This is a genomic window from Rhodococcoides sp. S146-33 (assembly GCF_059489205.1).
In genome coordinates this window covers 1,036,410-1,148,084 of record NZ_JCAJWY010000001.1, presented here as the reverse complement: position 1 = coordinate 1,148,084, position 111,675 = coordinate 1,036,410, and the positions used below count along the sequence as shown (strand labels likewise).

The 111,675-nt window shown below is 64.8% G+C and carries 119 protein-coding genes and 1 pseudogene (2 of these 120 running past the window's edge); 69 read left to right on the top strand and 51 right to left on the bottom strand.

From position 1 onward, the window contains the following. The 11 genes from AC5WEY_RS05555 to cobM all read right to left on the bottom strand — a co-directional run. Nucleotides 1–263, bottom strand: partial view of a DUF732 domain-containing protein gene (locus tag AC5WEY_RS05555; protein ID WP_495645011.1) — the 5' portion only. Its footprint begins 283 nt before the window's first position; 263 of the gene's 546 nt are visible here — the first part of the coding sequence; the start codon lies at nt 261–263; its stop codon lies beyond the left edge, outside the window. 97 nt (nt 264–360) lie between these two features. After that, entirely contained in the window at nt 361–2,262 is a 1,902-nt protein-coding gene (locus AC5WEY_RS05550; protein ID WP_495645010.1) for an alpha/beta hydrolase-fold protein, read from the bottom strand. Nucleotides 2,263–2,483: 221 nt separating this feature from the next. Then, nucleotides 2,484–3,497, bottom strand: a complete 1,014-nt coding sequence (locus tag AC5WEY_RS05545; RefSeq protein ID WP_057477299.1) for an alpha/beta hydrolase — start codon at nt 3,495–3,497, stop codon at nt 2,484–2,486. 350 nt (nt 3,498–3,847) lie between these two features. Beyond that, nucleotides 3,848–4,855: an alpha/beta hydrolase gene (locus AC5WEY_RS05540; protein WP_200936560.1), complete on the bottom strand. Its 1,008-nt coding sequence runs from the start codon at nt 4,853–4,855 to the stop codon at nt 3,848–3,850. A 213-nt stretch (nt 4,856–5,068) separates the two neighbouring features. Next, the gene (locus AC5WEY_RS05535) at nt 5,069–6,934 is read right to left on the bottom strand and encodes an arabinofuranosyltransferase AftB family protein (protein WP_495645009.1); all 1,866 of its coding nucleotides are present in this window, start codon (nt 6,932–6,934) and stop codon (nt 5,069–5,071) included. After that, nucleotides 6,912–7,817: a decaprenyl-phosphate phosphoribosyltransferase gene (locus AC5WEY_RS05530; protein ID WP_057477301.1), complete on the bottom strand. Its 906-nt coding sequence runs from the start codon at nt 7,815–7,817 to the stop codon at nt 6,912–6,914. The genes AC5WEY_RS05535 and AC5WEY_RS05530 overlap by 23 nt, the downstream gene beginning before the upstream one ends. After that, nucleotides 7,814–8,350: a phosphatase PAP2 family protein gene (locus AC5WEY_RS05525; protein ID WP_495645008.1), complete on the bottom strand. Its 537-nt coding sequence runs from the start codon at nt 8,348–8,350 to the stop codon at nt 7,814–7,816. The genes AC5WEY_RS05530 and AC5WEY_RS05525 overlap by 4 nt, the downstream gene beginning before the upstream one ends. After that, nucleotides 8,328–10,268, bottom strand: a complete 1,941-nt coding sequence (locus tag AC5WEY_RS05520; protein WP_495645007.1) for a glycosyltransferase — start codon at nt 10,266–10,268, stop codon at nt 8,328–8,330. Before AC5WEY_RS05520 ends, AC5WEY_RS05525 begins: the two co-directional genes overlap by 23 nt. Beyond that, a complete protein-coding gene (glf, locus tag AC5WEY_RS05515) occupies nt 10,265–11,512 on the bottom strand; it encodes a UDP-galactopyranose mutase (protein WP_495645006.1) in 1,248 nt (415 codons plus the stop codon). The genes AC5WEY_RS05520 and glf overlap by 4 nt, the downstream gene beginning before the upstream one ends. 67 nt (nt 11,513–11,579) lie before the next feature. Next, nucleotides 11,580–12,344 (bottom strand): precorrin-6A synthase (deacetylating), encoded by a 765-nt coding sequence (gene cobF / locus AC5WEY_RS05510; protein WP_495645005.1) that lies wholly within the window; start codon nt 12,342–12,344, stop codon nt 11,580–11,582. Further along, complete coding sequence (gene cobM, locus AC5WEY_RS05505; RefSeq protein ID WP_495645004.1) at nt 12,326–13,069, bottom strand: precorrin-4 C(11)-methyltransferase; 744 nt, start codon at nt 13,067–13,069, stop codon at nt 12,326–12,328. Before cobM ends, cobF begins: the two co-directional genes overlap by 19 nt. A gap of 181 nt (nt 13,070–13,250) precedes the next feature. Here cobM and AC5WEY_RS05500 point away from each other — a divergent pair, with 181 nt between their 5' ends. Further along, nucleotides 13,251–15,494, top strand: a complete 2,244-nt coding sequence (locus AC5WEY_RS05500; RefSeq protein WP_495645003.1) for an N-acetylmuramoyl-L-alanine amidase — start codon at nt 13,251–13,253, stop codon at nt 15,492–15,494. 78 nt (nt 15,495–15,572) lie between these two features. Here AC5WEY_RS05500 and AC5WEY_RS05495 read toward each other — a convergent pair whose 3' ends face one another. Further along, nucleotides 15,573–16,409, bottom strand: coding sequence for a Cof-type HAD-IIB family hydrolase (locus tag AC5WEY_RS05495; RefSeq protein WP_057477308.1), 837 nt, complete (start codon nt 16,407–16,409; stop codon nt 15,573–15,575). A gap of 75 nt (nt 16,410–16,484) precedes the next feature. Here AC5WEY_RS05495 and AC5WEY_RS05490 point away from each other — a divergent pair, with 75 nt between their 5' ends. After that, nucleotides 16,485–17,516, top strand: a complete 1,032-nt coding sequence (locus tag AC5WEY_RS05490) for an NADP-dependent oxidoreductase (RefSeq protein ID WP_495645002.1) — start codon at nt 16,485–16,487, stop codon at nt 17,514–17,516. Between the two features lie 55 nt (nt 17,517–17,571). Further along, complete coding sequence (gene msrA / locus AC5WEY_RS05485; RefSeq protein ID WP_057477421.1) at nt 17,572–18,084, top strand: peptide-methionine (S)-S-oxide reductase MsrA; 513 nt, start codon at nt 17,572–17,574, stop codon at nt 18,082–18,084. 67 nt (nt 18,085–18,151) lie between these two features. On the opposite strand, the gene AC5WEY_RS05480 is transcribed toward msrA, so the two are convergent. Further along, nucleotides 18,152–19,189 carry an NAD(P)-dependent alcohol dehydrogenase gene (locus AC5WEY_RS05480; protein WP_495645001.1) on the bottom strand — a complete coding sequence of 346 codons (1,038 nt, stop codon included), beginning with the start codon at nt 19,187–19,189 and terminating at the stop codon, nt 18,152–18,154. A gap of 94 nt (nt 19,190–19,283) precedes the next feature. On the opposite strand from AC5WEY_RS05480, the gene AC5WEY_RS05475 reads away from it, so the two are divergent. From AC5WEY_RS05475 to AC5WEY_RS05455, 5 genes are all read left to right on the top strand, one after another. Then, entirely contained in the window at nt 19,284–19,865 is a 582-nt protein-coding gene (locus AC5WEY_RS05475; protein ID WP_495645000.1) for a TetR/AcrR family transcriptional regulator, read from the top strand. A 53-nt stretch (nt 19,866–19,918) separates the two neighbouring features. After that, nucleotides 19,919–21,217 carry a YhgE/Pip domain-containing protein gene (locus AC5WEY_RS05470; protein WP_495644999.1) on the top strand — a complete coding sequence of 433 codons (1,299 nt, stop codon included), beginning with the start codon at nt 19,919–19,921 and terminating at the stop codon, nt 21,215–21,217. Nucleotides 21,218–21,236: 19 nt separating this feature from the next. Continuing rightward, entirely contained in the window at nt 21,237–21,980 is a 744-nt protein-coding gene (locus AC5WEY_RS05465) for a CPBP family intramembrane glutamic endopeptidase (protein ID WP_495644998.1), read from the top strand. 5 nt (nt 21,981–21,985) lie between these two features. Next, nucleotides 21,986–22,588: a DinB family protein gene (locus AC5WEY_RS05460; RefSeq protein WP_495644997.1), complete on the top strand. Its 603-nt coding sequence runs from the start codon at nt 21,986–21,988 to the stop codon at nt 22,586–22,588. A 140-nt stretch (nt 22,589–22,728) separates the two neighbouring features. After that, on the top strand, nt 22,729–24,168 hold the full coding sequence (locus AC5WEY_RS05455; protein ID WP_495644996.1) for an HNH endonuclease signature motif containing protein: 1,440 nt from the start codon (nt 22,729–22,731) through the stop codon (nt 24,166–24,168). 63 nt (nt 24,169–24,231) lie between these two features. On the opposite strand, the gene AC5WEY_RS05450 is transcribed toward AC5WEY_RS05455, so the two are convergent. Further along, nucleotides 24,232–24,888 (bottom strand): hypothetical protein, encoded by a 657-nt coding sequence (locus AC5WEY_RS05450; protein WP_495644995.1) that lies wholly within the window; start codon nt 24,886–24,888, stop codon nt 24,232–24,234. A 127-nt stretch (nt 24,889–25,015) separates the two neighbouring features. On the opposite strand from AC5WEY_RS05450, the gene AC5WEY_RS05445 reads away from it, so the two are divergent. Together AC5WEY_RS05445 and AC5WEY_RS05440 are read left to right on the top strand one after the other, a co-directional pair. Further along, nucleotides 25,016–25,699 carry a response regulator transcription factor gene (locus tag AC5WEY_RS05445; protein ID WP_495644994.1) on the top strand — a complete coding sequence of 228 codons (684 nt, stop codon included), beginning with the start codon at nt 25,016–25,018 and terminating at the stop codon, nt 25,697–25,699. Between the two features lie 26 nt (nt 25,700–25,725). Next, on the top strand, nt 25,726–27,111 hold the full coding sequence (locus AC5WEY_RS05440) for a sensor histidine kinase (RefSeq protein ID WP_495644993.1): 1,386 nt from the start codon (nt 25,726–25,728) through the stop codon (nt 27,109–27,111). Nucleotides 27,112–27,173: 62 nt separating this feature from the next. On the opposite strand, the pseudogene AC5WEY_RS05435 reads toward AC5WEY_RS05440, so the two are convergent. Together AC5WEY_RS05435 and AC5WEY_RS05430 are read right to left on the bottom strand one after the other, a co-directional pair. Beyond that, nucleotides 27,174–27,658: pseudogene (locus tag AC5WEY_RS05435) on the bottom strand (GNAT family N-acetyltransferase). Nucleotides 27,659–27,667: 9 nt separating this feature from the next. Next, the gene (locus AC5WEY_RS05430) at nt 27,668–28,408 is read right to left on the bottom strand and encodes a lysophospholipid acyltransferase family protein (protein WP_495644992.1); all 741 of its coding nucleotides are present in this window, start codon (nt 28,406–28,408) and stop codon (nt 27,668–27,670) included. A gap of 119 nt (nt 28,409–28,527) precedes the next feature. On the opposite strand from AC5WEY_RS05430, the gene AC5WEY_RS05425 reads away from it, so the two are divergent. Further along, entirely contained in the window at nt 28,528–29,409 is an 882-nt protein-coding gene (locus AC5WEY_RS05425; RefSeq protein WP_495644991.1) for a hypothetical protein, read from the top strand. A gap of 7 nt (nt 29,410–29,416) precedes the next feature. Here the strand turns inward: AC5WEY_RS05425 and serS are convergent, their stop codons facing one another. Continuing rightward, nucleotides 29,417–30,670, bottom strand: coding sequence for a serine--tRNA ligase (serS, locus tag AC5WEY_RS05420; protein WP_495644990.1), 1,254 nt, complete (start codon nt 30,668–30,670; stop codon nt 29,417–29,419). 11 nt (nt 30,671–30,681) lie between these two features. Further along, a complete protein-coding gene (locus AC5WEY_RS05415; RefSeq protein ID WP_495644989.1) occupies nt 30,682–31,074 on the bottom strand; it encodes an ankyrin repeat domain-containing protein in 393 nt (130 codons plus the stop codon). Nucleotides 31,075–31,107: 33 nt separating this feature from the next. Here AC5WEY_RS05415 and AC5WEY_RS05410 point away from each other — a divergent pair, with 33 nt between their 5' ends. Further along, nucleotides 31,108–32,190: a septum formation family protein gene (locus tag AC5WEY_RS05410; RefSeq protein WP_495644988.1), complete on the top strand. Its 1,083-nt coding sequence runs from the start codon at nt 31,108–31,110 to the stop codon at nt 32,188–32,190. A 13-nt stretch (nt 32,191–32,203) separates the two neighbouring features. Continuing rightward, entirely contained in the window at nt 32,204–32,536 is a 333-nt protein-coding gene (locus AC5WEY_RS05405; protein ID WP_082073870.1) for a metallopeptidase family protein, read from the top strand. Between the two features lie 114 nt (nt 32,537–32,650). On the opposite strand, the gene AC5WEY_RS05400 is transcribed toward AC5WEY_RS05405, so the two are convergent. Together AC5WEY_RS05400 and AC5WEY_RS05395 are read right to left on the bottom strand one after the other, a co-directional pair. Then, entirely contained in the window at nt 32,651–33,421 is a 771-nt protein-coding gene (locus AC5WEY_RS05400; RefSeq protein ID WP_495644987.1) for a CbtA family protein, read from the bottom strand. Beyond that, a complete protein-coding gene (locus AC5WEY_RS05395; protein ID WP_032381168.1) occupies nt 33,412–33,606 on the bottom strand; it encodes a CbtB domain-containing protein in 195 nt (64 codons plus the stop codon). The genes AC5WEY_RS05400 and AC5WEY_RS05395 overlap by 10 nt, the downstream gene beginning before the upstream one ends. Nucleotides 33,607–33,889: 283 nt before the next feature. On the opposite strand from AC5WEY_RS05395, the gene AC5WEY_RS05390 reads away from it, so the two are divergent. The 4 genes from AC5WEY_RS05390 to AC5WEY_RS05375 all read left to right on the top strand — a co-directional run bounded on the left by AC5WEY_RS05390 (nt 33,890) and on the right by AC5WEY_RS05375 (nt 36,949). Beyond that, nucleotides 33,890–34,456, top strand: a complete 567-nt coding sequence (locus tag AC5WEY_RS05390; RefSeq protein ID WP_495644986.1) for a histidine phosphatase family protein — start codon at nt 33,890–33,892, stop codon at nt 34,454–34,456. Between the two features lie 87 nt (nt 34,457–34,543). Then, entirely contained in the window at nt 34,544–34,855 is a 312-nt protein-coding gene (locus AC5WEY_RS05385) for a PE family protein (RefSeq protein ID WP_495644985.1), read from the top strand. Between the two features lie 67 nt (nt 34,856–34,922). Continuing rightward, a complete protein-coding gene (locus tag AC5WEY_RS05380) occupies nt 34,923–36,116 on the top strand; it encodes a PPE domain-containing protein (protein ID WP_495644984.1) in 1,194 nt (397 codons plus the stop codon). Further along, nucleotides 36,113–36,949, top strand: a complete 837-nt coding sequence (locus AC5WEY_RS05375) for an ESX secretion-associated protein EspG (RefSeq protein WP_495644983.1) — start codon at nt 36,113–36,115, stop codon at nt 36,947–36,949. Before AC5WEY_RS05380 ends, AC5WEY_RS05375 begins: the two co-directional genes overlap by 4 nt. On the opposite strand, the gene AC5WEY_RS05370 is transcribed toward AC5WEY_RS05375, so the two are convergent. From AC5WEY_RS05370 to AC5WEY_RS05360, 3 genes are read right to left on the bottom strand one after another with little or no spacing between them, the layout of a single operon-like run. Continuing rightward, the gene (locus AC5WEY_RS05370) at nt 36,942–37,607 is read right to left on the bottom strand and encodes a histidine phosphatase family protein (RefSeq protein WP_495644982.1); all 666 of its coding nucleotides are present in this window, start codon (nt 37,605–37,607) and stop codon (nt 36,942–36,944) included. The two genes, AC5WEY_RS05375 and AC5WEY_RS05370, sit on opposite strands and share 8 nt — an antisense overlap. Beyond that, entirely contained in the window at nt 37,604–38,554 is a 951-nt protein-coding gene (pheA, locus tag AC5WEY_RS05365; protein ID WP_495644981.1) for a prephenate dehydratase, read from the bottom strand. The genes AC5WEY_RS05370 and pheA overlap by 4 nt, the downstream gene beginning before the upstream one ends. A gap of 24 nt (nt 38,555–38,578) precedes the next feature. Then, nucleotides 38,579–39,286, bottom strand: coding sequence for a hypothetical protein (locus AC5WEY_RS05360; protein WP_495644980.1), 708 nt, complete (start codon nt 39,284–39,286; stop codon nt 38,579–38,581). 116 nt (nt 39,287–39,402) lie between these two features. On the opposite strand from AC5WEY_RS05360, the gene AC5WEY_RS05355 reads away from it, so the two are divergent. The 5 genes from AC5WEY_RS05355 (at nt 39,403) to AC5WEY_RS05335 (ending at nt 44,070) form a co-directional block, all read left to right on the top strand. Further along, nucleotides 39,403–40,173 carry a DUF2470 domain-containing protein gene (locus AC5WEY_RS05355; RefSeq protein ID WP_495645535.1) on the top strand — a complete coding sequence of 257 codons (771 nt, stop codon included), beginning with the start codon at nt 39,403–39,405 and terminating at the stop codon, nt 40,171–40,173. A gap of 34 nt (nt 40,174–40,207) precedes the next feature. After that, the gene (locus tag AC5WEY_RS05350; RefSeq protein ID WP_495644979.1) at nt 40,208–41,017 is read left to right on the top strand and encodes a CPBP family intramembrane glutamic endopeptidase; all 810 of its coding nucleotides are present in this window, start codon (nt 40,208–40,210) and stop codon (nt 41,015–41,017) included. A gap of 531 nt (nt 41,018–41,548) precedes the next feature. Further along, nucleotides 41,549–42,787, top strand: coding sequence for an LCP family protein (locus AC5WEY_RS05345; RefSeq protein WP_495645534.1), 1,239 nt, complete (start codon nt 41,549–41,551; stop codon nt 42,785–42,787). Between the two features lie 67 nt (nt 42,788–42,854). Continuing rightward, the gene (locus tag AC5WEY_RS05340) at nt 42,855–43,403 is read left to right on the top strand and encodes a ferritin (RefSeq protein ID WP_495644978.1); all 549 of its coding nucleotides are present in this window, start codon (nt 42,855–42,857) and stop codon (nt 43,401–43,403) included. Nucleotides 43,404–43,515: 112 nt separating this feature from the next. Next, nucleotides 43,516–44,070, top strand: coding sequence for a ferritin (locus AC5WEY_RS05335; RefSeq protein ID WP_057477335.1), 555 nt, complete (start codon nt 43,516–43,518; stop codon nt 44,068–44,070). Nucleotides 44,071–44,191: 121 nt separating this feature from the next. Here AC5WEY_RS05335 and AC5WEY_RS05330 read toward each other — a convergent pair whose 3' ends face one another. Genes AC5WEY_RS05330 through AC5WEY_RS05315 form a run of 4 tightly spaced genes read right to left on the bottom strand, consistent with a single transcriptional unit; the run spans nt 44,192 to nt 47,281 of the window. After that, nucleotides 44,192–45,103, bottom strand: coding sequence for a DUF5926 family protein (locus AC5WEY_RS05330; protein ID WP_495644977.1), 912 nt, complete (start codon nt 45,101–45,103; stop codon nt 44,192–44,194). A 10-nt stretch (nt 45,104–45,113) separates the two neighbouring features. Beyond that, nucleotides 45,114–45,887 carry a glycerophosphodiester phosphodiesterase gene (locus AC5WEY_RS05325; RefSeq protein WP_495644976.1) on the bottom strand — a complete coding sequence of 258 codons (774 nt, stop codon included), beginning with the start codon at nt 45,885–45,887 and terminating at the stop codon, nt 45,114–45,116. Continuing rightward, on the bottom strand, nt 45,884–46,930 hold the full coding sequence (locus AC5WEY_RS05320; RefSeq protein WP_495644975.1) for a DUF4328 domain-containing protein: 1,047 nt from the start codon (nt 46,928–46,930) through the stop codon (nt 45,884–45,886). The genes AC5WEY_RS05325 and AC5WEY_RS05320 overlap by 4 nt, the downstream gene beginning before the upstream one ends. Then, on the bottom strand, nt 46,931–47,281 hold the full coding sequence (locus AC5WEY_RS05315) for a rhodanese-like domain-containing protein (RefSeq protein WP_057477339.1): 351 nt from the start codon (nt 47,279–47,281) through the stop codon (nt 46,931–46,933). A 307-nt stretch (nt 47,282–47,588) separates the two neighbouring features. Between AC5WEY_RS05315 and AC5WEY_RS05310 the strand changes: the two genes are divergently transcribed. Next, entirely contained in the window at nt 47,589–48,560 is a 972-nt protein-coding gene (locus AC5WEY_RS05310) for an LLM class F420-dependent oxidoreductase (protein WP_495644974.1), read from the top strand. A gap of 97 nt (nt 48,561–48,657) precedes the next feature. Here the strand turns inward: AC5WEY_RS05310 and AC5WEY_RS05305 are convergent, their stop codons facing one another. Continuing rightward, nucleotides 48,658–49,719 carry an acyltransferase family protein gene (locus tag AC5WEY_RS05305; RefSeq protein ID WP_495645533.1) on the bottom strand — a complete coding sequence of 354 codons (1,062 nt, stop codon included), beginning with the start codon at nt 49,717–49,719 and terminating at the stop codon, nt 48,658–48,660. A 338-nt stretch (nt 49,720–50,057) separates the two neighbouring features. On the opposite strand from AC5WEY_RS05305, the gene AC5WEY_RS05300 reads away from it, so the two are divergent. From AC5WEY_RS05300 to AC5WEY_RS05260, 9 genes are all read left to right on the top strand, one after another. Further along, complete coding sequence (locus AC5WEY_RS05300) at nt 50,058–50,681, top strand: superoxide dismutase (RefSeq protein ID WP_057477341.1); 624 nt, start codon at nt 50,058–50,060, stop codon at nt 50,679–50,681. A gap of 171 nt (nt 50,682–50,852) precedes the next feature. Beyond that, entirely contained in the window at nt 50,853–51,380 is a 528-nt protein-coding gene (locus AC5WEY_RS05295; RefSeq protein ID WP_032380926.1) for a hypothetical protein, read from the top strand. A gap of 207 nt (nt 51,381–51,587) precedes the next feature. Beyond that, nucleotides 51,588–52,289 (top strand): TMEM165/GDT1 family protein, encoded by a 702-nt coding sequence (locus tag AC5WEY_RS05290; protein ID WP_495644973.1) that lies wholly within the window; start codon nt 51,588–51,590, stop codon nt 52,287–52,289. 32 nt (nt 52,290–52,321) lie between these two features. Further along, a complete protein-coding gene (locus AC5WEY_RS05285; RefSeq protein ID WP_495644972.1) occupies nt 52,322–53,506 on the top strand; it encodes a sensor histidine kinase in 1,185 nt (394 codons plus the stop codon). Beyond that, nucleotides 53,503–54,519 (top strand): DUF8320 family protein, encoded by a 1,017-nt coding sequence (locus AC5WEY_RS05280; RefSeq protein WP_495644971.1) that lies wholly within the window; start codon nt 53,503–53,505, stop codon nt 54,517–54,519. The genes AC5WEY_RS05285 and AC5WEY_RS05280 overlap by 4 nt, the downstream gene beginning before the upstream one ends. Before the next feature lie 81 nt (nt 54,520–54,600). Continuing rightward, a complete protein-coding gene (locus AC5WEY_RS05275; RefSeq protein ID WP_495644970.1) occupies nt 54,601–55,896 on the top strand; it encodes an ABC transporter substrate-binding protein in 1,296 nt (431 codons plus the stop codon). Beyond that, entirely contained in the window at nt 55,893–56,834 is a 942-nt protein-coding gene (locus AC5WEY_RS05270; protein WP_495644969.1) for a carbohydrate ABC transporter permease, read from the top strand. The genes AC5WEY_RS05275 and AC5WEY_RS05270 overlap by 4 nt, the downstream gene beginning before the upstream one ends. Then, the gene (locus AC5WEY_RS05265; RefSeq protein ID WP_057477347.1) at nt 56,831–57,670 is read left to right on the top strand and encodes a carbohydrate ABC transporter permease; all 840 of its coding nucleotides are present in this window, start codon (nt 56,831–56,833) and stop codon (nt 57,668–57,670) included. The genes AC5WEY_RS05270 and AC5WEY_RS05265 overlap by 4 nt, the downstream gene beginning before the upstream one ends. A gap of 116 nt (nt 57,671–57,786) precedes the next feature. Further along, complete coding sequence (locus tag AC5WEY_RS05260; RefSeq protein WP_057477348.1) at nt 57,787–58,554, top strand: SDR family NAD(P)-dependent oxidoreductase; 768 nt, start codon at nt 57,787–57,789, stop codon at nt 58,552–58,554. A 40-nt stretch (nt 58,555–58,594) separates the two neighbouring features. Here AC5WEY_RS05260 and AC5WEY_RS05255 read toward each other — a convergent pair whose 3' ends face one another. Next, entirely contained in the window at nt 58,595–60,163 is a 1,569-nt protein-coding gene (locus AC5WEY_RS05255; protein WP_495645532.1) for a TM0106 family RecB-like putative nuclease, read from the bottom strand. A gap of 147 nt (nt 60,164–60,310) precedes the next feature. Between AC5WEY_RS05255 and AC5WEY_RS05250 the strand changes: the two genes are divergently transcribed. The 9 genes from AC5WEY_RS05250 (at nt 60,311) to AC5WEY_RS05210 (ending at nt 67,896) form a co-directional block, all read left to right on the top strand. Beyond that, a complete protein-coding gene (locus AC5WEY_RS05250) occupies nt 60,311–60,961 on the top strand; it encodes a DUF6474 family protein (protein ID WP_057477349.1) in 651 nt (216 codons plus the stop codon). Between the two features lie 16 nt (nt 60,962–60,977). Next, on the top strand, nt 60,978–61,499 hold the full coding sequence (locus AC5WEY_RS05245) for a hypothetical protein (RefSeq protein ID WP_057477351.1): 522 nt from the start codon (nt 60,978–60,980) through the stop codon (nt 61,497–61,499). Nucleotides 61,500–61,545: 46 nt separating this feature from the next. Continuing rightward, the gene (locus tag AC5WEY_RS05240) at nt 61,546–62,205 is read left to right on the top strand and encodes a YcnI family copper-binding membrane protein (protein ID WP_495644968.1); all 660 of its coding nucleotides are present in this window, start codon (nt 61,546–61,548) and stop codon (nt 62,203–62,205) included. Further along, a complete protein-coding gene (gene mprA / locus AC5WEY_RS05235) occupies nt 62,202–62,738 on the top strand; it encodes an MprA protease, GlyGly-CTERM protein-sorting domain-containing form (protein WP_495644967.1) in 537 nt (178 codons plus the stop codon). Before AC5WEY_RS05240 ends, mprA begins: the two co-directional genes overlap by 4 nt. A gap of 16 nt (nt 62,739–62,754) precedes the next feature. Beyond that, the gene (locus tag AC5WEY_RS05230; protein WP_495644966.1) at nt 62,755–63,699 is read left to right on the top strand and encodes a copper resistance D family protein; all 945 of its coding nucleotides are present in this window, start codon (nt 62,755–62,757) and stop codon (nt 63,697–63,699) included. A gap of 48 nt (nt 63,700–63,747) precedes the next feature. Continuing rightward, nucleotides 63,748–64,932: a DNA cytosine methyltransferase gene (locus AC5WEY_RS05225; RefSeq protein WP_495644965.1), complete on the top strand. Its 1,185-nt coding sequence runs from the start codon at nt 63,748–63,750 to the stop codon at nt 64,930–64,932. Next, complete coding sequence (locus AC5WEY_RS05220) at nt 64,916–65,776, top strand: GIY-YIG nuclease family protein (protein WP_495644964.1); 861 nt, start codon at nt 64,916–64,918, stop codon at nt 65,774–65,776. The genes AC5WEY_RS05225 and AC5WEY_RS05220 overlap by 17 nt, the downstream gene beginning before the upstream one ends. Before the next feature lie 24 nt (nt 65,777–65,800). After that, entirely contained in the window at nt 65,801–66,709 is a 909-nt protein-coding gene (locus AC5WEY_RS05215; RefSeq protein ID WP_495644963.1) for a LysR family transcriptional regulator, read from the top strand. Nucleotides 66,710–66,777: 68 nt separating this feature from the next. Then, a complete protein-coding gene (locus AC5WEY_RS05210) occupies nt 66,778–67,896 on the top strand; it encodes a TDT family transporter (protein ID WP_495644962.1) in 1,119 nt (372 codons plus the stop codon). Between the two features lie 2 nt (nt 67,897–67,898). On the opposite strand, the gene AC5WEY_RS05205 is transcribed toward AC5WEY_RS05210, so the two are convergent. Next, nucleotides 67,899–68,249: a VOC family protein gene (locus AC5WEY_RS05205; RefSeq protein WP_057477360.1), complete on the bottom strand. Its 351-nt coding sequence runs from the start codon at nt 68,247–68,249 to the stop codon at nt 67,899–67,901. 61 nt (nt 68,250–68,310) lie between these two features. Here AC5WEY_RS05205 and AC5WEY_RS05200 point away from each other — a divergent pair, with 61 nt between their 5' ends. Beyond that, nucleotides 68,311–69,609, top strand: coding sequence for a plasmid pRiA4b ORF-3 family protein (locus tag AC5WEY_RS05200; protein ID WP_495644961.1), 1,299 nt, complete (start codon nt 68,311–68,313; stop codon nt 69,607–69,609). Between the two features lie 30 nt (nt 69,610–69,639). Here AC5WEY_RS05200 and AC5WEY_RS05195 read toward each other — a convergent pair whose 3' ends face one another. Next, nucleotides 69,640–70,536: a hypothetical protein gene (locus AC5WEY_RS05195; RefSeq protein ID WP_495644960.1), complete on the bottom strand. Its 897-nt coding sequence runs from the start codon at nt 70,534–70,536 to the stop codon at nt 69,640–69,642. 288 nt (nt 70,537–70,824) lie between these two features. Between AC5WEY_RS05195 and AC5WEY_RS05190 the strand changes: the two genes are divergently transcribed. The 8 genes from AC5WEY_RS05190 to AC5WEY_RS05155 all read left to right on the top strand — a co-directional run bounded on the left by AC5WEY_RS05190 (nt 70,825) and on the right by AC5WEY_RS05155 (nt 79,476). Further along, nucleotides 70,825–71,070, top strand: a complete 246-nt coding sequence (locus tag AC5WEY_RS05190) for a type II toxin-antitoxin system Phd/YefM family antitoxin (RefSeq protein ID WP_495644959.1) — start codon at nt 70,825–70,827, stop codon at nt 71,068–71,070. Beyond that, a complete protein-coding gene (locus AC5WEY_RS05185; RefSeq protein WP_495644958.1) occupies nt 71,058–71,480 on the top strand; it encodes a type II toxin-antitoxin system VapC family toxin in 423 nt (140 codons plus the stop codon). The genes AC5WEY_RS05190 and AC5WEY_RS05185 overlap by 13 nt, the downstream gene beginning before the upstream one ends. 125 nt (nt 71,481–71,605) lie before the next feature. After that, nucleotides 71,606–72,628: an ABC transporter substrate-binding protein gene (locus tag AC5WEY_RS05180; protein WP_495645531.1), complete on the top strand. Its 1,023-nt coding sequence runs from the start codon at nt 71,606–71,608 to the stop codon at nt 72,626–72,628. Continuing rightward, complete coding sequence (locus AC5WEY_RS05175) at nt 72,594–74,234, top strand: ABC transporter permease (RefSeq protein ID WP_495644957.1); 1,641 nt, start codon at nt 72,594–72,596, stop codon at nt 74,232–74,234. The genes AC5WEY_RS05180 and AC5WEY_RS05175 overlap by 35 nt, the downstream gene beginning before the upstream one ends. Nucleotides 74,235–74,248: 14 nt before the next feature. Continuing rightward, complete coding sequence (locus AC5WEY_RS05170; protein ID WP_495644956.1) at nt 74,249–75,280, top strand: ABC transporter ATP-binding protein; 1,032 nt, start codon at nt 74,249–74,251, stop codon at nt 75,278–75,280. A 174-nt stretch (nt 75,281–75,454) separates the two neighbouring features. Further along, nucleotides 75,455–75,940: a MarR family winged helix-turn-helix transcriptional regulator gene (locus AC5WEY_RS05165; RefSeq protein WP_057477365.1), complete on the top strand. Its 486-nt coding sequence runs from the start codon at nt 75,455–75,457 to the stop codon at nt 75,938–75,940. Nucleotides 75,941–75,988: 48 nt separating this feature from the next. Further along, nucleotides 75,989–77,977 (top strand): MDR family MFS transporter, encoded by a 1,989-nt coding sequence (locus tag AC5WEY_RS05160; protein WP_495645530.1) that lies wholly within the window; start codon nt 75,989–75,991, stop codon nt 77,975–77,977. Between the two features lie 107 nt (nt 77,978–78,084). Then, nucleotides 78,085–79,476, top strand: coding sequence for an outer membrane protein assembly factor BamB family protein (locus tag AC5WEY_RS05155; protein ID WP_495644955.1), 1,392 nt, complete (start codon nt 78,085–78,087; stop codon nt 79,474–79,476). 32 nt (nt 79,477–79,508) lie between these two features. On the opposite strand, the gene AC5WEY_RS05150 is transcribed toward AC5WEY_RS05155, so the two are convergent. Further along, entirely contained in the window at nt 79,509–81,062 is a 1,554-nt protein-coding gene (locus tag AC5WEY_RS05150) for a succinic semialdehyde dehydrogenase (RefSeq protein WP_495644954.1), read from the bottom strand. A gap of 156 nt (nt 81,063–81,218) precedes the next feature. On the opposite strand from AC5WEY_RS05150, the gene AC5WEY_RS05145 reads away from it, so the two are divergent. Both AC5WEY_RS05145 and AC5WEY_RS05140 read left to right on the top strand, forming a co-directional pair. Continuing rightward, nucleotides 81,219–82,421 (top strand): lipase family protein, encoded by a 1,203-nt coding sequence (locus AC5WEY_RS05145; RefSeq protein WP_495644953.1) that lies wholly within the window; start codon nt 81,219–81,221, stop codon nt 82,419–82,421. A gap of 122 nt (nt 82,422–82,543) precedes the next feature. Next, entirely contained in the window at nt 82,544–83,296 is a 753-nt protein-coding gene (locus AC5WEY_RS05140; protein ID WP_495645529.1) for a MerR family transcriptional regulator, read from the top strand. On the opposite strand, the gene AC5WEY_RS05135 is transcribed toward AC5WEY_RS05140, so the two are convergent. Continuing rightward, complete coding sequence (locus AC5WEY_RS05135) at nt 83,265–83,510, bottom strand: WhiB family transcriptional regulator (RefSeq protein ID WP_495645528.1); 246 nt, start codon at nt 83,508–83,510, stop codon at nt 83,265–83,267. The two genes, AC5WEY_RS05140 and AC5WEY_RS05135, sit on opposite strands and share 32 nt — an antisense overlap. 71 nt (nt 83,511–83,581) lie before the next feature. After that, nucleotides 83,582–84,622, bottom strand: a complete 1,041-nt coding sequence (locus AC5WEY_RS05130) for an amidohydrolase family protein (RefSeq protein WP_495644952.1) — start codon at nt 84,620–84,622, stop codon at nt 83,582–83,584. A gap of 107 nt (nt 84,623–84,729) precedes the next feature. Here AC5WEY_RS05130 and AC5WEY_RS05125 point away from each other — a divergent pair, with 107 nt between their 5' ends. Together AC5WEY_RS05125 and rraA are read left to right on the top strand one after the other, a co-directional pair. After that, a complete protein-coding gene (locus AC5WEY_RS05125) occupies nt 84,730–85,113 on the top strand; it encodes a DUF5313 family protein (protein ID WP_032401464.1) in 384 nt (127 codons plus the stop codon). A 24-nt stretch (nt 85,114–85,137) separates the two neighbouring features. Continuing rightward, the gene (gene rraA / locus AC5WEY_RS05120; protein WP_495644951.1) at nt 85,138–85,617 is read left to right on the top strand and encodes a ribonuclease E activity regulator RraA; all 480 of its coding nucleotides are present in this window, start codon (nt 85,138–85,140) and stop codon (nt 85,615–85,617) included. 42 nt (nt 85,618–85,659) lie between these two features. On the opposite strand, the gene AC5WEY_RS05115 is transcribed toward rraA, so the two are convergent. Continuing rightward, entirely contained in the window at nt 85,660–86,499 is an 840-nt protein-coding gene (locus AC5WEY_RS05115; protein WP_495645527.1) for an alpha/beta fold hydrolase, read from the bottom strand. A gap of 103 nt (nt 86,500–86,602) precedes the next feature. Between AC5WEY_RS05115 and AC5WEY_RS05110 the strand changes: the two genes are divergently transcribed. The 3 genes from AC5WEY_RS05110 to AC5WEY_RS05100 are packed head-to-tail and all read left to right on the top strand — an operon-like array spanning nt 86,603 to nt 88,729. Then, nucleotides 86,603–87,166: a TetR/AcrR family transcriptional regulator gene (locus AC5WEY_RS05110; RefSeq protein ID WP_495644950.1), complete on the top strand. Its 564-nt coding sequence runs from the start codon at nt 86,603–86,605 to the stop codon at nt 87,164–87,166. Further along, a complete protein-coding gene (locus AC5WEY_RS05105; protein WP_495644949.1) occupies nt 87,163–87,534 on the top strand; it encodes a glyoxalase superfamily protein in 372 nt (123 codons plus the stop codon). The genes AC5WEY_RS05110 and AC5WEY_RS05105 overlap by 4 nt, the downstream gene beginning before the upstream one ends. Before the next feature lie 46 nt (nt 87,535–87,580). Continuing rightward, entirely contained in the window at nt 87,581–88,729 is a 1,149-nt protein-coding gene (locus AC5WEY_RS05100) for a serine hydrolase domain-containing protein (protein ID WP_495644948.1), read from the top strand. On the opposite strand, the gene AC5WEY_RS05095 is transcribed toward AC5WEY_RS05100, so the two are convergent. Then, nucleotides 88,730–89,641, bottom strand: coding sequence for an aminotransferase class IV (locus tag AC5WEY_RS05095; protein WP_495644947.1), 912 nt, complete (start codon nt 89,639–89,641; stop codon nt 88,730–88,732). It lies immediately after the preceding gene. 64 nt (nt 89,642–89,705) lie between these two features. On the opposite strand from AC5WEY_RS05095, the gene AC5WEY_RS05090 reads away from it, so the two are divergent. The 5 genes from AC5WEY_RS05090 to AC5WEY_RS05070 all read left to right on the top strand — a co-directional run bounded on the left by AC5WEY_RS05090 (nt 89,706) and on the right by AC5WEY_RS05070 (nt 93,482). Beyond that, nucleotides 89,706–90,680: an aldo/keto reductase gene (locus AC5WEY_RS05090; protein ID WP_495644946.1), complete on the top strand. Its 975-nt coding sequence runs from the start codon at nt 89,706–89,708 to the stop codon at nt 90,678–90,680. After that, complete coding sequence (locus AC5WEY_RS05085) at nt 90,667–91,119, top strand: GNAT family N-acetyltransferase (protein ID WP_495644945.1); 453 nt, start codon at nt 90,667–90,669, stop codon at nt 91,117–91,119. The genes AC5WEY_RS05090 and AC5WEY_RS05085 overlap by 14 nt, the downstream gene beginning before the upstream one ends. Before the next feature lie 132 nt (nt 91,120–91,251). Continuing rightward, complete coding sequence (locus AC5WEY_RS05080; RefSeq protein WP_495644944.1) at nt 91,252–92,256, top strand: LolA-like protein; 1,005 nt, start codon at nt 91,252–91,254, stop codon at nt 92,254–92,256. 56 nt (nt 92,257–92,312) lie between these two features. Continuing rightward, the gene (locus AC5WEY_RS05075; protein WP_495644943.1) at nt 92,313–93,269 is read left to right on the top strand and encodes an ABC transporter substrate-binding protein; all 957 of its coding nucleotides are present in this window, start codon (nt 92,313–92,315) and stop codon (nt 93,267–93,269) included. A 15-nt stretch (nt 93,270–93,284) separates the two neighbouring features. Further along, entirely contained in the window at nt 93,285–93,482 is a 198-nt protein-coding gene (locus AC5WEY_RS05070) for a PLDc N-terminal domain-containing protein (RefSeq protein WP_495644942.1), read from the top strand. Between the two features lie 310 nt (nt 93,483–93,792). Here AC5WEY_RS05070 and AC5WEY_RS05065 read toward each other — a convergent pair whose 3' ends face one another. From AC5WEY_RS05065 to AC5WEY_RS05055, 3 genes are all read right to left on the bottom strand, one after another. Then, the gene (locus tag AC5WEY_RS05065) at nt 93,793–93,957 is read right to left on the bottom strand and encodes a hypothetical protein (RefSeq protein ID WP_495644941.1); all 165 of its coding nucleotides are present in this window, start codon (nt 93,955–93,957) and stop codon (nt 93,793–93,795) included. Further along, a complete protein-coding gene (locus tag AC5WEY_RS05060) occupies nt 93,954–94,283 on the bottom strand; it encodes a hypothetical protein (RefSeq protein WP_495644940.1) in 330 nt (109 codons plus the stop codon). Before AC5WEY_RS05060 ends, AC5WEY_RS05065 begins: the two co-directional genes overlap by 4 nt. 189 nt (nt 94,284–94,472) lie before the next feature. After that, complete coding sequence (locus AC5WEY_RS05055; protein ID WP_495644939.1) at nt 94,473–96,338, bottom strand: HNH endonuclease signature motif containing protein; 1,866 nt, start codon at nt 96,336–96,338, stop codon at nt 94,473–94,475. A 165-nt stretch (nt 96,339–96,503) separates the two neighbouring features. Between AC5WEY_RS05055 and AC5WEY_RS05050 the strand changes: the two genes are divergently transcribed. After that, entirely contained in the window at nt 96,504–97,088 is a 585-nt protein-coding gene (locus AC5WEY_RS05050; protein WP_495644938.1) for a hypothetical protein, read from the top strand. Nucleotides 97,089–97,150: 62 nt separating this feature from the next. Further along, nucleotides 97,151–97,654, top strand: a complete 504-nt coding sequence (locus tag AC5WEY_RS05045; RefSeq protein ID WP_495644937.1) for a hypothetical protein — start codon at nt 97,151–97,153, stop codon at nt 97,652–97,654. Nucleotides 97,655–98,182: 528 nt separating this feature from the next. On the opposite strand, the gene fmdA is transcribed toward AC5WEY_RS05045, so the two are convergent. Further along, a complete protein-coding gene (gene fmdA, locus AC5WEY_RS05040) occupies nt 98,183–99,436 on the bottom strand; it encodes a formamidase (RefSeq protein ID WP_495644936.1) in 1,254 nt (417 codons plus the stop codon). A 132-nt stretch (nt 99,437–99,568) separates the two neighbouring features. Here fmdA and AC5WEY_RS05035 point away from each other — a divergent pair, with 132 nt between their 5' ends. Continuing rightward, on the top strand, nt 99,569–99,856 hold the full coding sequence (locus tag AC5WEY_RS05035) for an FmdB family zinc ribbon protein (RefSeq protein ID WP_200936563.1): 288 nt from the start codon (nt 99,569–99,571) through the stop codon (nt 99,854–99,856). Nucleotides 99,857–99,898: 42 nt separating this feature from the next. Continuing rightward, on the top strand, nt 99,899–101,119 hold the full coding sequence (locus AC5WEY_RS05030) for an FAD-binding domain-containing protein (protein ID WP_495644935.1): 1,221 nt from the start codon (nt 99,899–99,901) through the stop codon (nt 101,117–101,119). 5 nt (nt 101,120–101,124) lie between these two features. On the opposite strand, the gene AC5WEY_RS05025 is transcribed toward AC5WEY_RS05030, so the two are convergent. The 3 genes from AC5WEY_RS05025 to AC5WEY_RS05015 are packed head-to-tail and all read right to left on the bottom strand — an operon-like array spanning nt 101,125 to nt 103,816. Then, nucleotides 101,125–101,898: a DUF4097 family beta strand repeat-containing protein gene (locus AC5WEY_RS05025; RefSeq protein WP_495644934.1), complete on the bottom strand. Its 774-nt coding sequence runs from the start codon at nt 101,896–101,898 to the stop codon at nt 101,125–101,127. After that, nucleotides 101,895–102,551 (bottom strand): response regulator, encoded by a 657-nt coding sequence (locus AC5WEY_RS05020; RefSeq protein WP_495644933.1) that lies wholly within the window; start codon nt 102,549–102,551, stop codon nt 101,895–101,897. Before AC5WEY_RS05020 ends, AC5WEY_RS05025 begins: the two co-directional genes overlap by 4 nt. Next, complete coding sequence (locus AC5WEY_RS05015; protein WP_495644932.1) at nt 102,542–103,816, bottom strand: sensor histidine kinase; 1,275 nt, start codon at nt 103,814–103,816, stop codon at nt 102,542–102,544. The genes AC5WEY_RS05020 and AC5WEY_RS05015 overlap by 10 nt, the downstream gene beginning before the upstream one ends. Nucleotides 103,817–103,951: 135 nt before the next feature. Between AC5WEY_RS05015 and AC5WEY_RS05010 the strand changes: the two genes are divergently transcribed. Beyond that, the gene (locus AC5WEY_RS05010) at nt 103,952–104,584 is read left to right on the top strand and encodes a DedA family protein (RefSeq protein WP_495644931.1); all 633 of its coding nucleotides are present in this window, start codon (nt 103,952–103,954) and stop codon (nt 104,582–104,584) included. Nucleotides 104,585–104,622: 38 nt separating this feature from the next. Next, complete coding sequence (locus AC5WEY_RS05005) at nt 104,623–104,805, top strand: hypothetical protein (RefSeq protein ID WP_235581644.1); 183 nt, start codon at nt 104,623–104,625, stop codon at nt 104,803–104,805. Here AC5WEY_RS05005 and AC5WEY_RS05000 read toward each other — a convergent pair. The 5 genes from AC5WEY_RS05000 to AC5WEY_RS04980 form a co-directional block, all read right to left on the bottom strand. Next, complete coding sequence (locus tag AC5WEY_RS05000) at nt 104,793–105,623, bottom strand: MerR family transcriptional regulator (RefSeq protein ID WP_495644930.1); 831 nt, start codon at nt 105,621–105,623, stop codon at nt 104,793–104,795. The genes AC5WEY_RS05005 and AC5WEY_RS05000 overlap by 13 nt on opposite strands. Before the next feature lie 92 nt (nt 105,624–105,715). After that, nucleotides 105,716–105,922: a GNAT family N-acetyltransferase gene (locus AC5WEY_RS04995; RefSeq protein WP_495645526.1), complete on the bottom strand. Its 207-nt coding sequence runs from the start codon at nt 105,920–105,922 to the stop codon at nt 105,716–105,718. Then, a complete protein-coding gene (locus AC5WEY_RS04990; RefSeq protein ID WP_495645563.1) occupies nt 105,865–106,011 on the bottom strand; it encodes a hypothetical protein in 147 nt (48 codons plus the stop codon). The genes AC5WEY_RS04995 and AC5WEY_RS04990 overlap by 58 nt, the downstream gene beginning before the upstream one ends. Nucleotides 106,012–106,032: 21 nt before the next feature. Continuing rightward, entirely contained in the window at nt 106,033–107,124 is a 1,092-nt protein-coding gene (locus AC5WEY_RS04985; RefSeq protein ID WP_495644929.1) for an SMP-30/gluconolactonase/LRE family protein, read from the bottom strand. Beyond that, entirely contained in the window at nt 107,121–108,245 is a 1,125-nt protein-coding gene (locus AC5WEY_RS04980) for a hypothetical protein (protein ID WP_495644928.1), read from the bottom strand. Before AC5WEY_RS04980 ends, AC5WEY_RS04985 begins: the two co-directional genes overlap by 4 nt. A gap of 255 nt (nt 108,246–108,500) precedes the next feature. Here AC5WEY_RS04980 and AC5WEY_RS04975 point away from each other — a divergent pair, with 255 nt between their 5' ends. Continuing rightward, nucleotides 108,501–109,151 (top strand): cutinase family protein, encoded by a 651-nt coding sequence (locus tag AC5WEY_RS04975; protein WP_495644927.1) that lies wholly within the window; start codon nt 108,501–108,503, stop codon nt 109,149–109,151. Between the two features lie 7 nt (nt 109,152–109,158). Here AC5WEY_RS04975 and AC5WEY_RS04970 read toward each other — a convergent pair whose 3' ends face one another. The 3 genes in view from AC5WEY_RS04970 to galT are tightly spaced (at most 21 nt apart) and all read right to left on the bottom strand, a layout consistent with a single transcriptional unit that may run on beyond the window. Beyond that, complete coding sequence (locus AC5WEY_RS04970) at nt 109,159–110,250, bottom strand: ABC transporter ATP-binding protein (protein WP_495644926.1); 1,092 nt, start codon at nt 110,248–110,250, stop codon at nt 109,159–109,161. Between the two features lie 21 nt (nt 110,251–110,271). Next, nucleotides 110,272–111,438, bottom strand: a complete 1,167-nt coding sequence (galK, locus tag AC5WEY_RS04965; RefSeq protein WP_495644925.1) for a galactokinase — start codon at nt 111,436–111,438, stop codon at nt 110,272–110,274. Then, nucleotides 111,435–111,675 carry the 3' end of a galactose-1-phosphate uridylyltransferase gene (gene galT, locus AC5WEY_RS04960; protein ID WP_495644924.1) on the bottom strand. 905 nt of this gene lie beyond the right edge of the window, so the window shows 241 of its 1,146 coding nt (coding positions 906–1,146); the start codon falls outside the window, past its right edge; it ends in the stop codon at nt 111,435–111,437. The genes galK and galT overlap by 4 nt, the downstream gene beginning before the upstream one ends.

Here is a 111,675-nt window from a genome sequence, read left to right as displayed (position 1 = left end):
CCCGGGAAGTCGTCGGGGACGGGTTGCGGCTGCTCCGGCGGCGCAGTGGCCGCCTCACCCGGGCTCGTGGTCGGGGCGAGCGTGGTGCTCTCCGCCGCCGACGTCGTCGAACTCGCCTCGGTTGTCGTCGCAGCCGCTGTGGTCGTGCTCGTCGGGGCCCCGGTGGCCGTCGAGTCGTCACTTCCGCAGGCCACCAGCATCGAGCTCGCGGCCACGGCGAAGACGCCGAGGGACAGAGTTCTGGCCAGAGAGTTACGCGTCATCGATCGAAAATCCTTCGGTCGTCGGGTCGCAGGCGAGCGTACAGCCACGCTCTGAGAGAACTCTGAAGCCGTGACCGACTCCGAAGCACTCCGCGGGTCACGGTGCGATCGTCGCCACGCCGTCCTTGACAGTGATGATGCCGAACTGGAAGTTCTGCTGCTTACCGCCACCGTCGATGTCGAACTGGTCGCTGGTGGGGTAGCCGAGGCGGCCACCCTCGTAACCGACCGATCCCCAGGCGTCGAAGATCGGACCGTACGGGGTGGACCAGGCACCGCTGAGTGGGCTCCAGTAGATGTTGCCGGTCTCGAACTGGTTGAAGCGTCCGCCGTCCCGGATCGGGCCGATCTCGTTGGACTTGGGGAACCCGAGAGGCCCACTCTCCCAACCCAATTCACCGTACTTGCCGAGAATCATGCCCTGCACCGAATGCACTCCTGCATCGGCCGAGGTGTAGATGGCACCGATCTCGAATCCCTGAACCGAGCCGGGCTTGTTCGGAGTCACGACCTCGTCCAGCACCGGGTAGCCCAGGGGCCCGCCCTCGTAGCCCTGCCCTGCCCACTCGTCGAGCACAGGCCCCTTGACGACGTGAGCACCGGTCTGCGGCGTGAAGTAGATCATGCCGTTCTGGAAAGCGTTGAACCGTCCGCGACCGTCCGGGGTACCGATCTCGCCGGTCTTCGGGAAACCGAGCGCACCCTCGGGGCCCTTGTTGCCCTGGTAGATGCCACCGATTGCTCCGGCAACCACCTGCGCGCCGGTGTCAGGGGTGAAGAAGACTCGACCGAACGTGAAGTCCTGCGCGCGTCCGCCTGCGACGTTGTATTCCTCGGTCAGGCACGGGCCGAGCCACGAGTTGGCTCCGCTGGCGTTGCCGATCAGTCCGGCAGCGCTGCACGCGGGCTTGTCCACCTCGACGCCGAGTGCGGTGGCGAGCTGCGGCCACAACTGGTGCAGCTCGAACTGCCAGTACGGCCACGAATGCGTGCCCGAAGGACGGTAGTTGACCTGGGCCGGGATACCGAGCTGATTGAGCTTGGTGGCGAACGTCTGCGAGGTCAATCGCGACAGGATCTCGAGGCCCATGCCGGCGTAGTTGGTGCTCACACCCGGGATGGGCGACGGCTGATCGTACGGTCCGGTGGAGCCGTTGCCACTGGAGATGTAGAGGCTGACGCCCTTCAGCTTGTCGGCCAACAGGTACGGATCATGCTGTGCCCACAGGGAATTGGACGGTGCGCCCCACATGGCCTTGGAGTCGTAGCCGCCGGCGTCGGTCATCGCGTACTGGATGGCCTGCGGCATTCCGAGCGAGGTGGTGGTCAGGATTCCCGACAGCGAGCCGGCGAACTTGAAGAAACCGGGGTTGCGCGCTGCGAGGAACATCGCCGACGTGCCACCCATCGACAGTCCCACGACACCGCGGGTGTCGGTGCTGCGCCAGTCCTTGGCCAGGATCGGCGGGAGCTCCTTGGTCAGGAACGTCTCCCACTGGTAGTTCTTGCCGTTGTCCTGATCGACCCAGTCGGAGTAGAAGCTGGACTGGCCGCCGATGGGGAGGACCACGTTGACGTTCTTGTCGGCGAAGTACGACTCGGCGTCGGTCTCGGCCGTCCAGCCGTTCTCCTGATCGGTCGCGCGCAGGCCGTCGAGCATGTAGACCTGCGGGAACGTCGCCTGCGGGTTGATGTTCCAGTCACGAGCGAGCAGCAGCTGAACCTGGATGGGCGTACCCATCGACGGCGACTGGATCCACAGCGCGACGCGACGATCGGAAAGCCAGTCCACCGACGTCACGGTGGCACCGGACGTCTGGGTGTATGCGGGTCCGGCCTGGGCGATCGGAGCTGTCAGCGCAATCGGAGTTGCGGCCGCCACCGTCGTCGTCGCAAAGGGGATCATCAGCGCGGATGTGACGGCCAGTGCTGCTGCCGCTCGTCCGGCCCGTGTGCCGGCCGAGGGGATTCGACCGAACCGAACAAGCCCAGTGCGCATAACGGTGACTCTCTTTCGACGTGAACTCTCGAAGGTCTCGTGAGGAGACATGCTTCGTATGTCTTTCTACACGTGCCGGATGGCGACGGACAGCAGACGCGCTGTTACTGATGGTGCAATTGTGAACAGAGGTGATGGAATCGATCCCTCGAAACCAGAAAATGCCGCCCGGCGCACAGATGCAGGGCGGCATTCTCGGACCATCGACTACCCGAAAAAAATCAGGCGTTCAGTGCGTCCAGGATCTGGGTACGGGCCTTCCACAGCTCGGCTCCCCAGTACGGCCAGGCGTGAATACCGTTGGCCGGGAAGCTGTAGGTGGCCGGGATGCCCAACGCGCCCATGCGGATCTGGAATGCACGAGTGTTGGCGAGCGAGAGCGCCTCGAGGGCCATGCCGTTGGCGGTGTTGTAGAAATCGATCGGTGCAGACGGACGATCGAACTGTCCGGGCAGGCCACTGGCTGCCGAGATGTAGAGCGACAGTCCCTGCAGACGCGGCGCGAAGACGAACGGGTCGTTGCGCAGCCACGCCGGGTTCCACGGCGGTCCCCACATGGAGTCGACGTTGAAGCGACCTGCGTCGAGCATCGCAACGCGGATGGCCTCACGCATGCCGGGCGCCGAGATGTTCAGGTAGCCCGAGAGCGAGCCGGCGAACTTGAACTGATCGCGGTGGTACGCGGCGAGCGTCAGGGCCGCGGAACCACCCATGGACAGTCCCAGGACACCGTTGTTGCTGCGCGAGACACCGTAATTCTCGAGGAACGCCGGGAGCTCCTGCGTCAGGAACGTCTCCCACTTGTAGGTGACTTCCTGGCCGTTGAAGTTCGACGAGGTGTACCAGTCGCTGTAGAAGCTGGACTGACCACCGACGGGCATGACGAGGGTCACGTCGTCGTTGGCGAACTGGTCCTGCGCGTTGGTCTCGAACGTCCATGCGTTGCGGTCGTCACGGGCGCGCAGGCCGTCGAGCAGGTAGAGAGCAGCGTTTCCGCCCCGGGCCGCCCACTGAACCTGGACCTTGATGGGTCCCATCTCGGACGGAACGATCAGGTCCTCGCGGCCACCGGCCGGGGCCTGATGGACGACGGCAGTGGGGGCAGCGACTGCGACCGCACCGCCGACGACACCGGCTGCAATAGGCAGAACGAGTGCGGCGGCACCCACGCCGAGCAGACGCTGACGCCAGCGCGAGGACGCCTTCGGGTTACTGCTGAGGCCGGCAAATCGCATGAATCGTGCTCTCTCTCATCTACGCGGTCTCCGCTGTCGTAGCGGCCCCCGGCAATCGAACAGGGCGAACTGGTGGCCCCGTGAGGCCGAGGTGAAGCTGTGGATGCTGACAAGACCGAAGTCTCGAGAAGCTGAGGTTCTGCTGAGAACAGGAGAACCGCTCGATGGAGGTTATTCCATCGAGCGGTTCCAAGGCAAAACTGTGATCAGCGTCGCAGTTTCATCTCGCCGTTTCCCCGAAACAGGAGACTATCCTGCGCCGTCCCCGCTGAACAGCCCTGAAAAGTCGTGAGTTATCACTAAGGGCCGAAAAGCGGGCGACACGACCGAAATGTGGTGCGGGCGGTCGGCTACCCGATGTTGGCGCTGAGATCCGGAGCCATGACGCGGATCTGCTCGCCCCAGTAGCCCCACTGGTGGGTACCGACGGCCGGGAACGCGTAGGTGACGTTGTTGGCACCGATGCTCGCCATGCGGATCTGGAATGCGCGGCTGTTCGCCAGGGCGATGGCCTCGAGGCCCATGCCGTTCGCGGTGTTGTAGTAGTCGATGAAGCTTCGCGGGCGATCGAGTCCGCCGGGCAAACCGCTACCTGCGAAGACCCAGACTCGCGTGCCGTTGTCGCGCAGACGAGGTGCGAAGACGAACGGATCGTTGCGCAGCCATGCCGGATCCCACGGCGGGCCCCACATCGCGTCGATGTTGTAGCGGCCGGAGTCCAGCAGCGCCAGACGCATCGCTTCGCGCATACCGGGCGCCGAGATGTTCAGGTAGCCGGACAGCGAGCCCGCGTAGCTGAACTGGTCGGGGTGGTACGCGGCGAGCGTCAGAGCGGCCGAGCCACCCATCGAGATGCCGATGACACCGTTGCGATTGGGGTTGAAGCCGTAGTTGGCGCGCAGGTTTTCGCGCAGGTTCTGCGTCAGGAAGGTTTCCCACTTGTAGGTGGTCTTCTGACCGTTGAAGTTGGACGGCGCGTACCAGTCGGAGTAGAAGCTCGACTGTCCGCCGACCGGCTGAACCACGTTGATGTTGTAGCCGGCCAGCACTGCACCGGCGTCGGTCTCGTGCTCCCAGCCGGAGATGTCGGTGGTGGCGCGCAGACCGTCGAGAAGGTAGACGACGCGGTCGGTGTTGCCGTCCGCTGCCCGCCAGACGCGGCTCTTGATCGGGCCCATGCTGGAGTCGGTCCAGACGTCCATCGCCCGTTGGTCGAACGCCGCGTTGGCAGTGGCGCCGCCACCCGCTACAGCCAATCCCAGTGGCAGGACCACCGCCATCAGCATGGACGTGGCGGCGCGGCGTCCCCAGGACCCCGCTCGCTTGTCCTCGGACCGGCTCTTCCATCTACCCAGCATGCACTCGACCTCTCAGCAGCTTCGTCACATCGGTTACGCAATCAACGATTGATCTCGCAAGTTTTGCATGTGTGCGCCCGACCCAGGGTCTGGCGCATACATATCCTCCGCACATATCGCACGAAGTACGTCGTCCGTTACAGGATCGAGACAGCTCATCTTGGCGTCGAGACCGAATCGGCGCAACCCGGTGATCGTCTCGTGTCCTGACATCTAATTATCGGCTTTCAATATGGGAGTCGGAAGATCACATCTTTGTATTTCGTATTTCGGCACTCGATCAAACCGGTATCCGGCATAGAAGAAAGAGCGTTTGACATTCCGGACGAACAGGTCCTTCGTCAACGGTGCCCGATACGACGCGAGCAATTCCTCGGTATCGGGGCAGGTCAGGGCTACCTGAGCCTCGGTGACCCAGTCCTCGTCCATGTACCAGGGCAGGAACGGGTGAACGGCAACCAGACCGAGATCGGCAACGACCCAGTCCGGATAGAGGCGCTTGTCGTGACCGATGCGGCCGTCCTCGAGCCGCTCCGTGTGCGATGCCAGCGGATACGCGAGACCCATCTGATCGATGACCCGCACGTCGAGACCGACGTTCATACTCGTCATTCCCAAGTTCAGGAAATACACGGTGTGACCGACACCACCCTCTGGGATCGGGAGGGGCGGCGGAACGACATCCCAGTAGGTGTATTGCGCGGGTGCCAGCAGCAAACCGCCATCGGGAGTGTCGTCGATGGTCCGAACCATCGCCCGCATCCACGGATAGTCGAGGTAGTCCGAGGCCAGGATCGGATGAGCGTGCCCGGTGTTGAGGGAATAGAAGGCTCGCTCGTCGACGATGCCACTCCGGCCGACGGTCGTGCCCTGCGGCATCCCCGTCGTATTCGCGGCCGCGACCGCCCACACGACGATGCCACCCCAGACGACGAGATCGGCGACGAATACCGCCGTCGCCCGGTCCTTGGACCAGCGATTCGGTAAAGCAACGGGCAATACCGAAATCGGCAACAACAGCGTGAACAATGCCGGTAACAACGTTCGGCCGTGCATAAAATCGCCGCCGACGCGAATGGCGTAGACGGCCAGGACGACACCACTGATCAAGGCGAACACGACGACGGCAGTGGGCGTCCGCAGCGCAGCGAGCCAATCGCGTGGCGACCGTGGCACGGACAGCCGAATTCGCGATACCGACAGCGCCGCGGCCACCACGAGAAGTGCGAGCGGCAACCACAGCAGATACGGCCCCACCAGGTTGAACAGGTACACGAATCCCTGAGACCACTTGGCTCCGCCGGCGTCCTTCGACACCGCGGTGTTGGGGTACGGCAGGCCGTAGTACCCCATGCGCCAGATCTGGTAGAGCACCGGCACGGCTCCGGCGACAGCGAACACACGGAATCGAGACAGCCAGGTCTGCGGAGCCAGGAACATCATCGCCAGCGCGAACACGGCGACGATGGACAGTTCCGGGCGCACCAGCGGGCCCAGACCGGCGAAGAAGGCCAGCAACAGCAGTTCGACGCCACCGCTGCGGCGTTGGCCCCAGCGCACCATCAGCAACCACAGCGTCGCCAACCAGAAGATGACCAGGCAGGTCTCGAGACCGGACGTCGCGAAGTCGCGAGCAGGGGGAACAGCGATGTAGACCAGGACGCCTGCGGGAAGGAACAAAGTCCGCTTCGCGGTGCGACCACGCAGGGCGAACGTGCCGATCATGGCGATGACGACGGATGCGGTGGACAGCACCAGAGCGATCGTCAGCACCACGTACTCGAGGCGCGCCTCGGTCAGCCAACTGCCCGCGTACACGAGGTAAGTCCAGATGGTGCTGGTGTTGGTCTCGACGCGCTCGCCGGCGTTGAACACCGGGCCGTTTCCGGCCAGCAGGTTGCGGACGGTGCGCAGCACGATCAAACCGTCGTCGGCTATCCAGCGGCGCTCCCACGCACCCCAGAGGAACAACGCTCCGGTGACCACGGCCCCGACCCAGAACACGGGCCCGGTGATCGATCTCCGAGCGGAGTCCTCCTCCCGCGTATCTCGCTGGTCAGGCGAGGTAGACAGCGACACCAACCACTCCGATCCACGCTATGGCGAGTAGCTGCAGAACCCTGTCTCCCAACGCGATCTCTTCGGGTTCGCCTGCCTCGCCGCCGTCTACGTCCACTGCATATCGCAGGATTGCGATGGTAAACGGAATCATCGAAATGGCGAACCAGTTGGAGTCGGTTTCGGCGTCCTGTTGGAAAGCCCACAGGCCGTAACAGATGACGACCGCCGTCGCAGAGAGCGTCCACACGAAGCGCAGGTACGTGGTGGTGTAGTTCTCGAGCGACTTACGGATCTTGGCCCCGGTGCGTTCGGCCAGTTGCAGCTCGGCGTACCGCTTGCCTGCCGCCATGAACAGCGATCCGAACGCCATGATCAGCAGGAACCACTGGGAGAGCGGAATCGAGGCGGCAACCCCACCGGCGATGGCGCGCAGCAGGAAACCGGACGAGACGATGCAGATGTCGAGCACGGCCTGGTGCTTGAGGCCGAAGCAGTACGCCAGCTGGATGGCGATGTAGACGCCGATGACCAGGGCGAGTTTCCAGTTCGCGATGAACGAGAGCCCGATGGCCAAGCCGAGGGACACCACGGCCATCGCGTACGCGACGTTGACCGGCAGCACCCCGGCCGCGATCGGTCGGAAACGCTTGGTCGGATGGGCGCGGTCTGCCTCGACATCGAGCGCGTCGTTGACGAGGTAGATGCCCGAGGCCGCAAAACAGAAGACCACGAAGGCCAACGCGACGGACAGCAGCACGTCTGGGTCGGTGACCGAGCCCGCGGCCAGCGGCGCTGCCAGTACCAGCACGTTCTTGACCCACTGACGCGGGCGAAGCGCCTTGACGATGCCGTCCGCCAGATTCTTCGGCGGTGCGCCTACGGGTGCGGCATCCTCGCTCATTTGTCTCCTTCGAACTTCACGACGGCCGCAGCCGTCAACGCGCCGAGGGCCGATCCGGCCAGCACATCGGTGGGGTAATGGACTCCGAGCACCAAGCGCGAGAGCAGCATGGGTGGGACCAGGACCGCCGGTAACGGTAGCCCGGTCACCCGGCCGAGGAGAACCGCGGCCGCTGTGGTGGATGTCGCATGCGAGGACGGGAAGCTCAGCTTGCTGGGCGTCGAGACGTTGATGCGCACGGACGGATCGTGGGGACGCGGCCGCCGCACAATGCGCTTGATGACGATCGACGCGGCGTGTGAGCCGACGGCCCCGACGGCCACCGACGCCCACTGACGTCGACGCGGTGCGTCCAGCGCAGCACCGATGCCGGCAATCGCCACCCAGCCGAGCGCGTGTTCGCCGAAATGCGACATCCCGCGTGCGACGGCGATCGCGCCGGGCGCGCTGCCGACGGTGCTCTGCACCTTCTCCAGGATTCGGACTTCCGTCGGCACCTCGGTCTGGCCTTTACGCCTGGTAACGAAAGACACGTTCCCACGTTTCCTTACTGGTCAGCTGCGGCGCGGCATCTCGGTATCGAGCCTTGAGGGCGGGGAATTCGGCTGCCAACTGCTTGCGCAACGACACCGCTTCCTTGAGCAATGCCGCAGCCTGGGCTCGGTCGCGCTTGCGGTAGACGACGCCCCGGCCGTCCGCAGTGGTGACGGTGACGCCGTCGACCTGGGAGAGGAGGAACCAGCGCGCGTCGAGAGTCGGGACGTTGAGCTGCGGACGCTCGAGGTGATCTGCCCGCGCAGGCTTTGCGTTCTTGTACAGGCCCTTGACCAGCCGACCGGCAATCGCGCCGACGTTGGTGGGCAGGCTCACGTTGCCCACGTCCTCGTGCGACGGCACGGGCAGATCGGTGGACGAACCGATGACCACGGCGTCGGAGTAGGTCTTCCTCAGGGCGTGCACGTCACCGAGTGACGTCGGCAAGATCTCGAGGATGTGCTCGGGGCCGGCCAGGAAGTCGCGGATGGCGAGGTTCTGAATCGCCACGGTCGAGTATTCGAGGCACAACAGATGCTTGACCGTCGCCTTGCCGGTGTCCAGTACCAGGTCGCGGCCGTTGGTCTTGGAATGTAGTGCGGCCACGACGAGACGGTTGCGCAGGTGGAAATAGGCCTGCCAGTCGATGGCGTCGTCCTTGTCGCTCCACGCCATGTGCCAGATCGCCGCACCCGGCAGGGTCACCGTCGGGTAACCGGCCTTCTTGGCCCGCAGACCGTATTCGGCGTCGTCCCACTTGATGAACAGCGGTAGCGGCTGTCCTATCTCCTCGGCGACGACGCGCGGGATCATGCACATCCACCAGCCGTTGTAGTCCACGTCGATGCGGCGGTGCAGCAGCTTGGACGTGCGTAGCGGGTACTCGCTGAAGTCGTGGTCGTATTCCACGTTCTTCGCCGCGGTCCACATGAAGTTCTTCGGGTTGATCACTTCGCCCATCACATGCAGGTGGCTACGCGCCTGCAGGTTGAGCATCTGCCCACCGACGAGCGTGGGCACCTTGGCGAACCGAGCCATGGCCAGCGAGCGAAGGATGGAATCGGGTTCGATCTCGATGTCGTCGTCCATGAAAAGGATGAACGGGCAGTCGGTGGTCTTCAGGGCCTCGTACATGATGCGCCCGTAGCCGCCGGATCCACCGAGGTTGGCCTGGTCGTGCATGGCGAGGCGGTCGCCGAGGACGGCTGCGGCTTCCTCGAATCCCGGCTCGTCCCTCGCTTTGCGGGTGCCCTGATCGGGCATGATGACGGCCTTGATCACGTCGAGTACGAGCGGGTCGGAACCCAGAGCAGCCAGAGCCTTCACCGCATCGGTGGGTCGATTGAAGGTCGGAATTCCGATGGCGACCGACGCCTCACCCGGGGCATCGACCGACGCGTACCAGCCGGCGCTCTCGACGACTACCTCGCTGTCGGAGGTGATGTCGAACCAGATCCAACCACCGTCCTCGAACGGGGCCAGGTCGATGACGAACTCCTGTGCGTCGTCGCCGTCGACGGCTTCACGGCCCTCGACGTGGATGCGCGACGCGTCGGCCTTGGACCGGTAGACGTCGATGCGGCAGTGCCCGGAAACCTCGACACGCAGCACTACCGATGTGAGGGTGCTGTAGCGACGCCAGTAGCTCGCGGGGAAGGCGTTGAAGTAGGTGCAGAACGACACCTCGGACTCGGCGCCGATAGCAACGGAGGTCCGGCTCAACGAATGCGCCCGCCGCGCATTCGTTTTCGCTTCTTCGAGGTACAGCGTCCGCACGTCCAGCGGCTCGCCGGAACGCGGCAGCAGCACGCGCTGCAGCAGGGACTTTCCGAGTACTGGAACCACGTCCGCACCGCTTTCCGGTCGCTCCTGCAGGCTTCGCTCCTGCCCGTCTTCGAGGAGATGCTTGGGTGTCATGCGTTGCCTTCCGACTTGTCGTCCGATCCGAGGGATGCACCCGTTTCGAAGTGCGGGGCCAGGGTGTTGTCGTACATGTTCAGCGCGCTGGCGATGGCCATGTGCATGTCCAGGTACTGGTACGTCCCGAGTCGCCCTCCGAAGAGCACACCGTTGGAAGCTGCCTCGGCCTTGGCCCGATCACGGTATGCCTCGAGCTTGCTCCGGTCGTCGGGAGTGTTGATCGGGTAGTACGGCTCGTCGCCGCTCTTCGCGAAGCGGGAGAACTCGCGCATGATGACCGTCTTGTCGGTCGGATACTCGCGCTCGGGGTGGAAGTGACGGAACTCGTGGATACGAATGAACGGCACGTCACCGTCGTTGTAGTTCATCACCGGCGTGCCCTGGAAGTCACCGGTCGGAAGAACCTCGGTCTCGAAGTCGATTGTGCGCCAACCCAATTCGCCCTCGGAGTAGTCGAAGTAGCGATCCAGCGGGCCGGTGTACACGATCGGGGCGTCCGGGCTCTCGGCCACGATCTGCTCCCGCACGTCGAACCAGTCCGTGTTCAACCGGACCTCGATCTTCTCGTCGGCGGCCATCTTCTCGAGCCACGCGGTGTAGCCGTCGACCGGCAGTCCCTCGTAGGTGTCGTTGAAGTAGCGGTTGTCGAACGTGTAGCGCACCGGCAACCGGGTGATGTTGCCCGCGGGCAGATTCTTCGGATCGGTCTGCCACTGCTTGGCGGTGTAATCCTTGATGAACGCCTCGTACAGCGGACGCCCGATCAGCGAGATCGCCTTCTCCTCGAAGTTCTGCGCGTCCTTCGAGTCGAACTCGTTGGACTGCTCTTCGATGAGAGCCCGCGCCTCGGCCGGCGAGAAGTACTTGCCGAAGAACTGCGAGATGAGGCCGAGGCCCATCGGGAACTGATACGACTGGCCCTTGTGCAGCGCGAAGACACGGTGCTGGTAGCTGGTGAAGTCGGTGAACTGGTTGACGTACTCCCAGACCCGCTTGTTCGAGGTGTGGAACAGATGCGCGCCGTACTTGTGGATCTCGATACCCGTCTCGGGCTCGGCCTCGGAGTACGCGTTGCCACCCAGGTGATGCCGACGATCGAGCACCAGAACACGCTTGCCCAGCTGGGATGCCGCCTGTTCGGCCACAGTCAGCCCGAAGAACCCGGATCCGACGACGATCAAGTCGTATCGGCCGGTCGCGGAGGCGTCGGAAGAGGTGGTCTCGGAGCTCACAGCAGTCACGGGCAACCAGGGTATCCGACGATCGTGACCGCTCTACCCCACCAGGCGTCGGTCGGCCGGTCGGGTATCAACTGGGCAGGCGTCGGAGCAGGTAGGTATCCATCACCCAACCGTGCGCCGCTTTGACCTCGTCGCGGGCGCGGCGGATGTCGTCGAGCACGTCGTCGAGCGGACCCGCCACCAGCTTCTCGTCGACCGTGCCGAGGTTGGCACCCCAATGAATGCCCCACCCCGCGCCGGTCAGCGCGCCGCAGGCCAGGTTGCCGTCGAGCATGACCACCAGGTTGTCCAGCCCGGCAGCGACGTCGCCCGCCAAGTTCCTGCCGGTCGTGATGACGATCGGTCCGCCGATGCGATTGAGTACGAGCCGGTGGCCTGCCGCCAGCATCGACACACTGGAGATGCCCGGTGTGACATCGAACTCGATGTCGCCGCGCAGGGCAGCCAACCGCTCGACGACGCGGATGGTGCTGTCGTACAGCGCGGGGTCTCCCCAGACGAGGAACCCGATGACGGTGCCGTCGGCGAGACCGTCGAGCACATCGGCGTAGGCCTGGGCGCGGGCGTCGTGCCAGTCGAGGACAGCGGTCTCGTACTGCCGGGGCGAGCGGTCACGCGGGGGGTCGGGTACCTCGATCACCCGGTAACTGCCACCGTGGTGGCGCTCGAGGATGTGTTGTCTGGCCGCGCCGAGATCGCCGACGGACGCGCCCTTGTCGGCCACGATGAACACGTCCACGGCACGGAGCTTCTCCACGGCCTGAACGGTCACCTGATCCGGATGTCCACCGCCGATGCCGATCAGGTGGATCTTCACGATCGGTCCCGGCATGCGTCGTAGAGGTGCGATTCGGTGACGACGCGTCGAGCCAGGGCGGGTCCCACGAGAATCACTGCTGCTTGACGCAGCCCCGCGGATTCGACCTGATCGGCGACATCGGCCAAGGTGCCGCGCAGGATCAGCTCGTCCGGCTTGCTGGCATGGAAGACGACCACGGCGGGGCACTCCGGCCCGTAGAACTCGCTCAGTTCGTCGGCGATGAGTCGGGTGCGGGTGATCGCCAGGTGCAACGCCAGCGTGGCGCGGGTGGCGGCGAAGTTCTTCAACGCCTCGGTGTCGGGCATCGCCGTCGAGCGCGCCTGCGCGCGGGTGAGCACCACGGATTGCGTCACCTCGGGGACCGTCAGCTCGACGCCCAGCGAGGCGGCAGCAGCGGCGTAGGCAGGCACGCCGGGGGTGACGTCCCAGGGCACGCCCGAGGCGTCGAGTCGGGCGGACTGCTCGGCGAGTGCGGAGTAGAGGGAGGGATCGCCCGAGCACAGGCGGGCCACGTCCTCGCCGCGCTCGTGGGCAGCGACGAGTTCGGCGGTGATGGCATCGAGGTCCAGCTTCGCGGTGTCGACCAGCCGGGTACCGGCCGGGCAGTGTTCGAGAATCGCGTCGTCGATGTAGGTACCGGCGTAGACGCAGACCGGGCTGGATCGTAGAAACTCGACGGCCCGCAGCGTGAGCAGGTCGGCAGCACCTGGTCCGGCTCCGATGAAGTGCACAGTCACAGCTGGAAAGCGTAGGCGACGCGCCCGACGCGCCGCGCCGCCGCAACTTCCCGGCTGTGGCTAACTGTCAAGCTAAGGTTTAGCCTTGTGTCTGATGGGACTCATGTTGCTGATGTGATTGATGTTGTTCAGCAATGGAGATCCTACGACGCGTACCTACCAACAACCAGGGAGTACCGCCTTGCCGAACCGTCGAACGAAGCCGTCGATCGTTCTCGGTGCTGTCGCACTACTCGCCGTCGCGACCCCTTTTGCGGTCGCAGGCCTGACAGACAGCACGACCACCGGAGTTCGACCGGCCAACGAGACAACCCCGGTCACCGTGCCGACGAAGATCGTCGAGACCGCGCTGAGCGCAGCACCGGACATCGTGATTCCGCTGCAGGAGCTCACCGGCCTGCCGCTGCCCGATCTACGGCTCTCCGATCTGAAGTACCTGCCGTTGCCGGATTCCATCGTGATCCCGCCGATCCAGATCCCCGACATTCCGGGCCTGACCACGCCCGCGCCCGGTGGTGCCACCGCACAGGCACCGATTCCCAGGGTGGACGCATCGGCTCCGGTCAACCCTGAAGCCGCCGACCCCACCGGGCCTCCGCTCGGAGCGGCAGTGAAGGAAATCTCCCAGGACACTCCGTTCAGCATGGTGGCGTTGACCTCCGAGCAGCTGAACGGCGCGTCTGCGCAGGTTCGCCGGCAGCTCGAGGACGGATCCTGGGGCCCGTGGCTGCAGACCGCGCCGGTGGACACCACGGCAAGCGACGCCGTTCCCGCTGCGGACAAGCAGGGCACCGAACCGATCTTCGTCGGACTGACGAAGGCCGTGCAGGTGCTGCTGACGCCGCTGACGAGCAGCGCCGCTCCCGAAAGCTTTGCGGGTGCGCCTGTTCCCGAGGTCCCGGTAGTCGAATTGCCGGCTGCCGACGCGCCGAGCGATGCTCCCGCGGAAGCCCCTGTCGCTGCGGAACAGCCCCTCGGCTACACCCCGGCATCGTCGAGCAAGCCTCTGCGCCAGCAGGATCCGGCCCCGCTCGATCCAGCCGCACTCGATCCGGCTGCGATGGATCCGGCTGCGGCCGAGCCTGCACCGGCAGATCCGGCAGCAGATCCTAGCCAGGCGAATTCTGCCGAGCAGCTGGCTGCGGCGGTCGACGACATCAGCGCCGTGCTCATCACTCCCGGTACGTCCCCGGCCGACTCGGCACTCAGCGACCTCGCCACTCCGGTGGCAGGCGATGCGGGCCCCAACGTCATCACCCGCGCTCAGTGGGGTGCCGACGAGTCGATCCGTTGTGCCACACCGACGATCGACGACTTCATCGGCGGTGCCACCGTGCACCACACCGCGGGTAGCAACGATTACTCCAAGGCGGAATCCGCCGAGATCGTCCGCGCGATCTACGCGTACCACGCCCAGACCCTGGGCTGGTGCGACATCGGCTACAACGCACTCGTGGACAAGTACGGCCAGATCTTCGAGGGCCGCGCAGGCGGCTTGGACAAGCCGGTTCAGGGTGCGCACGCAGGTGGATTCAACGAGAACACCGTCGGCGTGGCCATGATGGGCGACTACTCCACCCAGGATCCGTCGCAGGAGACCGTCGACTCGGTCGGTAAGTTCCTCGGCTGGCGACTCGGCAAGGCCGGTCTCGATCCCAAGGGAACCACGACGATGACCTCCGAGGGAACGGATTTCACGTTCATCGGCAAGGGCAAAACCGTCGATCTGCCGGTGATCTTCGGGCATCGCGACGTCGGCAACACCGAATGCCCCGGTGACGCCGGGTACGCCCGGCTCGGCGAGATTCGCGACATCGCCGCAGCCAACCTCGGCGGCGGGGATGCCACACCGGCAGCACCCGATACAACCGACACCGCTCCGGACACCGTGGTGACCGACCCGGCTCCGTCACGCCCGGGCACCGACGTCAGTTCCACTCTGGGCGAGAACATTCCGGCACTGGTCGCCGAGCTGCAGCGGCTGGCTGCGACCAGCCCCGTCGCGCAGAAGTGGTTGGCCTCGGGCGGCGAGACCGGCTCACTCGGTGTGCCGGTGAGCGGCCTGGTGCAGGTGAGCGGCGGCCGTGAGAAGGCGCAGTTCCAGAACGGCGAGATCATCACCAACATGGCCGGTCAGGCCGTGGCCGTCATCGGCAAGATCTTCCAGCAGTACCTGCAGCAGGGTGGCGTCGACGGCATCCTCGGTCTCCCGATCACCGACGAGTTCAAGGTGCCGGAGGGCTTCCGGACGGACTTCGAGAACGGTTCGCTGATCTTCAACGAACTCACCGGAATCGTCACCACCGTGATCAAGACGTACAACGACACCTACAACGCGGAAATGCAGAACCCCGTTGCGGCACCGGTGGAACCGGCACCCGCGCCGGAGCCTGCACCCGCGCTGGAGCCTGCACCCGCGGGCTGAGATCCACCACCGAGAAGGGCCGAGGTCACCGTGGTGACTCGGCCCTTCTCGTGTTCGAAATGCTCCACGACCGACGCGTCACCACCAGCGTTCGAGAACCTGCGCCACTCCGTCTTCCGCATTGGTGACGGTCTGTTCGTCGGCGGCCGCGACGGCAGCCGGGTGCGCGTTGCCCATCGCAACGCCGAGTCCGACCATAGACAGCATCGGCACATCGTTCGGCATGTCACCGAAGGCGACGATGTCAGATACGTCGACGGACAGTGTCTCGGCCACCTTGGCCAGTCCCGACGCTTTCGTGACCCCCGGGGCCGACAACTCGATGAGCCCGTTGTCGGTGGAGAACGTCAGGTCGGCGCGTCCGGCGATCAGCGGCGAGAGAATGTCGGCCATGTGGCCACTGGTGGATGCCGAGAGCCGGATCAGCAGCTTCACCGCGGGGACATCGACGACGTCGTTCTCGGTCATTTCGACGTTGTCGGGGTTGAGCCACGCATGCTCGTAGCCGGGTGAGCTGACGAACTGAGGCGTGGCCGAGTCGTGTGCGGTCTCCCCCACTCGCTCGGCGGCCAGACCGCAGCCGGGCAACGCGCGGTAGGCAACGTCGGCCAACCACTGCAGTGTCTCGACCGACAACGTCTCGGCGCTGAGCACGCGATCGGTGGCCGCGTCGTAGATCACCGCACCGTTGGCGCACACCGACATCGGTGCGTATCCCAACTGGTCGACGACCGGCTGAATCCACCGCGGTGGCCTGCCGGTGGACAGCACGAACGGGACGCCGTCGGCCACCACGGCCGAGACGGCACGCTTGGTGCGTTCGGTGACGCGTTCGTGCTGGTCGAGCAAGGTGCCGTCGACGTCGCTGGCAACAAGTCGGGGGGCGAGGCGGGTGGTGTTCGGCGCGTTGGTCATCGTGACGTCATTCTGCCCTAGTGTCGAAGTGCACTGTTTTCGACATGCATGTCTTCGATGTGGAAGGAACGGTAGATGACTTCTGTGAACCGTCAGATCCGATTGGCTCAGCGCCCGGTGGGACGTCCCGACGATTCGACGTGGGATCTCACCGAGGAGCCGATTCCCACCCCGGGCGACGGCGAGTTCGTCGTCACCGTCGACTACGTCTCTCTCGACCCGGCGATGCGCGGCTGGCTCAACGATGCACGGTCGTACGTGCCGCCCGTCGGCATCGGCGAGGTGATGCGCGCTCATGCCGTCGGCCGGGTTCTCGAATCTCGAAATCCTGATTATGTTGTGGGAGAGATTGTTTCGGGCTCCTTCGGCGTCACCGAGCATGCAGTGTCGGACGGCACTGGAGTGCAGAAGGTCGACGAATCGGTCGCACCGGCACCCACGTGGCTCGGAGCACTCGGCTTCCCCGGATTGACGGCGTACTTCGGTCTGATGGACGTCGGGAAGCTGACCGAGGGTGACACCGTGGTGATCTCCGGCGCCGCCGGTGCCGTCGGCAGCATCGCGGGTCAGATCGCGAAAGCCAAGGGAGCCACTGTGATCGGCATTGCCGGTGGACCCGAGAAGTGCGCATGGCTCACCGAGGAACTCGGTTTCGACGCGGCGATCGATTACAAGGACGAGTCGGTCTACCAGGGCCTGAAGGCAGCTGCGCCGAAGGGGATCGACGTGTACTTCGACAACGTCGGCGGTGAGATCCTGGACGCGGCCCTCTCACGTCTACGCAAAGGCGCGCGAGTAGTGCTGTGCGGGGCCATCTCCGGCTACAACGCCACCGATCCCCAGCCCGGTCCTGCGCACTATCTGTCCCTGTTGATCAATCGTGCGTCTATGACCGGCTTCATCATCTTCGACTACCTCGATCGGTACCAGGAAGGCATCGACGCCCTGTCCGAACTGCTCACCAGTGGCAAGATGACAGCGCGCGAGCAGATCGAGATCGGCGGCGTCGCCGCTTTCGGATCCACACTGAACCTGTTGTTCGATGGTGCCAACACCGGCAAACTGGTTCTCGAGGTCGGCGAACGCCCCCACGACTCGGAATTATGACGGCCGCCCGTTCGTTGGACCCCATGTAACGATCGATAGAGCCCAAGGAGTGACGATGTCTGCAGCCACCGAAACCGCAATTCTCGCCGGAGGATGCTTCTGGGGAGCCGAGGAGCTCGTCCGCAAGCTTCCGGGAGTGGTCTCCACCCGCGTCGGATACACCGGCGGCGAGGTCCCCAACGCGACGTACCGCAACCACGGCAACCATGCCGAGGGCCTCGAGGTCGTCTACGACCCCACCAAGACGTCCTACCGCGATCTACTGGAGTTCTTCTTCCAGATTCACGATCCGTCCACCAAGAACCGCCAGGGCAACGACATCGGTGCCAGCTACCGATCGGCGATCTTCTACCTGAACGACGAGCAGAAGCGCGTCGCGGAGGACACTATCGCCGACGTCGACGCGTCGGGACTGTGGCCGGGCAAGGTCGTCACCGAGGTCACTCCGGCCGGAGACTTCTGGGAGGCCGAGCCCGAGCACCAGGACTACCTGCAGAAGTACCCGGAGGGCTACACCTGCCACTGGGTTCGTCCGGACTGGAAGCTGCCGCGTCGGGCAACCGCGTAACCACGGAGCGGCTGCGCCGCATGTGAACGGAACTTCGTAGCCTGCTACGAATTTCCGTTCACAAGGGTCAGCCGGGTAAGTCCGACATGTCGAGGACGAATCTGTAGCGAACATCGTTGGCAGCCAACCGATCGAAGGCCTCGTTGACCTGAGCGGACGGCATCGTCTCCACCTCGGCGACGATGCCGTGCTCACCGCAGAAATCCAGTAGTTCCTGGGTGTACCGGCGTCCGCCACTGCCGGCCGACGCCAGACTTTTACGGCCGACCAACAGGTCCAGGAAGTCGACGGTGCTGGAGCCGAGATAGCCCACGGCGCAGAGCGTTCCGTCGAGTGCGAGGCACCGCAGATACGGTGCGAGATCGTGCTCGACGGGCACGCAGTCGACGATCAGATCGAGACCACCTACCACTGCATTCATCGCGGCGTCGTCGGTAGAGACAACCGTATGATGAGCCCCTAGCTTCTCGGCATCTTCGACTTTGCCTGCACTGGTGGTCAATACGGTGACCTCCGCCCCGAGCGCGCGGCCGAGTTTCACCGCCAGATGGCCGAGCCCGCCGATTCCGACGACCCCCAATCTCACACCAGGGCCGACGTTCCAGCGACGCAACGGCTCCCAGACGGTGATGCCGGCGCACATCAAGGGTGCCACCGCTGCTGGGTCGAGGTGTTTCGGGCGGTGGTAGACGAAGCGATCGCGAACCACGTATTCATTGGAATACGCACCGCGAGTGACGGATCCGTCGTGTCGGTCTCGCCCACCGTAGGTCAGCGTCGGGAACTCTCGACAGAAGTTTTCCTGCCCCACGGTGCACATGTCGCACGTGCCGCACGAGTCGACGATGTTCCCGACGGCCACCGCGTCACCGACGGCAAATTCCGTTACTCCGGAACCGACGTCGGTCACTTCACCGACGAACTCGTGGCCTGGCACCACCGGAAAGTCTCCGGGATTCCGAGTGGAGTGCAGATCGGTGTGGCACACCCCGCAATACGTCACTCGCACGGCAACATCGTCGTCCCGCAGATCCCGTCGATCGAATGTCCACTGCTCGAGTGGCGAGGTCTCATCGACCGCTCGGTACCCCGTGGTTGTTCGCATGTTAGATTCCCTTCAGAAGTAACCAACTGGTTGGAAACAGTAGCGGGTCACGAAACGCTTTTCAACCAACCAGTTGGAAATGTATGGTTCCGACATGGGAAATTCGACGGCTACCCGCGCCCGACTGCTGGCCGCCGCAACCGAGGAATTTGCGACGCACGGCATCGCCGGAGCACGGGTGGACCGAATCGCGGCGGCGGCCGCGTCTAACAAATCATTGATCTACAGCTACTTCGGCAACAAGGACACCTTGTTCGACGTCGCATTCGACACGCGTGTCGACACCGATATCGAGAACATCGCCTTCACTCCCGAGGACCTGCCCGGGTACGCCATGAAGCTCTACGACATGTACCTCGACGACCCCACGCTGGTACGCCTGCTGACGTGGGCGCGGCTCGAGCGAACTCCCACCGGACCGCTGTTCGATCGCAGACCCGGTCACGACGGCGAGAAGTTCGCGGCGATTGCCGACGCTCAACGCGGCGGTCTGCTGGTGGACGACGTGGACGCCGCCGATCTCTGGTCGATGCTGATCGCGTTGGCCGGCACGTGGGCTCAAGCGGCCATAATTCACACCGCCGACAGCACCGAACCCGTCGCGGACCACGACCGACGGCGGGCCGCCCTCGCCGCCACCGTCAGGCGGGCGTTCTGCCGACCTGTGGGTGGGTGAAGCAGCGGTCGAACTACCGCGCACAGGGGAGCCGAACTTGCGACACTGATCCGGTGACCTCCGACAGAACCCCTCGGTCGATGGCCGACGTCCTTCGTTCTCCGCGTTTCTGGCTCGCTCCGATCCTCGTCGTCTCGGCATTGATGTCGTTTCTCGCGGCCCTGTATCTGGGCGGCGTTCTCGATCCGCGGGGCAACTTGCACGATTTACCCATCGCGATCGTGAACCAGGACGAGGGCGACACCCTCGCGGGCGAGCAACAAAATATCGGCAATGACATCGTCGCCGGATTGATCCAGAACGTCGACTCCGAGAAGGTCGCTTTCCGCGAGGTCGGCCCCGCGCAGGCCGAATCGCTGCTATCCACGGCCGAGGTCTACGGCTCCATCGTCATCCCCAGTGATTTCACCAAGAGAATGGGAATCCTGGCCGAGGGCAGCATCATTCCCGGTGACATCGAGAAGCCGATCATCACCGTCTACACCAATCCGCGGGCCGGCAGCTTCGGGATGTCGCTCGTCACCGGAGTGGCCACTCCTGCATTCGAGTCGGTGAATCAGACCGTTGGCGAACAGATCACCGATCAGGTTCGCCGGCAGCTCGGCGACACTCCACTGGCCGGCGCGAGCGCACTGACGTTGGCGCAGCCGATCAATGTGATTGTTGCTCAGCATGATCCACTGCCCGACGGCACCGGCGGCGGCCTGTCTGCGTTCTACTACGCACTACTGCTCGTTTTGGCGGGATTCACCGGGGCAACCATTGTCAGCACCCTCGTCGACGGGCTGCTGGGATTCACCCCTACCGAGATCGGCCCGAAGTACATTCACCGCGGACCCACCCGGATCAGCCGGTTCCAAACCCTGTTGGTCAAGTGGCTGGTGATGTTCGTTCTCGCCATGCTCGTGTCCGGCCTGTACCTACTGATCAGCCATCTGCTCGGTATGCCCATCACCCATGCATGGACCCTGTGGATGTACGGCGCGTTCGCGATCACCGCCGTCGGATTCACGGCGCTGGCGGTCATGTCCGCATTCGGCACAGCCGGGTTGCTGATCAATCTGATCGTCTTCATCATCCTGGCTCTGCCGTCCTCGGGTGGCACAATTCCGCTCGAAGCGAGTCCGCCAGTTTTCACATGGCTGGCGCAGTTCGAGCCGATGCACCAGATCTTTCTCGGCACCCGATCGATCCTGTATTTCAACGCCTCACCCGACGCCGGCCTGCTGCACTCGGTGGGTATGACGTCTCTCGGTCTGCTCATCGGGCTCGTGTTCGGACTGGTGTTCACCCTTCTCTACGACCGCAAGGGCCTCGACAGAAGCCTCGATTCCCCGGGCGCTATCTGCTGACGCCGGTACACTCGATCCAATGCTTGCTGTTGATCCGGCCGGAAGCGTGGCACCCCGACGTGCCTTCCACGCTTACCTCGACGTCGCCATCGTCGTTCTCGTACTCGTGGGCACCAACCTGATCGCGCACTTCACCACGGTGTGGGCCAGTATCGCGACGGTTCCGATTGCAGCTGTTCTGCTGGTCGTCCTGGCGAACCGTCGCGGTCTGGGATGGGCCGAACTGGGCCTGTCACCGAAGCAGTGGAAGACGGGTTCGCTGTACGCACTGGGAGCCGTCGGGGTCGTCCTCACCGTCGTCGCGATCGGCGCGTTGCTGCCATTGACTCGGCCGTTCTTCATGGCCGACCGATACGCGACCGTCTCCGCCGCCATCGTTGCGTCGATGATCGTCATTCCGCTCCAGACCGTCATCCCGGAAGAACTGGCGTTCCGCGGGGTGCTGCACGGTACGTTGGGCCGCATCTACGGTGCACGGGGCGTGTTCGCGGCAGGATCTCTGCTGTTCGGGTTGTGGCACATCGCATCGTCGTTGGGCCTGACGGCCGGCAACGTCGGTCTCAGTGGATTCCTCGGCGGTGGCCTGTTCGGGCAGATCGTCGGAATCGGGCTGGCGGTCATTGCCACGGCCGCCGCCGGCGTGGTCTTCACGTGGCTGCGCAGCCGAAGCGGCAGTCTGATCGCCCCCATTGCCTTGCACTGGGCGCTCAACGGACTCGGCGCGCTGGCTGCCGCCCTCGTGTGGCACGCATCGATGAATTGATACCGATGAAAGACGATCTGCACCAGTACTTGCGCATCGCACGCCAGAACATGGTGTGGAAACTCGACGGCCTGACCGAATACCAGAAGCGTCGGCCGATGACCCCGACCGGAACGAATCTTCTGGGCATGGTCAAGCACCTGGCGTTGGTCGAATCCGGGTATTTCGGAACCACTTTCGGACGCGAGTTTCCGGCTCGTTTCGCCGAACTCGAGGCATCAGCCATGGCCCGGCTCAATGCCGACATGTGGGCGACCGCCGATGAGTCATCCGCATCCATAGTCGACCTGTACCGCCAAGCCTGGGAATACTCCGACAAGACCATCGATTCACTCGATCTGGACGCAGTCGGACGCGTCCTGCACTGGCCGGTGGAGAAGCAGGAAGTCACGTTACATCGCGTGCTGGTGCATATGTGCATCGAAACGAATCGGCATGCCGGGCACGCAGACATACTGCGCGAATTGATCGACAATTCCGTTGGACTGCGGCTCGGCAACGAAAACATGGCCGACGGCGACGCAGCGTGGTGGGCGCAGTACCGATCCGAGCTGGAAACCGTTGCGCGAGAAGCTGATCCAAACTCTTCCGACGATACGACGGGTTGACACAGCAGTTAGTTCGACTGCGGGGCGGGCTGATACCACAGGGCACCGACAGGTTTGACTTCACGAATCATTAAGTAGGGCAATAGTTTTCGATTCTACGATCCTTGTGTATCGAACGTGCGTTCGATACACTTCTCCCCATGACAACGGAGATCTGGCAACTGAGCGAGGCAGAACTCCTCGCCGACGCTGCTGATGTCTCCCACCAAATCCAGTTGATGGAAGCCCGACGGATCGCGCTCGTCGCCGAAATCGACACCCGCGTGAGCCGGGAGAAACTCGGCTTCCCCGGACCCGCCGGCTGGCTGACCTCCACCACCCTGCTCAGCCCCGGTAACGCCACCAAGATCGTCGCCCTTGCCCGCGGACTGAAGAACTTCCCCGACATCGCCGACGCCGTGAACACCGGCAGCATCTCCATCGACCACGCCGCCCTGATCCTCACCTTCGCCGAAACCCCACCGAAAAACCTCCCCCAAGAAGGCCAGGACCTCGCCCGAGCAGCACTGCTGACCGCCGCCACCGGACCCGAAGCCCGCACCGGACCACTGCGCGCCGCGATCACCACACTCCACGACACCTACGGCGACAAGAAACCACCCGACGACACCGACCGCAACGAACTCTTCGCCTCCACCACCCTCAACGGACGTCTCGTGGCGAAGATGGATTTCGACGCCATCACCGGCGAAAAATTCCTCACCGCCCTCTCACCCCTGACCGAACCCCGCCCCGCCGCCGACGGCACCCCCGACGAACGCAGCCCCGCCAAACGCCGCGCCGACGCCTTCGCACACATCCTCGACCGCTACCTCGCCTCCAGCAACCGACCCACCGAAGGCGGAGAAAAACCGCACGTCAACCTCCACATCACGTTGCGTGATCTCACCAACCTGCGCCGCACCATGAACGCCGACAGCGGCAGCGACTCTGACACTGACACTGACACAACGAGCTACGAGAACGGCAGCACCGCAACCGAATCCGACTGCAGCGGCGGTGGTGGCGACGGCAGCAGCAGCCGCGATGATTGCGGCAGCGGAAGCGGCGATGGTTGCGACAGTGGCAGCGGCGGGGGTTGCGACAGTTCGACCGGACCGGCCGCCGACCGCGGCGCGTATCGGGACCTGTTCGGTGACGGCACCACCGTCGGATGGCTCCCCTGGATGGGACCACTCTCCCGCGAGACCTCCCGGCAACTGGCCTGCGACTGCATTCTGACCGCGATCGTCATGGACGAGAACGGTTCACCGATCAACCTCGCCCGCACCGCTCGTACCGTGAACGCGAAACAGAAACGCGCCCTCACCGCCCGCGATCACGGCTGCGCGTTCCCCGGCTGCGGCAAACCCGCCGCCTGGACCGAAGGCCACCACATCTGGCATTGGACCGACGGCGGACCCACCGACATGAACAACCTCGTCCTACTGTGCGGCTTCCACCACCGACTCATCCACCACAGCGACTGGGAAGTCTTCATCGGCAACGACAACCACCCCTGGTTCGTCCCCCCGGCGACCGTCGACCCCTACCGACAACCCCGACAATCCCACGCCCGCGCCGGCCCCCACATCGCCTGAGCACACATAAAAACAATCCAGCCCCGCACCGAGAACACGGTGCGGGGCTGGAAGAGATTGGGCTCAGGAACCCGAGGGAGCTGCCGGCGGCGCGGGAGGAGTCGCACCATCAGCGGGTGCCGGCGGCGCGGGAGGAGTCGCACCATCAGCGGGAGCCGGCGGCGTTTCGCCATCAGCGGGTGCAGGCGGTGAAGGCGGGGTCGCAGCATCACCTTCGGCAGGCGGGGCAGGAGGCGTAGCACCGTCTTCCGGTGCACACACAGCACCCGGGCCACCAGCGCCCGGTCCACCCTTACCCGGACCACCATCGGCCGGACCGCCCTTGCCCGGTCCACCCGCAGGCGGGGCAGGCGGAGTTGCGCCGTCACCCGCTGCCGGTGGGGTCGGAACCGCGGGAACCGTAGATCCGTCACCGGCATCGGGAGCTGCAGGGGCCGCCGGTACCTCGGATGCATCCGACCCGCCACCACCGTCGGTTCGCTGTCCGAGGGCTGACGACGACGCGACCGTGGACACGCCGGGTGAGACGTCGGGCCCGGTGGCTGCGAACACTGCTGCCGTCACCAGTGCGCCGACGGCCAGGCCCGCTGCTGCGGTCGCTGCCAGCGGCACCCGTCCCTTCCAACGCTTCGGCTTGTTCTCCCGAGCTGTGCCGGCCTCGGCATTCGGTACGGGCTCGGGGTTCGATGCGGCGGGAATCGGCTGAGTCTGATCGTTCACGTTCACTCCTTGTTCGGACTGTCTCGTTCGTTTCGTTCTGTCACCGACCTTGCCGCCGCTAGCTGAAGTCACCCTGAAGGCGGGCGCATCTTCAGGATCACTTCAGCTGGTGGGTGACAATCGAGGCATGACATACAGTTCCGCTCCCCGGGTGATGGTGGTGGAGGACTCCTTGCCCATCCGGGAAGCGCTGGTGGCCGCGTTCGAGGACGCAGGCTTCACCGCCGCATCCTTGCCCGACGGCGACGACTTCGAATCCACGATGGCAGGCTTCCGGCCCGACGTGGTGATCCTCGACGTCATGCTGCCCGGTGCGAGAGACGGTTTTGCGCTGATCGACGTAGTCCGCCAGAGCACCGATGCGGGCATCATCATGGTCACCGCGAAAGACCAGCTGGCCGACCGACTGCGCGGACTGAGCGACGGTGCCGACGACTACGTCGTCAAACCATTTCAGCTCGACGAGGTGGTTGCCCGCGCGAAGTCCGTGTTGCGTCGTCGCGGTCGGTCGTCGGACGCAGTCCAGGTCGGCGATCTACTGGTCGACGAGTCCGCCGGAGTTGTCACTCGGGCGGGTCAGGTTCTCGATCTGACGGCGACGGAACTCCGTTTGGCCACGTTCTTGGTCGCGCAGCGCGGACGCACCGTCTCCAAAACGTCCATCCTCGAATCGGTTTGGGGCTACGGCGCGTACGACGGCAACCTGGTGGAAGTGCACATCAGTGCGTTGCGTCGCAAGATGGAAGCCCATGGGCCACGGTTGATCCATACCGTCCGCGGCCTCGGTTATGCATTGCGGGCTCCGCAGTGAACCGGACGCCTACCCCCTCGCTTCGGATGCGGGTGGTCGCCACTGTCGTCGTGTTGTTCGCGGTGTTGCTGGTGATCGTCGGCTCTTCGGTAGATGTCGTTCTCGGCCAGCAGCTTCGGCGCGACTTGGAAGCACGGTTATCGGACAGGTCGACCCGCGCCGTCGAGCTCGTGGAGAGCGGCGTCAGCCCCGAGGATCTGGTGCAGGCTCTTCAGGGCGACGCCATCAGAGTTCGCGTGACCACTGCGGACGGCACTGTGTACGGCGCTCCCGGCAGCGGACCTTCCGAGCCGGTCATTCGGCCCGCTACCCCGGCTCCGCCCGGCGGCCAGTCGAGGGCCCCCAGCCCGCCCGGACCACCCGATCCTCCTGCACCCCCGTCGGATTCGTTTGAGATCACCGAACCTCTACCCGACGGTTCGACGCTGTCGCTCCTCGGCGATACCACCGCGATCGCCGATGTTCGGCGTCAACTTCGCATCCTGATGCTGGGGGCGGGAGCCGTCACGCTGCTGCTTGCCGCCGCTGCATTGACCTTTGCCGTGCGGCGCGCACTCTCTCCACTGGACTCCATGACCTCGGTGGCGCGTCGAATTACCAATGGCGACAGGGGTAGACGGCTCTTGCCCACCAAACCGAACACCGACCTCGGCCGGACTGCATCGGCTGTGGACGAGATGCTCGACGCCCTCGAGGACGCCGAACGACGCGAGGCCTCGGCCGCACGCACAGCCAGGCTTGCCGAGGAGGACATGCGGCGCTTCCTGGCCGATGCCGCGCACGAGCTGCGCACTCCGGTCGCCGGAATCTCGGCGCTGGCGCAGTCGCTGCAGCGCGATGCCGAGCAACGCCCCGATCGGGTCTTACGGTGGAGCGAGTTGCTGGTCGGCGAATCCTCCAGGGCATCGCGTCTGGTATCGGATATGCTCGATTCCGTTCGTGCAGAGAACACCTCGGAACTCGAGCTGGTCGACGCGGACCTCGCCGATGTCACGCGTCGCACGGTCGAGCGCGCTGCCCTACTCGCGCCGCACATCCAGTTCGATATCGCTGCAGCGCAACCGGTTCCGGTTCGAGTGGACGTCGGACGTATCGAGCAGATCCTGTCGAACGTGCTCGACAACGCCGCTCGATTCACACCGTCCGGCGGCACGATTCGGATAGCGGTCGACGTGGATTCGCAGGCGAACGTCACCGTCGACGACGACGGGCCCGGTGTCCCCGAGGCAGACCGGGAGCGGATCTTCGAGAGGCTCGTCAGACTGAACTCCGCACGCGACCGATCGTCCGGCGGCGTCGGACTCGGGCTCTCGATCGCACGGACACTCGCTCGTGCACACAACGGTGAACTGGTCTGTGTCGCAGGGTCTACGGGCGCAAGATTCCGCCTGACACTTCCCCTGAACCCCTGAACCCCTGAACCCCTGAACCCCTGAACATCCGAACCCTGAACCCCTGAACCGCAACGCGCCCGCTACTCGAGAATCAGATCCATCAGCAGACTGTCGTGCCAGCCATCGGGCCCCTTCTCGTACTTGCGCATGATCCCGACCGGCTCGAAACCGACTGCGCTGTAACAGGCGATTGCCATCGCATTGTCGGCAGCCGGATCGATCACCAGGCGGTGGTGCCTCAGATCGACTGTCAGGTAACGCACCAGCGTCCCCACGGCATCCTTCCCGACACCGCGACCGTGCACCGCCGGATCGAGGAAGATGTCGATCGACGCATGCCGGTACATCGGGTCCGTCTCTTCGCCGTACTGGATCAATCCGACTGGTGCACCGCCCAATTCGACAACCATGCGGTTCTCTTCCGGGTTGTCGAAGGGCCAGTTCTCGTCGGCGTCCTCGTCGCCCCACCGCGCGTACACCTCGGGGTGTGCAGTATTCGGCGTAGCTCCGGCACGTCCTCGGCGGTGACGGGCCGCAACACGACCCGTTCACCGCGGAGGTTCATCGCACTGTTCTATTCGGCACGCTTGGCCGCACGTGCCGCCAGGTCCTGGGCGTCGAGCTTGTCGGCTTCCTCCAGGGTCGGGGCACTGCCGCCGAGTCGGGCCGGCACCCAGTACGCACCGGGCTCGTGGTGGTAGTTCTCCTGCAGTTCGAGCAGCATCTTCTGCATCACCGCGCGTAGCTTGTCGGTGAGCTCGTTCGGCGGCCCGACGGGCGCAATCGGCTCACCCACGGCAATGGAGATCGGAGTGTTGGTGCGGCCCAATCGTTTCGGGTAGCCCTTGGTCCACACGCGCTGCGCGCCCCAGATGACCGTCGGGATGATGGGAACGCCGGCTTCGATGGCCATGCGCGCTGCACCGGACTTGAATTCCTTGATCTCGAAGCTTCGACTGATGGTGGCCTCGGGATACACGCCCACCAGTTCCCCGTTGCGCAGACTGTCCACGGCCGCTTTGTACGACTGCGCACCGGCACCGCGGTCGACGGGGATGTGCTTGAGCGCACGCATGATGGGGCCAGAGATCTTGTTGTCGAAGACTTCCTTCTTGGCCATGAAGCGGATGTAGCGCTTCACTCGCCGCGGCGGCAGACCGGCATAGGTGAAGTCCATGTATCCGGTGTGGTTGACGGCGATGACCGCTCCACCGGTAGCAGGGATGTGTTCCTCGCCCTCGACCTCGAACTTCAGGCCCTCGAACGCGAACACCGCGCGAGCGATGCCGATGACTGATCGGTAGACGGGTTCCACAGTCGGTTAGCGTAGTCGGTGGACGGGGTCGGAGAAAGGTCCGGCCGGAGTGCTGTCGGGTCGGAGTGCGGTCGGGTCGTGCGCAGTTCGGTCGAAGAGCTATGGGGGAGAGAAAACACGTGAAGAACAGAGCGGCTTCACCGCGGCGCAGCCGAGTCGGCCGAACCGCGCTGCCGCTGATCGCAACCATTGCGCTGGTCGGTGCCTGCGATTCCGCGGTCGGGATTCCATCCGATCAGGCCGCAGCCCCGTCGAGCAGCACGGTCGAGTCCACAACGGTCGAGTCCCCTGCCGCCGGATCGACCACCCCGGAGTCCACGGTCAGCACCCCGCCTCCCATCCCGCCCGGACCGCCCGTCGGCGAAGCCCCCGGCAATCCTTCGGCTGCCGCGGCATTGCGACCGTTCGTCAACGATCTCACCGGCGGTGGCATCGGGGTCGTCACAGCCAAATGCTGGACGGTACCGCCCACCGACATCCCGACGATGTACTTCGACGTCGGAGCAATCCTCACCGCTGTGGCTGCCCCCGCCGTCGACGGTCAGTACTCGGTGACGTGGACCGGGCCCACGGCGACGGTCGCCATCAAGCGCAGCGAGATCGCGTCCGGCTACGCCTGCCCTGCCGTCTACCCCACCGGTACCGCCCCGGTGTTCGACGCGGCAAACGCGGCGTACACCGTCGATCGTTATCTGGGTCGCATCGCCGGCACTCCGGTCAACCCCAACGACGTGGAGGTTAGCTACCCACTGGTGTGCGAAAGCCGCGGCACATGGGACCCGAACGGCACCGGGTTACCCTCTGCCCCACCTCTGGCCCAGAACCCGGCGATTCTGCCGAGCATCACCTCGTTCGATCCCGACAGCGTGTTCGTCACGGCCCAGAACGGTATCTACACCCAGGTCAATGCCGACATCATCGATGCCTCGGGGGCGTACCAGAACCGCACGTTCGTCTTGACGGTCGGCGGCGAGGGCTACTGCATCGGCGACATCGCCTGAGCCATCCCTACTTCAGGACATCGGTCCCGACGAAAGGCACCAGAGCTTCCGGGACGCGGACGGTGCCGTCGGCCTGCTGGTGGTTCTCCAGGATCGCGACGATCCAACGGGTCGTGGCCAGGGTCCCGTTGAGTGTCGCAGCGGTCTGAGGCTTGCCGTTCTCGTCGCGATAGCGCACGCCGAGACGTCGGGCCTGGAAGGTGGTGCAGTTCGAGGTCGAGGTGAGCTCGCGGTAGGCCTTCTGCGTGGGCACCCAGGCTTCGCAGTCGAACTTGCGAGCGGCCGATGAGCCGAGATCTCCGCCGGCAGTGTCGATGACGCGATACGGCAACTCGACCGCGGCGAGCATGTCCTTCTCGTACTCCAACAGCTTCTGGTGCTCGGCGGCCGCGTCCTCGGGCTTGATGTACGAGAACATCTCGATCTTGTCGAACTGATGGACGCGAATGATGCCGCGGGTGTCCTTGCCGTAGCTGCCCGCTTCACGACGGAAACACGACGACCAACCTGCGTAGCGCTTCGGGCCGTCGGCGAGATCGATGATCTCACCCGAGTGGTAGCCCGCGAGAGCAACTTCGGACGTTCCAACGAGGTAGAGATCGTCGGCTTCGAGGCGGTAGATCTCGTCTGCGTGAGCACCGAGGAAACCGGTTCCCGACATGATCTCCGGCCGTACGAGCACCGGCGGGATCATCATGGTGAACCCGTTCTTGACGGCCTTCTGCGCGGCAAGTTGCAGCAGACCCTGCTGCAGCAATGCGCCGTAGCCGGTCATGAAGTAGAAGCGTGAGCCCGAGACCTTGGCTCCACGTTCCATGTCGATCAAGTTGAGCGACTCACCGAGCTCGAGGTGGTCCTTGGGCTCGAAATCGAACTCGGGGATGTCGCCGACCGTCTCGAGCAATACGAAGTCGTCCTCGCCCCCTGCGGGCGTGCCGTCCTGAACGATGTTGGAGATCGCTCGGTGCGCCGTGTCGAGAGCTGCGTCGGCCTCGGCTTCGGCTGCCTGCGCAGCCTTCACCTTCGCGGCCAGTTCCGATGCACCGGCGAGCAGAGCAGGACGATCCTCGGCGGAGGCCTTTCCGACCTTCTTGCCCAATGCCTTCTGCTCGGCGCGCAGCTGATCTCCGGCGAGCACGGCGGCCCGGCGGGAGGCGTCGGCGTCGAGAAGGGCGTCGACGAGCGCGGGGTCCTCGCCTCGAGTGCGCTGCGAGGCGCGCACGGCGTCAGGGTTTTCGCGAAGGAATTTCAGGTCGATCACGAGAGGGAACCTTACTTGCCGAGCATCCCCAGGTAGTCCTCGCGTCCGAACATCGTGGCGGCATCGATGGCCGACGGGTGGCCTCCGTGTGGATCGGCTCCACCGTCGACGAGAACTCGCACTACGTCGTCCTCTCCTTTGAAGACCGCACCCGCGAGTGGCGTCTGACCCTTGTCGTTGGGCTTGTTCACATCGGCACCGCGCTCGACCAGCACGAGCACCGCATCGGCATGCCCGTGATACGCGGCGAGCATGACCAACGTGTCCCCGGACTCGTTGTGCAGATTCACCGGAACGCCCGCGTCCACGTAGCTCGCCAGACTGGCCGAATCGCCGGTGCGTGCCATCGTGAACAGTCGGCCGGCCAGCTCGCTGAGGTCGTCGTCACCTGTCGGGTCGCTCATGAGGACCGAACATACTCGGGCATGATGGAGGGGATGTCCGAGAACGAAACAGTCCCCCCAGAGAGCCGAGACCGGCGAACTCTCTCCGCAACCACCGCCCGACGTGGGCTTGCCATGGTTGCGGTCGGCGCAGTGCTGGCCGCGGGTGCGACGGCGTTCCTCTCCGATGGATTCTCGGCACCCGAGAAGATCACCACCCACTCGGCGGCCAGTGGGCCGGTGACCGACGGACCGGTATCGGCATCCTCGTTCGGAGCAGCCGATCCGGGCACGTGCCTGCAATGGACGCCCACCGACGATCCGGAGACCGACCGCCAGGATCTCGCCGAAGTGTCGTGCGCCGATCCTCATCGCTTCGAGGTCGCTCGCGATATCGACATGAGCGTCTACCCCGGCGTCGAGTTCGGTCCCGGTTCGCAGTACCCCGGATCCATTCGGTTCGGCCAGTTGCGTGACGAACACTGCACGGCCGCCGTCAACGGGTACGTCGGTGCCAAGTTCGATCCCAACGGACTCTTCGGTGTCGGGCTGATGTTCCCCAGCCAGGCCGGCTGGGCCAAGGGCGAGCGGACCCTGCGCTGCGGGGTGCAGATGCCGTCGAACACCGGCGCGCTGCAGGAAATGACCGGGTCGATCCTCGATCAGGACCAGTCCAAGGTCTGGCCCACGGGCACGTGCATCGGCATCAATCAGAACGTGCCGGCCGATCCGGTGGATTGCTCGGCACCGCACGCCTTCGAGGTCGCCTCGGTCATCAACCTGACGCAGCAGTTCCCCGGCGGACACCCGTCCGAGGGAGATCAGGACGCGTACCTGGAAGGCACCTGCACCGACGCCGTCAACGGCTATCTCGGCTCGGACACCGCACTGCGCGACAAAACGCTGACCCTGTTCTGGGACACCATCGACGTCGCGAGCTGGCTTGCCGGGAGCCGACAGGTGACGTGTTCGGTGGGCAAGGAACTCGATTCCGGCGGCTTCGCGACCATCGTCGGCAGTGCCAAAGGCGATATTCTGATCAACGGTGCAGCGCCTGTCCCACCGCCGTCGGCTCCTGACGGCCGCGCGCTCCCCACTCCGCTGCCCGGTGCTGCCCCGATCACCACCGGAGGCTGACATCCCCACCCACATGACTCGCGTCGACTTCGAGGAAGCCGTGTCCGACGCCCTCGACACCCTGCCGCGCGAGCTCACCGACTTCATGAACAACGTGGTCGTTCTCGTCGAGGAGGAACACCCCACCGAGGACATACTCGGGTTGTACGAGGGCATCGCGCTCACCGAGCGTTACGAATACAGCGGACACCTGCCGGACGTCATCACGATCTACCGCAAGCCGATCCTCGAGATGGTCGACGACGAGAACGAGGCACGACGCGAAATCGCCATCACGGTGGCCCACGAAATCGGGCATCACTTCGGCATCGATGACGAGCGCCTGCATCAACTGGGATTCGGCTGAGCGCATTCGCTCACCCTGCCCGCACACCCAGTTGGGATGAATGTGGGTTTCAGTCACTCAGATGGCCTGAATGGCGCATTCATCCCAACCTGGGGGGGCGACGCGGACGCTGGGCTACGCCGCAACTGCCTCTCGGCGAACAGGTCGAACTGCGCGATCGGTGAGGAACGCGAAACCCAATCCCAGGGCCAACCACAGGGTTGCCTGCGTCGCCAACGACGACAGCCGGAATTCCCACAGCAGGGTTGCCGGGAAGTCCGAGCCGACCTCGTTGATTCCGGGCAACAGTGCATAACCGATGCCGACGATCACCAGGAACGCCACGATCGGTGCGCCGGCGCGGACCGCCACCGACTGCTGCGATGCCACGACCTTCGCAACATAGATGCCGACGCCGACGGCCAGCAGTCCGAGAATCACCGAGGCCAGCCACAGCCACGTGCGCTGGGTGATGGTCTCCGGATCTCCGACGGCCGGCGGGTTGGCCGGATACTTGAAGAACGGAACTGCTTCGATGGCCAACCACCCGCCGCCGGCACCGACGAGCGCGAGGATCGAACCCGGGAGTGAGCTGAAGCGTCGGGCATAGTGCAGTACCGACGCGAAGATCGCACCGAGTGCCAGGCCTGCGAGTCCGGTGGCGAGGAACAGTCCGACGCGTTGCCCGTCCCGGCTGACGAGGGCGTCCTCGTCTCCATGTGAGTGAGCGGCGGTCGCGTCTGCGTCGGCGTGATGTGCCTCGCCGGTCGACTCCTCGATGGAGATGGCCGAGTCGATGTGCGGTTCACCGACGACGAAGGCGACGGCTCCCGCGAGCAGACCGGCGACGAGTCCGGCGAGCAGCCCTCGCACCAGCAACTGAGTGAAGGTTCCGGTCAGTGGCATGGCAGGCCCAGCAGGTGGCGGCCGTCGTGCATCAGTTCGTGCATGTACATGCCACTGCGGGAGATTGCGCCCTGATCGAATCCGACGAGATAGAGCACGACGAACGCGAGCAATATGGTTGCGGCGACGATGACGGCGAGGGCAGCCGACTCCGTCGTATTACTGGGGGAATGGGTGATTGCCATGGGTGTCCTCCTGGGATATGCGTCCCGTAGTCCCTTCCGAAGAGAAGGGACGGCCATGCGATGTACGAGTTTTCTGGCTCTCGAATTCGGACATATGCCCGACGTCGATCACAGTGGCGCAACCGTTCCGGATTTTCACCGGATTACCTGCGTACATCGCGTCTAACCTGCGAACTGTGGCACCGAACACGACGCCGTGTCAATCGCTGTCGGGACCGACCGCAGCACGATGCCGGAACAACACCTGCGCCACAATGACACCAGGCTGCGCCACAATGACACGGTGCCTGCGCCCGTGACCCGACTGACGTTGGTGAGCCACGCCAGAACCGCCGCGATGCGCACCGGCCGATTCCCCGGCGACGAGCCACTCGACGACGCCGGGCTGCGCGACCTCGCCGCAGTGACCGACATTCCCCGAGCCGACCGCGTCCTGTGCGGCCCGGAATCCCGATCGATATCCTCTGCGCGGGCTTTCGGCACCGACATCTCGGTCGAACCCGCGTTGGCCGACATCGCCTACGGTCGGTGGTCCGGACTCGAGATGACCGATCTGCCCGACGCCGACGCGATGGCGTGGCTGAACGATGCGGCCTTCGTGCCGCCGGGGGGCGAGTCTCTGGTCGCATTGTTCTCGCGCGTTCGGACGTGGCTCGACGACGTCGGTTCGACGCCCGGTCGCACGCTGGCGGTGACCTCACCCGCCGTGATTCGGGCGGTGGTGGTGCTGGTGTTGGAGGCTCCGGTTCGGTCGTTCTGGCGGGTCGACGTCTCGCCGCTGAGCCGGACGTCCGTCAGCCGTCGCGGCGGCCCGTGGACGATCGGTGCGGTGGCCGAGAAGTCGATCTGACTATTTCTCGGATCGATGGAACCAAACCGAGCACGATGGCGTCCTACCTACCGACAGTGGAAGTTCTTCGATCAGGGGGCGTGGCTCATGACCGTCATCAAGGTTGATCCGGTGGCACTGCAGCTCGCCGCTTCGGAGCTCGATGCGGTCGCCGCCAGGTTGCAGGCCGCCGTCACCGCGACGGCGATCCCCGTGCGGCCACTACCGCCGGGCACAGACGAGGTCTCTCTGCTCACCGAACGATTCTTCGGCACCGCGGCCGACACCTTCGGACCGGCTGCAGCACAGGGTATTTCAGAGCTACAGCGTGCCGCCGAGGAACTCCGGAAGCAGGCAGCGGACTACGTGGCCACCGACGACGACACGGCAGGCGGTCTTCCCGGCCTACCCGGCATCTGACGCTCGTTACGAACTCGACTGCACCACAACAAACGACGCAGGGCTCGAACATCATGGGGGCTAGAGGATGACGCTCGGAGTAACAGGTGTGGTGTGGCTACCGCGCACGGCAACGGGAAATTCGACCCGACTGCTCGGGCCGGGTCCGGTGCCGTTGCACGTCGCCGGCGGCGCGTGGGGTTCGGTTGCTGCCGCGTTCACGGAGGCGTCGGCGAGTATCGCCGCTGTCACCGCGGCGTTGACCGCCGGGTGGGAGGGCGAGTCGGCCCTCCTCGCTCAGGCCGCACTCGCACGTTTCGCAACGTGGACCGGCACAACGGCATTGAAAGCGGCCGCGCTGTCGGTCGAGGCCCCCGCCGCCGGGACCACCTACGGCGTGGCCCTGGCAACCATGCCGTCGCTGGTGGAGATCGGCGTCGTGCAGGCCGCCAAGGTCACCGCTGCGTCCACGGGCGGCGCGCTGAACGGCAGCTACGAGGCAGCCGAGGTGGCAGACCGGTTGCTCGACATCCGAGCGGCCCTGGTGATGGAGGGCTTCGAGCTGGTCAACTCGCACCGCATCGTCAAGACCACCTTCGATCATCCGCCCGCCATCGTGTCCGATTCCGGCAGCGGCCTCGGAAAGTTCGCCAACGCCGTGATGACCTCGCCCGTCCAGGCTGCGATCGGCGGCCTGATGGCGGCAACACAGAATCCCGGAGTCGCCGCAGCCGCCGGCCAGATCGGTAGCGCTGCCACCTCCATCGCCAGTACCGGTGCGTCCACGGTGGCCACCGCCGCGTCCAACATCGGGTCGACGGTCCTGTCCGGCGGATCCGGAGTGGGCGGCGGCCACGGATTCGCGCCCGGCGGTTCGGCGTCTCTCGCGGTCGACCCGGCCTCCACCCGTCCGGTCTCCTTGGGTGCCGGAGGTGCTGGCGGTGCCGGCCTGACGGGCTTCGGCGGTGCCGGGATGCCCGGGTCCTCATTGGGTCCGGGCGGTGGCAGTTCGGCCGGCAGTGGTGCGGCGCTTTCCGGTGCGGGCCAGGGCGGTGCGTTCGGTGCATCCACCGGGTCCGACGGCGGGCTCGCTCAGCGTGGAACCGGCGGTGCGGGCGCTCCGGCGTCGGGCACGCGCGGGCAGGCCGAGGACGACGAACACGAGACCCCGGACTACCTCAAACAGTTCGAGCACTTCGCCGACGGCCGTACCGTCGCACCGTCCGTCATCGGCGCGGATCCGGCCCTTCCTGCACCCGATACCAGCGGAAACGGCCGTTGATCGACTTGGGAACCGTGCCGGTGGGCCACACGCTGCCGAACGCTGTGCTCGGTGTGGACGAGATGGACTTCCTGGTCGACGAGCTGTCCATCGCCGAATTACCCGTTGTCCTCGACGTGTTTCCGCGCTTCGACGACGCCACTGCCCGAGATCGCGCCCTACGTCGTGGCTGCGCCGCACTGGACAACGCCGGCCTGTTCACCGGCGGCCGGGTTCACGAGGATCTGCAGCAGTGGTTGCGGGTACTCGAACAACCACACTGGTACGTCTCGGCGCGCATCTTCGACCCTGAAAGTACCGACAACGACAAGCCGGCCCCCACGACCCGGATCTGCGTTGCGTCCGACGACCGGATCACGGTCTCCGCGGTGCGGCGCGAGGACGTCGTCGGGATAAGGGTCATCCTCGGCGACCCGGCCCGAAACCTCGCCGCGACGATCGGTCCTGCTACGCCCTTCGACCCCGGCATCATCAACGCTCCCACTGCATTGCTGGCCGAGGCCCTCGACGCCGCACCGAGCGATGTCGGAGCAACCGCATCCCGCCTGAGCCGCATCGGAATAGCCGACGACCGGGCCGTGGCCCTGGCCTCGGCCTTGGCCACGTGCGCAGGCAGAACCGAGATCACGGCCGTTGCGCCCAGACACGGCACCCGGCACGTGGCCGGTAGACCCGTCGCCCTGTTCGACACTCGAGCCGGACGCATCGTTGCCACCTCCGCCCTGGCCGCCGACGGCACGTCCTGGACCTCGTTGACCGGTGCCACGGACCGCAAGGTGACGGTGGCTCTGACCGAGTTGATCGAGTCGGCTCGAGAACTCCGGCTCAGCTGATCGGGTTGTCGGCCTTATCGCTGCCCTGGCCCTCGAACGGCGGCAGGAATTTGCCCCACTTTCCGCAGGCCCAACCCCCGCCGGGCAGCGGCAGCAGCTCCACCGTCTGGGTGTTGTCGAGATGGTTGTCGGCCGCGAACGTGCCGTCGACGCCTGCCAGTACGGCCGCGACCAATCTGATGGCGGCACCATGGCTCACGACGACGACATCGCCGGCCGTGTCGTCGCCCAGATACTGCGCGCGTAGGGCGTCGAGCACCGGGACGTAGCGTTCGAGCACCGAGTGCCCGCTGTCTCCGCCCGGCACCGTCGCAGCCAGATCGCCGGTGTGCCAGCGATGGAAGTACTCGGTGAACTCCCGATGCGCATCGGGGTCGTCTCGGCCTTCCATGTCTCCGGCGTAGGTCTCCTGAAGTCCTTCGGCCACGACGAGGGGAACGCCGGTCGAGCGCTCGATGTAGCCGGCAGTTTGCTTGGCGCGCAATGCAATCGAAGAGACCAGGACGGCGGGCGGGTGCCCTACCCAGGTCTGCGCGTAACTCTCGGCCTGCTGGTGACCGAGCTCGGTCAACTCCGCTCCGGGCGGGGCGGTGTCCAAGATTTTCGCTACGTTCGCGACTGTCTGGCCGTGCCGCACGAGGATCAACTTCCCCATCACAGATCACCGCGTCCGGCACGAATGTCGCTGAGCCACTGCACGTGTTCGTCGATGGGCGGCGGCACCGATCCACCCGTTCCCGTTGCGATGGGCCAGGATCCGAGGAACCGCAGTGGCATCTTGCGGTGGAATGCCGACAGCGCCTCGGCCACGAGCGGATCGTCGATGTGCCCTGCGCAATCGATGAAGAATCGATAGGTGCCGAATTGCGAACGCGTAGGACGTGATTCGATGAACGTCAGGTCGATGTTGCGAATACCGAACTCGGCCAACGCTGCAGGCAGGGTGCCCGGGTCGTTGGGCGGCTCCAACACGACGGCGGTGCGGTCCGCACCGGTGCGGGGAGCAACCGGCCGAGGTGGTGTCACCAGCACGAAGCGAGTTCGCGCACCCTCGACGTCGATGACGCCGTCGGCCAATGTCGGCAGCGACAGGCGTTCACCGGCCAACCGCGTCGACACCGCCGCATCGGCGATCCCGGCAGCAACATCTTCTGCCGCACCGGCATTCGAGGACGCAGAGTGAATCCCGGCATGGGGCATGGCGGCCTGCAGCCATTGGCGAACCTGGTTCAGCGCAATGGGGTATGCACTGATGGTGCGGGCCGAGTCGAGCGTGACGCCGGGTCGACCGAGAATGGTGAAGGCCACCTCGATCTCGGTCTCGGCGACGATCTGCAACCGTCGCCCCTCGGACAAGGCGTCGAGGGTCGGCGGTACCGCGCCCTCGATGGAACTCTCGATGGGGACCACGGCCGCGTCGGCCACACCCGAGCGAACGGCCTCGAGTGCCGCGGGCGGGCTCGCTGCCGTCACCCGATCGACGGCACCATCCCACTCGACGGCACCATCCAGACCGACGGCGGCGATGGTCCCGAGCTTTTCGAACTGCGCCAGCGCCATCTCCGTGAACGTTCCGGATGGGCCGAAATAAGCGATGCGAGGCACGCCCCGAGGTTACGTTGTCGACGTCTACGACGCGATCAAACCGACCTCGACGAGCCGTGCGCGGGCACCGGCGGCATCGGCGATCTCGATACCGAGAAGCACCTCACGCACCGCCTCGGCGGCCTCCGGGATCAGGGCTCGCAGCGCGGCGACGTTCGGGGCGGCCAAGGCGGCGCTGATGTCGTCTCCGCGCAGGGATGCCACGGTCGCCGCGAGTATCGCCAGGACCTCGTCGCCGGTGTCAGCGCGGGCGACCAGCCCGACGTCTGCATGGGAGACCACGGCGAGCACGTCGGCGATGCGTCGCGGGGTGTCGGCGACGCTGATGCCCGGAGTCCGGTGCGCGAACACGACGGTCTCCGCGGTCTCGGCCACGTCGATGGCGTCGAACACCGGGAAGACGACCACCGGCGAGGGCAACCGCAGCGCGAGTGCATCGGCAAGATGCTCGGCGGGGGCGTCCACGTCGAATCGGACTACTTCGTAGCCGCCGGTCCGACTCGCACGGAGTTCGTCCGGGTCGATATCGAGGTGCACCACGATGCGTCCGAGATCGGCCGTGTCCGTACTCGCAAGCAAGGTCGACGCTCGGACGACGGCCGGGCCGTACTCATCCCCTCGGGGGGCGGCGTTCAGCTCGCCGGCATCGGAGCAGATCGGCAGCAGTAACCCGTGCACGAGTGCGTTCGGGTCGGGTCGGTGTGGCACACCGAGGGTCAACGGAATCGGCACGCCTTCACCGTAGCCCCGGGATGCTCTTGCGATCCTCGCCACACCGGTATAACTTAGGGACGCATTACTTAGGCATGCCTCACCTACTCGGCAGCTCGATCGCATCGGAGGAGCCCATGCTCGGCGCAACCACCACCACCGGACCGTCCACTGCCGAACGCGTGCGCAGTGCCTGCATGCGCGCCGAGGGTGCCGCCCTGGCCATCGACGGCAGCGACCCGCTCATCACATCCCTGCACCACCTGCGCCCGAACGGCGAGATGATCCTGGCCGTCCGCACCGACTCTCTCGACGGTGCGAACACCTGGCAATCCACGCGGTCAGGCATTCCCGCCGTCCTCGAACTCACCGATCACGCACCACTCGCACTGCGCGAACCGGTGCGATCGCTGGTGTGGCTGCGGGGCGATCTACGTCCGGTACCGGAATCGCTGATGCGTCCCATGGCCGGAGCCGTGGCCGCAGAACACCCGCACCCGGCGCTGCTCGACGTCGGCCACACCACCTCGCTGATGCGGCTGATCGTCGGCTCGGCAGTGGTCGCAGACAGTACCGGCGCGGAACCCGTCGACGTCGAATCCCTGCTGGCGGCAGAACCCGATCCTTTCTGGGAGATGGAGACCAGCTGGCTCGAGCACCTCGATTCCGACCATCCCGATTTGCTTGCCCAACTGTCTCGACGCCTCCCGCCATCGCTGCGTCAGGGTCGAATCCGTCCGCTCGGGATCGATCGCTACGGTATTCGGCTGCGCATCGAGAGCGACTGCGGTGACAACGACGTCCGCCTGGGATTCGCCGAGCCCGTCGACGACGTCCTCTCGCTCAGTCGCGCCCTGCGCGTACTCGCCGGTTGCCCGTTCCTCAACGGCCTGCGCGCCCGCGGCTGACGCCCCAGCGCACAAAAAAGGGCAGACTCGTGCGGTGATCGACTTCAAGAGCTGGTTGACGCCACCGCCGCCGGAGCGCACCGCTCCCCTGCCCGACGCTCGCGAGCGCACGACCATCAAGGTCGAGATCGCAATCGTGCTGCTGGTGACGTTCGGCCTGAGCGGAATGAGCAGCATTCTCTCGCTCGTCGAGGACGCCCTGCAGACCGCCGCCCTGTCCGATCAGACCGTGGCACTGAACTCGTCACGGTCGAGCTTCAGCCTGATCGATCTGTTGTTCCAACTGCTGAGCATTCTGCGGTTGTGCGCATGGGGCGGGCTGGGTCTGTACCTGCTGTGGCGAGCCGACCTGGCACCGCGGGCGATCGGACTGGCCAGACCGCGCCTGAAGATCGACCTCGGTCACGGCGTCGGACTGGCGGCGTTGATCGGGCTGCCCGGGCTTGCGCTGTATCTCGTCGGCAATGCTCTCGGCTTCAATCTGAACGTCGTCCCGAGCGCCCTCGACGACCACTGGTGGCGCGTGCCGGCCCTGATCATGTACGCGCTGGCCAACTCCGGTGCCGAGGAGATCATCGTCGTGGCGTACCTGATCTCCCGGCTGCGCAGACTCGGGCTCGGTGAGAACGCGTCGCTGCTGTGTTCATCGCTGCTGCGCGGGAGCTACCACCTCTATCAAGGGGTAGGCGGAGGCGTCGGAAACTTCCTGATGGGCTTGGTCTTCGGCCGCTACTGGCAGCGCACCGGAAGGCTCTGGCCGCTGCTGATCGCGCATGCTCTGATCGATATCGTCGCCTTCGTCGGCTACGCACTCCTGCGCGAACATCTGTCGTGGCTCCCCTGAATCCAGACGCGATCCACGTCCGAGGAACCGTGGTCTCCCCGCGCCGACGGCTACAGTCGATTCGTGAACGACGACGATCGCTACGGACGGCACGGCGCGCCGGACCGGCGCACGCCGCCTCCCGGTCGCACCCCGCCCGGCCCACCTCCCGCGAGTCGCCATGGCCGGCCTGATCCAGCAGCCCGGCCCGGCCCAGGTCAACCCCGCCCCGCAGGGCAACCCGCCCCCGCCCCCCAGCCCGGTCGCGCCGGAGGGCAGCCCCCGCAGCAGCCACCCGGCCCGCGACCCCCCAGACAACAGCCACCCAGACAACAGCCGCCCACTCAGCAACCACCCGCCCAGCGGCCCTATCGACAGCCGTCCGGGCAACAGCCGCCCCCTCCTCGGGGGTATCGCCCGGGCCAGCCGCCACCCGAACGCGACCCACGCCGGTACAACCCCGAACCGCCTCGACGTCCGGAGCCACGGGGCGAGCGTCCGGAACGTGGCCGATCGGTCCCTCCTGGACCGGTTCCGGAAGGCACCGAGTTCATTCGGCGCGACGGTCGACCGATCCCCGGACCGGCACCTTCAGCCGCAGCGCAGCAGGCATGGTCCCAAGCACCGGAGGCCGGCCCGCGCGATTCGACGCGTCAGTACTCACCAACTGCGGAGGAGCAGCAGGGCCGCACCGGGTATGCCCCGCGCCAGCAGCCGGAGCCGTACACCGAGGAGCGCAGACAACCTGCAGCGCCGGCACAGCGCCGACCGGAACCCGCCAGGCCGCAACCGGCTCGACCACAACGAGATTCACGTCCACCCAAGGCCGCGAAGCCGCGCAAGCGCAGACGCTGGGGTCGCCGCTTCCTGATCGTGTTGCTCGTTCTCGTGCTGGGAATCGGCGGCGCCGTCTACTACGTGGACAGTTCGTTGACACGGGTCGACGCCCTCACCTCGTACCCCGGTCGCGTCGGAGACACTCCGGGCACCAATTGGCTGCTCGTCGGGTCGGATTCACGGGCAGGTCTGACGCCGGAGCAGGAGGCCGCGTTGGCCACCGGCGGCGAGGTGGGCCCGAGCCGCACCGACACGATCATTCTGATCCACGTCCCCGAGGGCGGCGGCGCGACCACGATGGTCAGCCTGCCTCGAGATTCCTACGTGTCGATTCCGGGCAACGGGGAGGACAAGCTCAACGCGTCCTTCGCATTCGGTGGACCGTCACTGTTGGTGCAGACGGTCGAGGGTGCAACCGGGGTTCACATCGACCACTACGCCGAGATCGGCTTCGGCGGCTTCGCCGGGATCGTCGACGCTGTCGGCGGGGTGAACGTGTGCGTACAGAACGCGATCGACGATCCGTTGGCGGGCATCAACATTCCCGCCGGCTGCCAGGACCTGACCGGGTCCGAGGCTCTCGGTTTCGTGCGATCCCGCGCGACCGCGTTGGCCGATCTGGACAGGATGAACAACCAGCGAGCATTCATGTCCGCACTGCTCGAAAAGGCCACCAGCGCATCGACTTTCCTCAACCCACTGAAGCTGTGGCCGCTGGTGTCGGACACGGCGTCGTCGCTGAGCGTCGACGAGGGAGACCACATCTGGAACCTCGCCGGTCTGGCCTGGGCAATGCGCGGAGGCCCGGTGACCACGACGGTACCGGTCGGCGGATTCCAGGACTCCGACGTCGGAAATGTGCTGTTGTGGGACGACACCCGCGCACCGGCATTCTTCGACGCCATCGCCCAGGATCGCGAGATCCCACCGGATCTGCTGACCGGCGGCCCCTGAGCGGCAGGCGTGAGCGGTAGGCGGGAGGGGAGCCTGCGGAACGACCCTGGGTTGTAGGTTGAGGACCATGACACCGTCGTCTGTCCAGCCCGCCGCGTCGTTCCACGATCTGCTCCGCGCTCAGGTGCAGCACGAGTTCACCGCATCGCAGCAGTACGTTGCGATCGCGGTGTGGTTCGACCGAAACGATCTGCCGCAGCTGGCCACACGCTTCTACACCCAGTCCGCCGAAGAGCGTCGGCACGCCATGATGATGATCCGGTTCCTCATCGACAATCGACTCGACGTCGACGCGTCGAGCATCGGCGACGTGGTGACGGCGTTCGAGTCGGTGGTCGAACCGGTGGAACTGGCACTCGCACAGGAGACGACGGTGACCGAGCAGATCACCGCGCTCGCACGCGCTGCCCGGGCCGAGGGCGACTACATCGGTGAGCAGTTCACTCACTGGTTCCTCGCCGAGCAGGTCGAGGAAGTGGCGGCGATGCAGAGTTTGCTCAACATCGTCCGGCGGGCCGAATCCAACCTGTTCGACATCGAGCAGTACGTCGCACGAGAGATCGGTGGATCGGTGATCCGCGCCACCAATGCCCCGAAGGAGGCCGGGAGCGCGTAGCGTGCGCCCTGCTCAGAGCGGACATTTAGGATCCACTGTATTAGGCTACGTTCGCCTCATTAAGGTTCGACTTGGATGACAGGGCCCTCTGACCAGGCATATTGTCCTAGTCATGAGCGTCGATATCAAAGAAACCAGCCACACCAAGTTCCACGCACTTCTTCGCGACCAGATTCGCAACGAGTTCAACGCCTCGCAGCAATACATCGCCACCGCTGTCTACTTCGCGAATGTCGATCTGCCGCAGCTGGCCCAGCACTTCTACGCGCAGTCGGTCGAAGAGCGCAACCACGCGATGATGATCGTGCAGTACTTCCTCGATCGCGACATCACGGTCGAGCTGACCGGCGTCGACGCGTCGAAGTCCGTCTTCACCGATCCTCGTGAGGCCATCGCACTGGCGCTGGCGCAGGAAGAGACCGTCACCGAGCAAATCATCGCGCTGGCCAGCACCGCACGCGAAGAGGGCGACTACCTCGGCGAGCAGTTCATGCAGTGGTTCCTCAAGGAGCAGGTCGAGGAAGTTGCCAGCATGAAGACGCTGCTCAACATCGCAGATCGCGCGGGCCACAACCTGTTCGACCTCGAGCAGTTCGTTGCCCGTGAGATGAACACCAGCGTGGTCGCCGACGCAGGTGCACCCACCGTTGCCGGCGGATCGCTGTAGATCTCGCCGCAAGTAGCGCGCTCATACGGGTGGCCGCCCGAACAAGGAATCTTGTTCGGGCGGCCACCCGTTGTGCGTTTCCATGCACTTCTTCTCGGCCGCGTATTCCGGCCGGGAGCGGTCAGCGCAGCGTGACCTGACGACCGCGCAAACCATCACGGGAGCGCAGCTGCGCTGCCGTGAGCGGAGCGTCCACGGCGAGAGCTTCGTTCAGCTTCTCTCCGAATTCCTTTGTGGGCGCAGCCCATTCGGTGGGATGCATCTCGGGATCGAGATCGAACACCGGCACCAGCAATCCGTGCGTACGGAACGAGCCGGCGTAGCGCGATCCCTCGCCCAGGTGCAGATCGCCCGCAGCATGCAGCCGGGCGAGAGCGAGCATCACATCGTCTTCGCTCTCGGGTCGAACCCAGCGGATGTGCGCCTTGTCGCCCGCATCCACCCACCAGGCCGCGACGACGCCGTCCGCTTCGATCCGAGCCGACGGCATGATCGCCTGGTTCGCACGCTCGACGGTGGCAGTCACATCGGCTGCAGGAGTGGCACTTTCGGGAATCCACCAGTTGAAGTCCTGATGGACGGTGATCTCGAGCAGCGCGGAGGCGTCGAGCACCTCGGTCAAGGCGGGAGTGTTCTCGTCCACCTTCGAGGCTTCCAGAGACTCGCCGGCCGGTGCAGTCGAGACCCAGCCCAGAGCGCTACTGATATCTGCTGCAACGTCTTTCGACTGCGTCTGCACCTGGAGGCCGACAAATCCCTCGACGATATCCGCTTCTTCGCGCACCAGCGCCGCGACGGCTCCGGGCAGCACGGTCGCCAGCGTGATGGTGCGTCCGTCCACGCTGATCGGCGCGGTGGCCGTCGCCGACGGGACGAACTCACGCAGCGCTACCAGATCGCATTCGGCGGCGAGTCCCTCGAACGGGCGGGTCGACGCCGACTCGATGCTCGCGCGTTCGGCCTCACGCTGGGCCAGCTTCGCCGCTCGGTTGCTGTCCTGCTTCGGTCCACTGTTTCTTTTGCTCTTACCCACGCCCGAAAACCTACACGTTCTTCGATTCGAGCCAGGCTCGCGTTCGGCCGGGGTGATTGGTGGCGATCCACCCGACACCGAGTTCGCGGCACAGGTCCACGTCCTCTTTCTCGTCGACGGTCCACACGTAACTCGCCCGGCCCGACGCGGCGGCGCGGTCGATGATGCTCGGGTGTTCGCGCAGCGCACGAATGGAGGGACCGACCGCAGTGGCACCGACGGTCGTCGCCGCTCCCCCGCCGAGGTAGTGCGAGCTGTCACCGAGGAGCACCGTCGGGAGCATCGGGGCAGAACGCCTCACGCGCCAGACCGCCGAGGGCGCGAACGACATGATGACCGCTCGCGAGTGGTCCGCCGATGCGGGCGAACCGATCCCGAACGTGTGCAGCTCCTCGAGTACCGCGCTTTCGATCAGCGAGCCGTAGCGCACGGGATGCTTGGTTTCGATGAACAGCTTGACCGGCTTGCTGGTCCAGTCCAGCACCAGAGCAATGAGATCGTGCAGGGTCAGGAGCTCCGCGGGCTCGTCGGGGTCGCCGTAATCGAGCTTGGCGAGGTCCTCGAAGTTCATCTCGCTGACGATTCCGGTGCCGTTCGAGGTTCGGTCGACACGGCGGTCGTGCACGCACACGATTCGACCGTCCTTGGTCAGTCGTACATCGCACTCGACGCCGTCGGCTCCCTCGCGCAGCGCCAGGTCGTAGGCCCCGAGGGTGTGTTCCTTCTTCGCCGCCGACGCACCGCGATGGGCGACGACGAGCGGGCCGCGGCGATCGGGACTCACGACGCCGTCACCGCCTCGGGCTCGGGCTCGACGGACTCGTTCTCCGGGCGCTCGGTGCCGGTGGCCTTGGTGCCCGTGGCTTTGCTACCGGTCGCCACGACCCAGCGGGTAGGACGCGCCAGGGCCGATCCGCGCAGCGTGCGGCCCTCGAATCGGCGCATCACCGCCAGGGTGAGCACGGCCGAGCCCGCAGCTACTGCGGCGACGAACGCCGACAGGAGAACTCCATCGGCCCGGGCTTGCAGGCTGTTCTGCAGATTCCACAGCAGCTGGACGACCACCAACGCGTTGCTCGCAGCCCAGACACCCCACCAGATGCGAACCAGAAACAGCTCGCGGTGCACGTCGGCCTCTGTGTCACCCCGCAATCGGGCCAGCTCGGTGAGATACACCCCCGGCATGACGATGCGCACGACCGGCAGCATCGACAACAGCAACATCCACCGCAGCGACCGTGGCTCGGTCGCGCCTGCTGCAGCGAAGGCGAGCCGACGCTGCCGGATCAACCAGCACGACGAGCCGACGAGAGCGAACAGACCGACGACGAGCGAGCCCACCTGAGCGAAATACACCAACGCGTCGGATACGGCCAGGGTGATCGGCGAGACGAGCCGGGTGCGGTTGTACAGCAGAATCCCGTAGCGAAACGCCTCGGCGAACGCGCCGAGAGTCAGCAGCAGCGCGGTGACCAGGACGAGCAACTGAGCGTTGGCGGCGTACTGCTCGACGCGTCCCACCGGCCGATCCGCCGCCGGGTCGCGCGGGATGTCGCGCAGGCCCCACGCGGGCGTCGATTCGTAGCGCGGCGTCGGCGTCGGGCCTGCGGTTCGAGTGGTGCGAGCGGATGTCGAGCGCGAGGTCGCGGGGCGGGCGACCCAGCGGAAGTTTCGTCGACCCTGAGCTGGCGCTTGGGCCGAGACCGGGGAGAGCAGGACGCCATGGCAGCGGGGGCACCAGGTGCCCGGTCGTGCACCGACCGCCCATCGAGTGCTGCAGCGGGCGCAGACCTGGAACGCCTGTGCGCGTCCCCGCGGAGCCGTCATCTAGATGATTCTCGGTTCGTGGGAGTCGTCGTCGCGCTCGATCGGTCGGCCCGCGTCCTGCCAGGCAAGCATCCCACCGTCGACGTTGATCGCATCGAAACCCACTCGGTTCAGATATTCGACGACACGAGCCGATCGGCCACCGGCTTTGCAGACGACGAAGACCTCGGATTGATTGTCGATCTCGCCGGAGCGGGACGGGATGTCACCCATCGGGATGTGGACGGCATCGGGCGCGTGGCCGGCCTGCCACTCCTCGGGTTCACGAACGTCGAGCAGAACTGCCGTCTCGGGAAACGGCACCGGGAGTCGGGCGACGGTGACGGCGGGCGGCTGCTCGGGATGAGACACACCTCGATCTTGTCACGGCTTCGCGCGGGGCTGCCACCCGTGTCACGGCTTCGCGCGGGGCTGCCACCCGTGTCCCGACCACCCGCGTGACGCATCACTATGACCTACGTCACTCAGGCCACAGAAGTTATCCACAGTATCCACAGGTTGATGCACAGAATCGGGGCCGGTGCCGGTTTCTATCCACAGGTCAGGGCATCGAGTCGGTCTTGCGGTGTATCGAATACCAACCCGGGCTGTGGATCGATGGTGATTTGACACAGCAACCGTCTGCGGTCCTGTGGCGTCGCTGTTTAGGCTGTCGAACATGACTAACCCGCCGCAGGTCGTTCCGCAGGCTCCCCTCCCGTCCGTAGAACTGCGCGTCTTCACCGAACCGCAACAAGGTGCTACATACGACGACCTCCTCCGCGTTGCGAAGGCAGCCGAGGAATTCGGTTACGGCGCGTTCTTCCGATCCGACCACTACCTCGCAATGAGCGGCGACGGCGGTCCCGGACCCACCGACGCGTGGATCACGCTGGCCGGTCTGGCTCGCGAGACGTCGGCCATTCGGCTCGGCACACTCGTCACCTCTGCTACCTTCCGCTACCCCGGGCCGCTTGCCATCAGCGTGGCTCAGGTCGACGCCATGAGCGGCGGCCGCGTCGACCTCGGCCTCGGAGCCGGCTGGTTCGAGGACGAGCACAAGGCCTACGGCATCCCGTTCCCGCCGCTCGGTGAGCGGTTCGACCGACTCGAAGAGCAACTCGCCGTCATTACCGGACTCTGGGACACCCCCGTCGGCGACACGTTCTCGCACGACGGCACGCACTACCCCGTCACGAACTCCCCGGCGCTTCCGAAGCCGGTGCAGACCCCGCATCCACCCATCGTCATCGGCGGCGGCGGAAAGAAGCGCACCCCCGCGCTCGCCGCAAAGTACGCCGACGAGTTCAACATCCCCTTCGCTTCGCTGGCCGACACCGAGACACAGTTCGGTCGCGTCCGCGCTGCCTGCACTGCCGCCGACCGCGATCCGGACTCCCTCGTCTACTCCAACGCCCTCGTCCTGTGCTGCGGCCGCACCGAAGAAGACATCGCTCGACGCGCCGCCGCCATCGGCCGTGAAGTGTCGGAGCTACGCGAGAACGGTGCAGCAGGCAGCCCCGCCGAACTGGTCGACAAGATCGGCAGCTTCGGAGCCGTCGGGGCCACCCGGGTGTACCTGCAGACCATGGATCTCACCGATCTCGATCACCTCGAACTCGTCGCTTCGGAGGTTCTCCCTCAGCTCTGAGTGCCCACCGACTTCCGCCCGCCCGAGTCCACTCGATGTGCCATTGACCCCCGAAAAGGCAACCAAATGTCACATCGAGTACCGACGGGGGGTGCGCTCAGGCAGCGGATCGAGCACGCAGGTGCGCGTAGGTCGAGCTGATACGCCGCGCCGCGGGCAGTTCGATCCAGCGATACATGATTTCGGCGAGCACCGCCGTGCCGGCGAGGAAGGCCAGCACGGCGGCGCTGGGGCCCAGGTGCGGCTCGACGGTGGCGTAGATCCGGTAGAGCACGAGGGTGTGGATCAGATAGATCGCGTAGCTACGGGTGCCGATCCAGTGGACGACGGGCCAGCGGGTGACAGGTCCGTCGTATCGCGCCAGGATCAGGACGGTTCCGGTGATGACCAGCAGGGTCCACAGGTAGGTGTCGCCCATCCAGAAGGTGTGGACGTCGATGGCGAGTCGGATGACTTCGATCTGCGCGATGACTCCGAGGACCACCCATCGCCAGCCGACCAATTTCGCCCAGCCGAGGTAGATGATCTGGCCGAGGAAGAGAGTCGGTAGTACGCCCGCAACCTTCGTCAGGAACGGCATTGTGTAGGGCTGCGGCAGGTAGAGGTTGTAGGCGATGACCACAGCGCACAATGCGGCTCCGACCAGCGGCACCACCATGGGCCTGGTACGCAGCACCCCGCGCATGGCGACGCAGTAGAGGTAGAACACGATCTGCACGGCGAGTGTCCAGGTGACGCCGAGGACGGCGACTTCGGGTCGGAGAAAGAAGCCGCCGAGGAAGAAGCTGAGCACGGCCTCGCCGTTGGTGATTCCGGGTTGTCCGCTGAACATCCCGTTGAGGCCGAGCTTGACGAGGACGACGGCCAGTGCGACGGCAACCCAGAGTGCAGGGACCAGGCGGGCGAGACGCGCGACCATGAAGTCCCGACGCGAGTGCCGCATCGCCGATCGGGTGATCAGCAGGCCGGTGAGGAGCATGAACATACCGACACCGACGAACGACAGGTGCAGGTTCAGTCCCGTGTCCTCGATGAGAACCGTGTTGACCACGTCGATCACCCACCAGCCACCGCCGATGTCGTCGATCAGATAGAACGAGATGTGTGAGTACAGGACTGCGAACACCGCGATGACGCGAAGGAGGTCGGCACCGTTCATCTGAACTCGGGGCGCGGTGACCGGCTCCGTGACGGCGGAGTTCTCGACCGTGTTTCGGCTCGGTCGGTCCCCTTCCACACCCGCGAGTTTAGGTTCCGTTCATCTTCAGGACCAATCCAGACCCGCTCCGCAACTGTTTCGTGATATTCGGAGCGAATTCACAGAGTGAGTATCCGACTGTCTTGTTCACGTGAATTTATTCCGAGAAAAGCATCTCGGTTACAACGGTTGCACAAGGGGTACTAATGAGATTGGGTTGAACCCTACGAAAGATCCGAAGTAGGACGAACGTGCCCGCATCACGCGATGGGTACGGCGTCGTTAGAGAAGGGAACCACGTGTCCGAGTACACCTTGCCCGACCTTGATTTCGATTACTCCGCCCTCGAGCCGCACATCTCGGGCGAGATCAACGAGCTTCACCACTCCAAGCACCACGCCACCTACGTCGCAGGCGCGAACACCGCGCTCGAGAAGCTCGCCGCAGCGCGCGACAACGAGGATCACGGCAGCATCTTCCTGCTGGAGAAGAACCTCGCGTTCCACCTCGGTGGTCACGTCAACCACTCCATCTGGTGGAAGAACCTCTCGCCCAACGGTGGCGACAAGCCCGAGGGCGAACTCGGTGCCGCGATCGACGACCAGTTCGGTTCGTTCGACAAGTTCCGCGCACAGTTCACCGCTGCCGCCAACGGCCTGCAGGGCTCCGGCTGGGCCGTCCTGGGTTACGACTCGCTGGGCAAGAAGCTGCTCACCTTCCAGCTCTACGATCAGCAGGCCAACGTGCCGCTGGGCATCATCCCGCTGCTCCAGGTCGACATGTGGGAGCACGCCTTCTACCTGCAGTACAAGAACGTCAAGGCCGATTACGTCAAGGCGTTCTGGAACGTCGTCAACTGGGCCGACGTTCAGGCTCGTTTCGAGGCCGCCACGTCGAAGACCCCGGGTCTCATCTTCCCGTAGTCACTTCGTCTGGTGAGGGCCGGTGCGCATCTGCGCACCGGCCCTCTCGGGTTTCGAAACCCGGTTGGCACTCTCCCCATCTTGTGTGCCAGCCGTTTTCGGGTCATCCTTCTCCTTACCCAACGTCGTGTGCCCGGCTTCTGCCTCGTACCTGTCTGGGAGGGATGCGCAATGGACGATCGAAATCTCATCGGTGTCTCGCCTTTTCACGCCGCCGGTCTGCTGCGCGGATTCGTGATCTCCGGCCGTTGGCCCGACACCACCAAGGAGTGGGCCCAGTTTCTGGCGCTGGCCGTACGGGTTGCGTCCATGCCGGGCCTGTTGGCGACGTCGACGGTGTTCGGGGTACGGGAGGAGTTGCCCGAGGATCCCGAGCCGGGGACGGTCGGCCTGGTGGTGGCCGAGGGACCGGTGATCGGCGATTTCGCGTTGGCTCCCGGACGGTTCTCGGCCCGTCAACCGGCCGCATTGCTGATGCTGCATCCACCGTCGGAGACAACGCCCTCACTCCCGGAGTGTGCCGGTGCTGCGTCCGGTTGCGTTCTGCTGCCGGGTCTTCCGCATCTCGGTCTCGATCACCGGGCTGCGTGGGTGGAGGCCGAGTCCGACGGCACCGTGACATCGATGGTCAGTCGCGTCGGGCTGGACCCGATCAGCGATCCCGACACCGCAGTTTTGGCAATGCTCCTCGCCTCCTGACCGTTACCCTCACACGATTTTTCGGGTGCCCAAACTTATTGGCGCATTGGACAATTCGCGAAACGGCCCTTAAAGTCGTCCACAGCGAAGGGGAGTAGCCCCCAATCAACGTGTCGACATACTGGTCGTAAATCTGCGACCCGGCACCTGAACCGGTACTTCCGGTGGGCGAGACCTTCGGTCCGTTCGACGACCGAGGAGTCTGCTGTGCTGTCCGCATTGTTGTTGAGTTTCGCTGTCATTTTCGTGGCCGAGTTGGGTGACAAGTCCCAGCTCATGGCCATGACATTCGCTTTGCGCTACAAGTGGTACGTCGTCATCGGCGGCATCACGGTCGCCACGACGGTCGTGCACCTCGTATCCGTCGCGGTCGGTCACTTCCTCGGCGTGTCGATTCCCACCGAGGCGATATCGATCGTCGGCGGCATCGCGTTCGTCATCTTCGGACTCTGGACCCTCCGCGGCGACTCGTTGTCCGACGACGAAGGCGCGAAGGCCTCCCGCGTCACCAAGTCCGCCTTCCTGGCGATCGCGTCGGCGTTCTTCCTCGCCGAGCTGGGCGACAAGACGATGCTGGCAACCGTCACTCTCGCGGCCGACAACGACTGGGTCGGCGTCTGGATCGGCTCGACCATCGGCATGGTCGCGGCCGATGCGCTCGCCATCGTGGTCGGTGCGGTTCTCGGAAAGCACCTGCCCGAGCGCATGATTCAGTACGGTGCAGCAATCCTGTTCTTCGTCTTCGGTGCCGTCCTGTTCTTCGAGGGCCTGATGCCGGGCACATCCGCGCCGTACATCGCGGCCGCAGTGGTCGTCGTGATCTCGGCAGTCGTGGTCGCGTTCGTTCGATACTCCCGGACGAGGTCAGCGCAGAAATTCGAGCAGCAGACCACCACCGAAGACGCCTGACCTTGGTTTACACTCCTCCCTCGGAGGGGTGAATGTACATAGAGCAGCAGGTGGCGGGTGCCGATGCGGCGCACCGTTCCACGGATCGACTCATCAGAATCATCGGCCGTTTCGTCGGTGTCGGCTATGGGGCATACCTGCTGCTGCTCATCCCGGATATCGCACGCACCGGTAGCCTCGCACCCGGATGGTGGACTCCAACGGCAGTGATTGTAGTGTTCGGCACAGGCTTCGCCTTCGCGGCCTCCACCTTCCACCCGAGCGTCGGGTTCATTCGTGTTGCCGGTTCCATCGCCGCCCTGGCGTTCCCCATCATGGCCCTGCTGTGGTGGGTGGCCTGGGACGGCACGACGTTCGATCGAGCGGGGACGTTTCTCGCCGCGTTTCCCGGGTTGGCAGCACTCGCCGCTGCAACAGTGTGGCAACCCATTCCGGCGTTCGCCCACATGACCACATCGGTTGTTATCGTTCAGCTCACCAATCAGGCTGTGCGAGAACCATTTCCGCGTAGCAATGTGGTTGCAGACATCGTTTTCGCGATGATGTTCTGCACGGTGTTCGTGGCGGCCACACTCGCCGCGGTACGCACCGGGCGCATTCTCGACGCCACCATCTCCGAAGCACACAACGACGCGGCACGGGCTGCGGCAACGTCCGCGCGCGAGGTCGAGCGGGAGCGGTTCGACGCGTTGATCCACGACGAGGTCATGTCCTCCCTCCTCGCCGTTGCGCGCCATGGCCGCACCCCGAGTCTGGCGCGGCAGGCCCGGTCGGCGCTCGCCCATCTGGACGACCTGACCACAGGTACCGTCTCCGACAGTTTCTCCGCGGACGAGGCTCTGGCTCAGCTTCGTTCTGCCGCAACGACGGTCGACGAGTCGATCGAATTCACCGTTCACGTGGACGAGCTCGAACAACCCGAGGAATACCCGGCCGACGTCGTCAGATCCGTCGCTGCCGCTCTCGCAGAGGCGCTGCGCAACAGCCGAATTCACGCACGGGGATCGAAAAGGTCGGTTACCGCCGAGCTGGCTTCGTCGATGATGCAGGTCACCGTGCAGGACGACGGAATCGGCTTCGATCGACGCTCGGTTCCGCCCCACCGACTGGGCGTGGCCGTCAGCATCGAAGGCAGGATGCGCCAGCTGGTCGGCGGATCCGCCGACATCGAATCCTCCGCCGCAGGCACCACTGTGCGACTTGGCTGGAAGCGATGAACGGAGCGGACGTTCGTGATCTGCTGTCGATGAAGTCGACAGCCGCATACGCGGTTGCCGGATTCTTCGTCCTCGCGTGCCTGACGTGCGCATCCTCGACCCTGACCGGGGTGTCGGCAGTGTGGCCCGAATACGTAGCGGTGGTCGTGCTCTCGGCTGCGGTCATCCTCTTGCTCCGAGCACCGGGTGACCCACCGAGTGTGCGGTCGACCGCATTCATGACCGCATCGGGCCCGATCGCAGCCGCACTGGTTTTTGCAGTGGTGCCGGTCCCACTCGCCGGGAGCCTGCAGACATGGCCCTTGGGGATGCCACTGGTGATCTACACCTTCATGTGTGTCCGCGGGCGCACCCTGGCCGCGTGGCTCGGGCTCGCTCTGACCATGTCGGTGGCCATCGGATGGGCGGTCCTGACCGGTCAAGGAATCCTGTACGGACTCTCGTTCAGCGTCATCAACGTCGCGCCGCTGTTGATGGCGACATTCTTCGCGTTCACCATCCGCCCACTGGCCGCAGCCATCTTCGAGCTGCGCAAGCAGTCGACGGTGCGCATCGCGTCCCAGGCCGCCGCGGCTGCCGTCCTCGAGGAACGCGACGCGCGGCTGGCCAGTCTCGACGCCCTGGCGCGTCCGCTGCTTCAGCGCATCGCCGACGGTCCCGATCTCACCGACGAGGAACTACTCGGGTGCGTGTTGCTCGAAGCGGAGCTCCGCGATTCTCTGCGCGCCCGCGGTCTCGTTCGACCGAACCTCGCTCGCGCAGCGAGATCCGCCCGGGCACGAGGGGTCGAGGTGATGATGCTCGACGACCGCGCCCCGGCCACGCTGGACGACGACGCACGTGACCGCATCGTGGCCGCCGCGTCGAACAGCCTGGACGGTGCCCACGCCGGGTCCGTCACGGTTCGGCTCCTCCCTGCCGGACGCGCTGCCGCGGCGACCGTTCTGCTCGACGACCTCGGTGACGGTGCGCTGCGCATCGAGTACGACGACACCGGTCGAATCAGGGGCTGAACGCCGGGTTTGGACCGAGACCGGCGTGGTTACTCTTCGGCGGACCAGTAGGTCTGTACTGATGCCGAACGGAGCCCCACCATGCCTCTCGATCGTCGATCGTTCCTGATCGGATCCGGTGCCGCCGCGGTGCCGCTGCTGTTGGCCGGGTGCGGCTTCGTCAAGTCCAGCCCGTCACAGCAGGCCGAGGGCACGTTGACGTTCACCACCTGGGGCACCGACGCCGAGTTGGCCGGCTTCCGAGCCTCGATCAGCGCGTTCGAGGCGGCCAATCCCGGCTCGACGATCACCCTGAATGCGGTGCCGTACGAGCAGATGTTCACCAATATCGACGCCCAACTGCAGGCGGGTAATCCACCCGATATCTTCCGCGTCCCGTATTACACGTTCGGCGCCTACGCCGGCCGAGGACAACTACTGGATCTGTCGCCGTTGCTGGCGTCGGACACGCGGGATCAGTTCACGCCCACGGCGTGGGCTGCAGTGCAGAACGGCGGAATCCCCTACGGCCTGCCGCACCACACCGACACCTCCGCAATCCTGGTGAACCGAACCCTGTTGTCGCAAGCCGGTATCGACTCCGTCCCGACAACCCTGGACGACGCCTGGACGTGGGACGAGCTGGCGTCGATCGGCGATCGGCTGCGTTCCTCGCTGCCGGCCGACAAGTATCCGTGGGCCTACAACTGGCAGGGCAACGGTGTCACCCGCTGGCTGAGCCTGTTGTTCCAAGCCGGCGGTGCGTTCCTGGCCGAGGATCAGAAGACCCCACTGATCGACTCCGACGAGGCTCGCCGAGCCGTCGAATTCTCGTCGTCCTTCTTCTCGAAGGGCTACGTGCCTGCCAACAACACCATCGCCTCGTCGAGCTACGCCAGCGAGGCGTGGTTCTCGCAATCGGTGGCCATGGTGTGGTCGGGTGCGTTCCAATTGCCCGACGCCGATGCCACGGCCAGTTTCGATTGGACGGCCACCTACGCACCGCGAGATCGCCGGGGCGGCGGCGACTTCGGCGGCAATGCACTGGTCGCGACGTCGCAGACCTCGCAGCCCGAGTTGGCGGCGTCGTTCCTCGAGTTCGTCACCCAGCAGGAGCAGATGCGCAACTTCTGTAAGTCCGCGTCGCTGCTGCCCACGCGTACCGACCTGCTCAACTCCGACCTCGAGTTCGATATTCGGTCGGAGCTGGCCCCGATCTTTGCGGCGCAGGCGACCACTGTGCAGCCGCAGGATGCGGCCCAGGTGGCATCACCGTCGATGTCGGGAATCATCCCGGTGCTCAAGGAGCAGCTCGATCTTGCCTTCGCAGGCTCGCAGGATGCTGCCGCCACCGTGTCTGCGTTGCAGAGCGGAATCGCCGGGGTCACCGGCGCATGACGGCCACACCGATCACCCGGGCCGAGCAGAAGCCCGAGCCCGAGCAGAGAGCGAAGACCAAGCGTGCCGGGGCCAGGAAAGAAGCATTCGCGGCCGCGGGCTTTCTCGCGCCCAGCTACGCACTGCTGGCCGTGTTCGTGCTCGTTCCCCTCGTCGCCGCGTTCGTCGTCAGCCTGCAGCAGACTGACGGATTCGGTGCCGGCGAGTTCGTGGGGGTTGCCAATTACGCACGCCTGGTGGAGGATCCGCTCTTCTGGCGGGCACTGATCAATACGCTGGTGTTCACCGCGCTGGTCACGCCGCTGTCGATGCTGTTCGGTCTGATCGCTGCGGTACTGCTCAATTCCGCCCTACCTGCACGGCCGCTGTGGCGCTCACTGGTGATCCTGCCGATGGCCGTCTCGGGCGTGGCGACCGGCCTGATCGGAATCCTGGTGTTCGACCAGAACTCGGGCGTGCTCAACAATCTGATCGGCTTCCTCGGTTTGCCTGCCATCGACTGGCAGTCCTCCCCCGGACCGGCGTTCGCGTCGATCGTCATCGCCACCGTATGGTGGCGTACCGGGTTGAACATGCTGATCTACCTGGCCGGACTCCAGGGCCTGGGGCCGGATCTGTACGAGGCCGCGCGGTTGGACGGCGCAAACGCATTTCAGCGTTTTCGCAACGTGACGGTGCCCCTGCTCGGTCCCACCTCGTTCTTCCTGCTGGTGCTCAACGTCATCTACTCGTTCCAGGTGTTCGATCTGGTCTTCGTTCTCACCGGCGGCGGCCCGGGCGGGGCGACGTCGGTGCTGGTCACGTACGCCTACGAGACAGGCTTCGTCACCCGCGACCAGGGTTACGCTGCATCGATCGGCATGGTGCTGTTCCTGTTCGCCCTCACCTTCGCCGCCGCGCAGTGGCGCGCGAGCCGAACGAAGGATCTGGTCGAATGAGCAGGCCCGCAAGCGCATCCGCTCGCCGGGGACTGGTGCTACGCACCGTGATCATCGCCGTCATCGGGCTGATCACCATAGCGCCGCTGTATTGGATGCTCGCAGTGGCGTTCTCGACTCGCGGCGAGTTGCTGGGCGGTGGAGAACTGCGGCTGTGGCCACGCCAGGTGACGTGGGAGAACGTCACCCGCGTGTTCGACTCGTTCCCGGTCGCGACGTGGCTCGGCAACTCGATCGCCATTGCCGTCGTGGTCACGATCATCACCGTGGTGACGAGTCTGCTCGCAGGATATGCGTTCGCGCACTTGAAGTTTCGATTCTCCACCCCATTGTTCTTCATCGCGCTGGCCACTCTGGTGCTGCCCGTGCAGGTGATCATGGTGGCGCTGTTCCGCATCGTCGTCGGGCTCGGCCTGTACGGCACGTACTGGGCGGTGATCCTGCCGAGTTCGGCGTCGGCATTCGGGCTGTTCCTCGCGCGCCAGTTCATGCTCGGCATACCCCGTGAGCTGCTCGAAGCCGCTCGGCTCGACGGTGCCGGACACTGGCAGATCTTCCGACGCGTCGTGCTGCCCCTGTCGGGGCCGCTCATCGCCGTCCTCGCCTTCATGAGTCTGTTGCAGTCGTGGAACGACTTCGCGTGGCCGCTGATCGCGCTGCGGGAGAACGAGCTGTTCACGCTCCCCATCGGCCTGCTGTACCTCCAGGGTCAGGCGAACAGCGATTACGGTGCCACGATGGCGTTCGCGCTGATCAACGTCGTGCCGATGGCGCTGCTGTTCCTGTTCTTCCAGAAGTATTTCATCGCCGGATTCGCGCGCAGCGGGATCAAGTAAGTCCCCTTCAGGGCGCCTGAGGGTGGGTGAGGTGCCCCGCCGGTTATGGTGCAAGCGACTACGAGGTCGCAGCCTGTGCCGTGGCCCGCCGCCGTGAACGAAGGGGATCGTACGACGTGGAGATTTCAGGAACAGCAGCACTTGTCACCGGTGGGGCGTCGGGCCTCGGAGCCGCAACGGCCGCACGTCTGGCCGCGGCGGGCGTCACCGTGTTCGGCCTCGACCTGCCCCAGTCCATCGAACGCGCCGGAGACAGCGTCCCGGATGGCGTGACCCTCATTCCCGCCGACGTCACCAGTGAGGCCGAGGTCGAGGCCGCACTGGACACCATCGTCGAATCCGGTGTACCGCTGCGCATCGTCGTCAACTGCGCGGGCGTGGGCTGGGCAGGTCGCATCCTGTCCAAGAAGGGACCGCACGATCTCGAGCTGTTCCGCACCGTCATCACCATCAACCTGCTCGGGACGTTCAACGTGATGCGGCTGGCCGCGAACCGGATGCAGTCGCAGTCGACCGTGGACGACGCAGGCCAGCGCGGCGTCGTCATCAACACCGCATCGGTAGCCGCATTCGAGGGCCAGATCGGCCAGATCGCCTACACCGCCTCCAAGGGCGGCGTGCACGCGATGACCATCACCGCGGCCCGCGACCTCGCTCAGGTGGGTATTCGCGTCAACACCATCGCCCCCGGCATCGTCGACACCCCGATGCTCGCCGGCGTGACCGAGGAATACCGTCAGGGCCTCGAGGCATCGGTGCCGTTCCCCTCTCGCCTGGCGCAGCCCGGCGAGTACGCCCAGCTGGTCCAGATGATCGCCGAGCACGACTACCTCAACGGCGAGACCATCCGGATGGACGGCGCAATCCGCATGGCTCCGCGCTAGACAACCGTCGCTGCGCGTGACCCCGCATCTCCAGGCGGGGTCACGCGCGGGCGCGCAGATCCGCTACGGTCGGGATCTCTTTCTCGGCGCGGTCGGTCATCCACTCGCGCAACACTTTTGTCGCCAACACGTCGTCCTCGTTGTAGACGAGCAGCCGCTCGCGCTGGGTGTGGTCGGGATCCGCGTCGTAGCCGACGGCCTCGCGGTACCACCCCATCGACGCCTCACCGCCGGCCTCGTCGTCGCGCCACGAGAATCCTGCGACGGGAGCAATCTTCTTCAGGCCCTTGCCGTTCGGGCAGATGAATTGATCGCTCACGGCCTGATAGACGTCCACCCACTGCTCGCTGTCGATGAATTCGCGGATCTGCGCCTCGGTGGGCACCCCCGGTACGTCGGCGAATCGGCGGGCCGAATCAAGCAACCATTTGTCCTCGGCCTGACGCGAATAGCAATACGCCGCAAAGGTTTTACCGCGTGCAGCTGCATCGGCCCTGGTGTCCATCAACCAGTTCCAGAACACCGCGAACGAGCGACCCTCGTCCACCGTGGGTAGCGGATCCCAGGTGACGAAGCCCCGATACGTCGGCGGCGGGCCACCCGCCTCGGTGAGCAACGTGCCCCACAGGTAGGCACCGTGTTCCTGGTAACTCTCCATGTCCACGTCCACCTCGACGTCGGCCCGGTGCACCGAGACGGTCTCGGAGCGCCGGAGCAGGGGTACGTCGGCTCGCCAGGCCAGCGCCGCGGACACCGCGTCGTCGAAGTTTCCGAACGGCCACTCCTCCGGAGCCGGACCCGTCCACTGCGCCAACTCGTCGATGGTGCGCACGCCCGCAGCGCGCAAAACGTCCGCCCGCGAACCCGACGCGACAAGCGACACGTCACGGACGGCTACCAGCTGCGGCTTGCAGTCGAACCACCATGCACACGAACGACATTCGCTCACCTGCGAGGGAACGGTGAACGCGCTACCTCGGGCCACAGCGAGCCGGTCTGCGAAACGCGTGTCGTATTCGCCGAGCACGGTTGTCAGGTCGTGGACGAGCATGCAGTCGCCGCGATAGCCCACCGCACCGCCGACAGGCGTGGACGTTGCCAAACCCTCGTGGGCCAGCATGCGGTACAGGTGGGCGAGCCGAAGCTGGTCCCGCAACTGACTGCGCACCTTCCGGGTCTCGTCGACGGCCGGGGCCCACTGCGTCAGTGAGGTCGTTCGCGCGCCGCGTCCCGGATCGGTGACTTTGTGGTTGACGACGATGACCGGGATGTATCCGCCCGACGCGTCGCGCACCAGAAGTTCGCTACGGCCACGCCGACCGGTATCGCGCTCGAGTGGCAGCACTGCGTTCCAGATCCGCTCGACTCCGGCCCGGCAGGCCGCGACGGTGGCATCGGCCGCGGCACGGGCCGTCGGCTCGTCGATTTCTGTCCACTGCATCGGATCCGCCACGGCCAACTGCGTGCGGATGTTCTCGCGGTGCGCCTGCGCTGCTTCCCGGCGCTGGCGCACACCTGGATTCTCGGGCTCGCCGCGCAGCAACGATCCGTAGGCGGTATCGAGGTAGAGCCGATGACGGCACCGCGTCAACGATCCGGCGTCGAGCAGCACGGGAGATGAGACTGGCGCACCTCGTTGACCGTTCACACTTCAAGACACTAGGTCAGCCCTCCGACAGCCTGCACGGATCAGCGCCCGATAAGGTGTGAGAAACGCACCGTTTCCGCCGAGCAGTACATGTCAGGAGCCTTGTCGATGGGTTTGTTCCGTAAGCGTAAGGGTCGTGCCACTCGCAAGGCAGAGGCCAAGGCTCTCAAGCACAAGGCCACTCTGGAAGCGAAGCTGGGCGCCAAGAACGAGCGCAAGCAGTTGAAGTCGATCGCCAAGGCGCAGCGCAAGCTCAGCGCGGTGGAGGCCAAGTCGCAGAAGAACGTGGAGAAGGCGCAGGTCTCGGCTCTGCGGGCGCAGCAGAAGGCTGCCGCTGCGGGCTCGCTCAACGTGGCGCAGATCCGCAAGTACCTCGGTATCGCTCGGCTGTTGTTGCCGGTGCTCGCTCCCATCGCCTACCGCGCAGCCACCGTCGTCCGGGGGCAGCTGGACAGCCGCAAAGCGCAGCAGATGGGTGTTGCACCGGATCAGCTCAGCGAGTTCACCGGCCACGGCGGGAAGCTCAGTGCCCGCATCGCCGGTGCCGAGAAGTCGCTGAGCACCATCGGTGCCCGCCACTCGGATCCCGAGACCAAGAGTTTCGGTGCTGCCATCAGCGAGCGCCTGGACGATTTGACGACCGCTGTGCGCGCGTCCGAGCAGATGCCGCCCGCTCGTCGCAAGACCGCCCACGCGGCCATCTCCGCAGAGCTCGACGGCATCGAAGCCGATCTGCTGGCCCGCCTCGGCGTGCGCTGAACGCACTGCTCACACGATGACCGACGCCTCCGCCGCACCGCTGCGCGGCGGAGCTGTCGGTAGCGTCACCGCCGCGCTCGCGGTGGCCGCGCACGGCATGGCCGGCGGCGGTTGGCCCGACGGAACCGCTCTGACTCTGCTGGTCGTCGTCAGCATCGGTATCGGGGCCATGACGGCAGTACCGAGACGGTCGACGGTACTGCTCCCGGCCCTGATGGGCGGCCAACTTCTCGCCCACGTCGCGTTGAGCCTGGGCAACATGCCCGGCATGCTGCACAGCCACTCGTTACTCCCCAGCACGGCGATGATCGCCTTCCACGCCGCCGCGTCCGTGGTCGCTGCGATGTTGATCGCCGCCGCCGAACGCCTCTACGGACCGATCACCTCCATCGTCCGTGCCGTTCTCGCGCTTCTCACTCCCCTGCCCGACGGTTCCGCCGTCGGTCGCGTCCGATTCTCCGTGGCGATGCCGTCGGTGCACGGCACCGCCCTGGACTGGGTCATTTCTCGTCGTGGGCCCCCGATGTTGCGGCTCTGACGCGACATCATCGTTTTCACCTCCGTACAGAAATGACCCAACACCCATGAAGAGTTCTATTTCCCGTGCCCTGTTCGTCTCCGGGGCTACCGTCGGCGCGTTGCTGATCGGCGCAGGCGCAGCATCGGCACACGTCGTCGTCTCTGCTCCCGACGCCGAGCAGGGAGGCTATTCGGTTCTGACGTTCCGTGTTCCCACCGAGTCCGACACCGCCTCGACCAGTTCGGTCAAGGTCGCACTGCCCGGCCTCAATTCTGCTCGTACGCAGCCAATCCCGGGCTGGACGTCCACCGTCGAGAAGGACTCGGCCGATCTCGCAGTGTCGGTAACGTGGACGGCGAACCCCGGTGCCGAGGTCGGCCCCGGCCAGTTCCAGCAGTTCCTGCTCTCGGCGGGCCCCCTGCCCGAGGAGGAGACAGTCTCCTTCCCGGCCACGCAGACCTACACCGACGGTGAGGTCGTGAACTGGGACGAGCCGATGACGGAGGACGGCAGCGAGCCCGAATTACCGGCGCCCACACTGACTCTCGCAGCCGCGAGCGGCGACGCGCATGGTGGCACCCACTCGGATACCACCGAGGCATCCGCATCGGACGACACGGCATCGGACAACACGGCCCGCTGGCTCGCCGGAGTCGGACTGGTACTCGGAGCCATCGGCGCCGGCCTCGGCATCGGTGCAACGATCCGGGCCCGGCGCTCGTGAGGGCGCTGGTCTTTTCTGCGAAGGTAGTCGTCGTGGCGCTGCTGACACTGCTGATCGCCGCCCCAATCGCGTCGGCGCACTCGCAGGTCACCGGGTACAACCCGGCCGACGGCACCTCCCTCGACGCGTCTCCGGCCACGGCCTCGGTGACGTTCAACGAGGTGCCGCAGGCGCAGTTCGCCACGCTCAACGTCGTCGGACCCGACGGCAACATCTGGTCGAAGGGCGACGCCCGCATCGAAGGGCAGAGTGTTGTCGTCGACGTCGGAGAGCTGGGACCGACCGGCGACTACACGCTCGCCTATCGCATCACCTCGGCCGACGGACATCCGGTGAGCGGTACTGCGACGTTCACGCTCACTCAGGAAGGTTCGGGAACGCCGGGGGCACCGGCCGACGCGTCGGGCACCGCGGAAGAGTCCGGCGGCGGGTTCCTCGGCGGCTACGGACACATCGTGTTGATCGTGGTTGCGGTTCTGGCCTTCGCCGGCGCGTTGGGGTTTGCGCTGCGTAAGCCGAAGACCAAGAAGTAGGACCGACGTGGCTGCGGTGAGCGAGAGAAGCGTTCGGCTGGTGCTCGCCGCCGCAGCCGCGGCCGTGCTGGGGGTGGCGGCAGCATTCGCGCTCGCCTACCCCACCTTCCCCGGCGGGTCGTCGTGGCTGCGGGTGATCGCGGTGGCCTCGGGTTCGGTGGTGTTGGGGTTCGGCGTTCTCGCTGTGATGGACAGCAATTCCGAATCCGGACGGCCCGCCGTCGACCCGCTGGTGATGTGGCGAGCGATCGGATACCTGTCGGGGCTGTGGGCGGTTGCCGAGTTCGTTCTGCTCATGGCGGCCGCTGCGGATTCTGCCGGTCGCAGCCCGTTGACATTGTCGCCGAGCGCTTTCGCCTCGTTTGCGGCCGAGATCTCCGTCGGTCGGCTGGGGACGGCGACGGTGATTCTTGCGCTCGCCCTGTGCGCCATCGGAGTGGTCGGCTATCGACGCGGCGCAGATTGGTCCCCGACTCCGGTGATCGTGTTGGCGTCCCTCGCCCTGGTCGCGCGACCGATCACCGGCCACATGTCCCAGTTTGCGTTCGGCTCCATTGCCGTTGCGGTGCATGTGTTGTTCGCATCGGTGTGGCTCGGAGTTCTCGGTGCGATGGCGCTGAGTCTGCGGAGCAAATCCGCCTGGGCGACGCTGTTGCCGGTCTACTCGAGGATCGCCTTCTGGTGCGTCATCGCAGTCGCAGGCACCGGCGTGCTGGACGCGGTCCTCAAGCTGGACAGCGTCGCCGCCGCAATCGAGACCGGTTACGGCCGAATCGTTCTCGCCAAGGTTCTGATCACCGTGATCCTCGTCGCGGTGGCCCACCGAATCCGAGGGACGTGGTTGCCCAGCGCCGTCGCACACCGATCCACCGCGGAGTACTCACTCGGCCGCGCAGCCTCGCATGTGTGTCTGATGGCCGTGGCTTTCGGCTTGGCGGCGGCGCTGGCAACCACGGCGTGAGCCGGCAGTAGCCGAAACCTTGTCGGTCCTCTGTACTAGCCTGGGTGCATGCCGAAGTTGACTGTGGTGCCGAGTGGTTCTTCGGCGTCCTCGGTCGACGGTATCCCCACGGTCGCAGAGTTCTTCGCCGGCATCGGTCTCGTCCGAATGGGCTTGGAGCAGGCGGGTTTCGAGGTTCGCTGGGCCAACGACATCGAGCGCGACAAGCACCAGATGTATCGCCAACACTTCGGTGACGACTCCGGCCATTTTCAGCTCGGTGATGTCGCTTCCACCCGCGGTCGCGATCTGCCCGAGGGCTTGTCCTTGGCATGGGCATCGTTTCCGTGCACCGACCTGTCGCTGGCCGGCGGCCGGGCCGGTCTCGCGGGCAAGAACTCGTCGACGTTCCGGCATTTCACGCGGGTGCTGGGCGAGCTCGGTGCTGCTCGCCCCGAGGTCGTGGCACTGGAGAACGTCGTCGGCCTGGCCACCAGTCACGGTGGAGACGATCTGGCCGCAGCGGTCCGAGAACTCAACGAGCTCGGCTACTCGGTGGATGTGTTGACCATCGATGCTCGACGCTTCGTCCCGCAGTCGCGTCCGCGTCTGTTCTTGATCGGTGCGCAGAATCCGCCCGAGGATGCCCGCGATCCCAACAGTGAACTGCGCCCCGATTGGCTGCAGGCCGTGTACGGCGATTCGACGTTGCTGACCCACCGGGCTCCGTTGCCGAGTCCACCGATTCCGTTGACCAGTGGTCTCGGTGACGTGGTCGAGCGCATGGACTACCGAGACTCGCGGTGGTGGGATGCCGACCGCACCGCGGCGTTCGTGCACTCGTTGTCGCCGATTCAGTTGCAGCGCATCGATATCCTGAAGAAGGCCCGCAAGGTCAGCTACCGCACCGCCTACCGTCGCACTCGTAACGGCGTCGCCGTCTGGGAGGCTCGCCCCGACGACATCTCCGGCTGCTTGCGTACCGCCCGCGGCGGCTCCTCGAAGCAGGCCGTCGTCAAGATGGGGAACGGCCGCTTGCAGGTGCGCTGGATGACACCGGTGGAGTACGCGCGTCTGATGGGTGCCGGCGACTACACGCTCGATGGTCTACGAAACAATCAGGCGCTCTTCGGTTTCGGCGACGCAGTGTGTGTTCCCGTGGTCGCATGGCTGGCCGAGCACTACCTGATGCCGCTGGTCACCGGGACACTGAGCGCATCGAATTCGGCTGCGGTACATGTCCAGTCACGGTAAGTCCTCGCTGCGTGCGTCTGCCGTCGCGCCGCGAAAGAGCACCCTGCCGGCAGACGACGTGCAGTCCTTTCGCACCGCTCTACGAGAAGTGCTGAGCGAGAAGGACAAGCAGGGCCGTGTGTGGTCGGCTGCCAAATGGGGCGTGTATGCGTTCTACGATTACGACGGCGAGCCGATCTACGTGGGGCAGACCAAGGAGAAGCTCAGCGTCCGGGTGCAGCGGCATCTGACCAACCAGCGAACCGACGCCGTTGCGATGCGGGTGCTCGATGTCTTCGAGGTCGCCGAGATCGAGATCTGGCCACTGTGGCAGTACGAGGATCTCAAGAAGTCCGATGGCGCAGAGCAATTCCGCGCCGCCGAGCGAGATCTCAATGCCCACGAGTACACGGCGTACCTCGAGGCCATCGCCGAATCGCGACACAAGGCGATCCTCAACGAGAAGATTCCGCCGGTCTCGGAGCCCATCACCCTCCCTGCATCGCTGCGCCGGTCGCTGATCTCCGAACAGACGCGCCGTGAGCGCGGGCACCCCGACATCCGTATCGCGCGCCGTGCCGAGACGATTTCACGCTTGGCCGCCGTCACTCGTGAACGCGGAGAGGTCTCCGAGGGCCTGCGACGCGTCCTCGTCGTGCAGGCCGTCCGGCTGGCGTTCCTGTCGGCCGAGCGACTCGCCTTCGTCGAGGGGCATCCGATCCCCGATCCCGCCGCCATCGACGTCACCGCGCTGGTGGGATCGGTGCTGCACGAGCGCAGCGATCCGGAGGACACAGAGGACGCGGAGAGCACCGAGGACCTACCCGAGCCCGACGGCGAGTTGGACCTGTTCAGCGAGTACTGACTCGCCCCGCCGTAGGCTCGCAGTGTGCCGCTTCCCCCTCATGTTGCCGACCTCACCAGCATCGATCTGTTGCTGTCGGTGGCCGAGCTCGGCAGCATCGGGCGAGCGGGGCGGGCTCACGGCATGTCGCAGCCGGCAGCAAGTTCACGCATCCGTGCGCTGGAGCGCCGCGTCGGCGCGCCGTTGCTGACACGGGGCGCACGCGGAACGGCGTTGACCGAGTTCGGCGAACTCGTCGCAAGTTGGGCCGCCCCGGTCGTCCGGTCTGCCGAGGATTTGGCGACGGCAATCGCCGCGCTGCATGCCGAACGTATCGGCCACGTGCAGATCGCCGCGAGTCAGACTGTTGCGGAATATCTTCTGCCGCGTTGGCTGGTCACCCTGCACGCGCGTCTCCCCCAGATCGTGCCGACTCTGAGCTCGGGCAACTCCACGGTGGTCGCCCAGAAAGTCCTGGCGGGCGACGCTGACATCGGTTTCATCGAAAGCCCCAGCATCCCCTCGTCTTTGGACCATTCGACCGTGGCCTCCGACGAGTTGGTACTCGTGGTGCCGCCGGGTCACGCGTGGGTCGAATCCCCTCCGTCGGCCACAGAGATCGTCGCCACCGCGCTCGTCACCCGGGAGCCGGGCTCGGGCACGCGTTCGGCGTACGAAACTGCAGTGGCCGCAGCAGGACTCGGGCAACCGTCGGCCGCCCTCCTCGAAGTCTCGTCGACCACGGCCATCAAGTCGGCCGTCGCCGCAGGAATCGGCGGTGCCGTACTCAGCTCCTTGGCCGTCGCCCCGGAGTTGGCCGCCGGAACCCTGATTCAGGTGCCGATCCCAGGACTGACACTGCGCCGTGAATTGAGAGCGATCTGGCCGTCCGGACGCGTCCCGACCGGCCCGGCCGCAGAGTTGCTGACAGTGGCAATGAAGACACAGCCATAACCCTGAGTTATGAGTAAGGAACAAATCGGTACCTACCGGGGATGATCCGCACCGCGCACGCTGAAAGCATGACCGTGACCGTCGCCGCCCCGCTCTCGACCGAGACCGACACGCACCGCAGAGCCTTCGAGCACATCACCCCCAACTGGTTCGCCGCAGTGATGGGGACCGGCATCGTCGCCACCTCAGCGGCCACATTGCCCGTGCAGTTCCGGGCTCTGCACGTCTTCGCAGTCGCTGTCTGGATCTGTGCAGCTGCAGCGTTGGTCGTGATAAGCGGGGCCTTCGCCATGCACTGGATCGCGCATCGCGACCGGGCCGTCGCCTATGCCCAGCACCCGGTGATGATGCAGTTCTACGGTGCCCCGCCCATGGCACTGCTGACCGTCGGTGCAGGTGCCGGCCTCCTCGGAGCGGATCTGCTCGGAGCCACCGCGTCGACCGCGCTGTTCGCCATCCTGTGGGCAACGGGAACGCTGGCCGGTCTGCTCACCAGCGTCGCCGTTCCGTATCGCATGATCACCGCATCCGATCACCGCGACGTCACCGCCCTCCCGGCATGGTTGATGCCCGTCGTCCCGCCGATGGTGTCGGCGTCGACGGGGGCCTTGCTGCTCACCCATGTGCCCGACGGCCAGTGGCGACTGGCTCTGTTGTGCGCGTGCTATGCGATGTTCGGTCTGTCGTTGATCGTCGGGATGCTCACTATGACGCTGATCTACGGACGTCTCCTACACGGCGGACTGCCACCCGTCGACGCAGCTCCCACCCTGTGGATCACGCTGGGACTGATCGGTCAGTCGATCACTGCAGCAAACCTACTCGGCACCGATGCCTCGATGGTGTTCACCGGTTCACAGGCGTCGATCGCCGTCGGACTACATGTGTTCGGCATCGGCTACGGGCTGATCATGGGCGGCTTCGGCGCGCTGATGTTCGCGCTCGCCGCCGCTCTCACCGTGCACGCGTCACGCAGGAACTTGGGATTCTCGCTGACATGGTGGTCGTTCACGTTTCCCATCGGCACCTGCGTCACCGGTACGACTGCGTTGGGCAATGCCCTCGATTTCGGTGCCGTCCAGGCCCTCGCTGTAACGTTGTACGCCCTACTTCTGACGGCTTGGATCACCGTCGCCACCCGCACCGTTCGAGGCGTGCTGCGAGGAAATTTGCTGTACCGCAACTGATCTCACATGTGAGCGAGCACGTTCACCACGTTGCCGCCCGCATCGCGGAAGAAGAATCGGCGTACGCCCCACTCCTCGTTGGTGATCTCGTAGACGATCTCGAGGTCCGCTTCCACGGCGGCCCGATAGGCCGAGTCCACGTCGTCCACCTCGATCGACGCCGACGGGTTCTCCGGCCCGGTGGGGTCGGTGGTGATCAGACTCAGCTGCGCCGAACTGTCGCCGGTCGGCGCGAGCGTCGCGATCCAACCGTGGTTCATGACGACCTCCATGCCAGTGACCTGGACATACGCGTCCAGCGTCGCATCGAGATCGGTCACCGTGAGCAGAGGCATCGCGCGCACAACGTCCATGTTCGGACTGTATCGCTCCGAAAGCGTCCCCGCGGGGACGTTCTCGACGAACATCTCGCACATGGGAGACGATGTTCCGATGCTGACGATCAAGGTGACTCTGGCCGACATCGAGCCAACGGTGTGGCGGCGGTTCACCATCAATTCCGACGCCACCCTGCCCGAGCTACACGACGTGATCCAAGACGTCATGGGCTGGGAAGACCGACACCTGCACATGTTCTTCGTCGGCGACGATCCCTACCGAACCAGTCGACGCTACGAGATGAAGTCCGCGCTCGAGGAGTGGGACGACGGCGCCGGGACGCCCGAGGACGGCGTTCGATTGAACGAAGTCCTCGGTGCCGTCGGGGATCGTCTCGGGTACGAGTACGACTTCGGTGACGGATGGACACACCACCTGGTCGTCGATGAAATATCGCCCGTTGCCGGTACTGCAGCCTGCCTCGACGGCAGCCGCGCCTGCCCACCCGAGGACTGCGGTGGCACGTCGGGCTACGACGAACTACTGAAGGTTCTGGCTGATATCGATCATCCTGAGCACAACCATATGAAGCAGTGGGCGGGCAGCTTCGAGGAGCGCTTCGCGGTGGCCGACGCGAACAACAGAATCGCGTTGCGGCGCGCGGTGACGGAGTTGGCCGGCCGCGTACGGGAGCGGCTACCCAAACTCGGCTCGCTTCTCGAACGCGGGCCCCTCGAGTACCACCCCGATCTGCCCGATGTCCTCGCACGCGTCGATTTCGATGTGGCACAGCTGGACCCCGTAGCGGCGGCATCGGCAATGGAAAAGCTGACGTGGATGCTGGCGCGCGTGGGTACAGACGGAATCACGCTGACTGCTGCGGGCTATCTCCCGCCCAAAGACGTTGCTGCGATGCGTGCAGAGCTCGAGTGGGGTGCCGAGCGGTTCGGAAACTCCAACCGCGAAGTGGACCATCAGCAGGTGCACTGGCTTCGGGCTGCTGTGACGCAACTCGGACTGGTTCGCGTGCTGAAGGGACGGCTACTTCGCACCCGTTTGGGCAACACCCTGGCCACCGACCCAGTCCGCCTGTGGTCGCACGCCGCGGCTCGGATGCCCTTCGGCCGCGAGCAGTACGAGAAGGATGCGGGCGCGCTACTCCTGGTGTCGGTTGCAGGGAGTTGCTCTGCGACCGAACGCAATTCGCTGATCCTTCGAAGCCTCGAGACCATCGGATGGCGAATCCCAGAAAGCGAAAGACGCTACGCCCAGTACCTCGCTCGACCGACCTTGGACTTCCTCACTGTGATCGGCGCTGTGCCGTCGACCTTGGGTCGTGAAGGGACCGTACCGGATTGGGGACGCACTTTTGCCGTACACGCACTCGGCTCGTGAACCAGAATGGGCAGCCGGCCGCTCATCAGGTCACGCTGCGCGCCCTGTGCGCCGCAGACGATCTCGATCGAGCGCCTCGAGCAGAAGGGGGGCCAGAGGATCAGGTACGCAGAACTTGTCGTTCACCTTGACGAGCAATCCGAGGTCGAACATCGACATGAACCGAAGTGTCGCGACGGTCTGAATCACCTTACTGTCGGACATCGTTCCCAGGACGACACTGTCGGATTCCCCTACCGGATCACCGACGAGGCTGCGCACGAGCACGGTGGTCGCCAACGCCGAGCCTGCCGTGAGCTCGGACTGCACCGAATCATCGCCGGCGTCGTACACAGGCGTCAAGCAGGATGCGTACGCCTCGACCACGGCGGCGCGAGTTCGGTCCGCACTCGGAGACACCACCCAAGCACAGGCTTCGGGTCCGCGGGTGTAAATCTGGCCCGCGTTCTCGAGGACACCGACCCCACAGGCGGTATCCAACACCGATCGATAGTTCACCATCGCCACGAAGTCAGGCTGTGTAGCGATACCGTCGAAACCAGGAATCCCAAGCGCAGCAACGATCTCGGCCGAGTCGTCCCAGTAGTCGATTCGGGCCGATGGCGCGCGGCGCTCAGTCGCAGCCCACGTTGCCAAACGTTGCAGGAGTGAGACCACAATCGGTGCACTCAGTGGGCTCGAGCGCCCCGGCGATATCGGAGAACTGGGCACCGGCGCGAATACAGTCGAGGACCCGATCTCTCTCGAGATCTCTTCGTTCTGAGATGGCGACAACCGCTCGGCGACGACGAACGTGCCGAACAGATCGATGGCGCGGCGAATCTCGTCGCGCTCCCACGGCGACTGTTCATACTCACCGAGTTCGAAGTACTCGTGATCATCGAGACAGAACATGTCGATCGGAAAATCTGCCCCGTACACGCTCACGTTCCGCTCGCGGACCGACCGATCGACTGTGATAGCTGTCGCGAAAGCCGTCAACTGATCTGCGACCCAGGCATTCTCGACCAGCCAATCGGAGAAGTGAAGAAGGGCGCTCGGCCAGAAAAGAGGTTCCCTTTCACGCTGAGCCTGACTGTGGGCCTCGCGACTGGTCTTTCTGCTACGCGATCTGCGGTTGCTCATGATGTCCCCCCGGGATGTGTGTGGTCGAGAGAGTAGGCGAGGGGTACGACAAACCCGAACTCCGAGTAGCACAAGTGCTACCCTTTCGATATGGAGTCCATCGGATTAAAAGAGCTTCGGCAGCACGCGTCCGACTACGTCAAGCGCGCGGAGGCCGGCGAGTCGCTGCTGATCACGGTCGCAGGACGACCGAGCGCCTTGTTGGGTCCGGCAGAGCGAAAGCAATGGAACACGTTCGACGACGTAGCCGATGTCTTCGACTCGGAACACGACCCGACCCTTGCGGGCGATCTGATCGACATCGACGACTCGATGCAGGACCCATGGCGGCGATGAGGACGGTGCTCGACACCAGCGTCCTCATAGGAGACTCACTCGATCGCATCGAGGGAGAAGTTGCGATCAGTGCGATCAGCCTGGCCGAACTTCACTTCGGAGTGTTGGTTGCTCACACGTCCGAACAGCGTGCGCTGAGACTTCAGCGCTTGGTTGCGGTCGAGCGCCGTTTCGAACCACTTGCAGTGGATGCCAACGTTGCCCGAAGCTATGGTCGGCTGGCCTCAGCAGTTCGAGAACGCGGCCGCCGCCCACAAGCGAGAGCTCTGCGCGCGGCCTGGGTCGTTCCGCAGGCTCCACCCCTGCTGATGATCGCGGCAACCGCACACGCCCACGGTGCTCGCCTGATGACCCGCAATGCCGAGGATCTTCGGGGCATCGAAGAACTGGTCGAGATCCACAGCCTCTGAAGCCATCGAGTCGTTCACCCCTACGACACGTTCCATTCTCACAACACACGTCGGCCTGTCGATTCGGGTCGGAAGCATGAGCAACTTCCGTGTTGGATATTTCTCAGGAGAACTCTGAAGTGAAGATTGCTCGTCGCGCCGTGACCGGTGGAATCCTCGGTCTCGCAGCTGCTCTGACCCTGGCCTCGTGCTCCGAGCCTGCCGCCCCCGACAGCACCGGAAACGATGGCGGGGCCAGCGGCACCCTGACGGTGTACACGTCGGAACCGCAGGCCAAGATCGATGCGCTCAACGCCGAGTTCACCGCCGAAAATCCCGGCATCGACGTGCAGGTGTTCCGTGCCGGAACGGGCGATCTCAACGCGCGCATCGCCTCCGAACGGCAGACCGGTTCCATCGGTGCCGATGTTCTGCTCGCAGCAGACGCTCCGACGTTCGAGAAATACAAGGCCGACGACCTGCTGCTGCAGTACACCCCGGCCGACGTCGATGCCCTCGATTCCAACGTCGTCGATCCCGACGGCTACTACGTCGGCACCCGCATCATCCCGACGGTCATCGCGTACAACACCGGTGCGGTCTCGCAGCCTCCGACGTCGTGGAAAGAACTGGCCGATCCCCAGTACAAGGGCAAGATCACGCTGCCCAATCCCGACGTGTCGGGCGCGGCCGCGTTCAACACCGCGGTCTGGCTAGGCCAGCAGGATCTGGGCCTGCCGTGGCTCACCGACCTCGTTGCCAACGAGCCCGTCGTCGCCGAGAGCAACGGCCCCGTCGCACAGGCCGTCGCGGCCGGCACTCAACCGGTCGGAATCGTCGTCGACTATCTGGTGCGCGAGCTGGCCGAGAAGGGCTCGCCTATCGCCGCGTCGTACCCGACCGATGGCGTCCCGTACATCTCCGAGCCCGCCGGAATCTTCAAGGACTCGGCCAACCAGGAGGCTGCACAGAAGTACGTGGACTTCCTGGTCAGCAAGCGCGGTCAGGAAATTGCCGTGGAGCAGCAGTACCTGCCGGTCCGGTCCGACGTGGGCACGCCGGAGGGCGCACCCGCGCTAGACGACATCGAACTGCTGAACCCGGACCTCGACACGATCACCGCCTCGCAACCCGATGCCGTCGCCACGTTCAACGATCTTCTTGGCTGACCGAGTCACCTGGGTACGCGCCTGCCTGTGGCTGGCCGTCATAGCTCTGATCGGCGCACCGTTGGCCGCCGTTGTATCGATCGGTCTGGGCGGCAACCATATCCAGGAGCTGCTCGACGGCGGAATCGCCTCGGCTGCGGCCAACAGCGTCGTATCTGCGGGCCTGTCGGCGGCCGCGGCGGTGGCGATCGCGACCATCATGGCCCTAGTTCTCGATCGCACCGATCTGCCCGGACGCTCGGTACTACGTCTGATTCTGCTCAGCCCATTGCTGATTCCGCCGTTCGTGGGCGCGATCGCCTGGACGGGCCTGCTCGGACCGAGCGGAATGATCAACTCGTACTGGGACGAGACGTTCGGCGGCGGACCCCTGTGGAACATCTACGGCGGCGACGGCGTGATCTTCCTACTGACCGTCCACTCGTATCCGCTTGCGTACCTCATTATTTCGGCAGCCCTGCGCCGAATACCGGGTGATTTGGAACAGGCAGCACGAATCACCGGCGCATCGCCGTGGCGCGCCATGCGCGACGTGACCCTGCCGTTGCTCCGGCCGGCTCTGCTGGCATCGCTCACGTTGACTGCGGTGTCCAACCTCGCCGACTTCGGCATCCCGGCGCTCATCGGATTGCCCGAGCGGTACGTGACTCTCTCCACCATGGTCTATCGATACATCCAGTCGGGCACCGTGGATCGACCGCTCGAGGTCGTCTCCACCATCGGTATCGGACTCCTCGGCTTGGCCGTCGTTGCGGTAGCACTGGATCGGATACTGGGCCGTCGCTCCGTTCAGCTCGACGGCGCGGTTACGGAGCGCCAACTACTTCCGCTGGGGCGCAGTCGAATTCCAGCGGGTATTGCTGCACGGGTCCTCGGCCTCGTCCTCACGGTTCTGCCGATCCTGGCATTGGCCACCCAAGCACTGCTTCCGGCCCCCGGCGTTCCGCTCACCTGGGACAACCTCACCCTTGCCAGCATCGACAGCGCCGTCACCGCACCGGGAACCCTGGTGGGCATTCAGAATTCGGTGACCCTGGCACTCGGGGCGGCACTCGTGTGCGGCTTCCTCGGCCTGGCCATCGGTGTACTGACCACGCGCACCCGATCCCGCGACAACGTCGGCCTCGATCTGGCAGCAATGTTGCCGCAGGCCATTCCTGGCCTGGTGATAGCAGTGGGATGGTTGATCATCGGCCGCTACACCGGGCTGTTCGACACCAAGTGGGTCATCCTGTGCGCCTACGTCATGGCGTTCCTCGCAATCGTCGTGCAAGCAGTACGAGCGCCACTGAGTTCCACTCCGACAGCCCTCGAAGAAGTCGCCAGGTCGTCCGGTGCGTCACATCTTCGTTCGCTGTGGGACGTGCCGTGGAAGATGGCGATTCCCGCCGCAGTCACCGGAGCCGTACTCGTTGCCCTCACGGCAGTACGCGAGCTGACCATGTCGGTCCTGCTCGTCGCCCCCGGCACTCAGACCCTCGGCGTATCCATCTTCAACCTGCAGCAGGCCGGCGACTACAACGCCGCCTCCGCCCTGTCCCTACTCGTCGCGCTCGTCGGATTCGCAGGTCTGGGCCTGGTGGCCTCCACCCGAGTCGGACGCTGAGAAAAAGGTATCCGATGTCTGCCATCACGATCGAGAATCTCGGCCTCCGATACCCCGACGGCACAGTCGGTTTGGACGGTATAGACCTCGCCGTCGCCGACGGTGAGTTCGTTGCTCTCGTCGGACCGTCGGGATCGGGCAAGACCACACTGTTGCGCACCGTCGCCGGCTTCCTGACGCCTACCGCGGGCTCGATCGCGATCGGCTCCGATATCGTTGCGAGCAAACATCTCTCGACGCCACCCGAGTCACGCAAGCTGGGCATGGTGTTCCAGCAGCACGCGTTGTGGCCGCATCGATCCGTCGGCCGCAACGTGTCGTACCCTCTCGAACTGGCGGGCGTCGCGAAATCCGAACGTGCGAAGAAGGTATCCGACGTTCTCGAGCTCGTCGGGTTGCCGGGGCTCGAGAAGCGGGACCCGGCGACACTGTCCGGCGGCCAGCGGCAACGCGTCGCACTCGCGCGTGCACTGGTCTCGTCACCGCGCGCACTGCTGCTCGACGAAGCCCTGTCGGCGTTGGATGAGCCTCTTCGCGATCGCCTTCGCCTCGAGCTTCGGGCGCTGACACGGGCAGCCGGATTGACCGTCGTACACGTCACCCACGATCGCACCGAGGCACTCGCCCTCGCAGACCGAGTGGTGGTCCTCGATCAGGGCACCATCGCGCAGATCGGGACCCCGGAGGAGGTCGTGCGTGCCCCCGAATCGGCGTTCGTCGCCCGTTTCCTGTCCGACGCCACCCTCGTCGACGGCGCTGTCGCGGACGGCACCTTCACTTCGGGCTCCCTCACGCTGACCGCCGACGGCACAGGTCCCGGGACGCTCGCAATCCTGCCGACCGACATAGACATCGTGGCCGGGTCCATGGACGGCACCGGCGACATCAGCGGCACCGTGACCTCCTCGCTGTTCGGGCGCGACGCGAGCGACGTACTGATCCACTGCGGCGACGTCGACTTCCGCTGCTCGACGCGTGGCCCGCGGCCCGAGGTGGGCGAGACGGTCGGCTTGTCCGTGCGCCGCTCGTTCTTCTACGCGCACTAGCCTCCTTCTACGCGCACTCGGCACCCTCGACGCGCACTGGGCGGCACCCTCGACCGCGAATCGATCCGGCTCCAGCACTGTGACTCACCAGACAGGAATATTATTTGCTTAGCGCATGTATGTATATATATGGTTGCAGACAGCAAGTAAATCGAACTCAGCGTTGGAGTACTCATGGCAGTTCAATCCACGACAGCGGAATCGCTCGTCGAAGAGGTCTTCCTCTTCGGGCGCACGCTGAAGCGGGCCGTGACCACCGGAGTCGAGGATTCACCGTTGCCGCAGGCGCTGACCGGAGTTCTGGCCATCCTCGCGACCGAGGGTGAATGCAGACAGACCGACCTCGCCAGCAGGCTCTGCGTCAGCCAGTCCGCCCTCAGCCGGCAGATCGCGGACCTCGTCGACCTCGGCTACATCGATCGGCATCCCGATCCGGACGACAGAAGAGCGTCTCGGGTCTGCGTGTCGGACGACGGCCAGGCTCGACTGAAACAGATTTGGGACAGGCGAGCTCGTCGCCTGGCAGAGATGTTGAGCGAGTGGAGTGAGACCGAGGCACTCGATGCTCTCGATTCCATCCGCAAGCTCAACGACACGTTCACCGAAGACGCCCACGCCCAGCACCAGGACGTGGCCCGCATTGAATTGATTGCGAGATAAGACATGACCGAAACTCCGCCGAATCAGGCAGTCGTCGATCCCGATGCGATGTCGCATCGCCAGATTCTCGAAGCCCTCACCGGTCTGCTGGCCGCGCTGTTCACCGCGCTGCTGAGCACCACCATCGTCTCGACCGCACTCCCGACCATCATCGGTGACCTCCAGGGATCGCAGACCGCGTACGCCTGGGTCATCACCACCGCACTGCTGGCCAACGCCGCGTCGACGCCCATCTGGGGCAAGCTCGCCGACCTGTTCAACAAGAAGGTCCTGGTTCAGAGCTCGATTCTCATCTTCGTCGCAGGCTCGCTGATCGCCGGCTTTGCGCACAACGTTCCGCTGCTGCTCGCCGCACGTGTGGTGCAGGGCATCGGCATGGGTGGTTTGACGGCACTCGTCATCGCCATCATCGGCACCATCGTCTCCCCCCGTGATCGTGGTCGCTACTCGGGTTACACCGGCGCTGTCATGGCCGTGTCGATGTCGGGTGGCCCCATCCTGGGCGGCGTCATCGTGGACAGCCCTCTCGGCTGGCGCTGGTGCTTCTTCGTCTGCGTGCCGCTCGCTGTCATCGCACTCGGCCTGCTGCAGAAGACGCTGCACATCAAGACCGTCCGCAAAGACAACGTCTCCATCGACTGGCTCGGCGCTCTTCTGCTGACTGCAGGCGTTTCCGTTCTCCTCGTGTGGGTTTCGTTCGCCGGCAAGGCGGACTACTACGACTGGATCTCCCGTGAGACCGCATACCTGGTCGGCGGCGGAGTTGCGCTGCTCATCCTGACGGTCATCGTCGAGGCTCGGCACAAGTCGCCGATCATCCCGCTCAAGATCGTCACCGAGCGCACCACCGGCCTCGCCATCGTCGCATCCATCGCCGTCGGCGTCGGCCTCTTCGGAGCCACCACCTTCCTCGGCCAGTACTTCCAGACCGCTCGCGGCTACACCCCCACCGAGGCCGGATTGCTCTCCATCCCACTGGTGTTCGGCATGCTCGTCGCCTCCGTGGGTTCCGGTCAGCTCATCACCAAGTTCGGTAAGTGGAAGCCGTTCATCGTGACCGGTTCCGTTCTGCTGGTCGTCGGATTCCTGCTCCTGGGCACCATCGATCACGCCACCAGCCTGGTCACGGTCGGCATCTTCATCACCATCGTCGGCCTCGGTACCGGCATGCTGATGCAGAATCTTGTTCTCGCAGTGCAGAACACGGTCAGCGTGCAGAACGTCGGTGCAGCATCGTCGACGGTTGCCTTCTTCCGTACCTTCGGCGGCGCGATCGGCGTCTCGGTTCTCGGTTCGCTGCTCGCAACCCGGGTCGCCGAGAAGTCGGCATCCGGCCTGGCTCAGCTCGGCGTGGACAGCTCGGCCAGCGGCGGTGGGTCGCTCGACCTCACCGCTCTGCCCGAACCGATCGTCAATGTCATCCGCACCGCCTACGGTGATGCGACCGGACGAATCTTCATGATCGCCGGCTTCGTAGCCATCGTCACCCTGATCGCAGTGATCTTCATCCCGAATCGCCCACTGCGACAGACGATCGACATTGCCTCCACCCCCGCACAGGGTCCCGTCACCGATCTCGACAAGCCCGAACTCGAGAGCCGCGCCCAGCAGCCCGAGCGTGGGGAGCAGCTCGCCGAGATCCCGTCCTTCGGGGCGACTCAGGATTACGTCGGAGCGGAGTACGGAAACGAGCGTCGCTTCGAGCGTCGCAACGAGGGCCGGCACGAAGCCCAGCCCGGCCAGCGTCCCTTCGACGGTCTGAGCACCGATGCCCGTGATCGACTGCTCGCGCTGCTGTTGCCGCAGCCCGAGGACACGCTGACCGCACTCGACGAGGCCGAGGCCATTCGCGCCGAGGTAATCGAGCTACAGCAGGAGCTCGACGCCAAGATGCTCGACTTCGATGCAGTGTGCGAGCGACTCCGCCGACTCGGACTCAGCGAACAGCAGGTGGCTCGAGTGTTGGGAGACAACCACATTCCCGACAGTCGCAATCACTACGCGAATGCCGGACTGAACGGCCACAGCGTCAACTAGGTCCGACACCCACGAGAGATTCCCCGCACCCCATCAGGAGTGCGGGGAATTTTCGTTCTCTATGCTGACAGAGCAGACCGCCCACCTTTTTCCCGGGAGCACCTTCCATGACACGTCGTCTCCAGTTCACCGCGGCGGTCCTGGCAGCGTCACTTGCCTGTGCATCGTGTGCAACAGAGAAGCAACCGCCGCCTCCGGGCACCCCGGTCGACGGTGCCATCGGAGCAGCACCCGGTCTGGGATGGACACTCTCGCCCTCGAACCTCGACGTGCCGGACGGACAGTTCCGCGATCCCGTGCGAGGCAGCCGGACCGATTCGATGCAATCCGGTTCCATCACCGACGGGTCCACCGTCGTCACCCTCCTCGGCCGTCCGAACGGACGAGAGTACGTGGACGCCAGCCTGGTTGGCCTCGACATAGCCGACGGGGCGGAGCGCTGGCGTGTTCCCGCGGACGATGTCATCGGTTGCGGCGAGGAATTCGTCGACGGACAGATCGTCTGCTATCGCGGCTCGGGTTCCGAAATCCTCACTGTCGACGGTGAATCCGGAGAATCGACGACGCGGGACGCAGCATTCCCGATCACGAATCTGACGACGTCCAGCGGCCACGTCTACACCTCGCATGCGGCGGCCGATGGGGATGACAAGCCGACGGTATCGCGCGGCACTGCGGACGATCTCGACGCGGACTGGTCGGTGCAGTTCGATTCGGCGAACCCGCAGTCGGTCTCCACACTGCACACGGAGAACGGAATCGGACTGTTCGACGACGATCAGGGTCTGTTCGCCTTCGACCTCGACACCGGCGACAACCTCTGGTCCAGAACAGCTCCCGACTGCGCTCGGTCCGGAACCGCCTCGCTCGACGGCAGCGTGCGGGTGACACGGACCGACTGCTCCGACCCCAGCGCAGTCACGGGTTCGGAAGTGGTGAACACCGATGGGTCCGTACTTGCGGCAACAGATTCCGTCACCGTGCAGCAGCCCACGTTCGATGCGCCGTCGGAAGCCGGCCCCGTGCTTCTCGGTACCGGCGGCTACCTGCCGCCGAATCCCGATCCGGTGTGGACCAACGACGATCTGGTCTGGGCTGTTCCGGCAGACATCTCGGGACCCGCCGCAAGGTTCCTGGAAACGAACGGACTCGCCTACGCCGTCGCCGGTTCGGTGGCACTGCTCCGCAACAACGACACGGCCACCGAATCCGGAATCGATCTCGACACCGGCAGCGTTCTGTGGAGTCGCGAGGCCGGGAGATTCGCGGAGGTCGGCGCACTGGACGGCGACGTCGCCACTCTCTTCGGTCCCGAGGTACTTCGAGGCATCGACGTCAGAACCGGAAACACGGTGTGGGACATACCCACGACTGCACTCGACGACGAGGGAATCGATCTGCAGTCGTGGCCGATGTTCGATCGAGTCGGTGCCGACTCGATCGACACCGACTCGATCTACTGCAGGGCCATGAGCATCTCGGTCCTACGAAAGACGTAGAAACTCCCCCGTCATCGACACTGTGGGCCTGTCTACCGGCCCGGGATGTACTTCAGGGCCTTGACGAACGGAGGCATGATCTTCGCCCACAGCTTCGGCGGAAGTCCGCGTGGTCCACCGAGATTGAGCAGACGCGTGGTCGCGATGGTCTGCGATTCCGTGTACTTGAGCAAGCCCTCGGTGCCGTGCCTGCGGCCCATTCCGGACACGCCCATCCCGCCCATCGGCGCGCCGGTGGTTCCCCACGTCGGCGCGTAGCCCTCGTCGACGTTCACGGTGCCCGAATGCAGCCGCGCCGCAATGGCTTCGCCCTGCGCCTTGGTCTTGGCCCACACACTGGCGTTGAGTCCGTACTCGGTGTCGTTGGCCTTCTCGATCGCCTCGTCGACGTCGGCGACGGGGTAGATCGACACCAGTGGCCCGAAGGTCTCCGTCGCCGCGCACTCCATGTCCTCGGTGACATTCGCCAGCAGCGTCGGCTCGTAGAACAGCGGGCCGATGTCCGGACGGGCGTTGCCGCCCGCGACCACGGTCGCACCCTTGACCTTAGCGTCGTCGACGTGTGCCGAGACGGTCTTGATCTGGTCCTCGGAGATGAGGCTGCCCATTTCGATGCCGAACTCGTAGTCGGCTCCCAGAGTCATCTTGCGCACTCGCTCGCCGAATTTCTCGGTGAACTCCGCGGCGATCGACTTCTCGACGTAGATGCGTTCGATCGAGATGCAGAGCTGACCGGAGTTGGAGAAGCAGGCGCGCACGGCCGCGTCGGACACCTCCCGCAGGTTGGCTCCCTTGGCGACGATCATGGCGTTCTTGCCGCCGAGCTCGGCGGAGAACCCGATGAGGCGACGCCCCGCCTGCTCGGCCAGCAGCTGGCCGGTGGCCGTGGAGCCGGTGAACATGACGTACTCGGTGTTCTCGACCAAGGCGGTTCCCACGACCGAACCCGGACCGGGCACCACGGCGAACAGATCGCGCGGCAGACCGGCCTTGTAGAGCAGTTCGACGCACGCGAGAGCGCAGTACGGCGTCTGGCTGTCGGGCTTGAGGACCACTCCGTTGCCCGCCAGCAGCGCCGGGATGGCGTCGGATACCGCGAGGGTCATCGGGTAGTTCCACGGGGAGATGATCCCGACGATGCCCTTCGGCTGGTACCGAATGCGCGTCTTGGTCAGCACCGGCAGCATGCCGGTGACCTTCTTCGGTGACAGCAGCTTCGCGGCGGTGCGCGCGTAGTGCCGCGCGGTCATCGCGATGTCGAGAACTTCCTCGAGGGCCGCGGCTCGAGACTTGCCGGTCTCGGCCTGCGCCATGTCCATCAGCTCGTCGCGGTGGGCAAGTACCAGGTCGCGGTAGCGGTGGAAGATCTCGGCACGTTCGGACACGGGTCGCTTGGCCCATGCGGCCTGAGCTGCACGAGCGCGTGCAATCGCTGCCGTCGCATCGGCCGCGGTACCGACCGGGATGGTCGCCAGCTCCTTACCGGTGAACACCTCGGTGATCGTCTTGGTCGGCCGCGATTCGGCGTCGGGAATGGCGATGAGATCAGCGAGCCGAGAGAAGGTCGCAGTGGACGGAGCAGGCATTTTTGCATCCCTACTGATGAGTAGTGTTTCGAGTAACAGACAACCTACCTGGTCTTCGGCTCAGTTCACAGGGCCGAATTCCCCGAACCCTGTGGCACGATGGGCGGTGGTCTACTCCGACGTCGGGGCGTTCGGAAGCAACAGGGTGGGGAATCCATGCGCAAGGCACTAGTTCTGGCCGGAGCAGCAGCATTGATGCTGTCGTTCACAGGGTCGGCCCAGGCCGATCCACTACAGGACATCCTCTCGCCGCCGAGCGATCCGGCTGCGTATCTCCCCACCTCACTCGGTGATCCATGGTTCGATCCGCCGGCCGGATACGAGAGTCTCCAGCCAGGCACTGTCCTCAACCGACGAGATGTGGCGGTGACGCCCGGGGCGTCCTCGGTGCAGTTGCTGTTTCGCTCGACCGACTCCAAGAACCTGCCCATCGCGGCGACGACGACGGTACTGACTCCCAACGCGCCGTGGACCGGAGGCGGTGACCGGCCCGTCATCGCCTACAACGAGGCAACGGATTCGCTCGGAAACACGTGCGCGCCGTCGTACACCCTCCCGCGGGGCAACAACAAGGAGATCGACCAGGTACGCATCCTGCTCGATCGCGGCTACACCGTGGTCGTCACCGACTATCAAGGCCCCCGGCAGGCCTACTCGGCCGGTCTCGTTTCCGGACACACCGTGCTCGACGGCCTCCGTGCCTCCCGAAGTGCCGGTGTGAGCTCGGATGCGCCGATCGGCATCACCGGCTATTCCGGCGGTGCTATCGCCTCGGGCTGGGCAGCGCAGTTGGCACCCGAGTACGCACCCGAGCTGAACATCGCAGGCGTTGCGTTCGGCGGCCCGCCGACCGACTACAAGATTCTGCAGACCTCGTTGAACGGCCAGATCGGATCGGGCTTGTTCACCGCGGCGACGATCGGACTGTCCCGGGAGTACCCCGAGATGCGGCAGCTCGCCAACGACAACGGCAAGCGACTGGCTCTGGCGCAGAAGGATCAGTGCGTAGATGTGTTGTCGTACACCGGACTGCTGCTGTTGGACCAGCGAAACCTCAGCGTCCCTGGCGTCTTCGAGCATCCGATCACCAGGGCGATCGTCGAGGAGAACCGCATGGGCCAGACGAAGCCGGAGGCACCGGTGTACATCTACCAGGGCCTGCAGGACTTCCTCATTCCCAAGGAAGGTGCCGAGGCCGTGCAGGACCAGTGGTGCGCGGCCGGCGCGTCGGTGCATCTCGAGTTGGTCCCCGGTGACCACACCCTTGCCCAGTCCAACGGTCGTCCCGGCGCATACGATTGGCTCGCGCAGCGCCTCGCCGGCGTGCCGACCTCCGGCTGCGAACGCGTGGTTCGCTAGGAGTGGAGCCTGCGGAACGACCCGGGGAGGACCAGAGGCTTGACCCTCACGCCACGGGAGGCAGCACAGTGTCCTTCGTGAGTGATTCTTCCGCACACAGTTCTGTCGACGTCCGAGCCGGCATGCAGGTCGGCGCGGTCTCGAAGTTGGTGGGTGTCAGCGTCAGAACGCTGCACCACTACGACGAGATCGCGTTGGTGGTGCCGTCGGGGAGAACCCCCAAGGGCTATCGGACGTATTCGTCGGCCGATGTCGAGCGGCTGCATCAGGTACTGACCTACCGCGAACTCGGGTTTCCGCTCGAGGTCATTGCAGCGTTGCTCGACGATCCAGCGGTCGACGCGATGGCGCATCTACGTCGGCAGCGCGACTTGCTGAACGAGCGAATCGATCACTTGCACGCAATGGCTGCGGCCGTGGACAAGATGATGGAGGCGAAGAACATGGGTATGCAACTGACTCCCGAGGAGCAGCGCGAGATATTCGGCGACAACTGGCCCGGTGAGGAGTACGCCGAGGAAGCCGAGCAACGCTGGGGCGAGACCGAGGAGTGGAAGCAGTCGCAGCAGCGGACGGCGTCGTTCACCAAGGACGATTGGAAGGCCGTCAAGGAAGAGACGGACCTACTGGAAGCGGATCTCGCGGCCGCGATGCAGCGCGGTGTGTCGCCGGATTCCGCCGAGGCCGGGGAACTGGCCGAGCGTCATCGGGCATCGATCGAGCGGTACTACGACTGCGGTTACGAGATGCAGGTGAACCTGGCGGAGATGTATATCGCCGACGAGCGATTTGCCAAGCACTACAACGACATCGCCGCCGGATTGGCGCAGTACCTTCGCGACGTCATCGTTGCGAACGCTGTTCGGCAGGGTTGACGCGAGCCATCGCGGACCGCTCGTGTGCGGTCGATCCACCCCAGACGCCATGCTTTTCGTCCGTGTCGAGTGCGTGTTGCAGGCAGCGCACGACCACAGGGCATCGGTTGCACACGAGCTTGGCCTGTCGCTCCAGGCTTCTCAGCGAATATCCCCGAAGCCCCAGGGGCGGGTAGAACATCGAGACCGGCATGGAGCGGCACGCGGCGTTCATCTGCCAATCCCACTGTTCTGAAAATGGTTGCAGTGCTTGTACTTTCATCGTCAACGCCCACTTCCTTCGGATCAGAGATTCAGTAGTCGACGGGCATTGTCGGATGTGGCCGCGCGCCAGTCGGCGAGGCCACCGTTCGCGGCACCGGCGTCGAGGGATCGCAGTTGCTCCTGTACGCCGGTGATCGGCGTGAAGCAGTAGTCGCTGCCGTACACCAGGCGATCAGGTCCGACGGTGGACAACAGCGCGGGCAGCTGCCGCGGGACCGGCGTACCGGCGAGGTCGAACCACAAGCGCTGCAGTACATCCGGCGTCGTCGGCGTCCCCAGACCGACTTGCGTTCGGAAGAAGTCGACCCGATCCGCCAGTAGCGGCAGTACCCCGCCGCCGTGCGTGAACACCCAACGGATGTTCGGGAATCGGTCGACCACGCCCAACAGAATCAGGTCGACGACGGTTCGTGCTGTGTCGAAGAGGAATTCGATCATCGGAGCCGGACGCCCGAGAGCCACCGCCGCAGAATTCGGCGGCGAGGTGGGATGCACGAACACCACTGCCGATCGCGCATCCAACGCGGCGAGCAGTGGTGTCAGCAACGCGTTGCCCAGGTACATGCCGCCCGCATTCGACATCACCGTCACGCCGTCGGCACCGAGCTGATCGAGCGCCCGAATAGCCTCGACCGTCGCGTCGACGACATTCGGAAGGGGCAGCGACGCAAAGAATCCGAGACGCGACTGCCCCTCGACAACGCCGGCACCGAAGTCGTTGACGCGTCGGGCCAGATCGGCAGCCTTGCCGTCGTCGCCGAAATGCACTCCGGGCGACGAGACGGACAGAATCGCGCTGTCGATGCCGCAGCCGTCCATCATCTGTAGGTGTTCGCCCACCGACCAGCTCGGCCACTTCGGCATGCCGTCGGGAAATGCGATGCCCGACGCGAGGGCTTCCCTGAGATAGAAGTCCGGAACCATGTGCGAATGGACGTCGATCACCCCGCCGATGCCTGGAGCGGGCGACGCCGATGCCGATGCCGACGTCATCGCCGACAGGGCGGCACCGGAGATCGACGCGGCACCGAGCGCTCCGAGCAGGGTTCTGCGATCGATCACAGTCGAAGTCCTTCAGTCGGCATCCGTAACTGACGCTATCGTCACATATGAGATAAACTGCAGTCAACGGTGACTTGTACCAACTCTCGTGGGACTAGCATTGCGCGATGACGACCGAACGTACGACGCCCACCCCGCTGCAGTTTCTGGGCTATTCGTTCGGACGAACCCTGCCCGAGTCGATGCAGGATTGGGTTCGTAAGGATCTCGTGGGCAACGGTGCCCAGGTCCGCTACATTGCCCGTTTCATCGTGCCGATCATTCCGCTACTGCTGTTGTTCCTGCTGATTCCGGGTCCGCTGTGGATGTCGCTCGCAATGATGTCGTTGTTGTTCATCCCGCTGGTGTACTTCTCGATTGCGCTGATGAACGTCTACCGGCGGCATCGCCTGCTGATCCACGGCCTGGACCCGCAATTGATCAACGCCAAAGCTCAGAGCCGCGTCGACCGCACTCGCGACGACTACGAACGGCGTCACGGCCGCGGGTGACGAGCGAGCGATAGTCTGTGCCGCATGACTTCACCTGTGGAATTCAAGGCAACAGCTGATCTGGCCGACGAGATCGGTCCCGATATCCGCAGCTGCGACACCCAGTTCACCCAGTTCGGCAAGCACACCGAGTTCGCGGGACCGATCACCACCATCCGCTGCTTCCAGGACAATCTTCTGGTCAAGCAAACGCTCAGCGAGCCCGGCAACGGTGGCGTCCTGGTGGTCGACGGCGATGCCAGTGTGCACACCGCGCTCGTGGGCGACATCATCGCCGGCCGCGGTGTCAGCAACGGTTGGGCGGGCGTCATCGTCAATGGTGCGGTGCGCGACTCCGCGATACTGCGCACACTCGACATCGGCGTCAAAGCGCTGGGAACCAACCCGCGCAAGAGCACGCAGACCGGCTCGGGTGAGAAGAACGTACCGGTCAGCTTCGGCGGCGTGACATTCAACCCGGGCGAGATCGTCTACAGCGACCACGACGGCGTCGTCGCGGTCTAGCCACGAACGGCGGCAGGCTGTGATGCCTGCCGCCGTCGGCTCCTACTTCACGAACGCGAGTAGCGCGTCGTTCACTTCCTGGAAGTGCGTCCACAGCAGTCCGTGTGGTGCGCCCTCGACCTCGACGTACGTGGCCTCGGGGAACGCCTCGTGGAACGGACGTCCCGTCGAATCGATCGGCAGAATGTTGTCCGCGGTTCCGTGCAGGATCAGCGTGGGCTTGCCGGATTCACGAACCTTCGCAACATCCGCGCGGAAGTCCTCGAGCCAGGTGGGTACGACGGCGTAGGCCGCAACCGGTGCGCTGGCTGCGGCGGTGGCGAAGTTCGCCCGCACCGTGGCCTCGCTGATGCGGCTGCCGAGGTTCTCGTCGAGGTTGTAGAAATCCTTGTAGAAGTTCTCGAACCAGGCGAAGCGATCTACGCGAGCAGCGGACTCGATACCGTCGAACACCGACTGCGGAACGCCGGTGGGGTTGTCGTCGGTCTGGAGCAGGAACGGCTCGAGGGATGCGAGAAACGCGAACTTGGCGACACGATCGGTGCCGTACTTCGCGGCGTACCGAGCCAATTCGCCTGTGCCCATGGAGAACCCGACCAAGATGGCGTCGGTGAGATCGAGCTCGGTCAGCACCTTGTCCAGGTCTGCAGCGAAGGTGTCGTAGTCGTATCCGACGGTCGGCTTGCTCGACTGGCCGAATCCACGACGGTCGTAGGTGATGACGCGATATCCGGCGTCGAGCAAGGCGCGCGACTGCCGTTCCCAGGAGTTGCCGTCGAGCGGGTAGCCGTGGATGAGCACGACGGGTTGGCCGGTTCCGTGATCCTCGTAGTAGACCTCGACGGGGGTGGAGTTCTCGGTTCCGACGTTGATGTACGCCATGATCCTGCCTTCCTGTGTCCTGGACATCGAGCGGGAGAACGGTCGTTCTCTCCACATGTGGACTACTGTAGAGAACGTTGGTTCTCTCGGCAAGGGGTAAGCGATGACCAGTACGGAAATCGGACGGGCACAGGTGGTGAACGCCGCGGACGAATTGTTCTACGCGCGGGGCATCCAGGCAGTGGGTATGGACGAATTGCGCGCCAAGGCCGGCATCTCCCTCAAGAGGCTGTACACGCTTTTTCCCTCGAAAACCGCCATCGTCGCCGAGGTTCTTCGTGGTCGTACCCAGCAGTGGAACGACGGCATCCAGGCCGAAGCCGCCGCATACAAGTCGGCCAGAGAAAAACTGCTGTCGACCTTCGACTTCCTGGACCACTGGTTTCGCCAGGACAACTTTCGCGGGTGCGCCTTCATCAACTCGTTCGGCGAACTCGGTGCCACCATGCCCGAAGTCGCCGACGCCGCGCATCAGCACAAGAAGAGTTTCATCGAGTACGTCACCGCACTGGCCGTCGAAGCCGGATGCGAGCCGACGGTAGGACTGCAGATCGCCTTGCTCGCCGAAGGTGCGCAAACCACTGCGGCCATCACCGAACTGGCCGAATCTGCCACTGCAGCAAAGACTGCGGCCGAGATCCTGTTGAATTCGAGCGCACGGCGATGAGCTCGACGTTCGGCTCGGCCGTCCCCATTCTGCGCATCTTCGACGACGTCGAGGCGCGTGCGTTCTATCTGGACTATCTGGGCTTTTCGGTCGAATGGGAGCATCGATTCGAGCCGGATCTGCCGCTGTACATTCGCATTTCACGCGGAGAGTGCATCCTGGATCTGTCCCAGCACTACGGCGACGGCACACCGGGAACGTCGGTCTGGATACCTATTGCAGATGTCGTGTCCTTCAATGCCGAACTGCTGCAGCAGAACCATCCGCGCAGCCGACCCGGAATCGACCGCGATGCGCCGGGTGGCCCGACCATGACAGTCATAGACCCGTTCTCGAATCATCTCAACTTCTGCCAAGTACATCACTGACATTTGACACTGAAATTCCCGGTCGGACGTCGATAGCGTCGAGGACATGAGCAAGCTACGAATCCTCGCCGCCCTCACCGTCTCGACATCCCTGCTGGTCAGTGGATGCTCATCATCCGATGAGCCGTCGGCCGTCGAAGCCACCACCACGACGCCCTCGAGCGGGAGTATCAGAACCGACGACGTGCAGGCTGCGCTGGACGCGCTGGTCGACGCCGGATCCGTCGCCGCTGTTGCGCAGGTACGCGACGGCGAAAGCACGTGGTCGGGGGCGGCCGGTCTGGTCGAGCGCGATGGCACCGAACCCGCGTCCGCCGACGATCCGGTCCGGATTGCCAGCGTCACCAAGGCGATGGTTGCTGCCGTGGTGCTGCAGCTCGTGGACGAAGGCAAGCTGCAACTCGATCAGCCGGTCGACGAGCTGCTGCCCGGCCTACTTCCCAAGCCCGTGACCGTTCGCCAGCTGCTCGACCACACCAGTGGGATACCCGATTACCTGGTGGGGTTCGATTCTGCTGAGCAAATCGCTGCGCGCGCAAACGATGCAGTCACCGACGACGAACTGATCGCACAGGCGTTGGCTATGCCGTGGACAAGTGAACCCGGTCAGGGGTTCAGCTACTCGAACACCAATTACGTGCTGCTGGGAAAGATCGTTGCGGATCTCGATGGACAGTCGGTCGGACAGTCGTTGCAGGACAGGATCTTCGATCCGCTGGACATGACCGCCACCACCTACCCCACCGATGCCGTCATCGCTGACGATGCCCTGCACGGTTACACACTCGAGAACGGAACCTACACGGATGTCACCGATTACGACGCCAGCATCTGGTCTTCGGGTGCCGCTGTGGTCTCCACCGTGGCCGATATGAACACGTTCTTCCGTGGCTTGTTCGACGGCACCCTGCTCCCGCAGAACCTGATCGACGAGATGCAGGTGGTCAGCCCCTCCGGCTACGGCCTCGGATTGCTCCTCGGCGGTGACGCATGCAATCCAGGGTCGGGCGAACTGGTGTTCGGCAACCGCGGCAACGGTTTCGGATACCGCACCTTCCAGTTCTCCAGCCCCGACGGAGGCCGTCAGGTATCGCTGGCCTGGACCACGGCCGCGCCGAATCCCGCCACCGACCCACTCGAGCAGCCGGCCACCGAGGCCCTGATCGCCGGACTCGCGTCGACCTGCCCAGCGTAGCTAGAGGGTGGTCACCCAACCATGCACGTCGTCGCTGGTGAGCGCAGCCTGGTGACGCTTACGCAGAGTGAGCGTCACCGGACCCAACTCCTTGGTTCCTATTGCGCGACCGTCGATTTCGTACACCGGGGCCACTCCGGCCGAGGTGCCGCAGACGAACACCTCGTCGGCGATGTACAGCTCGGTGAGGTCGACGGTGCGTTCCTGAACCGTCAGCCCTTCTTCGCGCGCCAAGGTCAGGAGCGTTCGACGGTTGATGCCGTCGAGAATGTCGCTGGTGACGTCGGGGGTGACCAGCACGCCGTTCCGGACCAGGAAGATGTTCGCGGCACTCAGCTCGCAGACATGGCCGTTGATGTCGAGGAAGATGCAGTCGTCGAAACCGCTGTCGATCGCATCCTGCTTCGCCAGAAAGGAATTGACGTAGGCACCGTTCACCTTGGCGCGCGACGGGATGGCGTTGTCCGGGATACGCCGCCACACACTGGTCTTCAGGCGCATCCCGTTCTGCGGCACAATGGGATTGGCGTCGTACAGAAAGATGGACACCGTGGTGTGCAGCCCCCGCACCCGAGTTCCGGGGATCGATTCGTCCACATGGACGGTAGCCCGAACGTAGACCTCGTTCGTCGGAGCATTGGCAGCGACCACGTCGCGCGTCACCTGTACGAATCGCTCGAACGTCCACTGCGAGGAAAACGTGTCGATGCCGATGATCTTGCAGGACTCGACGAGTCGTCGGTAGTGATCGAGCAACCGGAAGGCGGTGCGCCGATCACCGTCCACCTGCACGGGGAACACCGTGTAGACACTGAGCCCGTACAGGACGGCCGAGGTTGCGACCCCGAGCGTCGCCTCCTGCGCGTCCATCAAACTATCGCCGAAATACACCTTCGAGTGCGGAAGAGCCATGCGGCGATGCTAGTCGCCCGGTGAGTCCGAGCGACAACGCTTTTACTTCTCTATGGTCGAGTACATGAGCGAACGCACAGTACCGACCCGAACTCTCTGGAACGACGGCCCCGAGGTGGGTGCCATCGGCTTGGGCTGCATGGGAATGACCTGGGCATACAAGGCCGACGACCAGACGGAGTCCCCCGATCGCGTCATAGGTCACGCCTTGGACCTGGGTGTGAATTTCATCGATACTGCCGATGTGTACGGCCCGTTCACCAACGAGGAGGTCGTCGGCAAGGCCATCGGCAGCCGACGAGACGAGGTGGTCCTTGCAACCAAGGGCGGTCTCGTTTCCCACGTCGGCGACGCCGGAGAGCCGGTCATTTCGGGCCCCAACGGCAAGCCCGAACACCTCCGTTCGGCGATCGACGATTCGCTGCGCCGCCTCGGCGTCGACCACATCGATCTGTACTACCTGCACCGTCCCGATCCAGAGGTGGACGTCGAAGACAGCATCGGCGCGATGGCCGAGGCCGTGCAGGCCGGAAAGGTTCGTGCACTCGGTGTCTCGGAGTTCACCGTCGAGCAGCTCGACCGAGCCCAGCAGGTGCATCCGATTTCTGCAGTGCAGTCGGAACTGTCCCTGTGGACTCGCGATCACCTCGCTACGTCGCTGAAGTGGACGCAGGACAACGGTGCGGGATTTGTGCCGTTCTCACCGCTGGGCCGCGGCTTCCTGACCGGCAACTTTCGCGGAACAGCGCCCGCTGCAGACGATTTCCGAGCTCGGCTGCCACGCTTCAGCCAGGAAAACCTCGACGCGAATCTGGTGATTGTCGACGCCATCGCAGCCGTCGCCGACGAGCTGGGTGCGACACCGGCGCAGGTGGCCTTGGCCTGGGTTTTGGCGCAGGGCGAGCACGTGGTGCCGATTCCGGGTACCCGTCGCACCTCGCGTCTGGACGAGAATGCGGGCGCGGCTTCGCTGGCGTTGAGCGCGGAGCACCTCGCCACACTCGATGCTCTGCCGGCACCCGCTGGTGGTCGCTATTGAGGTAGTTCGCGTCCACCCTGCCGCCGATCCGGGCCTCGCCGAGCAGATCCTCGCGGTACAGAGGAGTTCTTATGCAGTCGAAGCGAGGCTGATCGGCGACGACCGAATCCCTTTGCTGCACGAGTCTGTGGACGATCTGTGTGCTGCACAGGTCCACTGGCTCGTCGCGCGTGATCACGACGAAATCCTCGGTGCCGCAGCGTGGTCCGGGTCCGAGATCGACCGTCTGGTGGTGGTGCCACACGCACATCGCCAGGGCATCGGACGCAAGCTGGTCACGGGCATCCTGGATTCGATTGTGGGACAACGTATACAGGTGGCTACCGGGCGGGACAACGCGCCTGCTCGCCGCATGTACGAATCCCTCGGCTTCGCGCACACAGAAAATCAGCAGGTCCTGCCGGGGTTGTGGCTGGCCCGTTACGAACTCGTTCGCTGATCGATATCGGAGTTACGTGGGCGGGCGACGAACCAAATCAGCGCGCCGGTGGGATTGCTGCGGTGCAGGATTCCCCGTCCCGTGAACTCGAATAGCCAGCCTATGGACCTCACTCAACACTAGGCTGCGGCAATGACCGCCTGGATCGAAGTTCTCACGGCCATGACCACTGACTCGAACACACCGATGCTGGGCACTATCGAGGAGATCCACGAAGCAGGAAGTCCCGAATCCTTTCGTCAAGGATGCGCCTACAGCGGCACGCCTCCCGTTCTGATCGCGCCCGAAGACAGTTGTCGGGTATGGCGATACGGGAGAAAGACCCGCGTCGAGCGTCTCGACGGTAGTCCGATCTTCATCAGCGATGGTGTTCGTGCCTGGGACTTCACAGGCTCGGTCGACCGGCCCCGCGTCGGCCCACCCGGTCGCGTGATCTACCTGGGTCCCAGCCAATTCTTGTTGCAGCAACGCAGTACCGCCGAGTGGACCGGAAACGAATTCGCGCAACCGATCGGCACGGTGGAGACAGTCGAGTTCGCCGGGCGTGATTGTTGGACTGTGCAATTGGCACCTCCCGACGGGAAACCGTATCCGCTGCGCATCTGGGTCGACGTCGAATCCGGTTTCATCTTGGGTGACCGCATCGACGAGGCCGGGATCGGTTCGCAGTTCGTCGACGTGACGATCGGCGAGCCGATCGACGATGCAGTATTCGTCTGGGATGGTCCCGCATACACAACAAAGGAGTACCAAGAACGTCTCGAAGAGGAGTACCGAGAGCGGCAACGAGAGCAGGCCAGGTGGTTCACCGAGAATGTCGCGTCGACACCGGTGATCGTGCGTGCACCTCTCGATTTCACTCCGGGAAATGTGCACATCAACAAGGTCGGCGACGGAAGTTTCGACTCGAACAATCGCCGGACGCTCCTAGGTCGGCGGCGCCGTAGCGAGGACGGTTGGCTTCCGAAATGGGGTGTGTCGCATTTTGTCTGGTCGACGGCCGAATGGGATTGGGCGGCAGGGGCAATGGACGTCGAACTCGACGATGCCGCCATTGTCGAACTACAGCACTTCCTGCATCCCGACGAGACCGTGGACCGCCTCCGCAGGATCGGCCGCCCTGACAGGCGTTCGTGAGCGATGGAGGGTAGTTGCCGTCGCAGGGGCACCATAACAAAGGGTAGCCTATCCCAATGCCATCTCGAATTATGTCGTCCACAACGCTCGACCGCCGTGGGTTCTTTCTGGCTGCCGGGGCGGTTGCGCTCGCTACCGCCTGCTCGCCTCGGAGCCAGGACGCGGCGGCCGCGACTTCGCAGACAGTGCGGATGACGGGCGACGGATTCGATGTCAGCGTTCCCACACGCCCCACCCGGGTCATTGTGATGGAGGGGCGGGGAGATCTCGAATTCGCTTTGCTTGCTGGATATCCCATCATTGCCACCGGCAACACCTCCCAGCCCGGCGCGCGTCCCGCGGGACAGTTCGAGGGACTGCTCGACGCGCAGACCCAGGTCATCGGTGGACCCGACGGTCCGACGGCAGAGGAGATCGCTGCGCTGTCGCCTGACCTGATCGTGATGCGTGCCAACGGATGGCGACTCGACTGGTACGGAAACGACCAGCTCACCAAGATCGCGCCGGTCCTTCCCGTCGAAGTCAACGAACCAAATTTCGAGCAGTACACCGTCGACCAGTTCTCGGCCATCGGTCTACTCGACACTGTGCAGCCGCGTCTGGACGAGTACCACCGGACCATCGACGACGCGGCCGCGGTCACGAACGGTCGCAGAATCGCCCTCATCACCAGCGAACCGGTTGCCAAGGGATACGTCATCGTGTGGACCAACTACCTCGGCAATGCGGTGGCCAGGGACCTGGGATTCACTGTGCTGCAGAATAATCCCGAGGACGAGGAGGGAAACTATCGCCTGTCGATCGAGAATCTGAACCAGATCGCGAACGCGGAGTTCATCTTCCACCAGACCACCAATCCAACCCAGATCGACGGAATCGCCGCCTGGCAGAACCTCCCCGCCGTCGCCGCGGGTCGCAGTGCGGTACTGGACCCACAGCTGAACAACGGATTGGTCATCACCGCAACCAGTTTCGCGAACAGGCTGGTCGAGGTGGTCGAGAACGCGGGCTGAGCTACCGTATGGGACATGGTCTCTGCCGGTGGCGCGATTGCCTTGGCCCTGTTCGGCATGGCGCTCGTGTCGATCGTCCGTAACACCATCACCGGCTGGCTCATAAAGCTGGCATGGGTAGCGGTGGCACTGATCCTGCCCATCCTCGGCCCGATCCTGTGGTTCACAGTCGGGAAGCGCTATCCCTACGGACCGAGCGGCGGCAACCGATGACAATTCAATATCCAGTCGCATTGCGCAGGTCGATATTCACCAGATGGCTCATCTGATCGCGTAGCCACTCGATCGTCTGGCGATCAGGCGCGGGCGCGTGGGCCAACAGCGTCCAGCGCAGACGAGTTTTCGGAGTCAGGTCGAACTGCAATAGGACGTCGGGGTGCAGAACAGCGGAGTTCGATTCGGTGGACGCCCGCAGGGTGGCCAGGTCCTACGTGCGCCGATGGTCCGTCCCTGGGCAACGGAGAAGGCCCGCACCCGGTGTCGGGGTACGGGCCTTGTCGGTTCTGCGGGCTGTGAGCCTGTGTCAGGGCTGTTCGGCCGGTGGTGTGGCGGGGTGCCCTTCGGCAGCGTCGCGGATCCACTGGGGTACCTCGAGGCCGTCTCGTTCGTACAACGCGACTGATGCCCGTGCTGCGGCCCGCGCTACCTGTGGTCGGGCGGCGGTAATGCGCTTCTCGGTGGTGGTCATCGGGGGTCCTCCTGCTCGTTCTGCTTGTCAGTGTCCTCGGTTTGTGCCGGTGACGCCAGTGCTCGCCATAACGCCCGAGTCGCGACAGCACGCAGCACGTCTCGTTCGGTTCTGGTGATGAGCGGCGAGTCGGTCACCGGTGTGTAGATGTCCCAGCCAAGGGCGGCTTCGGCCTCGTTCTCGCTGGTGGTGCGTTCGAGGCACCAGGTGATCCGCTGCCAGGCTTGAGCGCGTTTGTCGGCCAATCTGCGTTGGCGGACGGTCAGGGCGACGCCGACGACGGCGAGGACTCCGACGATCAGGGTGACCCATGCTTGTGCGGGCATCAGGGGCATTCCTTTCAGGTGGTCGGTGGTGCCCGGGTGCCGTCAGGCATCGGGACAAGTGGTTGCCGGCGTGAAGTTCCGCGGACGATGCCGCCTTCGATGTAGGTGAATCCGTCTCCACCGCCGTCGCGGAGCGGCCGCCATGTAACGACCACAGACAGAGCTGTGCCGTGGTGCTGGTGTGGGTCGTCATGCGGGTTGTCGTGGTTCCTCGTCGCCGATGTCGTCGTGCTGTTCGGGCGGGTACAGCACTTCCTCGGGATGGTGTGCGTGATTGATCAGCCCGCGGCGCTTGGGGTCCATTCCCGATGGTGGGTGCCAGAGGGTGCGGCCCGGATAGCGATGTCCTGCTCCGGTTTTGGTGGTCGCCCATTTTCCTGGTCCGGTACCGACGAGGGCGTGGTGCATGTCGCAGCCGAAGGTGAGGGCGTCGATGTCGGTGGGCCCGCCCTCGACCCAATCGTCGATGTGATGGGACTGGCACCAGGTCGCCGGGCGGGTGCAGGAGGGGAAGCTGCAGCCGCGGTCTCGGGCGATGAGCACGATGCGTTGGTCGGCGGAGGCGATGCGTTTGGATCGTCCGAGGTAGAGGGCTCTGCCGTGGTCGTCGAAGATGGTGAGGTAGTGGCGGGCGTGGGAGGCCATGCGGATCGCGTCGCGGATCGAGACGCGGGATCCGGTGCCGGTCATGGCGTAGCCGCAGCCCGATTCGAGGTCTTTCAAGCTCATGGTGACGATGGCGGTGACGGGTAGGCCGCGGTGTGTGCCGAGGGTGCCGGAGGCGAGTGTGTGCCGGAGTGCCATTTTCAGGGCGTCGTGTCGGCGTTCGTTCTGGGTGCGTCGATCCCGAGCGGCCGCAGCGTCGCGTGCAGCAGTGTGGGTGTCGGTATCGGTATCGGTATCGGGTCCGTCGGTGTCGTCGTCGATATCGGCTGCGTCGGTTGTGTCGCCTGGTTCGGCACTGCCGTTGCCTGCAGCTGTGTCGTGGGGTGCTGTGGCGTCGGGTGCTGTGCCGCAACCACAGTCGGCACCGTCACTGCAGTGGTCACCGTCACCGCAATCGTCGCGCTCGTCATCGCCGCAGTCGTCGTCACCGTCGTAGTCCGTCTCATCCCACAGGCCCGCGTCGTTGGACCCCGCATCGCAGGACCCCGCATCGCTGGCACCTGCTTCGTGGGTGGTCGGCTCGGGCTTCGGCGCTGTGGCACTGCCGTTCTCGCCGTCTTCGTCGTCGTGGACGACCGATGTCGGGTCGGCAGGATTGTTGACCCCCGGTTTCGCAGCTTTGCAGAACAGGGCCTCGAGGTAGGCCCGCAGTTCGGAATCGACGCAGAACTTCCCGTCCGACATCCCGTCGGCGCCCTGCTCACCGAGGTAGAAGAACGCATCCCGACGCTTCTTCGGCTTGGGCTTGCCGTTCTCGTCCTCGTCCTCGTCCTCGTCGTAGTCACCGTCGGGGCTGAGGATCGAATCCAAATGAGCCACCAACGGCGCGAAATCATCTGGACGCCGGGTGCAGGCGTAGCCCACCAACTGCTGTTCGGCGAGATCACGGGTCTGCAGATCGACACTGGCCGGCAGATGCTTGAAGAATTCGCGGATCATCTGCACATGTTTGGCATCGAGCAACCCCGCCCGCAGCGCGGCCGCGGTATGCGGCAGCAGGGGCGGCAGAACCTCACCGGACAGTGCGGTGCGATCCCCCAACTCCGCAGCCAGACGCACCCGCGCTCCGGCGGCGCGTGGGGTGATGCGCAGCATCCATGCCACCGAGCACGGCACCGACCCCGGATACACATCGAGGCCGCGCTGATCGATCAGCTCGTTGAGCCAGGTGTACGAATACGCCGGCAGCGACCGCGACACAGTTTCCATGCGTTGGATCACCGCACGCCGGTCGGCGTTCGTCCACGACACCGACCCCTGCCCGGCCAACTCCGCCACCGCGGACTCGACCCGGTCGATCAGCGCCGACAGTGCGGGATCGGACACGACAGGGGGAGGCGGCACCGTCTCGATGCCGTCCACCCCTGATCCGCCGTCCCCCGAAAGCATGAACAGAATCTATCGCGACCCACCGACAGACTTTCGAACACGCGTTCCCAACTGACTCTTACCACCGCGAGTAGTCCGATCCACCGGGTTGGTCGGTAGCGTCGTGGCAACGCATCAGATCGCGCCCAGGATCAGAAAGCTCGGTATCGACAGGGAGGGCACACCATGACCGTGCGACCGTCCGACGACGCAACTGCCGCCGATTGGCTCGTCCGCGCTGACCGCGATTGGTGGGATCTTGTCACCAGGGGCCCACTGGGGTACGAGAGCTACGCGCGGCTACGGTTCATCCCAGATCCGACACACCCGACTCAACGCGAGGGCGAGGCTGACGTTCCGTACGACGAGCGCTCGGAGACAGACCGATTGGCGATAGTCGTCGCGACACTGGCGAGGCACACGACGACGCCACTGGACTGCTACTTCTGTGTGTGGGAGGGATGGGGCGGTCCAACGGTTCGGGGTGCCGCACGAATCAACCTTCCCGAACGGGGAGCGTTCCTGTTCCGAGGACCTGCCCTGGACCTGCTGAACTGGGAGCAGGCCCTTGATACCCCGGGTTCCGAGAGTCTGCCGATTCCCTCGTTCGTCTGGCCCGCCGACCGCGCCTGGTGCATCGCCAACGACGTCGACCCCCACTTCGCCACCATCGGTGCCAGTTCGGCGGCGATCGAGGACGTTCTCGCCGACCGTCGAGTCGACACGGTCGTCGACGACCCTGCCAGCCCACAACCCTGGTACAGCCATTGAATACCGACGGCACCGAATGGTCGAACACCGATCTGCAACAGGATGTCTCGGAAACAAGGTGGGTGAACGACAGCCTGAAGATCGTGCCCCACACCATGGTGGGCTCGCTGGTCCCCACGATGTTCGACGCCTATGCCCGCGTCCAGCACCCGCTGCGCAACTCCGAACACGTTGCACGCTGGCATGTTCAGCTGGCAGCCATCATCGAGGTATTCGCTCGAAGCACGAATACACCGAACGAATGCTGGTTCGCCATCTGGGAGGGCAACACCGCACTCGACGACATTCGCGATTGCGCACCGACCGCAGACATCGCCGGCTACAACTATTTTCTGATGAAGGGATCGGTCTCACGCGCAGCGGACACCCTCGGTGGGTTGTCGCCCAATCTGTGGTGGCCCGCCGACCACGCGTGGTGCGTGGCCCAACACTTCGACTTCCCCTGTGCGTATCTCGGAGGCAGCGAAGATACGGTCGCCGACATTCTGGCGCTCACCGAGCTCGAATCCTCGCCAGTCCGCGTCGACCAGATCATCACTGCGAACTACGACGAGCGAAACGACTGAGTCGCCTCGACCCCTGACCCAACGGTCTCGACAACCGATGCCTTCCATCGAACCCCGAATCCCGCAGGTACTGAATCCCGTTGGTGGTACTCCAGCACACCGCTGTACGTCACACTGAACGCGCCAGGGTGGCGAGTCGGGATCAACTGCCGGCGTTGCACGAGCAGACCCGTCCGATCCAGGACGCGGAGGCTGCCCCGCGGTTTCGTGCGAAAGTCCAACCACAGGTATCTATCCCACACCAGGCAACCGTGCAGAATCACATCACCGACCAGGCCACCATCAGCCATCATCAGCCATCATCGTGGTAAATCCGTCGCCGAGGTGTGCTATCCACTCCGTTCTGCCATCGATATCCACAGCCTCGACCCGAGCCGGCACGTCAGAACACACCTCTTCGGGGAGGTCTATCCGCTCAGACGAAAACCAGCGCGTGGTCGGTACGAACACTGCACCGACGGCAGGCTCGTCGGGCCACGGTTCCATGTCTTCGAGCATCCACAGTTGCGACATATCGAGCCAAGTCGATCAGAACTGTGCCCGGGGAGCCCCCATTCCCGGATCGATTTGGAACGGACCGCTGGCCGAGGGCGCTATCGGGAAATCGAAGATCGCAGTGGGGATGTACACCGTGGCACAGGAATTCGGGATATCCACCACCCCGGACAGGCGTCCTTCGATCGGGGCCGAGCCCAGTAGCAGGTACGCCTGCTCGGGGCTGTAGCCGAACTTGGTGAGGTAGTCGATCGCGTGCATACACGCGTTTTGGTACGAGAGGTCGGAGTCCAGATACTTCTGCTCCCCGTCGACGGTCACCGAAATGCCGGAGAAGGCAATCCATTCCGAGTACTGCGGTGCGGTGTTGCCCGGCATGAAGATCGCGTTTTCGCTCACCCCGTAGGTCTCCATGCCACCCTTGATCAGGTCGACGTGCAGGTCCATGAAGCCGCCCATTTCGATGGCTCCGCAGAACGTGATCTCGCCGTCTCCCTGTGAGAAGTGCAAGTCTCCGAACGACAACTTCGCCCCCGGCACGAACACCGGATAGAAGACGCGAGTGCCCTTGGTGAGGTTCTTGATGTCCTGATTTCCGCCGTTCTCACGCGGCGGTGCCGTACGCGCGGCTTCACCTGCTACGCGGGAGAATTCGTCACCGCTGAGTGAACCGAGGATCGCACCGTCCAGTTCCGGTGCGAGAGCAAGAGGTGGAACACGCTGGGGATCCGTCGCAATCAAGGCACCTTCCCGGGCGTTCCACTTGGCCAACAGTGCAGCCGACGGCGCGGTACCCATCAGACCGGGGTGGGTGATTCCGGTGTACTTCACGTGCGGGACGTGGCGAGACGTGGTGGTCTGACCGGAAAAGTCCCAGATCGCCTTGTACGCATCGGGGAATCGATCGGTGAGGAACCCGCCCCCGTTCTGCTTGGCGAAAATTCCCGTGTAACCCCAGCCCTGCCCGGCCAACGGACCCGAATCCTCCTGCGGGATCGGACCGACGTCGAGAATATCGACGATCAACAGATCACCGGGCTCCGCACCTTCGATGTGGAACGGCCCGGACAGCGTGTGCACGTTGTTGAGCGGCGCATTCAGGATGTCCTCGGCCGAATCGTCGTTGCGGATGGCCCCGTCGAACCATTCGCGGCAATGCGCTCTGAAAGATGTGCCGGGTTTGACCGTCACCGCCGCCGGGATATCAGGGTGCCATCGGTTGTGGCCGACGATCTCCTGTTCGGTGAAACTCTTGGTCGAGTCGAGCGGAAACAGCAGTTCGGGCACGAGGCACCTCCGGTTGCGCGGAATTCTCCCGTCCTGATCATTGCACCGATGTGGCCCTCCCGGTCGGTTCTGGCACGTAAATCTTGTATGACGTTGTGCCGTAACACTGCTGATCGCGCTACTCTCGAATGCGTGCCCACCTACAGCTTCCGCTGCGCACAGCGTTGCACTGCCGTCGAGCAGCGATTCTCGATGGCCGATGTGCCCTCCGAGATCCCCTGCCCCGAATGTGGCGAGGCCGCCGCACGGACGATTTCCTCGCCTGCCCTCGGCCGAGGAAACAGCGCTGCGATGAAGGCGCACGACGCCTCACGCGCCACTGCCGATTCACCGAAAGTGGTCTCCTCCATCCCCCCGCAGGGCCGGACCGCTACTCGAACCACATCGAACCCGCTCCATCGCCGCCTGCCCCGCCCCTGACAGCCGCGTTTCCCTTCCGGGCCGACGGGGAAGTCCGATGGCATGCCCGAACTGCCCCCTCCCCCGTCCATCGCCGACGGCGCCGCCACCGACGACGTCGTCGCCTGGGTTGCCGAGCATCTGGGCGATCTGACGCGCGAGGGGCCGAACGAGATAAGCCCAGGTGGCATTCGTGGTGGGCAGTCGGCCGCCGACGTCGCGCTGGCTGGGCTGGACATCACCGGCTACGCCCGCGACAGGAGCACCGTTCTTCCGGTGAATCGCCGCGGCGCAAGCCGCATGTCGCCGTACATTCGCCACGGACTGCTGACGCTACGAGAAGTCTGGGACGCGGTATCCGACGCTCCCCCACGCGACCGTTCCCGGTACCGCGACGAGCTCATGTGGCAGGAGTACGCCCGCCACCTCTACGCACGAGTCGGCACCGATCTGGGGCGTTCGTTACGGCGCGAGCAACTGCGGCCGCAGGGCTGGACGGCGCAACCCTGGGCCGAAGAGATGAACTGCATGTCCTCGGTAGTGGGTGAATTGCACGACGACGGTTGGCTGGTCAACCAAACTCGCATGTGGCTGGCCTCCCAGTGGGCGGTCCGCGCCGGAGCGACGTGGCGGGACGGTGAGGACGAGATGTTCGCCCACCTACTCGACGGCTCCCGCGCTGCCAACCGCCTCGGCTGGCAGTGGACCGTCGGCACCGGAAGTGGAAAGGTGTACGGCTTCAGTCGATGGCAGGTGAACAAGCGTGCACCGTCGCTCTGTCGTAACTGCGCTTTGAAAGATGCCTGCCCCATCGAGAATTGGCCCGACGACGATCTCGGACCAACGGTCGACGGACCCGATCTCAACAAGGGACCGGTACCCGCAGGTCCGGCTCACGTGGAAGGTGCTGGTGCAGAACAGGTCTGGCTGACGGCCGAATCGCTCGGAACCGCCGACCCCGCCATGGCTGCGAATCCCGAGCGCCCTGCCGTCTTCGTGTTCGACGAACCACTGCTGCGAAAGCTGAGACTGTCCGGCAAGCGGTTGGTCTTCCTCGCCGAGACGCTCGGCGAGATCGCGTCGACCCGCCCGTTGGAGGTACGCCGTGGCCGAGTCTCCGACGAGCTTTCCGGACGGTCTCTGGCCGCCACCTGGGCACCCGTTCCCGGCTTCTCCCGCATCGCCGACGCCATCGCCCCGGTCGAGTTGCATCCGTGGCCGTGGCTGACGCGTCCCACCACATCCTCGGTCCGTTCGTTCAGTGCGTGGCGCCGCAGCCACTGAGCCGGCTAACGCCGCTCGACCGAGATCTGACCTTCCTCACTGGTGATCGAGACTGATCTGGGCGAACCCGGATCGTCGACGACGTCGGTCTCGACGTCCCCTTTCTCCGACGACGCGTCCACGTTGTAGAATTCGGCCGCCGGAAGCTGGATCGTGCTGTCCCCCATCGTGTTCTGCACGAGCACTGAATCCGGTGGAACTCGCGAGTCCAGAACGACCTGACCGAATGTCGTGTCGACCTCGATCGCAGACACAGCCGTATCGGTGATGTCCACATCACCGAATCGCGTGGTCACATCCAGGGTTCCTGCGACTCCACGAGCGATCACCGCCCCGGACGTGGTCGTCACCGACGTCTGCGCATCCACGTTCGACAGAACGACATCGCCCGCCATCCCGTTGATATCGAGCACCGACCCCGCGGGAATCCGAAGCTCGACATCGACGTCGCAGCTGCCCCGATCTCGGTTCGAGCATTCCACCGCGATCTTCGATCCGTCGTCACTGATATCGACCGTCGGGATATCTCCCCGGTAGGAACCGTCGGCCTGCACATGCAACTCGGAATCAGGGCTCGTCGATACGGTCACATGGGCAAACCTCGTCGTGAATGCGAGGTTGTTCCCGGACACGGCGTGGTCTTCTGCGTAGTCGAAAGACTGCATTTTCGGCAGACTGAAGCCGTACGCGATCGCTGCCGTCGTAGCTGCACCTGCAGTACCGACGACGACTACGGCAACCCCTACTGCAACGGTGTTGCGCCACAACGCTTTCTTCATCGAATAGCTCCCAGGTATCGTAGAACGGCCATGACGCGGCGATGGTCAGCGCTGTCTCCGAGCAGACCGAGCTTGGCGAAGATGTTTCCGATGTGCTTCTCGACAGCTGCCTGACCGACAACCAGCGCAGCCGCGATGCCGGCGTTGGACTTACCTTCCGCCATGGCCGTCAACACTTCTCGTTCCCTCGGCGTCAACGAATCGAGTGGATCCGATCGCGGTGCGCGAGCAAGAATCTGCTGCACCACCTCGGGATCGATGACCGTGCCGCCGTCGGCAACGGTCCGCACGGCATCGGCGAAGTCGTCCACATCGGCGACCCGGTCTTTCAACAGGTAGCCGACGCCATCGGTACTCTGCCGGATCAGCTCGGCTGCATACCGTTCCTCCACGTACTGCGAGAGCACGAGAACACCTAGGGCGGGCCATCGTTGGCGAATGACCAACGCCGCGCGCAGACCCTCGTCCAGAAAGGTGGGCGGCATGCGCACATCGATCACGCACACGTCGGGGAGCGGGTCGGCAGCGGACATCGACGCGAGTAGCTCCGACGCGTCGGCCACCTTGCCGATCACGTCGGCTCCACTGTCGATCAGCAATCGAGCGACACCCTCTCGCAACAGAACCGAATCGTCGGCGATGATCACTCGCATGGGATGGTCACCTCCAGACTTGTCGGACCGCCGGTCGGTGAGCTGACCGACAAAGTGCCGTCGATTCCGCTGAGCCGGTCCGCGAGACCGGCCAAGCCTCCGTTCGGAGCGATATGTGCACCGCCACAACCGTCGTCGACAACCTTCACGTGCACGGCGGACTCACTCCTCGTGACGTCGACTCGAACGCGGCCGGCGTTCGCGTGTTTACTGACGTTGGTCAGGGCCTCCGAGACGACGAAATAGACCGTCGCTTCGGCGGTGGCGTCCGGGCGTTGCGGTCCGGACAGAGCCGGGTCCACCTCGATCGTCACCGGCACCGAACACAGGGCCGCGACGGACGACAGCGCCGCATCGAGTCCTCGGTCGGTCAGGATCGGCGGATGCAGGCCACGCGTGAGAGTTCGGATCTCACCGATCGCATTCTTGGCTTCCCGGTGCGCGTCGTCCAGCAGTTCCTTCAGCACCGGATCGTCGTCCGCCGACACTCGCGACTTCGCCTGCCCCAGCGACATAGCCACCGAGACCAGGCGCTGTTGGGCCCCGTCGTGCAGGTCGCGTTCGATGCGGCGGCGCTCGGCATCTGCGGCGTCGACGACCCGTGCCCGACTCACCGTCAGCTCGTCCACCCTTCTACTCGATTCGGACTGTCCGAGAAGCGCAGTGGCACTCCACCAGTCGAGTCTCGCCAAGCCGGTCACCAGCAAGGGCAACCCTGCGACGAAAGTGGCCAGAGAAGCGACGCCGACCAGTGCGACGAGGGGGTAGCCCACCCGATCCCCGATCTCGAGCTGATTACCGACCGGATTCGTCACGATCCACGCGAACGGTGCCGCAGCGAGAACGGGCAGAACCAGAAAGAGTGCGGGCAGCAGGAACACGAGGACCGCCGAAGCGGGAATGCGAACAAGCCAGTAACACAACGACTTCCACAGCCCGACGTCGCGGACGCACCAGACGAGCTTGCGCCAGCTGGTGGGATAGACGGTCACCGCAGGTCCCTCGATGGTTATACCGCTGGTGAAACCGATTCCGGCTCGAGCGGCGATATCCATCCATCGAAGCACCACAATCGTCAGCACGAAAACCAGCACTCCGCTCAGCGCAAACGGGAGTGCGCAGACAGCGAGAATCAGCAGACCCAGGACCATCCAGCCGCCGAGGCCGGCCAGCGTCGACGCCAGTAGCGAACCCAGTGCCAGCCACCAGTGGGGAGATATCCAGGCCCTGAGCGGATTCAGGGGAATCGGAAGTGCCTCATTCATGCGGATCAGCCTAAGGCGGCGCTCGCCGACTTGTCCCCACTGTGAACCCGCGGCTCATGGTAGGGCGCGCACTACCATCGATCGGTGGGACGACCGTGGTGTTTCCCTTTCCACGGACGAGAATATTCGACGGGTATGAACCTCAACCTATTCGACGTCGATCGCCTCTCGGCCGTGCCGGTCTGGGTCGTCCTCGCAGGTGTCGTAGTGCTACTGGCCTTCGAATCCGGCTCTCTGCTCGGTCTTTTCACGCCCGGGAACAGTGTGCCGATCACACTGGGAGTACTGACGTCGATCGGCGTCGTACCGTGGTTACCCGCTGTCTTCACTGCGGCGGTGGCGTCGAGCATGGGAGCACAGTACGCAGTGTGGCGCAGTCGCCGCAGTGCGACGATTCTCGGGTCGGGCCGGATCGAGTCCGCGTTGCCGCGCACGCTGACACGGGTGGTCCTCGGAGTGACTGCGTCAGCGCAATCACGACCACGCACGGTGGCGGCCGCAGGACACCTCGTCGGTGGCCTCCGCACCATCGCCCCTCGACTCGTCGCTGCGACCACCCTGCGGCGGCGGGAATACGCGGTGATCAGTCTTGTCGCGGCCGGGGTCTGGGCCACCGCGTTGGTCAGTGTCGGCGCATGGCTGGGCGACCACACTGCCATCCGGACCGCGCTGGGATACGCCTGGATTCCGGCTGTCACCGTCGTGGCTCTCACCCAGCTCAGGCGTCGAACACGCTGGTCTTCTCCCGAACTTGTCGGAGCCCGGTGATATCAAGGATGTAGAAGAAACGACAGAAGGGAATTCGCGTGTCCACCAGCTTCGATACTTGCCACGGCACACTCGTGATCCACGCGGTCGGCGGTGCGGAGTGCACGGAGCCGGACTGCGTGGACCTCGAGTACGTCCGCCACTTCCTGGTGCTCGAGTGCGAGGAGATCACCGGCGGTTGCCAGTGCACGGCGCTGGTGGAGCTCGCTCAGGCGTCCTGACGCCGGGTCACCGGCTGCTGAAGCTCGGTAACCCAGTTTTCTTGCGGCTGCGGCTCCGACACCAGGTAGAACTCCCGGCAGACACCGGAGAGTTCGTAGCCGTTGGTCTCGATCCACGCCATGAACTGCTCCCACGTTTCACCGATCGTCGCCATCGACCCGTGGTGCACGGTCGTCGCAGCCAGATCGACCGGAGGCAGTTCCCGGACCTCGTATCCCTCACCGGCCACGACTTCAGGCCCGACCTCGAACGCCGCGTGCACCGTGATGCCCGTGCCCTCTCCATCGTCGACGGCCTCGTACATGGCGATCGATGAAGGCCCGAACTTCACGCCGTGCTCGGCGAGCGTCTGGGCGAGTCGGGCATACATCGGGCCGATCACCGGCCCGATGTTCTGCGGTCCGAAACCGCCGGCAGTCTCGGTGACGGCAGCAATACGAGTGGTCGGCAACGACTTGGTGTCCACGGTGATCATCGAAATCCCTTCGGTGTGGGAGAGCCGCGCATCGATTCGACGCAGGCGAGCGGCGTCGAGATCGAGTCGACGAGCGACATCAGTGCGCTTGGCGGCGAGCATTTCTCGCAACCGATCGCCGTCGACTCGGCCGTGCACGATCTGCGCCACCTCGTCGAGCCTGAACCCGAGGTCCTTGAACATGAGAATGCGTCCCAGGACCTCGAACTGTGAACCGTCGTACGAGCGATAGCCCGTGAACGGATCCACCCGTGCAGGCGTCAACAACCCGATCTCGTCGTAATGCCGAAGCATGCGAACCGAGACCCGGCCGATCGATGCGAACTCTCCAATGCTGAACATGACCCTTCGAGACTCCCGTCTCACACTGTGTGAGGGTCAAGTGTCGCGCGCCGAGCGCTCTCGATCCAGCCCCAACAGCTGCCGATCGAGACTCAACGCGCGACGCTGATCCGATATCTGACAGTTGCTCCCTGGCGATCGAGCAGCTCACCACCTGCCCGTTCGATTGTCGCGATCGACGCACTGTTGTCGACCTCGCACACCGCAGTGATGTCCGAGAGCCCCTTTTCTGCGGCGACTTTCAGCATGCCGACGAGTGCTCGCGTGGCAACTCCGCGGCCACGGTCGGACGGTCGCACCCCATAGCCGAGATGACCCAGCCGCCCCACTCGTCGCGCGCATCCCGCCACGCCGCGGCGAGATCAGCGGAGGGAACGACAAGGTCCACCGGCAGACGGTAGCACCGGTTTCAGGAAATCCCCGTCGGATAGTGCAGCGCCAATCCCGTCTCTCCGACCCCGAGTTCGAGGATCGCCCATTGACGTGGGTCGAGCGCCAGAAGGCCATGGTTGGACACGATCAACGAGGTTCCTCGGAACGCAACCGACGCCGGAGTCGAGTAGGGAATCGAGCGGGTCACGCGATCCACCAGGGTCGGTAGCTCGGCCACCATCACCCCGTTGTTCGGGTCGACCACCTGGATCGAATTGATGAACGGGTTCGAGATCGGCAGATAGATTCGACCGCTCGTTCCGATGGCCAGACCGTCACCCTGCGCGACGACCGCCACCGTCTCCAACACACCCGGCCTACCGTCGGCCATCACGGGAAGTCGATGGACAACACCGCGACCGAACGATTCGACTCGCGGGATCAGGGACGTCGTCACCACGAAATTCAGTCGTCCCGATGCGTCGAACTGCATACCGTTGACACTGTAGATCGATGCGAAATCGGCATTCTGATACCAGATCTCGGCTGCCCCACCACCCGCAGGCACCTTCCAGATAGTGGCCTGGTTCAGGTCGCTGACGTACATGGTTCCGTCGGGGGCGAAGGTGGCCCAGTTGGGCCAGGCGGGCCGGTCGATGGGCGACGGTTCGCAGGGCACACCTGCGGCCCCAGTGCATGACGGCAGATTCGCGAATGTCGCGTAAACCGATTGCGTTCCGGTCGCGGGATCGATCCGCACTGCCCGGGCACCCGAGTAGTCGAGGGCGTACACCCGGCCGTCCCCGTCGAGAGTGATCCCGTTGACGCCGTGCTCGGCAGGTTCGTGATCCATCAGGGTGTAGGTAGCGAGCAGTCGGCCGTCCGAATCCCAATGCCACACGTCAGCAGACGAATTCGGTCGATTCGAACCCGACCACAGGCTGCCGTCCACGGGGTCGACTGCCATTCCCTCGGGCTGCCCCGGCAGCGGAACCACAGCGATGTCTCTGGTCTGCCCGTATCCGAGGGGCTCGGGCGTACGGACCGGTTCGGTCACTGCCTCGGGCACGCCGACGATGCAGATCGCAAGCGCCGAAAGCACGACCGTCCAGGTTCGGCGCAGATTCATCGGGGCGCGATGGCACCGAGGAAGGACGTGGTCCAGATTGCCGAATTGGCTGATCCCGCTGCGTCGTTCGAAGGAACCAGGCCGTTCAGCGTCACCTGTCCGCCGGTCAGGCCGCGGCCGAACTGCGGTGGCAGAGTGAAGCCACAGGACTGGTGCACGGTATCCGCTCCGACAGCCAGATCGGTCCGACGGCACTGCCCGGTCGATGTTGCCGTGAGTGCGGGTGTGACGCCGAAGCTCGTGATACTGAGCAACGCGCCGAAGTCCGGAGACGACGGATTCTGGTAGCAGATCGACGCGGTAGCGGCGACGTCCGTGGAGGGCTCGGTCGACGCAGCACCGGTGGCCGGATCGACCGAGACGGAGTGGATCTCCGTAGTGCGCACTCCACCCGGGCACGCAGGGGTAGAACCGGTCGAGACCGAGTTCACCTCGCGGCCGACGCTGTACTTCACCGAACCCGTCGGCTGCGGAATACCTGGAACGGGCTCTGCCACTGGGGCCGTACCCTCGCCCAGGGTGTACAGAGTCCACAGCGACCCGGTTCGACCGTCCGGCAGGCGAAGCGGATTGGCGACCGAGTTGCTGGTCGCGACCCCGTCGGTGACCCCGGACTCGTTGGGCTGCACTCGCAGAACACAATCGACGGCAGCGCGCCCTGGCGATCCAATCATGAACTCGAGCCCGCAGGGACCGTTCATCGTCAATCTGCCCAGGCCCGGAGCGGTCAGCACCCCCCACTGGTCCAGAAATGCCTGGCCGTCAACGGTCGGGCCGTCGCACACGTAGATCGGTCCGACGTTCTGGGCGGTGGGGTCGAGCAGGAAACCCGTCGACGGATCGTTGGTGAAGGTGTACATCCGCGCGTCGAGCCGCTCGACCACGGTCAGCGAGCGCGGGGATCCGAAGTAGTCGTTGCACGCGGCATTGTCTGCTTCGGCAGGGCGCTGCCCACTGTCGACAGTGCGATAGACACTGAAGCTGCCGGGTCCGTTCTCGATCGAGCCGAGGATCGTGGCGGGGGCCGGAGCCGGGCCGGGCGCAGCGTTCGCCGACATCGTCGGACACAGGGCCACGATTGCCGCCGTCACTACCGCAACCTGTACTCCACGACTCTTCACGTCATATCCCCCGGACAAATTCGGACCCGGCTTTGTGCCCGGTCTACGTCGACCCCAGCGGAGACGGTAGCGCAACAGACGTTGAGAAACCAGCCCAGTGATGCCCAACCGACATGATCGCGGGGCACTCCCCCAGAACTGCCGAACCGACCGACCAGATGCTGGTAATCGAAACTTTGACGACCCTGGGAAAAGAATGTTTCAGCAGCTATCGTTCGTGCCTGTAGGCCTCCCTCGACCCCAGAAGGGCACGACATGATGAGACGTTGGCTCGCGTATTCCACTGCAGCACTGGCGATGTCCGCATCAGTGGCAATACTTCCGGCGGGTGCGGCCTCCGCTGCACCATGTTCGGACGTCGATGTCTCCTTCGCCCGCGGAACCGGCGAGCTCCCTGGACTCGGCATCACCGGCACACCCTTCGTCGACGGCCTGAAATCTCAGCTGTCGGATCGCTCGGTGAGCACGTACGCCGTCAACTACGCCGCGGACTTCACCCAGGCGAGTGCAGGACCCGGATCCCGCGACCTCGTCGCACACCTGAATTCCGTCGCGGCATCGTGCCCTTCGACGACATTCGTGATCGGCGGATACTCGCAGGGAGCAACCGTCGTGACCAATGCTCTCGGACTCCGCACCCCCAGCAGCGTCACCGGTGCCGTCATCCCCGCCGCCATAGCGTCCCGGGTCGAGGCAGTCGTGGTGTTCGGCAACCCGTTCGGCCTCTTCGGACAGAAGATCGAAACATCCAGCAGCACATACGGTTCACGTGCGACGAGCTTCTGCAATTTCGGCGATCCGGTATGTCAGATCGGCGGGTTCAACGCCTTCGCGCACCTTCAGTACGGTACGAACGGGTCCACCACGCGAGGCGCACAGTTCGCCGCCACTCTGGTTCGTTCCTGATTTCTGCTCAGGGGCGCAGATTCAATCCCGTCTTCGTCGAGAAGTAGTGCACCGTCTCGGCGCGCGGGGCGATACGAATGACATCGCCCTGCGACGGGGTCGCGATATCGGGGATGCGCGCGATGATCTGCGCCCCGACAGTGCCGAGATTCGACGCATCCTCGACGGTGCGGCCGTAGATGTAGGCATCTGCACCGAGCTCCTCGACGACGTCGACAACGATGTCGGTACCGGAATCGGACAGCGTCCACGCTTCGGGGCGCACGCCCATCGTCACGCGGCTGCCGTCGATGCGGTCGGCAATCGCGCGCTCGATCGGCACCTCGAGCGATCCTAGTTTCGCCGCGCCGGCGACTACGTCCACCTCGAACAGGTTCATTGCAGGCGAGCCGATGAAGCCTGCAACGAAGGCATTGACCGGTCGCTCGTACAGCTCCTTGGGGCTGGCGCACTGTTGCAGCACACCGGCTTTCATGATCGCAACGCGATCGCCCATGGTCATCGCCTCGACCTGATCGTGGGTGACGTACACCGTGGTGGTGCCGAGCCTGCGCTGCAGCAAGGAGATCTGCGTACGGGTCTGGACACGAAGCTTGGCGTCGAGGTTGGACAGCGGCTCGTCCATGAGGAACACCTGCGGATTCCGCACGATCGCACGGCCCATCGCAACGCGCTGCCGCTGACCACCGGAGAGCGCCTTGGGTTTACGGTTGAGGTAATTGGTCAGGTCCAGAATCTTCGCCGCCTCCTCGACGCGTCGGCCCACCTCTGCCTTGTCCATACCGGCGATCTGCAACGCGAAGCCCATGTTCTTCGCGACGGTCATGTGCGGGTACAGCGCATAGTTCTGGAACACCATCGCGATGTCGCGTTCCTTGGGCGCCAGGGAGGTGACGTCGCGGTCGCCGATCTTGATGGCGCCGTAGTCGACGTCCTCGAGACCGGCGAGCATCCGCAGCGAGGTGGACTTTCCGCAGCCGGACGGGCCGACGAGCACCAGGAACTCGCCGTCCTCGATGGCGAGGTCCAACGACTCGACCGCTGCGACGTCCGATCCCGGGTAGAGCTTGGTGGCTCCTTCGTACGTGACCTGTGCCATGGGAGTGCTCCTTTGTAGAGGTTAGAAGAATCGATGTGCGGAGCCGGCGGGCTCGGCGCGGAGAAATAGGGGTTGTGGCAATCCGGCTCGTGCTGCGCTGGAATCGATCTCGACCACCACGGCGTCGACGATGTCCGACGGCACCAAGGCAATGGCCGATCCTCCGAAGCCTCCGCCGGTCATGCGAGCCCCGTGCGCACCTGCGCGAAGCGCTGCGTCCACAACACTGTCCAGTTCCGGAGAGCTGACCTCGTAATCGTCTCGCAACGACACGTGCGAGGCCGTCATCAACTCACCGAGTTCGGGGCCTGCTGCACCGCGGTCGAGTAACTCGGCCGCCTGCTCCACTCGATCGATCTCGCTGATGACGTGGCGAACTCGGGACACCAGAGTGTCGTCGACGAGGCGCGAGACGGTCTGTTCGAGATCGAGGCCGCGCAGCGTTGTGACGCCCAATTCGGCGTACGCGGTATCGAGCGCCTTCCGACGCGCTCCGTACTGACCGTCGACCAACCGATGCGGGGCGTTGGTGTCGATCACCAGCAGACTGGTTCCCGACGCATCGAGATCGAGGGGGATCTGACGCGTCGACCCGTCGAGGCAATCGAGCAACAGCGCGTGTCCGGGCTCAGCCGACATCGCAATGTTCTGATCCATGCCGCCCGTCGACGCACCGGCAATCTCGTTCTCTGCTCGAATGCTGGCCTCGATCAGTACGTTTCGATCGACCTGCAGATCGAACAGCTCGCTGAGCGCCAGGGCGAACGAGCACTCGAGGGCTGCGGAACTCGACAGGCCCGAACCCACCGGTACCGAGGAATGAACAGCCACGTCGACTCCGCCGACTCCATGCTCCCGAAGTGCCCAGGCCACGCCGGCCACGTACGCCGACCAGCCTGCGGGTGCACCCGGACCGATCTCCGCAAGCTCACCCGTCCACGACTCGTCTGTGTGTGTCGATACGGCGCGCATGACCGTGTCCTCGCGGCGACGTACCGCGACCGCCGTGGCGTACGGCAACGCGAACGGCAACACCAGTCCGCCTGCGTAATCGATGTGCTCCCCGATCAGGTTGACGCGGCCCGGTGCGATCCAGACGCCCTCGGGTTCACCGCCGAACGCGCTGCGAAACAGCGCTGCGGCGCCGTCGGCGAGGTCTTCCTGGGCGACGACATCGAGCCACTTCATTCGAGTACATCGCGAAGTCGATCGGCGATCCGTTCCGGCGTGGTGTCGTTGACCCACGCACCCATCGCCGATTCGGATCCGGCCAAGAACTTCATCCGCCCCGGTGAGCGCATCATCGAAAACAGTTGCAGGTGAAGCCGACCCAGTTCGCGGTCGGCTCCCACGGGTGCCTGGTGCCACGCCGAGATGTACGGCACCTCGTCGACGCCCTCGAAGAATGCATCGACTCCGCGCAGC

Excerpts from the sequence above, each read along its gene's own strand:
- AC5WEY_RS05550 (WP_495645010.1), bottom strand. The coding sequence starts at position 2,262 with ATGCGCACTGGGCTTGTTCGGTTCGGTCGAATCCCCTCGGCCGGCACA.
- AC5WEY_RS05545 (WP_057477299.1), bottom strand. The coding sequence starts at position 3,497 with ATGCGATTTGCCGGCCTCAGCAGTAACCCGAAGGCGTCCTCGCGCTGG.
- AC5WEY_RS05540 (WP_200936560.1), bottom strand. The coding sequence starts at position 4,855 with ATGCTGGGTAGATGGAAGAGCCGGTCCGAGGACAAGCGAGCGGGGTCC.
- AC5WEY_RS05530 (WP_057477301.1), bottom strand. The coding sequence starts at position 7,817 with ATGAGCGAGGATGCCGCACCCGTAGGCGCACCGCCGAAGAATCTGGCG.
- AC5WEY_RS05520 (WP_495645007.1), bottom strand. The coding sequence starts at position 10,268 with ATGACACCCAAGCATCTCCTCGAAGACGGGCAGGAGCGAAGCCTGCAG.
- cobF (WP_495645005.1), bottom strand. The coding sequence starts at position 12,344 with ATGCCGGGACCGATCGTGAAGATCCACCTGATCGGCATCGGCGGTGGA.
- AC5WEY_RS05495 (WP_057477308.1), bottom strand. The coding sequence starts at position 16,409 with ATGACCAACGCGCCGAACACCACCCGCCTCGCCCCCCGACTTGTTGCC.
- AC5WEY_RS05490 (WP_495645002.1), top strand. The coding sequence starts at position 16,485 with ATGACTTCTGTGAACCGTCAGATCCGATTGGCTCAGCGCCCGGTGGGA.
- msrA (WP_057477421.1), top strand. The coding sequence starts at position 17,572 with ATGTCTGCAGCCACCGAAACCGCAATTCTCGCCGGAGGATGCTTCTGG.
- AC5WEY_RS05480 (WP_495645001.1), bottom strand. The coding sequence starts at position 19,189 with ATGCGAACAACCACGGGGTACCGAGCGGTCGATGAGACCTCGCCACTC.
- AC5WEY_RS05475 (WP_495645000.1), top strand. The coding sequence starts at position 19,284 with ATGGGAAATTCGACGGCTACCCGCGCCCGACTGCTGGCCGCCGCAACC.
- AC5WEY_RS05465 (WP_495644998.1), top strand. The coding sequence starts at position 21,237 with ATGCTTGCTGTTGATCCGGCCGGAAGCGTGGCACCCCGACGTGCCTTC.
- AC5WEY_RS05460 (WP_495644997.1), top strand. The coding sequence starts at position 21,986 with ATGAAAGACGATCTGCACCAGTACTTGCGCATCGCACGCCAGAACATG.
- AC5WEY_RS05455 (WP_495644996.1), top strand. The coding sequence starts at position 22,729 with ATGACAACGGAGATCTGGCAACTGAGCGAGGCAGAACTCCTCGCCGAC.
- AC5WEY_RS05445 (WP_495644994.1), top strand. The coding sequence starts at position 25,016 with ATGACATACAGTTCCGCTCCCCGGGTGATGGTGGTGGAGGACTCCTTG.
- AC5WEY_RS05440 (WP_495644993.1), top strand. The coding sequence starts at position 25,726 with ATGCGGGTGGTCGCCACTGTCGTCGTGTTGTTCGCGGTGTTGCTGGTG.
- AC5WEY_RS05415 (WP_495644989.1), bottom strand. The coding sequence starts at position 31,074 with ATGAGCGACCCGACAGGTGACGACGACCTCAGCGAGCTGGCCGGCCGA.
- AC5WEY_RS05410 (WP_495644988.1), top strand. The coding sequence starts at position 31,108 with ATGTCCGAGAACGAAACAGTCCCCCCAGAGAGCCGAGACCGGCGAACT.
- AC5WEY_RS05405 (WP_082073870.1), top strand. The coding sequence starts at position 32,204 with ATGACTCGCGTCGACTTCGAGGAAGCCGTGTCCGACGCCCTCGACACC.
- AC5WEY_RS05400 (WP_495644987.1), bottom strand. The coding sequence starts at position 33,421 with ATGCCACTGACCGGAACCTTCACTCAGTTGCTGGTGCGAGGGCTGCTC.
- AC5WEY_RS05395 (WP_032381168.1), bottom strand. The coding sequence starts at position 33,606 with ATGGCAATCACCCATTCCCCCAGTAATACGACGGAGTCGGCTGCCCTC.
- AC5WEY_RS05385 (WP_495644985.1), top strand. The coding sequence starts at position 34,544 with ATGACCGTCATCAAGGTTGATCCGGTGGCACTGCAGCTCGCCGCTTCG.
- AC5WEY_RS05380 (WP_495644984.1), top strand. The coding sequence starts at position 34,923 with ATGACGCTCGGAGTAACAGGTGTGGTGTGGCTACCGCGCACGGCAACG.
- AC5WEY_RS05355 (WP_495645535.1), top strand. The coding sequence starts at position 39,403 with ATGCTCGGCGCAACCACCACCACCGGACCGTCCACTGCCGAACGCGTG.
- AC5WEY_RS05340 (WP_495644978.1), top strand. The coding sequence starts at position 42,855 with ATGACACCGTCGTCTGTCCAGCCCGCCGCGTCGTTCCACGATCTGCTC.
- AC5WEY_RS05335 (WP_057477335.1), top strand. The coding sequence starts at position 43,516 with ATGAGCGTCGATATCAAAGAAACCAGCCACACCAAGTTCCACGCACTT.
- AC5WEY_RS05320 (WP_495644975.1), bottom strand. The coding sequence starts at position 46,930 with ATGACGGCTCCGCGGGGACGCGCACAGGCGTTCCAGGTCTGCGCCCGC.
- AC5WEY_RS05310 (WP_495644974.1), top strand. The coding sequence starts at position 47,589 with ATGACTAACCCGCCGCAGGTCGTTCCGCAGGCTCCCCTCCCGTCCGTA.
- AC5WEY_RS05305 (WP_495645533.1), bottom strand. The coding sequence starts at position 49,719 with ATGAACGGTGCCGACCTCCTTCGCGTCATCGCGGTGTTCGCAGTCCTG.
- AC5WEY_RS05295 (WP_032380926.1), top strand. The coding sequence starts at position 50,853 with ATGGACGATCGAAATCTCATCGGTGTCTCGCCTTTTCACGCCGCCGGT.
- AC5WEY_RS05285 (WP_495644972.1), top strand. The coding sequence starts at position 52,322 with ATGTACATAGAGCAGCAGGTGGCGGGTGCCGATGCGGCGCACCGTTCC.
- AC5WEY_RS05280 (WP_495644971.1), top strand. The coding sequence starts at position 53,503 with ATGAACGGAGCGGACGTTCGTGATCTGCTGTCGATGAAGTCGACAGCC.
- AC5WEY_RS05275 (WP_495644970.1), top strand. The coding sequence starts at position 54,601 with ATGCCTCTCGATCGTCGATCGTTCCTGATCGGATCCGGTGCCGCCGCG.
- AC5WEY_RS05270 (WP_495644969.1), top strand. The coding sequence starts at position 55,893 with ATGACGGCCACACCGATCACCCGGGCCGAGCAGAAGCCCGAGCCCGAG.
- AC5WEY_RS05265 (WP_057477347.1), top strand. The coding sequence starts at position 56,831 with ATGAGCAGGCCCGCAAGCGCATCCGCTCGCCGGGGACTGGTGCTACGC.
- AC5WEY_RS05250 (WP_057477349.1), top strand. The coding sequence starts at position 60,311 with ATGGGTTTGTTCCGTAAGCGTAAGGGTCGTGCCACTCGCAAGGCAGAG.
- AC5WEY_RS05245 (WP_057477351.1), top strand. The coding sequence starts at position 60,978 with ATGACCGACGCCTCCGCCGCACCGCTGCGCGGCGGAGCTGTCGGTAGC.
- AC5WEY_RS05240 (WP_495644968.1), top strand. The coding sequence starts at position 61,546 with ATGAAGAGTTCTATTTCCCGTGCCCTGTTCGTCTCCGGGGCTACCGTC.
- AC5WEY_RS05225 (WP_495644965.1), top strand. The coding sequence starts at position 63,748 with ATGCCGAAGTTGACTGTGGTGCCGAGTGGTTCTTCGGCGTCCTCGGTC.
- AC5WEY_RS05220 (WP_495644964.1), top strand. The coding sequence starts at position 64,916 with ATGTCCAGTCACGGTAAGTCCTCGCTGCGTGCGTCTGCCGTCGCGCCG.
- AC5WEY_RS05210 (WP_495644962.1), top strand. The coding sequence starts at position 66,778 with ATGACCGTGACCGTCGCCGCCCCGCTCTCGACCGAGACCGACACGCAC.
- AC5WEY_RS05205 (WP_057477360.1), bottom strand. The coding sequence starts at position 68,249 with ATGGACGTTGTGCGCGCGATGCCTCTGCTCACGGTGACCGATCTCGAT.
- AC5WEY_RS05200 (WP_495644961.1), top strand. The coding sequence starts at position 68,311 with ATGGGAGACGATGTTCCGATGCTGACGATCAAGGTGACTCTGGCCGAC.
- AC5WEY_RS05190 (WP_495644959.1), top strand. The coding sequence starts at position 70,825 with ATGGAGTCCATCGGATTAAAAGAGCTTCGGCAGCACGCGTCCGACTAC.
- AC5WEY_RS05185 (WP_495644958.1), top strand. The coding sequence starts at position 71,058 with ATGGCGGCGATGAGGACGGTGCTCGACACCAGCGTCCTCATAGGAGAC.
- AC5WEY_RS05175 (WP_495644957.1), top strand. The coding sequence starts at position 72,594 with ATGCCGTCGCCACGTTCAACGATCTTCTTGGCTGACCGAGTCACCTGG.
- AC5WEY_RS05170 (WP_495644956.1), top strand. The coding sequence starts at position 74,249 with ATGTCTGCCATCACGATCGAGAATCTCGGCCTCCGATACCCCGACGGC.
- AC5WEY_RS05165 (WP_057477365.1), top strand. The coding sequence starts at position 75,455 with ATGGCAGTTCAATCCACGACAGCGGAATCGCTCGTCGAAGAGGTCTTC.
- AC5WEY_RS05160 (WP_495645530.1), top strand. The coding sequence starts at position 75,989 with ATGTCGCATCGCCAGATTCTCGAAGCCCTCACCGGTCTGCTGGCCGCG.
- AC5WEY_RS05155 (WP_495644955.1), top strand. The coding sequence starts at position 78,085 with ATGACACGTCGTCTCCAGTTCACCGCGGCGGTCCTGGCAGCGTCACTT.
- AC5WEY_RS05150 (WP_495644954.1), bottom strand. The coding sequence starts at position 81,062 with ATGCCTGCTCCGTCCACTGCGACCTTCTCTCGGCTCGCTGATCTCATC.
- AC5WEY_RS05145 (WP_495644953.1), top strand. The coding sequence starts at position 81,219 with ATGCGCAAGGCACTAGTTCTGGCCGGAGCAGCAGCATTGATGCTGTCG.
- AC5WEY_RS05140 (WP_495645529.1), top strand. The coding sequence starts at position 82,544 with ATGCAGGTCGGCGCGGTCTCGAAGTTGGTGGGTGTCAGCGTCAGAACG.
- AC5WEY_RS05135 (WP_495645528.1), bottom strand. The coding sequence starts at position 83,510 with ATGAACGCCGCGTGCCGCTCCATGCCGGTCTCGATGTTCTACCCGCCC.
- AC5WEY_RS05125 (WP_032401464.1), top strand. The coding sequence starts at position 84,730 with ATGACGACCGAACGTACGACGCCCACCCCGCTGCAGTTTCTGGGCTAT.
- rraA (WP_495644951.1), top strand. The coding sequence starts at position 85,138 with ATGACTTCACCTGTGGAATTCAAGGCAACAGCTGATCTGGCCGACGAG.
- AC5WEY_RS05115 (WP_495645527.1), bottom strand. The coding sequence starts at position 86,499 with ATGGCGTACATCAACGTCGGAACCGAGAACTCCACCCCCGTCGAGGTC.
- AC5WEY_RS05110 (WP_495644950.1), top strand. The coding sequence starts at position 86,603 with ATGACCAGTACGGAAATCGGACGGGCACAGGTGGTGAACGCCGCGGAC.
- AC5WEY_RS05105 (WP_495644949.1), top strand. The coding sequence starts at position 87,163 with ATGAGCTCGACGTTCGGCTCGGCCGTCCCCATTCTGCGCATCTTCGAC.
- AC5WEY_RS05100 (WP_495644948.1), top strand. The coding sequence starts at position 87,581 with ATGAGCAAGCTACGAATCCTCGCCGCCCTCACCGTCTCGACATCCCTG.
- AC5WEY_RS05095 (WP_495644947.1), bottom strand. The coding sequence starts at position 89,641 with ATGGCTCTTCCGCACTCGAAGGTGTATTTCGGCGATAGTTTGATGGAC.
- AC5WEY_RS05090 (WP_495644946.1), top strand. The coding sequence starts at position 89,706 with ATGAGCGAACGCACAGTACCGACCCGAACTCTCTGGAACGACGGCCCC.
- AC5WEY_RS05080 (WP_495644944.1), top strand. The coding sequence starts at position 91,252 with ATGACCGCCTGGATCGAAGTTCTCACGGCCATGACCACTGACTCGAAC.
- AC5WEY_RS05075 (WP_495644943.1), top strand. The coding sequence starts at position 92,313 with ATGCCATCTCGAATTATGTCGTCCACAACGCTCGACCGCCGTGGGTTC.
- AC5WEY_RS05070 (WP_495644942.1), top strand. The coding sequence starts at position 93,285 with ATGGTCTCTGCCGGTGGCGCGATTGCCTTGGCCCTGTTCGGCATGGCG.
- AC5WEY_RS05065 (WP_495644941.1), bottom strand. The coding sequence starts at position 93,957 with ATGACCACCACCGAGAAGCGCATTACCGCCGCCCGACCACAGGTAGCG.
- AC5WEY_RS05060 (WP_495644940.1), bottom strand. The coding sequence starts at position 94,283 with ATGCCCGCACAAGCATGGGTCACCCTGATCGTCGGAGTCCTCGCCGTC.
- AC5WEY_RS05055 (WP_495644939.1), bottom strand. The coding sequence starts at position 96,338 with ATGCTTTCGGGGGACGGCGGATCAGGGGTGGACGGCATCGAGACGGTG.
- AC5WEY_RS05050 (WP_495644938.1), top strand. The coding sequence starts at position 96,504 with ATGACCGTGCGACCGTCCGACGACGCAACTGCCGCCGATTGGCTCGTC.
- AC5WEY_RS05030 (WP_495644935.1), top strand. The coding sequence starts at position 99,899 with ATGCCCGAACTGCCCCCTCCCCCGTCCATCGCCGACGGCGCCGCCACC.
- AC5WEY_RS05025 (WP_495644934.1), bottom strand. The coding sequence starts at position 101,898 with ATGAAGAAAGCGTTGTGGCGCAACACCGTTGCAGTAGGGGTTGCCGTA.
- AC5WEY_RS05020 (WP_495644933.1), bottom strand. The coding sequence starts at position 102,551 with ATGCGAGTGATCATCGCCGACGATTCGGTTCTGTTGCGAGAGGGTGTC.
- AC5WEY_RS05015 (WP_495644932.1), bottom strand. The coding sequence starts at position 103,816 with ATGAATGAGGCACTTCCGATTCCCCTGAATCCGCTCAGGGCCTGGATA.
- AC5WEY_RS05010 (WP_495644931.1), top strand. The coding sequence starts at position 103,952 with ATGAACCTCAACCTATTCGACGTCGATCGCCTCTCGGCCGTGCCGGTC.
- AC5WEY_RS05000 (WP_495644930.1), bottom strand. The coding sequence starts at position 105,623 with ATGTTCAGCATTGGAGAGTTCGCATCGATCGGCCGGGTCTCGGTTCGC.
- AC5WEY_RS04985 (WP_495644929.1), bottom strand. The coding sequence starts at position 107,124 with ATGAATCTGCGCCGAACCTGGACGGTCGTGCTTTCGGCGCTTGCGATC.
- AC5WEY_RS04975 (WP_495644927.1), top strand. The coding sequence starts at position 108,501 with ATGATGAGACGTTGGCTCGCGTATTCCACTGCAGCACTGGCGATGTCC.
- AC5WEY_RS04970 (WP_495644926.1), bottom strand. The coding sequence starts at position 110,250 with ATGGCACAGGTCACGTACGAAGGAGCCACCAAGCTCTACCCGGGATCG.
- galK (WP_495644925.1), bottom strand. The coding sequence starts at position 111,438 with ATGAAGTGGCTCGATGTCGTCGCCCAGGAAGACCTCGCCGACGGCGCC.